This window comes from Paraburkholderia sp. BL18I3N2, from assembly GCF_003001875.1.
Lineage (GTDB): Bacteria > Pseudomonadota > Gammaproteobacteria > Burkholderiales > Burkholderiaceae > Paraburkholderia > Paraburkholderia phytofirmans.
This window is the reverse complement of sequence record NZ_PVNC01000004.1, coordinates 230,687-342,279: the sequence shown is the minus strand read 5'-3', so window position 1 is coordinate 342,279 and position 111,593 is coordinate 230,687. Positions and strand designations below refer to the sequence as shown.

Annotated in this window: 117 protein-coding genes and 1 tRNA gene (2 of these 118 running past the window's edge); 41 read left to right on the top strand and 77 right to left on the bottom strand. The window is 61.8% G+C overall.

Annotated elements, in window-relative coordinates; all coding sequences use genetic code 11:
- From B0G75_RS14680 to B0G75_RS14660, 5 genes are all read left to right on the top strand, one after another.
- Nucleotides 1-611, top strand: partial view of a PLP-dependent aminotransferase family protein gene (locus B0G75_RS14680; RefSeq protein WP_106306484.1) — the 3' portion only. Its footprint begins 586 nt before the window's first position; only the last 611 of its 1,197 coding nucleotides appear in the window; its start codon lies off the left edge, out of view; its stop codon occupies nt 609-611.
- 96 nt (nt 612-707) lie between these two features.
- Nucleotides 708-1,172 carry a RidA family protein gene (locus B0G75_RS14675; protein ID WP_106306481.1) on the top strand — a complete coding sequence of 155 codons (465 nt, stop codon included), beginning with the start codon at nt 708-710 and terminating at the stop codon, nt 1,170-1,172.
- A gap of 181 nt (nt 1,173-1,353) precedes the next feature.
- Nucleotides 1,354-2,244, top strand: coding sequence for a PhzF family phenazine biosynthesis protein (locus tag B0G75_RS14670; RefSeq protein ID WP_106306479.1), 891 nt, complete (start codon nt 1,354-1,356; stop codon nt 2,242-2,244).
- A 493-nt stretch (nt 2,245-2,737) separates the two neighbouring features.
- Nucleotides 2,738-5,092 (top strand): EAL domain-containing protein, encoded by a 2,355-nt coding sequence (locus B0G75_RS14665; protein ID WP_106306476.1) that lies wholly within the window; start codon nt 2,738-2,740, stop codon nt 5,090-5,092.
- Between the two features lie 166 nt (nt 5,093-5,258).
- A complete protein-coding gene (locus B0G75_RS14660) occupies nt 5,259-6,467 on the top strand; it encodes a chromate transporter (RefSeq protein WP_106306473.1) in 1,209 nt (402 codons plus the stop codon).
- A gap of 102 nt (nt 6,468-6,569) precedes the next feature.
- On the opposite strand, the gene B0G75_RS14655 is transcribed toward B0G75_RS14660, so the two are convergent.
- From B0G75_RS14655 to B0G75_RS14635, 5 genes are all read right to left on the bottom strand, one after another.
- Nucleotides 6,570-7,028 carry a CopD family protein gene (locus B0G75_RS14655; protein WP_106306470.1) on the bottom strand — a complete coding sequence of 153 codons (459 nt, stop codon included), beginning with the start codon at nt 7,026-7,028 and terminating at the stop codon, nt 6,570-6,572.
- A 262-nt stretch (nt 7,029-7,290) separates the two neighbouring features.
- On the bottom strand, nt 7,291-9,615 hold the full coding sequence (parC, locus tag B0G75_RS14650; protein ID WP_106306467.1) for a DNA topoisomerase IV subunit A: 2,325 nt from the start codon (nt 9,613-9,615) through the stop codon (nt 7,291-7,293).
- Between the two features lie 80 nt (nt 9,616-9,695).
- The gene (locus B0G75_RS14645; RefSeq protein WP_012432241.1) at nt 9,696-11,681 is read right to left on the bottom strand and encodes a DNA topoisomerase IV subunit B; all 1,986 of its coding nucleotides are present in this window, start codon (nt 11,679-11,681) and stop codon (nt 9,696-9,698) included.
- 351 nt (nt 11,682-12,032) lie between these two features.
- Nucleotides 12,033-13,970, bottom strand: coding sequence for an ATP-binding cassette domain-containing protein (locus tag B0G75_RS14640; RefSeq protein WP_106306464.1), 1,938 nt, complete (start codon nt 13,968-13,970; stop codon nt 12,033-12,035).
- 180 nt (nt 13,971-14,150) lie between these two features.
- Nucleotides 14,151-14,552 carry a DUF4399 domain-containing protein gene (locus B0G75_RS14635; RefSeq protein ID WP_106306461.1) on the bottom strand — a complete coding sequence of 134 codons (402 nt, stop codon included), beginning with the start codon at nt 14,550-14,552 and terminating at the stop codon, nt 14,151-14,153.
- Nucleotides 14,553-14,878: 326 nt separating this feature from the next.
- On the opposite strand from B0G75_RS14635, the gene B0G75_RS14630 reads away from it, so the two are divergent.
- The 5 genes from B0G75_RS14630 to B0G75_RS14605 all read left to right on the top strand — a co-directional run bounded on the left by B0G75_RS14630 (nt 14,879) and on the right by B0G75_RS14605 (nt 18,997).
- Nucleotides 14,879-15,070, top strand: coding sequence for a rubredoxin (locus B0G75_RS14630; RefSeq protein WP_007175738.1), 192 nt, complete (start codon nt 14,879-14,881; stop codon nt 15,068-15,070).
- A gap of 448 nt (nt 15,071-15,518) precedes the next feature.
- The gene (locus B0G75_RS14625) at nt 15,519-15,941 is read left to right on the top strand and encodes a hypothetical protein (RefSeq protein ID WP_106306458.1); all 423 of its coding nucleotides are present in this window, start codon (nt 15,519-15,521) and stop codon (nt 15,939-15,941) included.
- A 557-nt stretch (nt 15,942-16,498) separates the two neighbouring features.
- A tRNA-Arg gene (locus tag B0G75_RS14615) sits at nt 16,499-16,573 on the top strand.
- Between the two features lie 167 nt (nt 16,574-16,740).
- Complete coding sequence (locus B0G75_RS14610; protein ID WP_106306452.1) at nt 16,741-17,940, top strand: integrase arm-type DNA-binding domain-containing protein; 1,200 nt, start codon at nt 16,741-16,743, stop codon at nt 17,938-17,940.
- A gap of 316 nt (nt 17,941-18,256) precedes the next feature.
- Nucleotides 18,257-18,997 (top strand): hypothetical protein, encoded by a 741-nt coding sequence (locus tag B0G75_RS14605; protein ID WP_258194475.1) that lies wholly within the window; start codon nt 18,257-18,259, stop codon nt 18,995-18,997.
- Here the strand turns inward: B0G75_RS14605 and B0G75_RS14600 are convergent.
- The 28 genes from B0G75_RS14600 to B0G75_RS14475 form a co-directional block, all read right to left on the bottom strand.
- Nucleotides 18,933-19,442, bottom strand: coding sequence for a hypothetical protein (locus B0G75_RS14600; protein ID WP_146142518.1), 510 nt, complete (start codon nt 19,440-19,442; stop codon nt 18,933-18,935). The two genes, B0G75_RS14605 and B0G75_RS14600, sit on opposite strands and share 65 nt — an antisense overlap.
- 25 nt (nt 19,443-19,467) lie before the next feature.
- Nucleotides 19,468-20,811 carry a phosphoribosylglycinamide synthetase C domain-containing protein gene (locus tag B0G75_RS40685; protein WP_181309272.1) on the bottom strand — a complete coding sequence of 448 codons (1,344 nt, stop codon included), beginning with the start codon at nt 20,809-20,811 and terminating at the stop codon, nt 19,468-19,470.
- Entirely contained in the window at nt 20,808-22,916 is a 2,109-nt protein-coding gene (locus B0G75_RS40680; RefSeq protein ID WP_181309271.1) for a hypothetical protein, read from the bottom strand. Before B0G75_RS40680 ends, B0G75_RS40685 begins: the two co-directional genes overlap by 4 nt.
- A complete protein-coding gene (locus B0G75_RS14585) occupies nt 22,916-24,412 on the bottom strand; it encodes a hypothetical protein (protein ID WP_106306436.1) in 1,497 nt (498 codons plus the stop codon). The genes B0G75_RS40680 and B0G75_RS14585 overlap by 1 nt, the downstream gene beginning before the upstream one ends.
- Before the next feature lie 8 nt (nt 24,413-24,420).
- Entirely contained in the window at nt 24,421-25,398 is a 978-nt protein-coding gene (locus B0G75_RS14580; RefSeq protein ID WP_106306433.1) for a hypothetical protein, read from the bottom strand.
- A 66-nt stretch (nt 25,399-25,464) separates the two neighbouring features.
- Nucleotides 25,465-25,749 carry a cupin domain-containing protein gene (locus B0G75_RS14575; RefSeq protein ID WP_106306430.1) on the bottom strand — a complete coding sequence of 95 codons (285 nt, stop codon included), beginning with the start codon at nt 25,747-25,749 and terminating at the stop codon, nt 25,465-25,467.
- Nucleotides 25,746-26,297 carry an aspartyl/asparaginyl beta-hydroxylase domain-containing protein gene (locus tag B0G75_RS14570; RefSeq protein WP_181309270.1) on the bottom strand — a complete coding sequence of 184 codons (552 nt, stop codon included), beginning with the start codon at nt 26,295-26,297 and terminating at the stop codon, nt 25,746-25,748. The genes B0G75_RS14575 and B0G75_RS14570 overlap by 4 nt, the downstream gene beginning before the upstream one ends.
- An 8-nt stretch (nt 26,298-26,305) precedes the next feature.
- Nucleotides 26,306-26,707, bottom strand: a complete 402-nt coding sequence (locus B0G75_RS14565; protein ID WP_106306424.1) for a 3TM-type holin — start codon at nt 26,705-26,707, stop codon at nt 26,306-26,308.
- The gene (locus B0G75_RS14560) at nt 26,707-27,189 is read right to left on the bottom strand and encodes a glycoside hydrolase family 108 protein (protein WP_106306421.1); all 483 of its coding nucleotides are present in this window, start codon (nt 27,187-27,189) and stop codon (nt 26,707-26,709) included. The genes B0G75_RS14565 and B0G75_RS14560 overlap by 1 nt, the downstream gene beginning before the upstream one ends.
- Nucleotides 27,186-27,398 carry a hypothetical protein gene (locus B0G75_RS14555; RefSeq protein WP_106306418.1) on the bottom strand — a complete coding sequence of 71 codons (213 nt, stop codon included), beginning with the start codon at nt 27,396-27,398 and terminating at the stop codon, nt 27,186-27,188. Before B0G75_RS14555 ends, B0G75_RS14560 begins: the two co-directional genes overlap by 4 nt.
- A 9-nt stretch (nt 27,399-27,407) precedes the next feature.
- Nucleotides 27,408-27,599, bottom strand: a complete 192-nt coding sequence (locus B0G75_RS14550; RefSeq protein WP_106306415.1) for a hypothetical protein — start codon at nt 27,597-27,599, stop codon at nt 27,408-27,410.
- The gene (locus B0G75_RS14545; protein ID WP_106306412.1) at nt 27,589-27,897 is read right to left on the bottom strand and encodes a hypothetical protein; all 309 of its coding nucleotides are present in this window, start codon (nt 27,895-27,897) and stop codon (nt 27,589-27,591) included. Before B0G75_RS14545 ends, B0G75_RS14550 begins: the two co-directional genes overlap by 11 nt.
- Nucleotides 27,894-28,436, bottom strand: coding sequence for a hypothetical protein (locus tag B0G75_RS14540; RefSeq protein WP_106306409.1), 543 nt, complete (start codon nt 28,434-28,436; stop codon nt 27,894-27,896). Before B0G75_RS14540 ends, B0G75_RS14545 begins: the two co-directional genes overlap by 4 nt.
- 3 nt (nt 28,437-28,439) lie before the next feature.
- Entirely contained in the window at nt 28,440-30,059 is a 1,620-nt protein-coding gene (locus B0G75_RS14535; protein ID WP_106306406.1) for a hypothetical protein, read from the bottom strand.
- An 8-nt stretch (nt 30,060-30,067) separates the two neighbouring features.
- Nucleotides 30,068-30,772 carry a hypothetical protein gene (locus B0G75_RS14530; RefSeq protein ID WP_106306403.1) on the bottom strand — a complete coding sequence of 235 codons (705 nt, stop codon included), beginning with the start codon at nt 30,770-30,772 and terminating at the stop codon, nt 30,068-30,070.
- Between the two features lies 1 nt (nt 30,773).
- On the bottom strand, nt 30,774-31,214 hold the full coding sequence (locus tag B0G75_RS14525) for a hypothetical protein (RefSeq protein WP_146142517.1): 441 nt from the start codon (nt 31,212-31,214) through the stop codon (nt 30,774-30,776).
- Between the two features lie 26 nt (nt 31,215-31,240).
- A complete protein-coding gene (locus B0G75_RS14520; RefSeq protein ID WP_106306396.1) occupies nt 31,241-31,777 on the bottom strand; it encodes a hypothetical protein in 537 nt (178 codons plus the stop codon).
- A 10-nt stretch (nt 31,778-31,787) separates the two neighbouring features.
- Nucleotides 31,788-33,203, bottom strand: coding sequence for a N4-gp56 family major capsid protein (locus tag B0G75_RS14515; protein WP_106306393.1), 1,416 nt, complete (start codon nt 33,201-33,203; stop codon nt 31,788-31,790).
- Between the two features lie 17 nt (nt 33,204-33,220).
- Nucleotides 33,221-33,964, bottom strand: coding sequence for a hypothetical protein (locus B0G75_RS14510; protein WP_106306391.1), 744 nt, complete (start codon nt 33,962-33,964; stop codon nt 33,221-33,223).
- A gap of 8 nt (nt 33,965-33,972) precedes the next feature.
- Nucleotides 33,973-34,491, bottom strand: a complete 519-nt coding sequence (locus tag B0G75_RS14505) for a hypothetical protein (protein WP_146142516.1) — start codon at nt 34,489-34,491, stop codon at nt 33,973-33,975.
- Between the two features lie 52 nt (nt 34,492-34,543).
- On the bottom strand, nt 34,544-34,729 hold the full coding sequence (locus tag B0G75_RS40675; RefSeq protein WP_181309269.1) for a hypothetical protein: 186 nt from the start codon (nt 34,727-34,729) through the stop codon (nt 34,544-34,546).
- Entirely contained in the window at nt 34,729-36,009 is a 1,281-nt protein-coding gene (locus B0G75_RS40670) for a hypothetical protein (protein WP_181309268.1), read from the bottom strand. The genes B0G75_RS40675 and B0G75_RS40670 overlap by 1 nt, the downstream gene beginning before the upstream one ends.
- A gap of 8 nt (nt 36,010-36,017) precedes the next feature.
- A complete protein-coding gene (locus tag B0G75_RS14490; RefSeq protein WP_106306381.1) occupies nt 36,018-36,266 on the bottom strand; it encodes a hypothetical protein in 249 nt (82 codons plus the stop codon).
- Nucleotides 36,259-36,603 carry a M48 family metalloprotease gene (locus tag B0G75_RS14485; RefSeq protein ID WP_106306378.1) on the bottom strand — a complete coding sequence of 115 codons (345 nt, stop codon included), beginning with the start codon at nt 36,601-36,603 and terminating at the stop codon, nt 36,259-36,261. The genes B0G75_RS14490 and B0G75_RS14485 overlap by 8 nt, the downstream gene beginning before the upstream one ends.
- Nucleotides 36,600-38,783: a hypothetical protein gene (locus tag B0G75_RS14480; protein WP_106306375.1), complete on the bottom strand. Its 2,184-nt coding sequence runs from the start codon at nt 38,781-38,783 to the stop codon at nt 36,600-36,602. Before B0G75_RS14480 ends, B0G75_RS14485 begins: the two co-directional genes overlap by 4 nt.
- 110 nt (nt 38,784-38,893) lie before the next feature.
- Nucleotides 38,894-39,067 carry a hypothetical protein gene (locus B0G75_RS40665; RefSeq protein ID WP_181309267.1) on the bottom strand — a complete coding sequence of 58 codons (174 nt, stop codon included), beginning with the start codon at nt 39,065-39,067 and terminating at the stop codon, nt 38,894-38,896.
- A complete protein-coding gene (locus B0G75_RS40660; RefSeq protein ID WP_181196519.1) occupies nt 39,067-39,228 on the bottom strand; it encodes a hypothetical protein in 162 nt (53 codons plus the stop codon). The genes B0G75_RS40665 and B0G75_RS40660 overlap by 1 nt, the downstream gene beginning before the upstream one ends.
- Before the next feature lie 2 nt (nt 39,229-39,230).
- Nucleotides 39,231-41,234: a hypothetical protein gene (locus B0G75_RS14475; RefSeq protein ID WP_106306372.1), complete on the bottom strand. Its 2,004-nt coding sequence runs from the start codon at nt 41,232-41,234 to the stop codon at nt 39,231-39,233.
- A gap of 439 nt (nt 41,235-41,673) precedes the next feature.
- On the opposite strand from B0G75_RS14475, the gene B0G75_RS14470 reads away from it, so the two are divergent.
- The gene (locus B0G75_RS14470) at nt 41,674-41,853 is read left to right on the top strand and encodes a beta-lactoglobulin I (RefSeq protein WP_374956895.1); all 180 of its coding nucleotides are present in this window, start codon (nt 41,674-41,676) and stop codon (nt 41,851-41,853) included.
- Nucleotides 41,854-41,916: 63 nt separating this feature from the next.
- Entirely contained in the window at nt 41,917-42,105 is a 189-nt protein-coding gene (locus B0G75_RS14465) for a hypothetical protein (protein WP_106306369.1), read from the top strand.
- A 526-nt stretch (nt 42,106-42,631) separates the two neighbouring features.
- On the opposite strand, the gene B0G75_RS14460 is transcribed toward B0G75_RS14465, so the two are convergent.
- The 7 genes from B0G75_RS14460 to B0G75_RS14430 are packed head-to-tail and all read right to left on the bottom strand — an operon-like array spanning nt 42,632 to nt 47,175.
- Complete coding sequence (locus B0G75_RS14460; protein ID WP_146142515.1) at nt 42,632-42,922, bottom strand: helix-turn-helix domain-containing protein; 291 nt, start codon at nt 42,920-42,922, stop codon at nt 42,632-42,634.
- Between the two features lie 58 nt (nt 42,923-42,980).
- Complete coding sequence (locus B0G75_RS14455) at nt 42,981-43,328, bottom strand: winged helix-turn-helix domain-containing protein (protein WP_106306363.1); 348 nt, start codon at nt 43,326-43,328, stop codon at nt 42,981-42,983.
- Nucleotides 43,329-43,330: 2 nt separating this feature from the next.
- Entirely contained in the window at nt 43,331-43,954 is a 624-nt protein-coding gene (locus B0G75_RS14450) for a hypothetical protein (protein WP_106306361.1), read from the bottom strand.
- The gene (locus B0G75_RS14445) at nt 43,935-45,734 is read right to left on the bottom strand and encodes a toprim domain-containing protein (protein WP_106306358.1); all 1,800 of its coding nucleotides are present in this window, start codon (nt 45,732-45,734) and stop codon (nt 43,935-43,937) included. Before B0G75_RS14445 ends, B0G75_RS14450 begins: the two co-directional genes overlap by 20 nt.
- Nucleotides 45,731-46,588 carry a helix-turn-helix domain-containing protein gene (locus B0G75_RS14440; RefSeq protein WP_219908283.1) on the bottom strand — a complete coding sequence of 286 codons (858 nt, stop codon included), beginning with the start codon at nt 46,586-46,588 and terminating at the stop codon, nt 45,731-45,733. The genes B0G75_RS14445 and B0G75_RS14440 overlap by 4 nt, the downstream gene beginning before the upstream one ends.
- Before the next feature lie 23 nt (nt 46,589-46,611).
- The gene (locus tag B0G75_RS14435) at nt 46,612-46,905 is read right to left on the bottom strand and encodes a hypothetical protein (protein ID WP_106306353.1); all 294 of its coding nucleotides are present in this window, start codon (nt 46,903-46,905) and stop codon (nt 46,612-46,614) included.
- A gap of 9 nt (nt 46,906-46,914) precedes the next feature.
- Nucleotides 46,915-47,175 (bottom strand): AlpA family transcriptional regulator, encoded by a 261-nt coding sequence (locus tag B0G75_RS14430; RefSeq protein ID WP_106306350.1) that lies wholly within the window; start codon nt 47,173-47,175, stop codon nt 46,915-46,917.
- 202 nt (nt 47,176-47,377) lie between these two features.
- On the opposite strand from B0G75_RS14430, the gene B0G75_RS14425 reads away from it, so the two are divergent.
- Entirely contained in the window at nt 47,378-47,767 is a 390-nt protein-coding gene (locus B0G75_RS14425) for an Arc family DNA-binding protein (protein ID WP_106306347.1), read from the top strand.
- A gap of 84 nt (nt 47,768-47,851) precedes the next feature.
- On the opposite strand, the gene B0G75_RS40205 is transcribed toward B0G75_RS14425, so the two are convergent.
- From B0G75_RS40205 to B0G75_RS14415, 3 genes are read right to left on the bottom strand one after another with little or no spacing between them, the layout of a single operon-like run.
- Nucleotides 47,852-48,088, bottom strand: a complete 237-nt coding sequence (locus B0G75_RS40205) for a hypothetical protein (protein ID WP_146142514.1) — start codon at nt 48,086-48,088, stop codon at nt 47,852-47,854.
- Nucleotides 48,081-48,635, bottom strand: a complete 555-nt coding sequence (locus B0G75_RS14420; protein WP_106306344.1) for a hypothetical protein — start codon at nt 48,633-48,635, stop codon at nt 48,081-48,083. Before B0G75_RS14420 ends, B0G75_RS40205 begins: the two co-directional genes overlap by 8 nt.
- Nucleotides 48,628-49,131 (bottom strand): hypothetical protein, encoded by a 504-nt coding sequence (locus tag B0G75_RS14415; RefSeq protein WP_106306341.1) that lies wholly within the window; start codon nt 49,129-49,131, stop codon nt 48,628-48,630. Before B0G75_RS14415 ends, B0G75_RS14420 begins: the two co-directional genes overlap by 8 nt.
- A 683-nt stretch (nt 49,132-49,814) precedes the next feature.
- On the opposite strand from B0G75_RS14415, the gene B0G75_RS14410 reads away from it, so the two are divergent.
- The 6 genes from B0G75_RS14410 (at nt 49,815) to B0G75_RS14385 (ending at nt 53,906) form a co-directional block, all read left to right on the top strand.
- Entirely contained in the window at nt 49,815-50,399 is a 585-nt protein-coding gene (locus B0G75_RS14410; protein ID WP_106306338.1) for a winged helix-turn-helix domain-containing protein, read from the top strand.
- 144 nt (nt 50,400-50,543) lie between these two features.
- Nucleotides 50,544-50,792, top strand: coding sequence for a hypothetical protein (locus B0G75_RS14405; protein WP_146142513.1), 249 nt, complete (start codon nt 50,544-50,546; stop codon nt 50,790-50,792).
- Nucleotides 50,793-50,890: 98 nt separating this feature from the next.
- Nucleotides 50,891-51,118, top strand: a complete 228-nt coding sequence (locus tag B0G75_RS14400; protein WP_106306332.1) for a hypothetical protein — start codon at nt 50,891-50,893, stop codon at nt 51,116-51,118.
- 87 nt (nt 51,119-51,205) lie between these two features.
- Complete coding sequence (locus B0G75_RS14395) at nt 51,206-51,820, top strand: hypothetical protein (RefSeq protein WP_146142512.1); 615 nt, start codon at nt 51,206-51,208, stop codon at nt 51,818-51,820.
- A gap of 435 nt (nt 51,821-52,255) precedes the next feature.
- A complete protein-coding gene (locus B0G75_RS14390; protein WP_106306326.1) occupies nt 52,256-53,407 on the top strand; it encodes an ImmA/IrrE family metallo-endopeptidase in 1,152 nt (383 codons plus the stop codon).
- Nucleotides 53,391-53,906 carry a DUF4411 family protein gene (locus B0G75_RS14385; RefSeq protein ID WP_181309266.1) on the top strand — a complete coding sequence of 172 codons (516 nt, stop codon included), beginning with the start codon at nt 53,391-53,393 and terminating at the stop codon, nt 53,904-53,906. The genes B0G75_RS14390 and B0G75_RS14385 overlap by 17 nt, the downstream gene beginning before the upstream one ends.
- Nucleotides 53,907-54,267: 361 nt before the next feature.
- Here B0G75_RS14385 and B0G75_RS14380 read toward each other — a convergent pair whose 3' ends face one another.
- The 4 genes from B0G75_RS14380 to B0G75_RS14365 all read right to left on the bottom strand — a co-directional run bounded on the left by B0G75_RS14380 (nt 54,268) and on the right by B0G75_RS14365 (nt 57,473).
- The gene (locus B0G75_RS14380; protein ID WP_106306321.1) at nt 54,268-55,014 is read right to left on the bottom strand and encodes a YoaK family protein; all 747 of its coding nucleotides are present in this window, start codon (nt 55,012-55,014) and stop codon (nt 54,268-54,270) included.
- Nucleotides 55,015-55,389: 375 nt separating this feature from the next.
- A complete protein-coding gene (locus tag B0G75_RS14375; RefSeq protein ID WP_181309265.1) occupies nt 55,390-55,704 on the bottom strand; it encodes a hypothetical protein in 315 nt (104 codons plus the stop codon).
- A gap of 319 nt (nt 55,705-56,023) precedes the next feature.
- On the bottom strand, nt 56,024-56,242 hold the full coding sequence (locus B0G75_RS14370; protein ID WP_106306318.1) for a hypothetical protein: 219 nt from the start codon (nt 56,240-56,242) through the stop codon (nt 56,024-56,026).
- A 157-nt stretch (nt 56,243-56,399) separates the two neighbouring features.
- Complete coding sequence (locus tag B0G75_RS14365) at nt 56,400-57,473, bottom strand: methyltransferase domain-containing protein (protein ID WP_106306315.1); 1,074 nt, start codon at nt 57,471-57,473, stop codon at nt 56,400-56,402.
- Here B0G75_RS14365 and B0G75_RS14360 point away from each other — a divergent pair.
- Nucleotides 57,472-57,702 carry a hypothetical protein gene (locus B0G75_RS14360; protein WP_106306312.1) on the top strand — a complete coding sequence of 77 codons (231 nt, stop codon included), beginning with the start codon at nt 57,472-57,474 and terminating at the stop codon, nt 57,700-57,702. The two genes, B0G75_RS14365 and B0G75_RS14360, sit on opposite strands and share 2 nt — an antisense overlap.
- 204 nt (nt 57,703-57,906) lie before the next feature.
- Here the strand turns inward: B0G75_RS14360 and B0G75_RS14355 are convergent, their stop codons facing one another.
- The 3 genes from B0G75_RS14355 to B0G75_RS14345 all read right to left on the bottom strand — a co-directional run bounded on the left by B0G75_RS14355 (nt 57,907) and on the right by B0G75_RS14345 (nt 59,447).
- The gene (locus B0G75_RS14355) at nt 57,907-58,614 is read right to left on the bottom strand and encodes a glutathione S-transferase N-terminal domain-containing protein (RefSeq protein ID WP_106306307.1); all 708 of its coding nucleotides are present in this window, start codon (nt 58,612-58,614) and stop codon (nt 57,907-57,909) included.
- Between the two features lie 225 nt (nt 58,615-58,839).
- On the bottom strand, nt 58,840-59,061 hold the full coding sequence (locus tag B0G75_RS14350) for a hypothetical protein (RefSeq protein ID WP_106306304.1): 222 nt from the start codon (nt 59,059-59,061) through the stop codon (nt 58,840-58,842).
- Between the two features lie 194 nt (nt 59,062-59,255).
- Nucleotides 59,256-59,447 (bottom strand): CsbD family protein, encoded by a 192-nt coding sequence (locus B0G75_RS14345; RefSeq protein ID WP_012432185.1) that lies wholly within the window; start codon nt 59,445-59,447, stop codon nt 59,256-59,258.
- A 175-nt stretch (nt 59,448-59,622) separates the two neighbouring features.
- Here B0G75_RS14345 and B0G75_RS14340 point away from each other — a divergent pair, with 175 nt between their 5' ends.
- The 5 genes from B0G75_RS14340 to B0G75_RS14325 all read left to right on the top strand — a co-directional run bounded on the left by B0G75_RS14340 (nt 59,623) and on the right by B0G75_RS14325 (nt 64,249).
- A complete protein-coding gene (locus B0G75_RS14340; protein WP_106306301.1) occupies nt 59,623-59,949 on the top strand; it encodes a hypothetical protein in 327 nt (108 codons plus the stop codon).
- A gap of 283 nt (nt 59,950-60,232) precedes the next feature.
- On the top strand, nt 60,233-61,513 hold the full coding sequence (gene dcm, locus B0G75_RS40655) for a DNA (cytosine-5-)-methyltransferase (protein ID WP_181309264.1): 1,281 nt from the start codon (nt 60,233-60,235) through the stop codon (nt 61,511-61,513).
- Nucleotides 61,514-61,570: 57 nt separating this feature from the next.
- Nucleotides 61,571-62,017: a very short patch repair endonuclease gene (locus tag B0G75_RS40650; RefSeq protein ID WP_134456780.1), complete on the top strand. Its 447-nt coding sequence runs from the start codon at nt 61,571-61,573 to the stop codon at nt 62,015-62,017.
- A gap of 162 nt (nt 62,018-62,179) precedes the next feature.
- Nucleotides 62,180-62,683 carry a YbhB/YbcL family Raf kinase inhibitor-like protein gene (locus tag B0G75_RS14330; RefSeq protein ID WP_106306299.1) on the top strand — a complete coding sequence of 168 codons (504 nt, stop codon included), beginning with the start codon at nt 62,180-62,182 and terminating at the stop codon, nt 62,681-62,683.
- A gap of 108 nt (nt 62,684-62,791) precedes the next feature.
- Nucleotides 62,792-64,249: an MFS transporter gene (locus B0G75_RS14325; protein ID WP_106306296.1), complete on the top strand. Its 1,458-nt coding sequence runs from the start codon at nt 62,792-62,794 to the stop codon at nt 64,247-64,249.
- 155 nt (nt 64,250-64,404) lie between these two features.
- On the opposite strand, the gene otsA is transcribed toward B0G75_RS14325, so the two are convergent.
- From otsA to B0G75_RS14295, 6 genes are all read right to left on the bottom strand, one after another.
- A complete protein-coding gene (otsA, locus tag B0G75_RS14320) occupies nt 64,405-65,841 on the bottom strand; it encodes an alpha,alpha-trehalose-phosphate synthase (UDP-forming) (protein WP_012432179.1) in 1,437 nt (478 codons plus the stop codon).
- Between the two features lie 212 nt (nt 65,842-66,053).
- Nucleotides 66,054-66,266: a hypothetical protein gene (locus tag B0G75_RS14315; RefSeq protein WP_012432178.1), complete on the bottom strand. Its 213-nt coding sequence runs from the start codon at nt 66,264-66,266 to the stop codon at nt 66,054-66,056.
- 182 nt (nt 66,267-66,448) lie between these two features.
- Nucleotides 66,449-66,694, bottom strand: a complete 246-nt coding sequence (locus B0G75_RS14310; RefSeq protein WP_106306293.1) for a hypothetical protein — start codon at nt 66,692-66,694, stop codon at nt 66,449-66,451.
- A 105-nt stretch (nt 66,695-66,799) separates the two neighbouring features.
- Complete coding sequence (locus B0G75_RS14305) at nt 66,800-68,200, bottom strand: sigma-54 dependent transcriptional regulator (protein WP_106306290.1); 1,401 nt, start codon at nt 68,198-68,200, stop codon at nt 66,800-66,802.
- Nucleotides 68,201-68,506: 306 nt separating this feature from the next.
- Nucleotides 68,507-68,782 carry a hypothetical protein gene (locus B0G75_RS14300; protein ID WP_106306287.1) on the bottom strand — a complete coding sequence of 92 codons (276 nt, stop codon included), beginning with the start codon at nt 68,780-68,782 and terminating at the stop codon, nt 68,507-68,509.
- Nucleotides 68,783-68,826: 44 nt separating this feature from the next.
- Nucleotides 68,827-69,144, bottom strand: coding sequence for a YqjD family protein (locus B0G75_RS14295; protein ID WP_106306284.1), 318 nt, complete (start codon nt 69,142-69,144; stop codon nt 68,827-68,829).
- Between the two features lie 371 nt (nt 69,145-69,515).
- On the opposite strand from B0G75_RS14295, the gene B0G75_RS14290 reads away from it, so the two are divergent.
- The 3 genes from B0G75_RS14290 to B0G75_RS14280 all read left to right on the top strand — a co-directional run bounded on the left by B0G75_RS14290 (nt 69,516) and on the right by B0G75_RS14280 (nt 72,074).
- The gene (locus B0G75_RS14290; protein ID WP_106306281.1) at nt 69,516-70,574 is read left to right on the top strand and encodes a sigma-54-dependent Fis family transcriptional regulator; all 1,059 of its coding nucleotides are present in this window, start codon (nt 69,516-69,518) and stop codon (nt 70,572-70,574) included.
- Nucleotides 70,575-70,929: 355 nt separating this feature from the next.
- On the top strand, nt 70,930-71,508 hold the full coding sequence (locus tag B0G75_RS14285) for a hypothetical protein (protein ID WP_106306278.1): 579 nt from the start codon (nt 70,930-70,932) through the stop codon (nt 71,506-71,508).
- Complete coding sequence (locus B0G75_RS14280; RefSeq protein WP_106306275.1) at nt 71,505-72,074, top strand: hypothetical protein; 570 nt, start codon at nt 71,505-71,507, stop codon at nt 72,072-72,074. The genes B0G75_RS14285 and B0G75_RS14280 overlap by 4 nt, the downstream gene beginning before the upstream one ends.
- A 99-nt stretch (nt 72,075-72,173) precedes the next feature.
- Here the strand turns inward: B0G75_RS14280 and B0G75_RS14275 are convergent, their stop codons facing one another.
- On the bottom strand, nt 72,174-73,520 hold the full coding sequence (locus tag B0G75_RS14275; RefSeq protein WP_106306272.1) for an AAA-associated domain-containing protein: 1,347 nt from the start codon (nt 73,518-73,520) through the stop codon (nt 72,174-72,176).
- A 20-nt stretch (nt 73,521-73,540) separates the two neighbouring features.
- Entirely contained in the window at nt 73,541-75,292 is a 1,752-nt protein-coding gene (locus tag B0G75_RS14270; protein ID WP_106306269.1) for an ABC transporter permease subunit, read from the bottom strand.
- 708 nt (nt 75,293-76,000) lie between these two features.
- Here B0G75_RS14270 and B0G75_RS14265 point away from each other — a divergent pair.
- Nucleotides 76,001-77,692: a sensor domain-containing diguanylate cyclase gene (locus tag B0G75_RS14265; protein ID WP_106306266.1), complete on the top strand. Its 1,692-nt coding sequence runs from the start codon at nt 76,001-76,003 to the stop codon at nt 77,690-77,692.
- Nucleotides 77,693-77,859: 167 nt separating this feature from the next.
- The gene (locus tag B0G75_RS14260) at nt 77,860-78,126 is read left to right on the top strand and encodes a hypothetical protein (RefSeq protein WP_074763386.1); all 267 of its coding nucleotides are present in this window, start codon (nt 77,860-77,862) and stop codon (nt 78,124-78,126) included.
- A gap of 91 nt (nt 78,127-78,217) precedes the next feature.
- Here B0G75_RS14260 and B0G75_RS14255 read toward each other — a convergent pair whose 3' ends face one another.
- Together B0G75_RS14255 and B0G75_RS14250 are read right to left on the bottom strand one after the other, a co-directional pair.
- Nucleotides 78,218-79,537: an ATP-binding protein gene (locus B0G75_RS14255; RefSeq protein WP_106306263.1), complete on the bottom strand. Its 1,320-nt coding sequence runs from the start codon at nt 79,535-79,537 to the stop codon at nt 78,218-78,220.
- Nucleotides 79,521-80,246: a response regulator gene (locus B0G75_RS14250; protein ID WP_106306260.1), complete on the bottom strand. Its 726-nt coding sequence runs from the start codon at nt 80,244-80,246 to the stop codon at nt 79,521-79,523. The genes B0G75_RS14255 and B0G75_RS14250 overlap by 17 nt, the downstream gene beginning before the upstream one ends.
- 220 nt (nt 80,247-80,466) lie before the next feature.
- Here B0G75_RS14250 and B0G75_RS14245 point away from each other — a divergent pair, with 220 nt between their 5' ends.
- Entirely contained in the window at nt 80,467-80,997 is a 531-nt protein-coding gene (locus tag B0G75_RS14245) for a periplasmic heavy metal sensor (RefSeq protein ID WP_106306257.1), read from the top strand.
- 201 nt (nt 80,998-81,198) lie between these two features.
- On the opposite strand, the gene B0G75_RS14240 is transcribed toward B0G75_RS14245, so the two are convergent.
- The gene (locus tag B0G75_RS14240; RefSeq protein WP_106306254.1) at nt 81,199-81,909 is read right to left on the bottom strand and encodes a pirin family protein; all 711 of its coding nucleotides are present in this window, start codon (nt 81,907-81,909) and stop codon (nt 81,199-81,201) included.
- A 696-nt stretch (nt 81,910-82,605) separates the two neighbouring features.
- Between B0G75_RS14240 and B0G75_RS14235 the strand changes: the two genes are divergently transcribed.
- The 5 genes from B0G75_RS14235 (at nt 82,606) to B0G75_RS40645 (ending at nt 86,773) form a co-directional block, all read left to right on the top strand.
- Nucleotides 82,606-83,295, top strand: coding sequence for an ABC transporter permease (locus tag B0G75_RS14235; protein ID WP_106306251.1), 690 nt, complete (start codon nt 82,606-82,608; stop codon nt 83,293-83,295).
- Nucleotides 83,292-84,005 carry an ABC transporter permease gene (locus tag B0G75_RS14230; RefSeq protein ID WP_106306248.1) on the top strand — a complete coding sequence of 238 codons (714 nt, stop codon included), beginning with the start codon at nt 83,292-83,294 and terminating at the stop codon, nt 84,003-84,005. Before B0G75_RS14235 ends, B0G75_RS14230 begins: the two co-directional genes overlap by 4 nt.
- Nucleotides 84,006-84,051: 46 nt before the next feature.
- Complete coding sequence (locus tag B0G75_RS14225) at nt 84,052-84,831, top strand: ABC transporter ATP-binding protein (protein WP_106280031.1); 780 nt, start codon at nt 84,052-84,054, stop codon at nt 84,829-84,831.
- A gap of 590 nt (nt 84,832-85,421) precedes the next feature.
- Nucleotides 85,422-86,573 carry a porin gene (locus B0G75_RS14220; protein WP_106306245.1) on the top strand — a complete coding sequence of 384 codons (1,152 nt, stop codon included), beginning with the start codon at nt 85,422-85,424 and terminating at the stop codon, nt 86,571-86,573.
- Between the two features lie 35 nt (nt 86,574-86,608).
- A complete protein-coding gene (locus B0G75_RS40645) occupies nt 86,609-86,773 on the top strand; it encodes a hypothetical protein (RefSeq protein WP_181309263.1) in 165 nt (54 codons plus the stop codon).
- A gap of 57 nt (nt 86,774-86,830) precedes the next feature.
- Here B0G75_RS40645 and glnK read toward each other — a convergent pair whose 3' ends face one another.
- Together glnK and B0G75_RS14210 are read right to left on the bottom strand one after the other, a co-directional pair.
- A complete protein-coding gene (glnK, locus tag B0G75_RS14215) occupies nt 86,831-87,169 on the bottom strand; it encodes a P-II family nitrogen regulator (protein WP_006048444.1) in 339 nt (112 codons plus the stop codon).
- Nucleotides 87,170-87,295: 126 nt separating this feature from the next.
- Complete coding sequence (locus tag B0G75_RS14210; protein ID WP_106306242.1) at nt 87,296-88,996, bottom strand: NAD+ synthase; 1,701 nt, start codon at nt 88,994-88,996, stop codon at nt 87,296-87,298.
- Between the two features lie 144 nt (nt 88,997-89,140).
- Here B0G75_RS14210 and B0G75_RS14205 point away from each other — a divergent pair, with 144 nt between their 5' ends.
- Together B0G75_RS14205 and B0G75_RS14200 are read left to right on the top strand one after the other, a co-directional pair.
- Nucleotides 89,141-90,310 carry a GNAT family N-acetyltransferase gene (locus B0G75_RS14205; protein WP_106306239.1) on the top strand — a complete coding sequence of 390 codons (1,170 nt, stop codon included), beginning with the start codon at nt 89,141-89,143 and terminating at the stop codon, nt 90,308-90,310.
- A 9-nt stretch (nt 90,311-90,319) separates the two neighbouring features.
- Nucleotides 90,320-90,649 (top strand): GIY-YIG nuclease family protein, encoded by a 330-nt coding sequence (locus tag B0G75_RS14200; RefSeq protein ID WP_106306236.1) that lies wholly within the window; start codon nt 90,320-90,322, stop codon nt 90,647-90,649.
- 41 nt (nt 90,650-90,690) lie between these two features.
- Here the strand turns inward: B0G75_RS14200 and B0G75_RS14195 are convergent, their stop codons facing one another.
- Entirely contained in the window at nt 90,691-92,790 is a 2,100-nt protein-coding gene (locus B0G75_RS14195; protein WP_106306233.1) for an FUSC family protein, read from the bottom strand.
- 272 nt (nt 92,791-93,062) lie between these two features.
- The gene (gene ppa, locus B0G75_RS14190; protein WP_012432139.1) at nt 93,063-93,590 is read right to left on the bottom strand and encodes an inorganic diphosphatase; all 528 of its coding nucleotides are present in this window, start codon (nt 93,588-93,590) and stop codon (nt 93,063-93,065) included.
- Nucleotides 93,591-93,843: 253 nt separating this feature from the next.
- Here ppa and B0G75_RS14185 point away from each other — a divergent pair, with 253 nt between their 5' ends.
- The 3 genes from B0G75_RS14185 to B0G75_RS14175 all read left to right on the top strand — a co-directional run bounded on the left by B0G75_RS14185 (nt 93,844) and on the right by B0G75_RS14175 (nt 97,560).
- Nucleotides 93,844-95,283: an aldehyde dehydrogenase family protein gene (locus tag B0G75_RS14185; RefSeq protein WP_106306230.1), complete on the top strand. Its 1,440-nt coding sequence runs from the start codon at nt 93,844-93,846 to the stop codon at nt 95,281-95,283.
- A 43-nt stretch (nt 95,284-95,326) separates the two neighbouring features.
- The gene (locus B0G75_RS14180) at nt 95,327-96,085 is read left to right on the top strand and encodes an SDR family oxidoreductase (protein ID WP_106280016.1); all 759 of its coding nucleotides are present in this window, start codon (nt 95,327-95,329) and stop codon (nt 96,083-96,085) included.
- A 155-nt stretch (nt 96,086-96,240) separates the two neighbouring features.
- Complete coding sequence (locus tag B0G75_RS14175) at nt 96,241-97,560, top strand: MFS transporter (RefSeq protein ID WP_106306227.1); 1,320 nt, start codon at nt 96,241-96,243, stop codon at nt 97,558-97,560.
- Nucleotides 97,561-97,635: 75 nt separating this feature from the next.
- Here B0G75_RS14175 and B0G75_RS14170 read toward each other — a convergent pair whose 3' ends face one another.
- The 12 genes from B0G75_RS14170 to B0G75_RS14115 form a co-directional block, all read right to left on the bottom strand.
- Complete coding sequence (locus B0G75_RS14170) at nt 97,636-98,013, bottom strand: response regulator (RefSeq protein ID WP_106306224.1); 378 nt, start codon at nt 98,011-98,013, stop codon at nt 97,636-97,638.
- Nucleotides 98,014-98,019: 6 nt separating this feature from the next.
- Nucleotides 98,020-101,163, bottom strand: a complete 3,144-nt coding sequence (locus B0G75_RS14165; RefSeq protein WP_106306221.1) for a CheR family methyltransferase — start codon at nt 101,161-101,163, stop codon at nt 98,020-98,022.
- Nucleotides 101,160-101,414 carry a type II toxin-antitoxin system ParD family antitoxin gene (locus tag B0G75_RS14160; RefSeq protein ID WP_106306218.1) on the bottom strand — a complete coding sequence of 85 codons (255 nt, stop codon included), beginning with the start codon at nt 101,412-101,414 and terminating at the stop codon, nt 101,160-101,162. The genes B0G75_RS14165 and B0G75_RS14160 overlap by 4 nt, the downstream gene beginning before the upstream one ends.
- 215 nt (nt 101,415-101,629) lie before the next feature.
- Entirely contained in the window at nt 101,630-104,071 is a 2,442-nt protein-coding gene (locus tag B0G75_RS14155) for a PAS domain S-box protein (protein ID WP_106306215.1), read from the bottom strand.
- 447 nt (nt 104,072-104,518) lie between these two features.
- Nucleotides 104,519-104,905, bottom strand: a complete 387-nt coding sequence (locus B0G75_RS14150; RefSeq protein WP_106306212.1) for a BON domain-containing protein — start codon at nt 104,903-104,905, stop codon at nt 104,519-104,521.
- Nucleotides 104,906-104,935: 30 nt separating this feature from the next.
- Nucleotides 104,936-106,081: a porin gene (locus B0G75_RS14145; protein ID WP_106306209.1), complete on the bottom strand. Its 1,146-nt coding sequence runs from the start codon at nt 106,079-106,081 to the stop codon at nt 104,936-104,938.
- Nucleotides 106,082-106,172: 91 nt separating this feature from the next.
- Nucleotides 106,173-107,801 (bottom strand): 3-(methylthio)propionyl-CoA ligase, encoded by a 1,629-nt coding sequence (locus B0G75_RS14140; RefSeq protein WP_106306206.1) that lies wholly within the window; start codon nt 107,799-107,801, stop codon nt 106,173-106,175.
- 42 nt (nt 107,802-107,843) lie between these two features.
- Nucleotides 107,844-108,206 carry a Rieske 2Fe-2S domain-containing protein gene (locus tag B0G75_RS14135; protein WP_106306202.1) on the bottom strand — a complete coding sequence of 121 codons (363 nt, stop codon included), beginning with the start codon at nt 108,204-108,206 and terminating at the stop codon, nt 107,844-107,846.
- Nucleotides 108,193-108,753, bottom strand: coding sequence for an alpha/beta hydrolase (locus B0G75_RS14130; RefSeq protein ID WP_106306199.1), 561 nt, complete (start codon nt 108,751-108,753; stop codon nt 108,193-108,195). Before B0G75_RS14130 ends, B0G75_RS14135 begins: the two co-directional genes overlap by 14 nt.
- A gap of 74 nt (nt 108,754-108,827) precedes the next feature.
- Nucleotides 108,828-109,676, bottom strand: coding sequence for a TauD/TfdA family dioxygenase (locus tag B0G75_RS14125; protein ID WP_106306196.1), 849 nt, complete (start codon nt 109,674-109,676; stop codon nt 108,828-108,830).
- A gap of 10 nt (nt 109,677-109,686) precedes the next feature.
- Nucleotides 109,687-110,667, bottom strand: coding sequence for a quinone oxidoreductase (locus tag B0G75_RS14120; protein ID WP_106306193.1), 981 nt, complete (start codon nt 110,665-110,667; stop codon nt 109,687-109,689).
- A 112-nt stretch (nt 110,668-110,779) separates the two neighbouring features.
- Nucleotides 110,780-111,593, bottom strand: partial view of an MFS transporter gene (locus tag B0G75_RS14115; protein ID WP_106306190.1) — the 3' portion only. 506 nt of this gene lie beyond the right edge of the window; 814 of the gene's 1,320 nt are visible here — the last part of the coding sequence; the start codon falls outside the window, past its right edge; its stop codon occupies nt 110,780-110,782.

Here is a 111,593-nt window from a genome sequence, read left to right as displayed (position 1 = left end):
CCGAGTTCGCGAAGACCGCGCCGTTCCCGGTAATCGAAGACGATCCGTACGGCGCGCTCGACTACGCCGGCGAGCCGCTGCCCACCATGCTCTCGATGGCGCCGGACCACATCGTCCATCTCGGTTCGTTCTCGAAGGTGCTGGCGCCGGGCCTGCGGGTCGGCTACATCATCGCGCCCGAAGAGTTGATTTTCAAACTCGTGCAGGCCAAGCAAGCGACCGATCTGCACACGCCGAGCTTCACGCAGCGCATCGTGTACGAAGTGATCAAGGACGGCTTCCTCGACACGCACGTGCCGACCATCCGCGAACTGTATCGCGACCAATGCGCGGCGATGCTGGCTTCGCTCGAACGCTACATGCCGGAAGGCGTGAGCTGGAATCGCCCGGAAGGCGGCATGTTCGTGTGGGTAAATCTGCCCGCGCAGATCGACAGCATGAAGCTGCTGGAAGAAGCTGTCGCGCAGAACGTCGCATTCGTGCCGGGCGGTCCGTTCTTCGCGAACCAGGCGCAACACAACACGCTGCGGCTGTCGTTCGTGACGGTGCCGCCGGCCAGGATCGACGAAGGCGTATCACGCCTCGGCGCGCTGATCCGCGCGAAGATCTGAAGTCTGCCGCGCGCTGTTTGTGTGTTTCATGCGCGCGGTTTGCATGATTTCGCCTGACCGCATCCACCGAATTCCACTACTGATCAAGGACACACCATGGCTCAAACGAATGTGTACGACAAGCTCAAGGAGCTGGGCATCGAACTGCCGACCGCCGGCGCGCCGGCTGCCGCGTATGTGATGAGCGCGCAAAGCGGCAACACGGTGTATCTCTCCGGACACATCGCCAAGAAGGACGGCAAGGTGTGGACCGGCAAGCTCGGCGCCACCCTCACCACCGAGGAAGGCAAAGCCGCCGCACGCTCGATCGCGATCGACCTGCTCGCCACGCTGCACACGCATGTGGGCGATCTGAACCGCGTCACGCGCATCGTCAAGCTGATGAGTCTCGTCAATTCGACGCTCGAGTTCACCGAACAGCATCTGGTCACCAACGGCGCGTCCGAACTGGTCGCCGACGTGTTCGGCGAACGCGGCAAGCATGCGCGCTCGGCATTCGGCGTCGCGCAGATTCCGCTCGGCGCGTGCGTCGAGATCGAGATGATCGCCGAAGTCGAGTAAGCAATAGAGCAGTAACGCAGTCGAAGCCGCCGGTTCGTCCGGCGCAGCGAGACAGGAACGCGTCGCGAGGTGTCAGCCACCCGCGGCGCGTTTTGCATTTGTGCAAAGGTAGATCGTTACGTCATCAACGGATAGAATCCGCCAACCCTATCCATCCGTTTGATTCGCTGGACCGCGCCCGATGCCCGCCCACACTGTCCGTTTCAAACAAGTCGACGTATTCACGGCGGTGCCGTTCAAAGGCAATCCGCTTGCCGTGGTGTTCGATGCCGACGCACTCGATGCGACACAGATGCAGGCCATCGCTCACTGGACCAATCTGTCCGAAACGACGTTCCTGTTGAAGCCGACCGACCCGGCCGCCGACTATCGCGTGCGCATCTTCAGCACGCATAGCGAAATGCCGTTCGCGGGTCATCCGACGCTCGGCACCGCGCACGCGTTGCTCGAAAGCGGTTATCAGCCGAAGCAGGCCGGCAAGCTCGTGCAGCAATGCGGCGTGGGACTCGTCGAACTCGAGGCGCTGCCGGGAGCGGACGGCGCGTGGGCCTTCGCCGCACCGCCCGCGCGCGTCACGCCGCTTGCCGGGGATCGCTACGCGGCACTCTCTACGGCTTTACGTAGCGACGCTATCGATTTCAACGCGACGCCCTGCGCGGTCGACAATGGTGCGCCGTGGCTCGTGGTGCGCGTCAACTCGGCGCGTGAATGCCTCGCGCTAGCACCCGACGCCGCCGCGCTAGCCGACCTCGTGCATTCGGTGGGTACGCACGGCCTCGCTGTTTACGGTCCGCACGAGGCCGGCGGCCCGGCCACCTTCGAGGTGCGCTGCCTGATGGCCGGCGGCAGTTTCGGCGTCGGTGAAGACCCGGTGACAGGCAGCGCCAATGCCGCGCTTGCAGGCCTTCTGAGCGCCCAGCGGTTGCGCCCGGGCACGCACTATTCAGCCCGTCAAGGCACCGCGCTGGGCCGAGACGGCCGTGTCTCCGTGCACTACGACGACGCACGCGGCAAGACATGGATTGGCGGCCCGTCGGTGACGATTGTCGACGGCACCTTTCGCTTGCCCTGACCGGCACGCCCCTTGCCTCGCTCATGGGTCAGGCTCGCAATTGGGAGCGGCATAGGGTTCGCCCTGCCTGGCCGCGCTTGACCACAAAACGCCGCATCGTTTGCACTATTAAATGCGCCTTGCATCGGAAGAGGCCTGTTAAAGGCCTGGCACACCTGAATGCTGGCGCGCCTCGCCGCCGATTCCCGATGAAATACCCGAATATGACCGCACTGCGGCGGCCTCAAGAGCGGCTGCACAGGATGCCAAATTCATCGCAACGGGCATCTTGCCGCGCCCTCGTATACCCGATGCCCGGCCTCTTCCTTAATCCAGTGGCATTAAGTAATATCAAGACGTACCCGATGACCTGCGGATGGTCAGGCACGGCGCCACGCTTATTTCTTCTGCGCAGCAGTTCCGGCACCTTGGTCACCATGCAGCCACTCACGAAATCAGCGCAGTCGACGTTCGCTCGTTTGCAACCGGCCGGCACCCAGGCACGGGCCGCTCGATGAGTCAAGCCCGCTTCTCCGACCAGCGCGATGCCAAACCCCGGCGCGACCCCGCAGTGTCGCGCCGGCGCGCGTTGCTCGCAATCCCCGCGCTAGGCGTATTGGTCCTGATCCTGCTTTGGACAGTGATCTTCGCGCGTCTGTCGGTCGAGAAAGAAGCGACCTATCGCGAGGCCATGGCCTCTGCTGCAATTCTCTCCGCGGCGCTGGAGCAGCACACGGTCAAGGCGATTCACCAGGTCGATCAGATCACCCGCTTCGTCAAATTCGAGTTCGAGAAAACGCCGAACCATTTCGATCTTGCGAGCACGGTGGAAAAAGGCGTCGTGCAAAGCGAGACACTGGTGCAGGTGTCCTTGATCGACGAACACGGCACGTTGGTCGCCAACACGGCCGAGCTCAACCCCAAGCGCATCGATCTGTCCGACCGCGAACACTTCAAGGTTCACGAACACGAGAACGACGACCAGTTGTATATCAGCAAGCCCGTGCTCGGCCGCGTGTCCGGCCACTGGACCTTGCAGATGACGCGGCGTCTGAATCATCCGGATGGCTCGTTCGCGGGCGTCGTGGTGGTCTCGGAAGATCCCAGCTATTTCACCACCGACTTCTACAACAACGCGGCGATCGGTCGCGAAGGCGTGATCGCGGTGATCTCGGACAACGGCACCGTGCTCGCGCGGCGCACCGGCAGCACCAACACCGCCAACGGCGTGTTCTCGGCGAGCGGTTCGTATCCGACCTCGGAGCACGTGTCGGGCACCTATATCGATTCGATCGACAACGTCACGCGCATCGTGTCGTACCGGCATATCGACGGTTATCCGCTCGGCGTGCTGGTGGGTCTCTCGCAAGCCGAAGAATTCGCCGACTACAACCACACGCGCAACGTCTATCTGATGATGGCGGGCTTCATCTCGCTCGCCATGCTGAGTTTCTTCGCCGTGGCCACCGGCCTGATCGGCAAGCTGCTCGGCCGCGAGCGCGAGATGACGCACCTGGTCGAATACGATCTGCTCACCGGTCTACGTAATCGCTACGCGACGCTGCAGACCCTGCGGCACGACGTGGCGCAGCAGACCAACCTTGGCCGCCTCGCGATTCTCTTTATCGACCTCGACAACTTCAAGACCGTCAACGACACGCTCGGCCACAACGCCGGCGACATCGTGCTGCAAATGACGGCCTCGCGGCTCGCCACTGCGGTCGGCGAAGGTGGCGCGCTGAGCCGCATCGGCGGCGACGAGTTCGTCGTCGTGATCAAGGGCGACGACGTCGAGAAGCGCGCCGTCGCGCTCGCCGAAGCCGCGGCCGAAGCGTTCGCCAAGCCGTTCGAAGTGCGCGGCAGTTCGTTCGTGCTGCATGCGAGCATCGGCATCGCGCTCTACTCGGTCGCCAACGAAAGCGAGATCGACCTGCTGAAAAAAGCCGACCTCGCCATGTACAGCGCGAAAGACGCGGGCAAGAACTGCTATCAGTTCTACTCGCCGCAGCTGTCGCATCGCGCGGATCATTTGATGAAGTGGGAACAGCAGTTGCGCGTGGCGCTCGCCGAAGGCCAACTGTTCCTCACCTATCAGCCGAAGATCGATCTGACGCGCCGCTGCATTACCGGCTTCGAGGCATTGGTGCGCTGGAATCATCCGCAGCACGGTTTGATTCCGGCCAACGAGTTCATTCCGGTTGCGGAATCGACCGGTTTGATCGTGCCGATCGGCGACTTCGTGATCGAGACCGCCTGCCGCCAACTCGCGCTGTGGCAGCAACAGGGCTACGACACGCTGTCGCTCGCGGTGAACATTTCGGCGGTGCAATTCTGGCGTGGCGACCTGTACGAAACGATCTCGCACGCCATCGAGGAAAGCGGCATCTCCGCGCGCCGCCTCGAGCTCGAAATCACCGAAACGGCGATGATGGAATATCCCGAACTGGTCTCCGAGAAGATCTTCGCGTTGAAGCGCCTCGGCGTGCGCATCGCGCTCGACGATTTCGGCACCGGCTATTCGTCGCTGTCCTATCTGAACCGCTTCTCGGTGGACACGTTGAAGGTGGACCGTTCGTTCATCCAGGCAATTCCGGGCGACCGCAGCGTCTGCGTGATGGTCACCGCTATCGTCAATCTGGCGCGTTCGCTCGGGCTCACGGTGGTGGTCGAAGGCACGGAGACCGAAGAGCAGATTGCATGGCTCGCCGCGCTCGGCCATATCGAGGCGCAGGGCTTTCTGTTCTCGCGTCCGGTGCCGGTGGACGCGATTCCGGCGCTGCTGGAACGCTTTGGCGTGTGCGGCATGACGGGCCGCCGCATCGCTCACGAAGCCGACAGCACCAGCAGCGTATCCAGCACCAACACCTGAGCGCGGCGCCCGTTGCGGGTCGTTACAGGTCGTCCCCCGCAGCGCCGCAAAACCGGCTACATTCTCGCTGTACCGCATCACAGCGCGATGCCGCCGGCCGGCCGCGCAGACCACTAAACGATGATCTCAAAGGACTAGCGCCCGCGTACCGGGCGCGTTTGGCGCCATGAAGATGATCACGAGCCAGAATGCTGCCAGACGAGGCGAACGGGAACCGCTATGGACGCTGTTCCGGGTCGTATTCGGCCTGTCGGCGTTGTCATGGGGCGGCCTCGCGCTCATGGCGCAACTTGAAAACCATTATGTCGAGCGTGAAGGACGTCTCTCGCGCGTCGCTTTCTCCGATCTGATCGCGCTCGCCTGGATGGTGCCCGGCCCGGTGGGCTGCAACGTCGCCGTGCAACTCGGGCATGCGCTGCGCGGACGCGCCGGCGCCTGGGTCGCGGGCATTGCCGGCGTCCTGCCCTTCTTCATGCTGATGACGCTGTTCGCGATCTTCTACCGCACGCCGTTCGTGCGTGCCGCCGCCTCGCAAACCTTGCTCAATCACTTCAGCGTCGTGCTGGCCACCCTGATCGCGATCACCTGGTATAAACAGACGCGTGCGCTGGTGCGCGGCAAACTCGAATGGGGCGCGGCGGTGCTGGGCTGCATCGCGCTCTTCTATGCGCGCAGTCCGGCCGCTTATGTCGTCATGCTCGGAGCGGCCTTCGGCACCGGCTGGTTCGTGAGCCCGGTGCGCAATTCGCGCGTCATCGTCTCGTTCGCGCGCGGCGACTGGCAGATGCTGAGCGCTCTGTCCATCTTTCTCGCGTTGTTCGCGATGCCGTTGCCGCATCGCTATGAGCTGGCGCTATTGTGGCCGCGGCTTGCGGGTGCCGGCATGACGTTGTTCGGCGGCGGCTTCTCGGCGTTGCCGGTACTCAAGACGCTATTCGTTACGCCGGCGATCGGCGTCTCCGATAACGACTTCACGCTGGCGTTTTCGCTGTCGCCGCTATCGCCCGGACCGCTGTTGAACGTGGTGCCGTTCTTCGGCTATCTGGTGGATGGCTGGGTGGGCGCGCTGATTGCCACGCTCGCGCTGTTCGTGCCGTCGGGATGCCTCGTCGTGCTGGCGCAGCGGCATCTGCATCAGTTGAAGGCCAATCCGCGCTTCGAGCACGGCATGCGGATCCTGCGCGCCGTCACCACCGCGTTTCTCGCGGTGGCCGTACTGCGCATTGCAGCCCATGTGCCGTTCAAACCGATCTATCTGTTGACCGCGCTGTTCTCCGCCATGTGCTTCGCCAAGCTGAAGGTGCCGGTGTACGTGGTGTACGGGACGGTAGCCGTGGTATGCGGGCTGTGGCTCGCTTATGGCGCGCTGATCTAGACGACAGCGAGGCTTCGCTCAATGATGACGAGCCTTCAACGGTGCGCCGCGCGGTGGTGTCACCACGCGGCTATCGGCTTTCAAACGGGCAATTGCAAAATCTCAGAAACCGCGCGACAGCACCGCGACGCCGATCGTTACCACGCCGAGCACGATATTGATCAGCACCAGACGGCGGATCGTGCCGACAGCGCGCGCGCCGTCGGGCCATTTTTGCGCCTGCACCGCGCGGCGGATGCGCGGGAAAACGGCAAAGCGGATATGCCCGAAGATCAGCATCATCACGATGCCGAGGCCGGCCATGGCATGCAGCGGCCAGGTGGCATGGCCGCCGCCGAATTGCATTAGCAGGAAGCCGCCGGTGAGGAGAATCACCAGCACCGAGGCCGCGACCCAATTGAAGAATCGACCGAACACCGATTCCCACAACGGCAAACGTAATTGCGGCGAGAGATCGGCAATGGCCGGGCGCAGACAGAAATGCGCGAACACCATCCCACCTACCCACACAGCAACCGCGAGCAAATGGAGAAAGAGCGCGAATTCGATAGCCTTGTTCATGTTGTTTTCCTCTCCCGACGACGCCACGCCGCTTATAACAAGTGCTATGAGCAAGCGGCTATTGAGCGCATTCGACCACGCGCTATGCACGCAGTTCCATGACACCCGTGGCTTTCGCGCCGTTTTTGTAGTTGTTATCGCAGCATGTCCACCGTAATGGCAATACTGCTCCCCGGTTTTGTACTCTCACTGCGCACGAACCACGCACGACAAGCGCCTCACATGCTAGCAGACGCTTGCCATGTTCCAATGTCAAGCTTCGTTAAGCGGCCAGCACCGGACGCATACCTTCGAGCTTCATCTTGCTCTCAGGCGCGCGGCCCTTGCGCGCCCGCTTGCCGATATGCGGCGCGAGCGCCGCGCCGCTCAGCTTCTCTTCATCGACACGGCCGCCACGGCGCGTGCCGATCAACACGACACCTGCGTTGTTGATGGAAAGCGCCTGTACGAGAGTTTCCTTGTCGTCGAGCGCCATCAGCGTGACACCGCGGCCGCCGCCCGAGAGCGTCTTCATCTCGTCGATTCCGAACACCAGCAAACGTCCCCCCGAGGAAAGACACGCAATGTGCGTCGCGTCCGGCAGCATTGGCATCGGCGCGAGCGGCGCCGCGCCGGCATCGATCGTCATGAACGACTTGCCGGCCTTCACGCGGCTCACCATGTCGCCGACCTTCGCAACGAACCCGAAGCCGTTGCTCGAAGCAAGCAGCAACGCCTGCTCCGCGGACGCCGCGTAGTAATGCATCAGATGGCTGCCCGACTCCAGTTCGATCAGCGACGTGACCGGCACGCCATCACCGCGGCCGCCCGGCAGCATCGCCACTGCGACCGAATAGACACGGCCGTTGCTGCCCCACGCGACCAGCGTGTCCGGCGTGCGGCACTGGAACGCCGCATAGAGCCCATCGCCTGCCTTGAACGTGAAACCCGCCACGTCGAGTCCGTGACCCTTCAGCGCGCGCACCCAACCCTTCTGCGACACCACGACCGTCACCGGTTCGTCCACCACACGCGCTTCGAAAGTAGCGCGCTTTTCCTGCTGGATCAGTGTGCGGCGTTCGTCGCCGTACTGCTTGGCGTCGCCTTCGATTTCCTTGATGAGCAGACGCTTCATCGCCGATTCGCTGCCGAGCAGTTCTTCCAGCTTGGCCTTCTCGTCTTTGAGTTCGGCCAGTTCCTTCTCGATCTTGATCTTCTCGAGCCGCGCCAACTGACGCAGCCGGATTTCAAGAATGTCTTCGGCCTGACGGTCGGACAAGCCGAACGCGGCCATCAATGCGACCTTCGGTTCGTCCGATTCGCGAATGATGCGGATGACTTCGTCGATATTCAAAAAGACGATCATCCGGCCTTCGAGGATGTGAATCCGGTCGTCGACCTTGCTCAAACGATGGCGCGTGCGGCGCGTCACCGTGGCGAAGCGGAACGCGATCCACTCGTGCAGGATTTCGCTCAAGCCCTTCTGACGCGGCCGGCCGTCACCGCCGACCATGACCATATTGAGCGACGCATTCGATTCGAGGCTCGTATGCGCGAGCAGCGTGTTGACGAAATCGGTTTGATCGATGCGGCTCGACTTCGGCTCGAACACGAGTCGCACGGGCGCGTCGCGGCCCGATTCATCACGCACGGCATCGAGCAGCGCCAGCATGGTCTGCTTGGTTTGCAGTTGTTCGGGTGTGAGCGCTTTCTTGCCGAGCTTGATCTTCGGGTTGGTCTGCTCTTCGATTTCCTCGAGCACCTTCTGCGCTGCCGTGTTCGGCGGCAATTCGGTGATCACCAGTTGCCACTGACCACGCGCGAGTTCCTCGATCTTCCAGCGCGCCCGCACCTTCAGGCTGCCGCGCCCGCTTTCGTACGCGGCGGAAATCTCGGCGTCGCTCGAAATGATCTGCGCGCCGCCCGGAAAATCCGGCCCGGCGACGTGCTGCATCAATTCCGCGTGTTCGATCTTCGGATTGCGGATCATCGCGACCGTCGCCGCCGCGACTTCGCGCAGGTTGTGCGACGGAATTTCAGTGGCCAATCCGACCGCGATACCCGATGCGCCGTTCAGCAACACGAACGGCAGGCGCGCGGGCAACAACCTCGGCTCCTCGGAAGAGCCGTCATAGTTGGGCATGAAATCGACCGTGCCCTGGTTGATTTCGTCGAGCAACAGCTTCGCGATCGGCGTGAGGCGCGCTTCCGTGTACCGCATTGCCGCCGCGCCGTCGCCGTCGCGCGAACCGAAGTTGCCCTGGCCGTCGATCAGCGGATAGCGCATCGAGAAGTCTTGCGCGAGACGCACCAGCGCGTCGTACGCGGACTGGTCGCCGTGCGGGTGATACTTACCGAGCACGTCGCCGACCACGCGCGCCGACTTGACCGGCTTCGCATTGTCGGACAGACCCATGTCGTTCATCGCGAACAGGATGCGGCGCTGCACCGGCTTCTGGCCGTCGCACACATCCGGCAGCGCGCGGCCCTTGACCACGCTCACCGCATAGTCGAGGTACGCGCGTTCCGCGTAATTGCCGAGCGTTAGAAAGTCGCCCTCGGGGGGCGGCGGCTCGGTGAAAAGGTCGAGAGTGTTATCGTCGTCCATCTAGATTCCGTATCCGTGTTTGGCGTGAAGTTTTCGTGCGAAGTCAGAGCGCGGGCAGACATGCCCGCAAAACCGCTCGCTCAGATGTCCGCTTCCACTTCGTTGCCCTTTTCTTCCAGCCAGCTGCGGCGCGACGCCGCTTCGCCCTTGCCCATGAGCATCGTCATGCGCGCGACCGTGGCGTCGTAGTCGAGTGCGCCGAGCGCCACCGGACTCAAGCGCCGCGTGTCGGGGTTCATCGTGGTGTCCCACAACTGTTCCGCGCTCATTTCGCCGAGGCCCTTGAAGCGGCTGATCGACCACTGCGTGTCGCGCACGCCGTCCTTGCGCAGCTTGTCGAGAATCGCTTCGAGTTCGCCTTCGTCGAGCGCGTAGAGCTTCTGCGCCGGCTTCTTGCCGCGCGCGGGCGCATCGACCCGGAACAGCGGCGGACGCGCCACGCACACGTGTCCGCGTTCGATCAGTTGCGGGAAATGCTTGAAGAACAGCGTGAGCAGCAAAACCTGAATGTGCGAGCCGTCGACGTCCGCATCCGACAGAATGCAGATCTTGCCGTAGCGCAGGTTCGACAGATCGACCTTGTCGTCAGGGCTATGCGGATCGACGCCGATCGCCACCGAGATGTCGTGCACCTCGTTGTTGGCGAACAGCCGGTCACGCTCGGTTTCCCACGTATTCAGCACCTTGCCGCGCAGCGGCAGGATGGCCTGATATTCCTTGTCGCGGCCCATCTTCGCAGAGCCGCCCGCCGAGTCGCCCTCGACGAGGAACAGTTCGTTGCGGCCGATTTCCGTCGATTCGCAATCGGTCAGCTTGCCTGGCAACACCGCGACGCCCGAGCTCTTGCGCTTCTCGACCTTTTGCCCGGCACGCGTGCGCGCCTGCGCCTGCTTGATGACGAGGTCGGCGAGTTTTTTGCCGAGCTCGACGTGCTGATTCAGCCACAATTCCAGCGCCGGCCGCGCGAACGACGACACCAGCTTAACCGCGTCGCGACTATTCAGTCGCTCCTTGATCTGCCCTTGGAATTGCGGATCGAGCACCTTCGCCGACAGCACGAACGAGACGCGCGCGAACACGTCTTCCGCCAAAAGTTTGACGCCCTTCGGCTGCAGGTTATGCAGCTCGACGAAGCTCTTCACAGCTTGATACAGACCGTCGCGCAAGCCGGACTCATGCGTGCCGCCCGCGGGCGTGGGAATCAGGTTGACGTACGACTCGCGCATGAGCGTGCCTTCCTCGCTCCACGCGACGACCCACGCCGCGCCCTCGCCTTCGGCAAAAGTCTCTTCGCTCGCGCGCGAGTTTTCGGCGTAGCGCTCGCCCTCGAACAGCGGAATCAGCAGATCGCTGCCGTTCATGCCTTCGAGCAGATAGCCACGCAGACCGTCTTCGTATTTCCAGGTTTGCTGTTCGCCGGTTTTCTCGTTGATCAGCGTGACTTCGACGCCCGGCAGCAGCACGGCTTTCGAGCGCAGCAGACGTTGCAGTTCGCCGAGCGGCAGGTTCGGCGAATCGAAGTATTTCGGATTGGCCCACGCGGTGACGCGCGTGCCGGATTTCTTGTCGCCCTTCGCGGCGGGCCGCACTTCGAGTTCCTTGGCGACGTCGCCATTGGCGAAACTCAGTTCGGCGATCTTGCCGTCGCGCCACACGGTGACGTCGAGGCGCGTGGACAGCGCGTTGGTGACGGACACGCCGACGCCGTGCAAGCCGCCCGAAAACGTATACGCGCCGCCGGCGGCTTTATCGAACTTGCCGCCCGCGTGCAGGCGCGTGAATACGATTTCCACGACCGGCACGCCTTCTTCCGGATGCAGACCGAACGGAATGCCGCGGCCGTCGTCTTCGACGGAAACCGAATGGTCCGCGTGCAGCGTCACGGTGATTTGCCGGCCGTAGCCGCCGAGGGCTTCGTCCGACGCGTTGTCGATGACTTCCTGAATGATGTGCAGCGGATTCTCGGTGCGGGTGTACATCCCGGGCCGTTGCTTGACCGGCTCCAGGCCCTTCAACACCTTGATCGACGCTTCGCTATACGCGGCGTTTGGCTTTTTCGTAGACATGGTTGACTCGGATGCGTCGGTTCATCGTTGTCCACAGGTCCTGTTCAGAAAGCTGTGGACAATGCGTTGAGTTTTCAAAAAAAGCGAAACGAAACAACGGGGTTAGGTGGGGTGCCCGCAGTGCGGGCAAGCTGTTTTGTCGCATGGCTTCCCGTTGGCGCGCTCGACGGCGGCTCGAAGCCTGCCCATCGACCGGGCGGGGCAACGTCGACGCTGGTGCGAACGCCGGGGAAGCCTGTTCGCGGGGTATTTTACTGATTTCGACCCGGGCGGCAATTCACGACGCGAAGGATTGGCCGTCCGGATAAGGGACCGCGGTGGCGCAGCCGGTTCCGGCGCCACGCGCACGCCTCATTTGCGCCGGTTTTCCAATTCGTCCCAGCGTTCCAGCGCGAGCAGCAGTTCTTCGTCGATCGCGGCATAGCGCTCCGTCAAACGCGTGCCTTCCTGCGCGTCTTTGGCGAACACCGAGCCGTCTTCGAGTTGTGCGCCAATTGTTTTCTGCTCGGCTTCGAGCGCGGCGATCTTTTCCGGCAGCGCCTCCAGTTCACGCTGCTCCTTGAACGACAGCTTCGCGGCGCGTTGCGTATTGCGGCCCGCCGCGCTGTCTTTGGCCGCTGCGGTCTCTTTGCCCGCGTCCTTGCCGGCTTCTTTCTGCGCGTCCAGCGCCATTTGCTGCGAACGGTCGCGCTGGATCTGCCAATCGGTAAAGCCGCCGACATACTCGCGCCACTTGCCGCCGCCTTCGGACGCGATCACCGAGGTCGCGACGTTGTCGAGGAACGCGCGATCGTGGCTGACCAGCAGCACCGTGCCGTCGTATTCCGTGAGCAGTTCTTCGAGCAGTTCGAGCGTGGGGATATCGAGGTCGTTGGTCGGCTCGTCGAGCACCAGTACATTGGCCGGACGCGCGAACAGACGCGCGAGCAGCAGGCGGTTACGCTCGCCGCCCGAGAGCGACTTGACCGGCGAACGCGCGCGTTCCGGCGCGAACAGGAAGTCGCCGAGGTAGCTCATGACGTGCTTCTTCTGACCGTTGACTTCGACCCATTCGCTGCCCGGGCTGATGGTGTCGGCAAGGCTCTTTTCCAGATCGAGCTGCGCGCGCATCTGGTCGAAATACGCGACCTGCAGATTCGTGCCGATGCGCACCGTGCCCTCGTCCGGCGCCAATTCGCCGAGGATCATCTTGAGCAGCGTGGTCTTGCCCGCGCCGTTCGGACCGACAAATCCGATCTTGTCGCCGCGCATAACCGTAGCCGTGAAGTTGTCGACCACCGTGCGCGCACCGTAGCGCTTGGTCACGTCGGTCAGTTCGGCGACGATCTTGCCGGACTTTTCGCCCTGCCCGACGTCGAGCTTGACGTTGCCCAGCACGTTGCGGCGTTCCGCGCGCTCGTTGCGCATCTCCACGAGCCGCGCGATCCGGCCGACGCTGCGCGTACGGCGCGCCTCGACCCCTTTGCGGATCCACACTTCTTCCTGCGCGAGCAGCTTGTCGAACTTGGCGGCTTCCACTTGCTCGATTTCGAGCTGCTGCGCCTTGCGCGTCTGATAAGCCGAGAAATTACCCGGATACGAGAGCAGACGCCCGCGATCCAGTTCGACGATGCGTGTGGCGACGCGATCGAGAAACGCGCGATCGTGGGTAATGAAGAGCAGGCCCGCGCGCAGCGAGACCAGCAGGTCTTCGAGCCAGCGGATACCGTCGAAATCGAGGTGATTGGTCGGCTCGTCGAGCAGCAGGACGTCGGGCTGTACGACCAGCGCGCGCGCCAGCGCGACGCGCTTTTGCATGCCACCCGACAGCGAGCCCACGCGCGCCTCGCCGTTCAGGCCGATCTGTTGCAACGTGGTGGCCACGCGCGTGCTCCAGTTCCAGGCGTCCGAATGATCCAGCGACGATTGCAGCGTGTTCATGCGCGACATCAGCGCGTCGTGCTCCGCGCCTTCCGGTTCGTCGGCGAGCTGGTTGGCGACCGCGTCGTATTCGTCCAGCAGCGCGCGGGCGTGCGTGAGGCCGGCGGCGACCGCCTCGAACACCGTGTCGTCCGTGTCGAACTCCGGCTCCTGAGGCACATAAACCGAAGTCAGGCCCTGCTGACGCGTGACGAGGCCGTCGTCAGGTTTGCTCAGATCGGCAACGATCTTCAGCAGCGACGACTTGCCCGCGCCGTTGCGGCCGATCAGGCCGACGCGTTCGCCCGCTTCGAGAGAGAAATCCGCGTGATCGAGCAACGCGACGTGACCGAACGCCAGTTGGGCCCCGGTAATGGTGTAAAGCGACATGGAGATTTGGAGAAGGCAGCGATGAGTCGGAACTGCCCATTGTACCGGGCGCACGGGCGGGTGCCTGTATGCCGGAAGAGATAGATCGAATGGCCGGCTTGCGGGCCGCGAACAGGCCCGCTGCGCATGGTGAAGAAGCCCGGACGCGTTGATACGCGCCCGGCTGCCTCGTGCGGCGGGTTACTTCACGTGCACCGTGATGGTCTTGCTCATTTCCGGACCGTACGAACGATGCGCACCGTCGCCAAATTGCAGCGTCAGCGTGTGGTCGCCTGGCGGCAGCGTCAGATCGGTTTCGGTCTGGCCCTTGCCGAAGTGCAGCGACTTGTCGTTCGCGGGAACGACCTCGCCCTTGGGCACCGGCTTGCCGTCGACCAGCAGATGATGATGGCCCGTGCCTTCGGTCATCGTGCCGGCCGGCGCGATCTTCATGCCGTCGACGCCGAACACCACGTGGACGGGATTGCTGACGGTGGCGCCGTCCGCCGGCTGCACGAACGACACGCTTGCGGCCTGGGCCGCGCCGGATACGGCGAGCAATCCGGCCAATGCCGCACCGACCAACCATTTGTTTTTGAACATCGTTTTTCTCCTTTTTGGGAAACGAGAGTCTGCGTGGGCCATGCCGGCGACGACGGCGCCTCAATGTGCCTGAGGCCGATCGTCGCAGTTCATGCCCGGCGCCCCGGCGCGCCGGTCCAAAAGATCAGCTGCGGATCAGAGCATACACGCTGTGTGTGACGGGGTCCGTCAAGTGGGTACGGCGTTTGTCACGGGCGCTTTGCGGCGTTGCCGGATCGGGAGTTTTCTGTGGGATTGACAAATTCCGGTAATATTGCGGGTCGCCGCCATGCCCAAAAAAGGGGCAGACTGAGCGGATTTTGCATCGAACTAGAGAAGAGTGCGTCGTGAGCGAAGTAATTGAAGTGACTGAATATAAGAGCTGGGTCTGCCTGATTTGCGGCTGGATCTACAACGAGGAAGAAGGCCTGCCCGAGGAAGGCATCGCACCGGGCACGCGCTTCGCCGCGATTCCCGAAGACTGGCGCTGCCCGCTGTGCGACGTGGGCAAGGCCGAGTTCGCGGTGGTGGAGTTCTGAGGCGAATTCGCCGGATCGCCGGCGCGCTGCGTTAGTTCGTTGCGCGTGTCGGCAGTTTCATGCGGCCCAGCAGGCGTTGACTGCTGGGCCGTTTGTTTTTTGGGGCGGCTTTGTCGGGGCTATCTCCTATCTGCTATCTGAAAAAGGAGCGCAAACTCCCCTTCTTTGAACACCTGTCGATCGACTTCCCCCAGCGCGCCATGACTGTTCTGCCAGTCAAGGATGCCGGATCGACAACCCGCCCAGCGGCCAACGCTTGTCCGGTCGCGCCAGGCATCATCCCGAAACCTGCGCCTATTCCGCCATCGCCCGGCTCTGCGCGGCGCGGCGCACATTGCGCTGCGCATCGCCCCCGTAAAACACACGACTAGGTGACGACGCAGTGCGGGTTTCGGCCCGGCGCGCGTCCCCAAAAAAATCAAGTCGAAAAACAAACGGGGAGTAACACATGACAACGACATGGAGACACGGCATCGCGCTCGCGATGCTGCTTGCGGCAAGTACTGCGGCGTACGCCGGGGTGGACTGCGATGGCGGACGCGGCGGATACCGTTTCCAAACATCGGATGGCTGGTTTCAAAGCGACAAGCTGAAACATTTTGCGGTCTCCGCACCTTTCGGTGCGCTCGGCGCTTACCTGACGCGCGACACCGAGCATCCCGTCATTTACGGCACACTCATCGGCACGATACCTGGCTTGATCAAGGAAGGCATCGACGGTACCTGCCGCAGCAGTGGCTTTTCCTACAAGGATCTGGCCGCGGATATAGCGGGCGCGTTGTCGGGGGCATTGCTGACTAACTGGGCTATCAGTCTCAGTCGCGATGCGCGGGGGCACACCGTCGCGATCTCGTATCGGGGTCGCTTTTGAGGGGGATGGGGGGAGTCGGTTGCTTTGGAGGGCGCGTTCGTGATCGGGTTCGTGGTTGGGATCTGGAAGCGTCTTGAGAGCGCGGATAGGGGATCCGTGACGTGCTACTGGCTATCTTTATTCTTGCCCAAATCTGACGACGCGCTGCGTCGTCAGATTTGCTGCTGCGTTAGTTTCGGACACATCGTGCGGGCGCTGCGGATTGTCGTCTGCATCGATTTTATGGCGACGCGTAGAGCGGACTCGGTGGAGCCCCGCGGCACTTTTATCGTAAGTGGGCCGACGTCGATGGCGGTGCCGGCAACGGCCGCCTGGCCGCTGTCGATCTCGACCTCACTCGCCGGCGTCCGGGCCTTTGCGGCATCTCTGGTTTTAATCGCTTTTTGTTATACTCTGCGCTCGCTCGCATACTCGGGCAAGGCAGAGACTGCTGTAAACTGGGTTCACCGGCTGTCGCGGCGCTTCATTTAGGAAGAAGCAGAAAGGCCGGAAACGCCCGCGGGTCAGACTGAAGTTGATAGCGGCGAATGCTCAGTCGTCGCATCGCAGATATCCATCTCCCTGTAGTTCAATGGATAGAACAAGTGCCTCCTAAGCGCTAGATACAGGTTCGATTCCTGTCAGGGGGACCAGATAGCCTCCCAGCATCTCCCAAGTTTGCCCAGAAAAGCCCCGTAAGCCTTGCGCTGCGGGGCTTTTTGCTGCCATCATTGCCCATATCTTCCCAATACAAGCCAGATTCGTTGGGGGTATCGGTGGGGATATCGCCGAATACCCCCAAATTCGATACCCCCACATCATGCCCAAGCAGATCGCGCCTCTGAGCGAGCTTCAAGTCCGCAAGGCCAAGGCGGCCGAACAGCCCTATCGCCTCGCCGACGGCAAGGGGCTCTATCTCCAGGTGATGCCCAACGGCTCGCGCTACTGGCGCATGAAGTACCGGTTTGACGGAAAGGAAAAACTCGCATCGTTCGGTGTCTACCCCGAAGTCAGCCTGGCGGATGCGCGCAAAGCGTGTCTTGCTGCACGGCAATTGCTGACCGCGGGCAAAGACCCGTCTGAGGAAAAAAAGGAAGTGAAGCGCGCGCGGGCGCTTGAGGCGGTGTCCTCGTTCGAGGCGGTGGCCCGCGAGTGGTTCGAGTCACAGAAGGCTGGCTGGACAGAAGTCTACGGCGGCAAGGTGATCAATTCGCTCGAAGTGGACGTTTTCCCGAAACTCGGTGCCAAACCGATCGGAGACATCGAGGCACCTCACATGCTGGAAATCGTGCGCGCGATCGAAGCCCGCGGCGTACGCGAGACGGCCAAGCGGGTGCTCCAGCGATCGCGCGCTGTTTTCCAGTACGGCATCATGACCGGCCGATGCTCGCGCAACCCGGCTGCGGATATCGACGCTGAAACCGTGCTGAAGAAAGGGACCGGCGTCAAGCACATGGCCCGGGTGAAGCCGGTCGAGATCCCGCAGCTCATGAAGGACATCGCCGAATATCAGGGCGACGTGGTGACGCGTCTCGCACTGCGTTTTATGGCGCTGACCTTCGTCCGCACGACCGAGATGATCAATGCGGAATGGACCGAGATCGACGAGCAGGCGCGCGAATGGCGCATTCCGGCCGAGCGCATGAAGATGCGGGATCCGCATATCGTGCCGCTCTCGAAGCAGGCTCTCGAAACAATCGAAGAATTGAGAAAGCTGAATGGCGCCGAAAAGCATCTCTTCTACAGCGTGCAAGGCAGGAGCAAAGGTCCCATTTCCAACAACACCATGCTATTTGCGCTGTATCGCATGGGATACAAGTCCCGCATGACCGGCCACGGGTTCCGCGGACTGGCGGCCACGGTATTGCGTGAACTCGGCTACAGCCGCGACGTCGTCGATCGCCAACTGGCTCACGCGGAGCGCAATCAGGTCACGGCGGCCTACGTGCACGCAGAGTATTTGCCGGAGCGCCGCAAGATGATGCAGCAGTGGGCAGACTACCTCGACGAGAAGCGCTGAAATCTATCGCCGCCCACGGTTACCGCGACAAGAAAAAATTAGAGCATCTCGACGTTGCTCCACACGTGAGGTTGACCATGAAAATGATCGCGATTTTGTCGACGGTGATGCTTCTGGGTGCATGCGGTGGGGGCGGCGACGCGCCCTCGCCAACGCCGCGCTTTATCCCATCCGTAGGCCCGCAACTACGTCCTTGTGAGACAACGGCACCGACCGCGCCGCCCTGCCCGGCATCCGCTACGCAATGAAGTTATACGCGACGAACGACATTCCCACGTCGATCCGGCGCGCCCATGGAGACTTCACGCACGTCCTCGTGAACCGCGGATACACGACGATCAAGCCGGTGTTTTTCAGGTCGGTATTGATCGCCGACCTGCCCGTGTATCAATGGGGATTCTGGAAAGACGCCACGCGCGGGCAGCATGAAAGATGGCGCAAGAACGGTGGCGTGCTGATCGACGAATATGCATTCTCCGACAAATCTGGCGCGGCCGACGTGCTTGTTTTTGTCGAGTGCCCGATGACGATGCAGCGCATTGTTCAGTCGAGCCAGCACATCGCCGAATATACGGTCATCCCGCGGCCACACACGTGGCGCGTGCACGAGGAATGCATCGAACTGCGCACGCCCACCGTCGACGCGCTGAGGCTGCTCTGGCGGGCCGCTCACGGCCGGCGCATCTCAGACGATCAGCTGGCCCGGGAAACCGGCGTACCGCGCCAGCATGTGACCTACATGCGCGCCAGCCTGAAGCCGACAGAGGAATGGGTGATGAAACCCCGACTGCAGCCGGAATTCGCCGCATTCCAAGCCGCGTGGGAATGGATCGGCGCCGGCCGCTGCGCGTTCAGGAAGGAAGTGAGAGAGGCTGGGCATCGCGCGGCGATCAAGGAAATGGCGCGACTCGGGCACATCGCGCTAGAGAGGGTGCAGGCCTATCCGGACGTCGAGCCAGACTGGGAACGAGTCGAGCGCCGCAGGCTCGAGGCTATGGCTGATCTGGCTGCAGTTCGATCGTTACTTGAGGGACTTCCTGACCACCTTCAAGCTTGATCACTGTCTGCCGGATCTCCTTGATGCGGGGGGCGTTCTGGTGATACAGGGCGTTCAGCTCGCTTAGCGCGTGCTCGATCTCCCTGTCGCCCGCGACCTGCTGGTGACCGCCGCGCAGCGCGAGCGCCGCCTGAAACTTCACCTTCGCCATCGCGCCGCTGTTCTGGTGTGACATCGTGGCCAGCTTGTGCAACTCCTCGATGCCGACGATCTTGTAGGCGAGGCTCAGATCCGCCAGACGGTTCTCGAACTGCTCGACGCTCATGCGCGAGTAGGCAGGATCGATCTTGACCTTCTCAATCGCCGCGGCGAACTGCTGAAGTTCGGCGGAAGCGCGGATGTAGCCATCCAGTTCGCGCGCCGTGCAGTCGAGCGTCGTCGACGCGAGGAAGATGTCTCCCTTCGCCTCGGTCAGCGCTTCCTTGATGGATTGCTCCGAGATCAAGCCCGCACGTTTCGCGCGTTTCATGTCAGTACCCCAACCCGTTCGCGTAACCCATGCGCTGAAGATCGGGCAACTGCTTCTTCAGCCGGCCGACACCGATGTCGGTCCGATAGAACGGACTGTTCGGAATCTTCACCTTCTTGATCGCGCTATACGCAGAGCGGCGCGCGCCGGTGATCGTCTCGCCGGTGCCGGTGGCGATCAGAACATAGTCGCCGGCGGTCACTGGCCCCGGCAGGTCGACCACCTTGCCATTCACCTCGCGCGGCGCCGTGCCCATCATGACCTCCGAAAAATGCAGGTGCTCCATGTCTTCGGCGCCGTAGATCGGGATGCCGCACAGTTCCTTGTTCGTGACCTTCGAATAGGGGAAGTCGGGAAGCGCCATCAGGACAGAAATGCATACCTCGTCCATGCGGATCTTCAGCGTGTCGCGCCCTTCGATTTTGTCCTTCATCCACTGCGCAGGATCGCCCTCGATCAGCGCCGTGAGGTTGTGCCGGATCGGCCAGCCATCACGCATCGTCCACTCGAGCGGAAACGGACCCTTGCCGTCGGTCGGAATCATGCAGTTCACGTCGACGTAGCCGACGTACCCGATACGCTTCAGATGCTCGGTGGCCGGCGTCAGCACCTCGTCGGCCAGCTTCGACTTGCGCACCGCGCGCACCGTCGTGCCCATCTCGCCGGTGTTCACGCCGAGGTCGCCGTTCATCAGCTTTTTGTTTTCCCAGTTCTCGATCCAGACCTTCGACCAGCCATCGGGCCCGAAGAAGCCGCCTACCGCCATCTCAATGCCGTCGATCTTCTCCTGCATGATGAAGCCGTCGGCGCGCGCCGCAGCGCGGTATTTGTCGATCCTCTTCCAGCGGTTGAGCATGTAGACCATATCGGCGGCGCTGTTCGATACGTACGACATCGCACGCTCGCCGTCGCCGGACGGCTTCGACACGAACGGCTTGCACTCGCGCTTCACATACTCGATTGCCGAATCGTAGTCGTGGAACGTCTTGCCCGGGATGATGCGCATACCGCACTCTTCCATGACCTTCTGTCCCATCTCGCGGTCGAGCTCCCATTCGACTGCGGCGAGATTGCAGCCATAGATCGGATAGCCCATCGCGCGGTACGGTTCGAGCATCGTCAGATATTTCACATTATCCGGCGTGTAAATCAGGTCCGCCCACCCCAGCCACTTCCTTCTCAGCTCATCGAAATCGCGAATCTTCGGCACGATTCCCTCGCCGGCGTGCCGGTCGGTACCGTCGGCGCGCGGCTGGTCGTACCACGCAACCTGATGGCCATGGTCCTGGCAGCGCATCAGCCAGTCAAGGCAGTTCGAGCCGACATCGATTGCAAGAATTCTCATTGCTGCGGCGCTCCGGTAACGGTCTGGCCAAACTTGGCACGCAGCGCGCCGAGGGCGGCATTGCGCGCCGCCGGCGTGCCTGCTGCATAAGCCTTGCGCAGCAGCTCGCGGCCCGGCTCTGAAAGCAGCGCTTTTGACGCGATCCACGGCGTGACGATGGACGCACCGGCCGCGACTGGATGTGCCAGCGCGATCGCCGCGGTGCCAAGCATGTGGCCAGCGGCAGACGTGCCCGATGGATTCGCTCCTGTGCGATCGCCCGCGCGCGCCATCGTGTCGGTAACATCCTTGATGTCCCTGATCTCTTTCGCGGTGAATCCCATCTCTTCCAGCTTGGGCTGCACTCTGTCGATTTCCTTGCGGAATCTGGCGAACGAAATTCCCGATGCACCGGGACCGCTGTTCGTCGCCTGCTCCAACCCGTTGCGCAGCACGAACGATTTGGCATCCTGCAGAACCTGCGGTGCGTGCTCGCGCAGGATCGCGGTCACCTGAGCCGCCTGGCTCGGCTGCATCGTGAGATAACGTTTCGCGATCGCCTCGGGCGCCTTCGTCGAGAACGTCTCGTTGGAAAACGCGGCGTCCGTTACGTCCTTGCCGAGCAGCTTTCCAAGCGCCGACTGATCGATAAATTCGATCGATTTCGACGCCTTCGCATAGTTCTGGTTCGCGTCCTTCAGCGCTTTCGCGATCGGCGTTCCATCCGTACTGGCTGCATCGAAGTCCTTGTTGATCGCGCCGAACAGCCGGCGGGCCAGCATCTGGTTCGCGTTCGGGTCGATGTCGGAAAAGATGTTGCCGGTACGGCGGGCCGCCTTGCCCCATGCCGCACGCGTCTTCATCGCATCCGACACGGTCGCCGCCTTCGCAGCGGGCGTGGGCGGAGTCGGCAGACGCGCAGGTTGACCTGAAGGCAGGACGATAGGCGACGCAGACTGACCTGATTGCGCTTCGGTGAGCTGATCCAGGAGCCCGCGCGCCTGACTGGCGATCTTCTTCGCATCGCCGGCGGGCACGTTTTTGTTTTCCTCGATGATCTTCTGCAGTTCGTCTGTGACGTTCTGGTATTTGATCACCGGCTTGTTGCCCGCGAGGGCACGCACCTTGCCGTAATCGGAAGATGCCTGCTTGTCACGTTGTGCAGCGATCTTGCCCACGGTATCGACGTAGGCAGACCGCAGCCGGTTACCGATCGCCTCCGGATCCGCAACGCTTTGCGTGCTCAACTGGTCCGCGAGTTGATTCACGCGCGCGGCGCCGGCCGCAATCTGTTTCGCCTCGTCGACCTGCGCGGTACCCTTCGACGGAAAAAGCTCGCGCAGCCGGTTTTCCAGGAACTGAAGCGACGAACTCCCGGTTTCCTGCCCGAGCGTGAGTGGGATGCCCGAAGACTCCGAGGCGCGCGCGGCTTCCGACTGCGGCGGCCGCGAGATCTGGCCCGGACGGGTAGTCGCGAGGCCGCCAACGCCGCCCCCCAGTAACGTGCCCGCGAGACGCCCCGGCGCGCCGCCGATGTCCTGCCCCGCCTGCCCACCCAGCGCGCCGCCAAGCTGCGGGAGAACACGGCCCATCACGCCCTCACCTGCACCCGGCAGAGCGGCGGCGGGCAATGCCTGCAGTGCGGCCGCACCGTATCGTTGAGCAGCCGTGCGAGGCTCAGCTGACTTGGTGATGATGCCGAGCTTTTTCATCGCCGCCTGCAGAGCGTCATCGCTCACCGGCAGCTTATCCGCCGTTTTCGGCAACGCCGACACCGGCTTCTGTTTGCCGGACATGCCGCCGGTCACCATGTCGAGCGCCTTATCGAATGCTTTCGCAGGCAGATCGATGAGGCTCTGCGCCTTCTCCGCAACCGGCCCGACTGCCCCCGCTACGCCCTTCGCCAGGTTTCCACCGACAAAGCCGGTCATGCTCTGTGGCGATTGATCTGCTGCAGGCTTTGCAGCAGGCGCAGGAGCGCCGCCCGGCGTTGGAGATGAAGCGCCAGCACCAGGCGATCCGATACGCTGCTGCAGGATCGCAAAGGCCTGTTCCTTAGTCGCGCCATCGGGACCCTCCACGTCGTAGTTCTTCCCGTCCGGCGATGTGAACGTGAACTTGGTCATCAGTGCTCCGTGACGGACCATCCGGCGGGCAGGCCTCCCGCCGGCGGTGGCGGATTGGCCATCGGCGCCTTGCGCGTCACCGCCTCGCGGAATTCGCTGCGCACCTGCCCCGGTGACTGCTGGGCGGCCGCCATCTCGCGCTTCATCATCGACACCACCGAAGCGTATTGCTCCGGCGTCTGCGCGGTATTCAGCATCTCGCGCGCGTGCTCCTTATCGCTCACCGTCGGCGTGCCGCTCGGCGACACTGCGCGCGCGTATGCGTTGATCAGCGAATTCGTCGCGGCACCGAAAGCAACGATCTTCGGGTCCCCGGTGTTCGTCTGGTATGCATTGAGGGCCTTGTTCGCCGGCACAAACTGGCTGCGCGGTACAGCCTTCGACGCCTCCTGCGCGATGTCGGCGAACTGGCTCGCTTCGTTGACGGCCATCCCGGCCTGCGCGGTTCGCGTGCCGAGTGCGCGCTCGCCAGACTTGACGCCCTCGAATTCCGCCACCGAGGCAGCCAGATCCCGACCTGTCATGCCCTGCTCCTGCGCCTGCTTCCGGACTTCGTTGCGAAGAGCGACGATGTTCTTCGAGCCCTGAACGCCGCGGCCAAGGTTCTGCAATACCGTACGGTCGCCGGCGAGATACTGCTGGGCCATGAAACTGAGGTCTTCCTTGTCGAGCGCCGAATTCGGATCACCCTGCAGGCGACTGTTCAGCGACTCGCGGCGGATTTGCAGCATCTGCTGCTGGATGCCGAGCGAGTCCTGGTGAGCCTGCTCGCGATCGGCGCGATTGGCTGAGTTATCTTCCGCGCGCTGGCGCAGCGAGTCGTAGCGCTCCTGCAACTGCGCGAGTTGCAGCTGGTGCTGGAATTGCTGCTGCAACTGCGCGGCCTGGCTCTTCGCCTGCGAGTCCAGAATCGGCGTGAGCTGCGAGAGTCCCGCCATCAGATCAGCGCCACTCAGCCCCTGATCCTGAAGCACCTTGACCGCACTTTCGAGCGTCAGCGGACCTTGCGCGGGCTGCTGCGAACCGGGCGAAGCCGTCGGCGGCGCCGGAATCGATGCCGGAGACGCCGCCTGTGTCGGCGATGCGCTAGTCGGCAGCGGGCGGAAAGGCGGCAGACCGCGCGCCGGCATTCCACCGCCAGCACCACCGACCGGCAACGGCGGCCGACTCATCTGGCCGGGAACCGGTCCGGACGGCAGCGGCACGCCTCCCTGCGGCGCCTGCATGCCCTGCGGTGCAGGTTGCATACCTTGAGGCTGCTGCATCGGTTGCGACGCCTGACCGGGCGGCGGCGGAAGTTGCGGCTGCTGCTGTCCAGCGAGCAACTGCGGCAGCGCATTGCCCGCCGCGGCGAGCGCGGCCTGCTGGCGTTGACGGTCCTGTTGCTGTTGCTGGAACTGCGCCATCTGAATCTGCGCATACTGGCGCTGCATGGCCTGCTGCTGAGCCTGATCCTGGTACTGCAGAAAATACGGGAGTCCTGAGAGTCCGGCCATGATTCACCTCATTGCAGCGTGAAGCCGTACGAATTCCCGCCACCGCTGTAGTACGGGCTGCTGTTGAACGCGCCGCTGAAATCGCCACTACCAAACGACCCGGTTGTGCCGTTGAAAAAGTTGCTGAAGCCACCCGCGTTCTGCACGGCATTTCCCACGCCGGTAATTCCCTGGGAGACCGCGCTACCGAGCGCGCCCGCACCCTGCGACTGCGCCTGGAACGGTACGCTCTGGGCGCCCTGGCCGTAGTTCATATACGGGATGGTCTGGCCCATGATCCCCTCGGCCGGCCCGTACACGTTCTGGTTCAGGAACGAGCCATACGTGTTCGCCAGGTTTCCCGGAGTTGCAGCGATAGTCTGCGCGGTCTGATACGGAACCTGACCGCCCATCAGCGTATAGCCAGGCGCTTGCGTCAGGGCAGTGGCGCCCGCCTGTCCATAGTTGCCCGCTGTATTCGCGGCACCGGTATATGCGGACAAGCCTTGCGCCGCGCGTGAAAGCTGGTTGTTCTGCCAGTCGATATTGAAATTCGACATCGCCTGATTCGCGACGCCAGCGCCGGCGGCCGACGACCCGAGACCGTACATCGAATTGGTCGCGCCAGTCTGATCCTGAAGCTGTTGGGCGGTGCGGGCATAGAGCGCATTCTGCGGGTCCAGACCCATGTTATAGACCTGCTGCCCTGCGCCGAGTAGCGACTGCTGGGTAGCCAGATCCAGATTGCCGAGACCGGTGAGCGCGGTGCCAGCATTCGTGTAGCCAGTGCCGGCATTGTTCGCGGCTGTCTGATACGCGGTGCCGTATTGCTGTCCTGCCTGCACCCCTGCCTGCAGAGAATTGAGCCCGTACTGGTTCAGATCCAGATTGGCATAGTCGTTGTTCAGCGACGACAGCAATCCTTGCCACGTCTGGTCTGCGGTGGCCAGCCCGGTCGGTACGTAGTAGCTGCCCCCGGAAGAACCTCCGGACGTGCCGGGAGACATGGCGCTCGATACCGCGGCGCCAGCTACCGAAGCTCCGACCGCTCCAACGACTCCCCACGGCATGGCTTACCCCTTCATCAATGTTTCGGCATCGGCCACGCTTTCTGCGTGGATACACAGCCAGGTCAGGTCCGTCAGAGCCTGGATACGATGAGCGCGGCCCGCCTTCACTTCGAGCATGCACGGCCCGTCGAGCACGCTCAATTCACCGTCCACTTCGAGCAGCGCGCGACCTAGCGCGAGGTAGCTCAGATGGTCGTAGTCGTGAACGTGCTTTTGCACCTCTTCGCCCGCATGCAGTGTCTGCTCGCGCGCGTACACGCCTCCGGCCGAGAAGTGGTGTTTGATCATTTCTCGCACCGGATCGAGACAATCAGCGTGATGCGATCGTCATCGCCTTCGTTGACGACCTCATGCTCTTTCGTGTTGTCGAAATACCAGACGTCACCAGGAGCCATTGAAACCACCTCGTTCTCGACGCGGTTCCAGCATCTCGGATTCGACTGCAGCGGCACGTACAGCTTCGTGTTGAAGTGCCGGACATGCCAGCTATCGTCCGCATGCGGAAGCACACGCTTGCCGGCGGGAATCTTCGTGATCAGCACACCGCCCAGACGCGTGCCTTCCACGCGAGCCATGAGGCCGAACACGATCGGCCGCAATTGCGGCAATGCATACCATTCCGGATAGAAGATCGCGTCATGCGGATCATTGAAGCCGGTGAAGTCGCCCGCGGCCTTGTACGGCTTGACATCGTTGTACCGAAGCCAGATGTCCGACACATCAGCGTGCGGGTTGCCGTCGCCCTCCGTACGCACGGTGTGGCGATTCCATAGACCAGGCTGGCGGGCAATGGCGAGCAACGTCGGCGCTGTGTCGATACCGCCAGCGATTTTCACTAGATTCCTCATGCTGCTCCCTTGATCCGTTCGGCGACGTGCAGGCCGCCCAGTCCGAGCATTCCGAGCGTGAGCGTCGAAAGCTCGCTCAGGTCCATCGGCGGCAGGTTGAGCGGATGGCCCATGATCTGGGCAACGGCGTTCGTTAGCGGCTGCAGCACAAAATTCCACGCGTAGCCGGACACGCACACCCAACCCATACCGCCGCGCCAGTGCTGCAGCGGATCGGTGCTCTGCGCTTCGGACTGGTTGATCTGCATCTGTCCGGTGATCTGCGCGAGCTCGCCCGTCTGCTGCAATTGCAGGAGCTGAAGTTTCGCGGCCGCAGCCTGAGTAGGGTCTGGCCAGATCCGGTCGATAACGTCGCCGACCACGTTAGTGACAGCGGTAATAGGGTCGAGCGCAGCCATCACGCAGCTCCTTTCAGAAGGTTGTTCGCGATCCGGTTGGCCCAGCCATGACCGAACGCTGGCCACGTGGACAGATCACCGAGGTATCGCAGGCGGTAGGCAAGGAAGCGCATCACGATCTGGCGAGGGTCAACCGCATTCACTGCTGCGATCGTCACGGGCCCGATGTTGCCGTCGACCTTCACACCTGCGGCCGTCTGAAGCCAGGTTACGGGCCTTCCGCCGTTGTATGCGGCGTCGAAAACCTCAAACGCAACGCGCGGATCGAACTGGTCGCAGTAGTACGGATTCCAATAGACCATCTTCGCGATCTGTTTCGCCGTGCTTTGTGGGAGCATGCGCATCTCGCCGGCGTACCCGTTCGCACGCGCCACGCGGGCAGTAATCCCCCACATGGTCTGGCCGCCCGGATCGGCGGGATTATCCGAATAGCCACCTTCATTGCCCATGAGAGCAACGAAGGCGTCGTCGAACGAGCTCACAGCTTTCCGACCGCCGTCAGAATCTCGGTCACCTTGTCGGCGGTAGCCTTCGCCGCGTCTTCGATGATCGACGTCACTGTGCTTTCGATCGACGAGAGCGACTGCGCCTTGCCGTGCAGATCGACAAGCGCCGCCAGCTTCTCGGGGATCGACCGCGCGTCGGCGACGATCGCGTTAAATTCCGTTTCGATTCCAGTCCAGATGCTCATGACCTTCTCCTAGAATATTTTCTTGAATCCGCCGCCGGCGCCATACGCCGCCGTCGCAATCAGCGCATACAGGACGACCTTCCATACGAGCGCGAGCACGCCGCGGCCAACATTCAATTGAAAACGCTGTGTAATGCCGACCTCGATCTGTGCGGCGATAGCCTTCACATCGGCCTCTGTCAAAGTGCGGTTATCGTCCATTTGTTTCCCCGTCTGGCAAAGATTTGGTCTCGGTGCGGTCCACCTGTCGCTGTGCCGACCGGACCGCGCTATTCAGAATGTCCTGGCGGGACACGATCTCGTTACGCGTCGATTCGACTGCAGCCTGCACGCCTCGCGTATGACGTGCCGTTTCAATCAGCAGAATCGGAAGCCATGCGATCGAGCAGCCGAATTCGTCGACGGGCAGACCGGTGTTCGGGTTCGTGCCCAGCAGATGAGTCCAGAACGTGCAGCCCGATTCGATACAGGGCTTTTTGATGAGCGGGCACTTTTTCATGATTTTTGTGCGATGACCATGACCACGTAGTTGTATTGCGTGGTGAGCTGATGCGAGTGTGGCTGGTTGCCGCCAGTCCCCCCATCAGTGGTTATATTGAATGGAGAAGAACTGGTCGCAGTGGTAAAAAACCCCGGATTCCCGGAGCTGTTGTATTGCCCGCTCGCACCCGGAAGGACGTGCGTATGTGGTGGAATCTCCGATGCTGTGAGCGTGTGACCACCCGTCGAGACACTCCCGGTAAGAAGAGCGCCGAAGTTTTGCTGGCCACTCTGCACGGCGCCACCGGAGGAAGAAATAATGACTGCGTGGTTGCCGATCGTCGTGTCGCTCACCCAGCCGGTCGGCGCCGCTGCCTGGTGAAACGCCATCCGGGTGCCCGATGGCGCCGGGAGCGTGCCCGGCGCTACATAGGATCCGGCCGGCTGCGCGTTCGCATTGACAGCATTAATGATGAAATTCAGGTTCGTCATCACCTGGGATGCATCGGCTGTGTTTCCGTTCGCCAACGTGACTGGTAGAGCTCCGATGATCGACATGTTTTACCCCTGATTCGTATATCCGGTGTCCGCATACCGCGCGTAGAAGGTGCCGATCTGGACGCCCTCTGCGGATGTGACCGCTACGTCGATCGCCATCTTCTGGAACACGAGAGCGGACGTCCACGGGATGCTGTACACGTGAGGAATGCTGAAGCTCGACGCCCAACTCGCCGCGCCCCAGAGAAAACTGCCCCAAAGAGAGCCAACAGGCGGCGTTTGTACGAAGGTCGAGCCCAGCGTGTTGTTCTGGTCGTCGTACGCTGTGATGTTGTACGTCGTGGAGAGTCCGGACGAGGACAGCTCGATCGTCGATTCCACAACCTGAACTTCCGCCATGTGGTTCGTCTTCGGAAACGTGGAAGAGCGCAGATGACTGGTGAGATTCGTGCCAGCGTCATTGAACGTGCTGTTCGAATTCGGAATGGTCGAACTGACGAACAGAGCCGCTCCTGACGCGGCGCCAGAAATGACAAACTGATTGCCGTATTGTGCGGCGCAGTCGTAGGGAAACGAATGCGGTCCGGTCCAGCGTTTGCGCCGGATGTCGTACCAGTAGTCATTCGTCTGCGCCTGTCCCCGGACCAGCGTCGGCACGCACACGCGATAGATGTTGCCCGAGAACGATGCTGAAATCCGGGACGCCTCCGTGGTGTTCTGGAACGGCACCTGGAGGTCAGCCGGAAAGTCAGTACCCGGCCGGCTCGATAGCGGTACGAGCGTGCCGAGAAAGTTCAGGATGTACGGCGCGTCCTGCCCTGCGAAGAAAACCCCGAACGGCCCCTGCACGATGCTGCGCGGCGCGATGCATCCGGTCGTCAGCGTGATGTAGTTTTCGGACAGATTGCTCGTCGCAGGGTCGCCCGTGATCTGCCAGATCTGCGACTGCTTGAACACCACCAGCGCGCCGATCACGCCGGCAGAAGTCGTCTGGATCGGCAGCCCGGACTGCGCGATTATTGGTGTCGTGTCGCCCACCGTCACGGACTGTGACGCGTTCGTGCGCGTGGTCGGCACCAGCACATCGCTGAACTGCAGCGTGTTACCGACTGCGAACCATGCACGATTGTTGAAGTTCGCCACCGACGTGGGCACGCCTGTGAGAGCGTTTGTGGCGAGGTTCGCCGACGACCACGCCGGAGCGGCCGGATTGGTGATGTCGATCACGCCGAAGAAGTTGCTTCCCGTTCCGCTGAAGCCCGGATGCGTCACGAGAATCTTTGTGCTCACGACGGCCATCGTCGGCGGTGTCCACGCGCCGCTCGTCGCCGGTGACGTCGGCGTATTCGCGGATGTCACGCCGGAAATCGTGATGAACGTGTTCGTCAGGATGTTGTACGCGAACGGCTCATCCTTGCCCGCATTGCGGCCGCTCGACACCATGCCGTACGCGACCACGCCAATGACGATGAAGACCGAGACGAATGTCGGAGTGGTGAAACTGGAGAACATGGTGGCGGCCGCGCCAACGCCCGGCCGGGAGACCACCAGCTCAGGATTAGCCTGGTCGAAAACAAGATTCGTCAGAAGCTGGCAGGCGCCCGGAAACGCCTGACTGGAATCGAATGCGTCACAGAGCCCTTTCGGCGTGAACTGTACCGGCTTGCCGTTTCGGATCGCCATGGCAGCCCCTAGTCGGTGATCTTCGTCGGCTTCAGCGTCCGGTTCGAATGGAAGCGCCGCGGATCGAGACGCACCGACTTGACGACAGCCTGCTCATCTCCTTCCATGATCAGATGCGTGCGCAGCATGGCTTCGCATTGCGCGCGCCACGACTCCTGACGGGTATCGTCCGTTTCGCCCATCAGTTCCACCGCGGTTGCCTTGATCAGATAGTTCTGATCCGGGAACCACGGAATCACCGCCGACGTCTCCGGCGCGGTGATATCCGGCTGCTTCACCATGTAGCGGTGCGTCAGCACGATCTGCCCCGACGATTGCGGATAGATATAGAGACTGCCCGCCGAGCCGGCCGCCTGCGCACTCGTCTCGTCGAGAAGAATCGTCATGTACTCGTATGGATAGTTCGCAATCGATGGGTCTTTGAATTCCTGGTCCCATTCCTCGGTCGAGATCGGGTTCAGGAAGTACGGAAGGTTGTTCTGCTGGAAGAACAGGTCGTATGTGCGCAGGTAGTTCAACGGCAACGTGAAGGGGCCGTAGTTGTTTGCCTGCACCGTCACGAATTCGGTGACCCGGTTGATCTTCAGATCACGATGCAGCCAAAGGTCCTCCAGGACCATATTCAGATAGATGCCGCCCTGCTGGATAAAGCCAGGGCATTTTGCGATCGCGCAGGCGCGCGCGACGATCTGACTGGCCTGGAGGTAGGCCATCTCATACCCCGGCGCGAGCGTCGGCGATCTTCTGGGTCGCCTTCACGAGTTCGCGTTCGATCCCATCGAGTTGGGCCGGGTAGGTCTTCAGGTTCGCCTGCTCCTGGCTCGTCAGGCTCTTCGCTCCTGCCTTGCCTGTTGCCTTCGCATTGCTGCGTTCGAGCAGATCCGCGTATGCCTTCGCGATGTCGTCCCGAGCTTTCGAGTATTGTTCGATATGCGCCTCGATAACCGGGATCTCAAGCATGCGTTGCTGGCGCTGCAGGGACTCGCGTACGAGGTCCATACGCGCATCCAGCGAATCCTTGTCCTCGCCATCGAGCAGATAACCGCTCGCCGACAGTTGTGCCTGATTCGGAGCAGGAAGCGTGATCGAGAAATTGCCGATCACAGTTGCGGGTACAGCCGTAACTTCCGGAGAGGCCGACGTTTTTTCCGACATGGTTTGTCCTGAGAGTTGATGAGAGATTACTGCCTGGCCCACGACGGCACGGACCCAGCACCAAGCACCTTGTTCTGCGCCTTCCGGTATGGATTGAAGGCGTGCCCGTTGATGTCGTTTTCGTGAACCCACGTGCGCGCAACCATTTCCTTGATCGTGCGCAGCGTGTCCGTATCGAACTTGTACGTCTCGCCGTGCAGGTACGGTTTGCCATTGATGCGCAGATCCGTTCCACCACACGGCGCGAGATCTACCCGGTACCACCACAGCTCTTTGCCGTCTTCGGACTTGCCGGCAAACCGCTCAACGACCGAGGTCGTAAGCAGCGACGACTGGGCCTGAGCGGAAAGACGGGCTGACTCTTCCTCTGCCACGTCCTTCGCCGCACTCAGCTTTTCGTTGTCCGCTTCGAGCGCCTTGATGCGCTCACGGAGCGCCTCGATCGATTCCTCGGGAGCCGCTCCGGTTCCCTGAGACGCCGCTTGAGACGAATCCATAACATCGGCCTCTGTCATTTCCGGAGCCGGTGTCTTGTTCGGCTCCTGCGTATTGCGTGCGCCCATCAGCTACTCCTTACGGGGTCGTGATCGTGCCGCCCTGATAGCCCGGCGAGAATGCAGAGCTGCATTCGACGCGAGCCAGGAAGGCCGTGTTGAGAAGGATCGAGCCGTAGAAGACCTTCCACGACACGACGCGCGTCTGATTCAACGGGTCCGACTTGTCGGCACCGGTCAGGTAGTGGAACTCGGGGTTTTCGAGCAGCACCTGGCCGTAGCTGTGGTTGCCGATGAAGATCACCGGGAACACCGACACGCCGGTAGCCGGCGCGGCCGGCGGCGTCTGCGTCACGCCAACACCCGTCAGCGTGACCGTCTGGCCCGGCTGCAACTGCGTGGCCTGACCGGCGAGGACGCCCGTCACCGGGACACCGTTACCGATCGCGGTGGCAAGATTCGACGGGCTGTTGGTCGTGCCGATATACACGTTGAAGACGTAGTTCGGGAACGACGGCAGCGTGACCGCAATCGAGCCGGTGGGACCGGTCACGTTGAGCGAGGCCGACACCTGATAGATCGTCTGCTCGACGGAGGTCAGGGCGGGCGCGGCGGTGACCTGGATGAAATACGTACCGGTCGCGAGCTGTCCGCCCGACGTCGACGCCGCACCGTTGATCTGCGCGGCACCGGTCCAGTACGGCATCATGTTCGTTTCGACGAAGCGGATACCGCCGAAATCGCCAAGCTCGTTGTTATAGAGACGGTTCACGTCGCTATATGCCCAAGCCTGCTGGACCGACGAATTTTCGCGCATGTCCTGAGCCGAGAACGGACTGATCAGGGCGACATAGTGCTGCTTGACCGCGGGCGACTTCGACGGATCGCGATAGGAGCCCGCCTCGATCATCATGTCTTCGCGCTCATCGCCATTGAAGCGAGGAACGCCGTAAGCCGACATCGACGCGAACAGACGGTTTGATTCGTGCGGCGACATAACGTCGGCCGCGACCAGCGCGGCGCGGTTCGCAACGCCCCCTGCATAGTTGACCTGCGGCGCCGAGAGCAACGTGTTGAGCGTATTGCGCTCAAGCGTTTCCGGCATCTGCAGCGCAACCAGTTCGCAGGCCTGCTGGAAGAGCGGATGCTTGATGGTCAGGTTTGCGACGTCTGTGATGATCACGCGATCGCCCCATTGCTGGGCGGTGGCGCTCACCTGTTGCAGAGTCATCGACTCGCCCGGGGGCGCGACGCCTTCCTGAAGCGGCGCGTAAGGCAGCGGCAGGCGCTGGTAGCGTGACGCGGTATAGGTCGTGCCGCGGTTCGAGTCGAGCTTCAGCGGCTTGCCGAACTGGTAGGCGACGAGCTGACGCCGCGCAAGCGGTTCAACTTCTTCCTGGATGTACGCCTCGACGTCGGCCGTAAAGCTCGACGAACTGTTCGTCACACCCGGGAGCAGGAGGCCCAGCAGAAGGGCCGTGATTTTGGTCAACATGGATTTCCCCTTGCTGGTCAGATATTGAGGTTTTCCAGCCGCGCGGCGCGCTTCTGGTGTTCGGTCGATCCCCGTCCGGACTGGACATTGGAGCGAACGGCCGGCGTGCGGCCGCGCGGCACATCTGCGGCCGGCGTCTTCGCCTTGGCTTTCGGCTTGAGCTTGCCGTCGGCAATGTCCTTGCCGAGCATGTGGTAGTAGATCGCCTCGCGCGAAGCGTTGCGACCGTGCCGGCGCTCTTCGGCGAGTGCAGCTTCCACCCTGTCGCGATAGCGCGCGCGGTGCGGATCGGCGGCGACCTTCGATTCGAACGTCGTCCGGTCATTCAGATCCTGGGCCTGGAACAGCGCCGCATTGGCCGCGCGTTGGCTATCACGTAGCACGCGATTCGAATTGATCTGCCAGCGCTCGGTTTCGCTCAGGTCCGCAGCGCGGAGGCGCTCTTCCTCGCGCTGGAATTCGACATCGACCGGCGCCGTCGGAGCACCAGTGCCGCGCATGCGCTCTTCGGCGATACGACGTGCTTCTGCCATGGACGCTTCGATTCCCGCGAGGCGGTCATCGGTGGTGCGCTTCGGCGCGGCGCGCGGTGTGGGTTCGACGAAATCGAAGTCGATGTCTTCGTCATCGGTTTGGCTTCCCGCCGGGTCGACCGGGTCGACCGGATCATCTGCCGGGTCGACCGGATCAACAGGGTCTGCTGCCGGATCATCAACACCAGGAAGCAGAAGACCAAGAAGCAATTTCAGGAGCTTGCTCATGTTGACCTTTACGATTGGGTTCCGGTGCCGACCGACTGAATCGTCGCGGTCGTCGCGCTGGTGATGGTGATGATGAAATCGCGCCACGTGTTTTGCGCCATCGACATGGTGCCGCCCAGTGTCCAGCCGGTGTTCGTCGTCGCGGTCCACGCAAAAGCACCAGACGAACTGTTGATGACGCGTAGCTGGAAGCTGAGTCCGACCGAGTTGCTCTGGACAACGCTCGGCAATGCGGCGATCAGGTTTGCGACCGTCGGGAGCTGCATGTTCGCAGCGCCTGCGAGCGCACCTGTGAGATTGAGGAAGTTCTGTGCGGCACCGGAGATCTGCTGGGGCGCGGCGGTGAAACCGGCGGTGTTGGTCGCTGCGTTGTACCCGGTTTCCTGGAATGGATTCATTCCGAGGATCGCATTCACTAGCCCGACCTGGTCGGGCAATGCTCCGTTGTCGGGAACGTTCGGCGTATTGCCCGCGCCGATTTCCGGGAAGAGAAAGCCAATCAGTTTGGCCAGAATCGTTTTGCGCACGGTGATCTCCTGATCAGGGTTGCGCAAACGGTACGTTTATTTCCCGGACTGCTCAAACAGTCGATGACGGCTGTGGCGGTTCGCCAAATGTTCCGTTCGAATAGGTCGACCCGATTCCCGCATATACACCATCCGGAATCTGCACGACGGTCTGTCCGTTCGGCGGTTGCCAGTCGGAGTGACCATCCCACACGATCACGTTGACGACTACACCATTCTCGACGAGTGCGTAGTTCATCACGAGAACTCATAGACGATTATCAGTCCGGCAGTTCCACTGCCCCCGCCCAACGCCGACGATGAAATGTTGTTGGCTGCGCCACCGCCGCCCGCACCAAAACCGGAAGCATTGGTGGCTGCGCCACTTGATGCCTGGCCGCCACCGCCAAAAATGCTACTTGCACCACCACCACTTACACCGCCGCCGGTGTTATAGACGCTTATCCCGAACGTGCTAGGGCTGCCTCTTGAAAGGAAAATCGACGTGACGCTCGTGGTAGCGATTGCGCCACCGGCAGCTGTACCGGCCAGGGCCTGTGCGTTCGTCAATGTCTGTGCAGTGCCAGCCGGACCACCGGCGCCGCCTGGACATACGAGCCATGTCCCGATGCTGGTCTGGCCACCCGCCGAGCCAGCATTGGCACCAGCAGCACCGCCACCGCCGGCGGCCCCGATCGTCACCGTTTGCGATGAAAGCGACGTCGCCCGCGCGCGGCCAAATGCGCCCGATCCGCCGCCACCGCTGACAGCAACCTGCGTTGACGATGTCGCGCCGACGCCACCACCACCGCCGCCACCACCTACGCATTCAATGACGGCCGAGCTTGCGCCTGCGGTGGGCGTGTACGTTCCGCTGGAAGTGAATACCTGGACGTTGAGAAGGCGGCCGGTTCCTGCCGCAGTCTGAACGAAAGCGGTTGTTGCAATCTGCGTGGTGTTCGTGCCGACCGTCGCAGTGGGCGCAGTCGGAGTACCGGCGAGTGCCGGGCTGCTCGCGAAGACCAGTGAGCCGCTTCCGGTCTCATCCGGGATGATGCCAGCGAGTTGAGCCGAGGTCGTCGACGCAAACTGTGCGAGCGTTCCGCTTGTCAGCGCGAATGTGGTGCCGCACGAGAGCCCGGACGCGCTCGTGTACTGCAGGGCGCTGTTCGCAGTGCTGCAAGACGGCACGCTGAACGCGGCTACGTTTGCGGTTGCACCCGTGAAGTTGCCGAGCATGGTATTCGCGCCGGCCTTGGCCAGATTCGCGTAGGTGATGCCGTTCGTCAGACTCTGGAACGCGTATGCGCCTGCACCTGTGCGCGTGAGAAAGCCGGTACCGGAAAATCCGCTGACGTTGTCGAGCGCCGTTCCGCCGGCGGCGGCAGCGTTCGTGCCGCCCGACGAAACCGCTAGGGGATGATTCGTCAGTGTCGCGGTGCCCTGCACCGTGAGGTTGTTGTATGTCGGACTTGGATAGCTCTGCCCGAATGCGCTGGCGGCAAAGAGAACCAGGAGCGCCGCGATAAACCGTTTCATGTTCACCTCTACGATTGAGCCAGTGTGCCGCCGTTGTTCCAAAGCACGCCGGCAGTCGCCGGCAGTGCGGTTGGCAAGCTGTTGAACCAAGCGAGCATCGCCGCGGCGAATACGGGGCCGCCGCCGTTCGCCAGTGTGTTGAGCGCGACGTTGAGCTGATTCGCCATGTTGATGAAACCGGCGTTGATCTGCTCCGGCGGTACATCGGTTCCGGCGGCGATCACCTGCGGCGGGATGATGCGGAATGCGTCAGCCATCGAGTGCCTCCAGACGTTGCCGTGCATTCGGATAGATCGGGCTCGACGTTTGCGGAAACCGCAGCAGGAAGCGACGCAGACCAACACCGTGGCCAAGCGCGACCGCGTGCGCATCGGCGGCGAATTCCTGCCGACGGCATTGCTCGAATACCCACGTCGGGCGGAACAGGATCTGAAGCGAGAGCACCCACCATAGACGGCGCAGCGGGTCGCCATTGCGCAGGTGCCCCTGTTCGTGAGCGAGCACGGCGGATTTCTCTTCATCGGTCAGGCGCGTGAAGAATGCTCCGGTCTGGATGGTGCCCCACGGCGTGCAGCGGGCAACGTAGCGTTTCATCTCGGCCCCGCGTCAGGAGAGGCAAGCTGATCCGGATGAATCATGCCGGGCGGTCCCTGCGGCCGTGGCTGACCCGGTTGAGCACCCGGGCGCGGCGTACCGGCAACGCCAGGTGCCGCGCCGCCGGGCACACCGGGCTGACCTTGCGGCTTCGGCTGCTGCGCCTGAAGTTTGGCCTGCATGGCCTGCTGGTGCTGCTGCACGTGAGCCCGGAAAAGACCGGCCGGATCGCCAGTCAACTGCGCCGCATGCAGGTGTGAGGCGATATGCCGACGGTCATCATCGGCCTGATGGATTTCAGCGGCCAGGCCGTTATGCATCATCAGGTTCTCGTCATCAGGCTCGACGTGAAACAGGTTGCGTTCGTCGATCAGGATCCGCGGCGCAACTTCAGGGCCGAAAATCTGCTCCGTGCCGAATTCAAGGATCGGGCCGATATTCAGACGCCGGCCGTCGAGCTGCTGCGGCGGGATGCCGCGCAAGACGTTCATCCACGCGATCATCTGCTGCATGCGCTGCAGGTTCTGCTGGTAGGACGTACCGCACCAGCGGAAGAAATAGCGCTCACCGAAGGCCTGCGGCGGAATGACCTGCAGGTTCGTGCGCGCGCCGACCTCGCCGAGTACTTCGACGGTCAACTCCTCCGTGCGGAACTGACGGTCGAGCTCGAACATCCATTCGAGAAGCGGATTGAGCATGACTTCCTCATACCGCTTCGCGTTGTCGATGATGTTCGATTCCTGAGCCTGCGCCTGGGCGGCCATCTGTGCCTGATTCTTCCGGCCTTGCGGCGCCTTGCCGAGCATGGCGTCGTTGACGTCCATCGACTCGTTGATCTGCCCTTTCAGGTTCTCGCAGAGCGGAATCGCATCCTTGTAGATCGCCGGGAAATTCGCGAACTTCGTCTTGTTCGGATCGGTCAGCCAGACGGCCGCGAGGCCCACCACCATCGATTGATAGTTCGGGTTCGAGAGCGGGTCGACCATCGTGATCGGCAGCAGACTGTATTGCGCCGAATCCTGGCCCATATTCCAGAAGTCATTCAGGTTCCACTGAAGGAACTTGACGGGTTCGATCTTGGAGATGCCGAAGAATGATCCGGTGATGCGCTCGATCGGGGCTGAGAGGATCGGGCGTTTTCCAGACCAAAATGGATTGCGGATAATGCCAAGAATTTCGTCCTGACCTGCGAAATAGACGTAGCAGGGTTCCCGACCATTTCCGAGGTCGAGGTTGGTGTGCGTTTCATAGATCAGCGCGTACTTGAACGTGCCTTCAGTGCGAATACCGGCGTCACCGGTGCGGCGCTTGGGCGGAACGTACTTCTCCCGGCCGCCGTCAGGCTTGGCCAGATTGTCGACCAGATCCTTCGCCGAGTGCCCGAGAAAAATGCCCTCGTCGATAAACTGCTGAACCGCTTCCCTGTCGAGTCGCAACCGGATCGTTGTCGCGGTGGCTTTCTCAATGCTGTTGCAGGTCGGTGGCAGGACGGCGAGATCCTCAGTCGCGAAGGGAACGATATCCGGACCCTCGATCGTCACATCCTTCGTTTCGGTTTCCCATGACCAGTCGTCGTCGTCCGCCGCGACATCCTGAACCTCAAGACCGAGCTCGCTGTTTTCAAGGATCGGCGGCTTCCTGATGAGTTCGCGCACACGGCGTTGAGTCTTCGACCAGTCGATGTACAGATTCCACTGCCCGGTCACGTCGCCCGCGATCAGGTCGGCGCGCACTGCATCTTTCACATCCGCCGAGCGGATGTAATGCTCGAGCAGGCTGATCTGCGAGAACGGGATATTGCCGTCAGGGCCAGTGGCGCCCACGTGCTTGTGATTGACGGGGAACAGTTGCGCGAGCGTGCGCTTCATGCGTGCATTGACCGCGTTACGGACCGCGGGAATGTAGCACTGGGAATTTCCGGAGTACTGGGCGTTTTCGTCAGGTTGGGCGTTGTAGATCGCCCAGTATTCCTGGCAGCGGTCCATCTGCTCCTGCTTGTTCTCGTAGCACTTCGCGATCTTCGGGTAAAGCTTCGCCGCCTCGATGTACGCTTCCGAATCAGGCTTGTCGGCCCAGTTCTCTACCTCTTCACCTGTTTTCTCAGCGTCAAGAGCCCGCGAATCGAGTGTCTCGACTGCGGGCTTGTCGTCTTTCTTTGGAGCGGTCTTTTTGCGGGCCATTTAGCGCTTGCACTGCTTGAGCACGGCGCGCCAGAGCGAGGGAACGTTCCAGAGAGACGGACGCCCAGCGTGCTGACGCAGCGCGACGATCAGAATGTCGATGTGGTCCATCAGCCGATCACCTTGCCGCGAAGCCGGCGCTCGACCGAAGTCCCGGTGTTCCGGTCTTTCGGCACACGCTTCGGCCGATCATCGACATTCGACTTGTACGGCGACTTGCCGAAGAACTCGTTGACGTCGCGCGACACCGAGCGCGTGCCCTGATATTCGCGGCGCTTTTTCATCACAGCCCCTTGCGGCCCATCTTCTCGCGCATCGGGCCGCCCTTCAGGCGCTCACCCACCTTCTCGGGCTTGCCGTAGGCGCCGCCCTGCTGCTTCGATTGATAGAAGTCCGTCGGCTTCTGCGTGGGGGCCTTCGGGGTAATCTTGCGGTCGATTGCCATGTTCATCTCCGTGGCAGGGTTGTGACGTACGAGGCGCCTTGCGGATTGACGGCCATATGGATGCCTTCCGGCAAGGCCGTATCCCGTTGCGAACTGAGCGCCTGGACCGCAGATTCCAGCCCTTCGATCAGCGTTCGGTGCGGCCCGGTCTCGGGGACATTACCTTTATTTCCCGCGCGATCGATTGGAAAGTTGTATCCACCAGCGAGCGCATTGAGCGTGTGCTTCGCGCTTTCCTGATCAACCTGGAAGAGGCGCCGCGCCTTTGCCTCCGTGCGGATCAAAGGCGACAGCGCGCCGCGCGCGACGTTCAGATACTCGCCGCGCATCGGGTACAGGTTGACCGCGCGCAGCGCCGCGACGACCGGCATGCGGTCGGCCTGATCCATCACGTCGGCCGGCACCCATGCGGTGAGGCGCGCGCGCGGGAACATTGCCCGCACCAGTTGCACGATGTCGTTCACCGCCTCTTTGGGCGGTACCGGCGAGATCCAGTCCGCCACCACCACCATGCGCTGCCCTTCGATGCAGATGAGCGCGGCCGTCGTATCGGCGCCGTTCGAGTTGAACGCGAGGGCCATGGGATGCTGCTGCGACGGCTCGTAGTAAGACACGATGTTCCACTGGCCGAAGTCTTCGTACACGGGGACCCCCGAGAAAACGCGCTGGAAATACGCGAGCGCGTTCAGGATGTCGCGCTTGCCGGAGGGGAAGTTCTGGATTTCGGCGACGAGCTGGGCGTGCGCGCCGCGGCCGCCGACGAGCACGATGTCGCCGGCGAGCAGGAACGGCTGAATCCCCATGATGAACTGCGTCTTGTCGCGATCCTGCGGCGCACTCAATGGCTTGAGCGCAAGCGTCACGCCGCGGCGTAGCATTTCGGCGCGCATCGGCTGCAGAAGCCACTCGTCGAGAGAATTCTTTTCGATAGCCACGGCCGCGTCGCCGAAGCGCGACGATGTCGCGAATGCATCCTCGATGACCTCGTCAGGCTTCCAGAAAGCGCCGATCGATGAGTGAACCAGAATCTTTGTCCCTAGCCGGCTCACCACCACACGCCCCGACCGGTCGCTCTTCTTCACATTCGTCGTGCGGGCCGGATCCGTGATGACCACCTTCGGCAACCACGGTGCCGGATCAACCGCGCATTCCGCGATCTGCTCGGTCTCGAACGGCTTGTCCTGCGTGCCGATCGCCAGCAGCATGTATTCCTGCATGAAGCCGCGAAGCTGACCTGCGCGCTCCATCTCGTCGCGCTTCTTGCGCACCCACTCCATCGGATAGCGATCGGGCCACAGCGCCACGGTCGATGGATCATCGATGTCGCCGTTGCAGACCGGAAAGCGCCGCGTCGTCCAGTCCGGGTTTTCGCGCAGCCTCGTCACGAGACAATCCTCGGCAAGCGGCGTCTGCGTGAAACGGATTTTTCCCTTCACCTTGTCCATTGCCGGCATCAACTCGAGATAGAGCTTGTTCATCGACGCCGCCACCGCCGCTGCGTCCTTCACGCGCTCCTTGTTCTCGATGTCGTCGAGGTACGCGCGGTCCGGCCGCAGGTCGTGCCACTTGAAGCCGCGAAGCTCCTCTTCCCACCCGTGCGCCTCGAGCAGCACGCCGTTCGGCAATTCGATCTGATGCTCGTTCCACTTCCGCCCGTCCTGCCTGAGTCTGCCGAAAAGGCTCTGCAACTTCATGTTGCGCAGCGCCTCGTGCTTGATCGCTTCAAGACGCTGGCAGGCCTTCGTGTAGGTCTCGCCGATAATCAGGCAGTATCCAAAATTGCCGAAGGCCGCTTCGAGCAGCAGAAACTCCTCCGACAGCGTCGACTTGCCGCCCTCCCGGAATGCCTCGATCAGAACGAACTCATCCTCCGCACGCCACAGGTCCATAACCTCGACGTGAAATGCGGGCGACGCCTGCGGATGACGATGCGGAAACATCATCGCTGACGCGAGTGCCCGATCCTCGGAAATCGCCTTGAGCAAGGCGGCGTTGCTGAGAGCCATGCAAATCCTCCGTTGCGAAGGATCATCGGTGTTTTTCCTGTGCGCAGATTGGACAGGTGCTCCCCGAATTCTGTGCACCCCGTCCGGCGGGGCCCCGGGCGGTCCCAGAGTTGCGAATCATTCTTATCCAACGCCGCTTTACCGAGGGTAAACCCGCACGAAATGGGCTCTTACACGACATTATCTTTATAATGTCGTGCAGCCTTGGCGGGCCGAACTACTACGGTGTGGCGCGTCGTGGATGGCGGCCGAACGCGTGTTTTCCGGGCTGGCATGACACCCGAACCGGCCACCTTCACCCTCTTCCGATCCCTCCTGTCGGAGCCTTTCCTCGCGCGTGTGCGTGCGCGTGAGGCGAGACGGCTCGACGGGATTATTTCCTGCGGTGGGGTCTCCGTTGCGTAGCAGTACGATGGCGCCGTTCACACAGGAGCCTGCGATGATGACCTACGCGATCTTCACGCCGAGCGGCGAGCCGTTGGCCTACTACTCGTCAGATGTGCCGCCGACGCTGGAGCAGATGGCCGATCATTGTGCGGAGGTGAACGGGTTCGCCGATCGTGACGAGTGGATGGCGGTGGCCGGGGTTCAGGCGATTGCATTTGCACCGGTGCATTGAAGTCGGTTATGCCCTGTAGAATTCCATCGCCGGGAGGGCCGGCATTCACAATTGGGAAACTACATGGCAACCTACAATCGAACTGAGGCTACGGAACGCGCTATTGAAATCGCGAGGCTGGCGGTTCAGGCTGGCGTGCTTCACCCCGTCGCTGTAGACAACAGGAGCAACCCGGAGGAATCCGGCAAAAACGCGGCGGCTTGGCTCGGCGGATTCGTCGCTGAACTGGCCGGACGCATCGAGAAGCTCTGACAGTGGCACCCGCCCGAATTCGGCTGGGCGGGCAATAACACGCTTAACCTTCTGCACAGGGCGTGACTTCCCACCCGCTAAAAAAGTGGTTTGTTAAGCCGCGGGCGGTATATCCGGATTCGTCGACCTGCTGCGCCCTTGTGCGTTCAGCCATTCCGGTCGGTCGTGGCGGGGCGACTCCACCATTCATCCACGTTTATTGAGCCGGCGCGACACCGGTGAATCTCAGGGCTGGGCTAATGGCCCCCGCTCGGCCTTCCTTCTACCCCGCTTGACCTATTCGCGGCATCTTTCTGCGGATGGCGCCTGAGCGCTTCGACGAGCCTCGCATCTGCACGTTCGACGCATGCGACACACCACAACGGACCACGATGGCGAACCATCTCGATCGTTGTCAGTTGCCACTCGGCACCGCACGACGGACAGATAACGGATTCTGGCTTCATCGAAAAAGAAGCCCCGACCTGCGGGGCTAAACTCTCATCGAGCGTTGGAGACGAAGACACTCTACGAATATTTCCTGCTCTCAGGCAGCGACGTTGGTGCGTCTGATGATGCTGTTCATGACGTCGCACAGCTCTTGCGCCGTGGGCGCGGCCGGCCGTGATGTGCCCGTCTGCGGCAGCACCTTCGACGTTCGCACGTACGTCCATGGACGCGGACCGATCGACGTCCGGTGCCGGTTCATCGCGCGCGCGCCGCGGACAACGTAGCCTTCAGCTATAAGCAACTTCAGGCATTTGCACGCGCAACCACCGGTGAAATCGCCGGCCGCGCAGATCTGCATCTGGGTGAGAGGGCCCGCGGCGTCGAGCAACGCGCATATTGCGCGGGTGCTCGAATCCTTCCTGTAGAGTTCGCGGATGGTTGGCATATCAGGACCCCACCCAGCTCGAAACGACGCGCTCCAGATCGCCGACCGAAGGAATGCCGAACGGTTTGTCAGTCGCTTCCTTTTCGCGCCGCCGCGCGCGCGTGACGACGGCTGACTGCGGAGTACTCGCCACAGGAGCCGGCATCGGCTTCGATGTCATGCGGTACTGGCGCGGGTAGCCGGCGCCGCAAACGAATCCTTCCTTCATCAGCGCCTGAACCTGCCGTGCGATCGCGCGAGGATGAACGCCGCGCGCCGCCGCGATCGCCGCGATGGTCATTCCGGGCGTGGCGCCGAGCAGCGCGCAGATTGCGCGTTGCGCCGAGCCTTCGCGTTCGATCTGCTTCATGGTCAGACCCGCGTGCCCGAAGCAATTAGCGCATGACGAAGATCCTGGATCGTCCCGGCAAGCGTCTCTGTGAGGTGTCGCGCGCGGTATTCGTCGCTGACCTCTCCTTCACGCTCCACCACGTCCGACGGTGTATCCATCACGCGCAGGCACCGTTCAAACGGCACGCGGAACGCCCGCCAGCCGATCTGCTTCAGCCAGTGATCGGCGCGCAGCTCATCGGCCGGAACGCCGTCGTATTCGATGCCGACCTGAAGCGCAACCTTCGCCTCCGGATTGCCGAAGCTGACGATGAACCCACCGACCGGCAACCGAGGCCAGAGCGGCAGTCCACAGGAACGAATGTCCTGCCACGCGCCAAATTCCGGCGTCGTGAGCACCGTCAGCCAGTCGGCGATCTCATACGGACAGGACCTGTTCCAGTCATCAAGGCCGAGTTCGACCCGCTTGTCGAGCATCGCGTAGTTGCGGCGAATAGCTTCCTGCCGATCCGGCATCGACATCGCGCCGGAGACACGCTCGAACGGATACGAACCGATCAGCTCGAATCGCCGCGTCAGAGATTCCCTCAGGTCTGCAACCGTGACGTACCCGTTCGAGATGGAATCAGTTTTCGACTTGTTCATACTGGTCTCCAGTTGCTTCGGAAAAGGCCACGTACACGTACGGCCGGCGGTAATGACTCGTGCTGTATTGCTGTGCCTGGGCGTTGAAGAAAAGCGGGATAGAGCGATTCTGGACATCGCCGTTGCGCTGCTTGTGCAGCGTCAGAAAGCCGTCGGGCGTCTCGTCGTCGGACAGTGCTTCGTCCTTCTGCGCCGACCACACAGCGAATACGTTGTCGGCCGCGTCAGTGATCACACCGGCGCCAGATACGTCCTGCTTGCCGGGTGTCTTGCGTTCGTCAGCTCCCTTGCGGGGATGGGCAACCAGATGCACGTGAGTGCCGTTGGCGCGCGCCCAGTTGGCCAGCTTGCGCATCGCCTCTTTCTGCGCAGTCATCGCTCCCGGCCCGTCCGACTGAACGTCGGTCATCATCAGGCTGTCGATCACGCAGTGGCGAATCCCGTACCGCCTGAACGCGTAGCCGAAAACAGTCAGCAGGCGGTCGATCGACGCCGTACCGATGAGGTTGAACAGCCACATGCGATCGCGCAGCCAGTCGGACATGGCGTCGAGATATCTGGGCGACGGACGGTCGAGGCCGCCGAGTTGTTTTGACAGACGCTTGCCCTGACGCTCGGGCGACATTTCGCCAGAGAAAACGACCGCGCGCTCGCCCTGCCCCATCAGCCCGATCAGTACCTGGTTGAGCAGCAACGATTTGCCGTGGCCGTTGTACCCGGTCCAAACGGTCACCTCGCCGGCACGGAATTCGAACCACACCTGGGACTGACCGCAGAGCTGGAGGAACGGATCATTTGCATCGACGTCGGCCGGATAAAACAGCGCCTTCACTCCCGACCAGAAGTCGGAGATCGAACGCAGTTCGTCCGGATCGAAACCGCGCGCCGCCGCACAGCAGCGCTCGAAATCCGTCGTGGTTGAGCCGGCAAGCAGGTATTCGTTCGCATCCTTCGATTCGCCGAACGTCACCACCCGGCAACGCTCCAGCCCCAGGCGGTTGGCTACCTCGCGGACGCCCTTGCGACCAGCCTCGTCGTTGTCGTAGCAAAGCAGGATCTCGCTGAAGCGTTCGAGCCGCTCCCAGTCGTTGTCGATCCACTGGTGATTTCCGGCGCCCGCGTTCACGGACAGTGCGGGCACGCCCACCTGATGCAACGTCATCGCGTCGATTTCGCCTTCCGCGATCGCGATTACGCGGCACGTCGGCTCGATCAGATCCCAACCGAAAAGACATGGCTCGGCGCCCGCCTCCTGCCGCATGTCCTTCTTGTCCGCCAGATTGCGGTATTTCGCGTTGATCAGTTCGGCGCCGCGCAGGTACGGAAAGACCGCATAGATCGCGTCGCCGCGGGGCTGCTCGACGATCTTGAATGCATTCACGGTGTCCATCGTGAGGCCCCGCGCGCCGAACCACTCTTCGAGCACAGACGTCACGCGCCGTGCCTTCGGGCGCTCCGGCCGCTGATACGTCGGCGCCTGGCGCTTGGGCATCTCGTCGCGAATGCCGAGGAAGTGCTTCGCCTCTCGCATCGCGTCCGCCACCGACAGCGCGCGGCACGCGCACCACAGGTCAAGCAGATCACCCGCCTCGTCGCTTTGGAAGTCCTTCCACACGCCGCGTTTTGCACCCGACAGGCACACGGACAGACTCTGCCCTTTCTCGCCCGCAGTACTTCCCGCTTTCCATTCCTTTCCCGACTTGCGTCCGTTCGGCAGGAGATGCTCGACGACCTGCTGGGCGCTATCCGCCATCGCCGCGGCCAGTTCCCGTGCGTTCATGCCGTGGTCTCCGGCCAAGGTTCAACGTTCGCACCAGCAAGCCTGCGCGTCGGTCGACCATCACGCCAAAGCACGGAATTGCGCTCGGTGCAGCCGGCGTTCATCGCGTCCCACTCATTGCGAAATCCAGCGCGAGTCCACCAGTTGTCAGCCAGCTCGGCAGATTGGAACGGCCCTTCCTGCGGATCCACGCTCTTCACATGCGCTTCGAAGTGACGATCGGGACCGAAGAATGTCGACGCCTGACGGACGTAACGCGTACCGACATTGCCGGCCGTTTTCATCGCAACCGCGTAAGCCTTCGTGGCCGACACGAGCAGATCAGCATGGATGCCTTCACGGACACGCGCATTCCACGCCTTCAAAGCCGCCTGCTTCGAATTTCCGCCTTCACGCTTCGGATACAGCTTCCACGCTTCTTCGAATTTCGAATCGCTCAAGAGAGAAGGATTAGTTGACGGATTAAAGGACGGATTGGGTGCAACTGCTGCACCCCGTTCCTGCGTCATTTGCACCTCGTTCCTACAAGGATTGCACCCCGATCCGTCGAAATCTGCACCCCGTTCCTCACGACCTGCAACCACTGCACCCCGAGACATATTCAAGTCGTAGCAGATCGGACGTTGATCTGCGCGCTCCACATACGCGGCGACGATCGCCTGATTGCCTCTGACGATCACGCCTCCTTGCTCAAGCGAGGCCAGCTTCGACCGCACGGTACGCTCGGAAAGTCTCGTGTGTTCGACGAGAGTGTTGACCGACGGAAAGGCGTTCTTTCCGACGCGGTCTGCGTAATTGGCAAGGCAAAGCAACACATGCCTCGCCGACGAGTCCTCGACAATCTGCTGTTCCATCGACCACGCCATAGCCTGGATGCTCACGTCGGCCTCCGAGTCGATTCAAGGAGCGCCAGTTCCATAGAGAGACGCTGATCGGCACTGCGTGCGCGGATTTCGCGGGTCATCTCGCAGCAGCACACGCGCTGCCACAAGCCGGTAGCCGAGGGCGATTTCATCAACATGCCGAGAGCAGAGATTCGGGCCTCACGCTCAGCATCAGTTCGCGCCTGGCCGGTCACTTCGATGTGGTCTACCGCGTTAATCGACCAGACGTCGAGGCGCGGCTGCCTGAATGTGCGCGGCGCGCGCACGCGTACCTGTGAGGTCTGCATGGCGGACCCTCAGGCCACTTCGTTAACTTCAGGTTTGACGATGTAGCCGAGAGGGTTTTCCAGATACCTGTGAATTTCTTCGTTTTTGTAAACCGTGCATTTTTCCGAGAGACGAATTGGAGGCGGTGCCTTGCCAGCCAGGCACAACTTGCGCCAGGTCTCTCGCCCTACAGGCAAGAACGGTGCGATCTGCGACCACTTCGACAGACCGATCATTGGAAGAGACGCTCCGGCCTCGGCGTTGCCGGTCTTATTGCTGCCCGATCGCATATGTACCCCTCAGGATGACTAAACGGTTCACACTTTCCCGTGGTTGCCCGCGACTCGCAGACGCCCAAAGTTAAGATTTTTCTACCAAAATGGTAGGTTTGCCGCTATAGTGCCTTCATAACGAAGGCACAGTGGAAGTATAGATCGCCACCAAATTGAAGGCAACTTCATTTTGAAGGCAATTTGGCGGCACGGAGGGAAAATGGCGACTCAAGACGAGTACATCAAGACGGCGCTGCGCTTGCCGCGGCACCTACACGCAGACATATCCGTTAGCGCGGAGAACGCAGGACGCTCGATGAACGCTGAAATCATCGAACGGCTTTCGAAAAGCTCGGATATGAGCCACCTGCATCGGGTGATTGAACAACTGACGCAAACGATGGCGGCAGAAAGGCAAGGATTAAGAATTCAGCTCGGATGGGCACTGATGCTTTACGAGCAGACAATAAGGGCACTTGATGAGGCTGTGCTGTTGGCAGAACAAAACAATGCGCCGCCCGAAGAAATTCGACGCCTCCAAGGAGAAATTGAGCACGCCCAAAAGTATGTAAAGACGATGGAGCCAGCTGCGGATAGATTCTTGCGGTAATTCACTGCCGCGCCAGCAGGGTAAGGGAGCCCTGCTTTCGCCCCGTCGGGCTAGGCGCGGTTGCAAACGATTATGCCAACCTTCTCAACCGCTTTCGAGAACGTCGTTGATTTCGTGGAAAGTCCGCACGGCAAGTAGTAAATGACGGGCCATCCGTTTTGTAGCCTCGTCGATCCTTGCAAGCCGCTGTTCGGCCGTCTCAACGGCGTCGCATTGCGGCCGGAAGCTCAGCACGGTGGCGTCAGCTGCGCCTGGAACCGGGCGCGTTGTGCGACGCCCCGGCATCCGTCTGGTCGGCAGGACATGGACATTGTTAGTCATGGCCCACCTCGGATTGCGTACGGCGGTTGCGACGCTTGCGCGGCGGCGGCACAAGGCCCGGAATAAGCGCCTTGAATGCCTGGTATTTTTCGTCGCGCCTCGCAGACCAATACATCTCGTGCTGGCGATTTAACGCAGCGATGCCCTCCTGAGTTCGCTGGTACAGCAACCTTCCCAGCTTCATATACTGAAGCCGGATAGACTCGTCTGGCCAATTCAAACGCGGATTCGTCACGCGCAACCACCAGTTGTCACACTCGACAAATTCACGCTGCCGACCTTTCGCACCTTCCGGCCGCTCGCGCTTCAGACAGAAGTCGATTCCGTTCGCTTGCCAGCAAACGCTGGCGAAGCCGGTCGGCCATTCGGTTCCCGGGGGGATCACACCCTCTCCCTCCAGCTGAGCACGCGTGCCGACATATACGGCCATCGCGATGTCAGAAGGCCGCAGGAGGATAGTTAGCTCGCCAAGGCCGGGAGAACGGCAATCAACCGCAGATGAATTGTCGACGCCCGATGCGTCGGTGGTGGGCAATTTCTTAAGCATGACTGGCTCTCCATACGAGATCCATCAGATTCGTCGCGAGCTTGCCCTGCTCGGCGCTCAAGTCGGCTATCGTGCAGCGAATGGGCAAACTGTCCTGAGTGTCATCGTCCAACGCTGCTTCCATGAAGGCGAGCACGTTGCGAATTTTCCAGGCCAGCGCCGATTCCATGCTTAGGAATTCTCCGACTCGGTTCAACGTATGAGCGTCCGCGGCGAACCGCTTGACGCCGTCTGTCAGCCCTTTTAAGAAATCGCTCATCATCGAGTTGACGAGTTCACCAAATTCCTCTTCAGACTGCCCGCACGCGTTCGGAACGTTTGCGTTCATCCAGCCGGTCCACAGGTCCATCGCCACTGTGGAAACGGCGTCATTGTCGGCAAGAATCTGGCGGCCGGCAACGCGAGCGCGTTCGATTGCCTCTTCACGGGGAAGCGAGGATAGATTGATGGGTTGTTGTTTGCTTTGCTCAGAACGAGCCGGGGCTCTGGTAGACATGGATTGGACTCCTACTTTGAATAGAAGCCCGCATCTCATCGCCAAATGAGGTGGGCGGGCACATGACAAGGTTGGCGAACCGGTAAGTAGGAAACCGGCATGCGCTCGCGCGCATCCCCATCATGGCCCACCCATAAACTGGGTACGCGATGATACTACGGACGAAAAAATACCGCCTGGTGGCGGTTCGTCCGCCCACTTAACTCAGGTCGCCAAACCCGACCGCTGTTGTCTCAGCGATGACTGAAGCATAGTGAACGCCGCGCGAAACGTCAACTGCGATTTGACGATTTTGCAAGATATTAGGCGGACCTAATGAAAGTCATGCGGACACAAGCGGCGCTTGTATCCACAAGTGGCTAGTAGCATTGCTATTCATCCGCGCACAGGATTTTCCGGGCCATTAGGCACCTAATCGTCGAGCCAGACATTTAAGTCTCAAGGCGAGAGCTCGAGGTTTCGTGTCCACACAACTTTGGTTTAGTGGACTTACAACTCTTTGGTTTAGTCCGCTGAATATCGCCCGCTCAGCCCACCCGCCACTCGATTGGTGATGCAGCAAATTGATTCTCTCGATGACATGCATGTCTATCAACATTCGATTTCATCACGCTCCGCTCGCCAAAAAATATCCTAGTGCAGCCTCGGGGCTCCGAGGCGTTAACTCATATTGGAGATGGAACGTGGCAAATACGAAGAAGGCGGTACTGAGCAAGCGCTCGAGATTGATCGAACTCATAAAAGCCAAGCCGGGAATTACCTCGCGGGAGCTTGCGGAACAGGTAGGCTTTGACTCATCAAGCAAAGTTACGACGGCACTATGGCATCGCGTGCGTAGCGGGCACATCATCACGGAACGAGTTCCTCACAACGGTTTCAATGTCAACGCACATTACATGGCGGATCAAATACCTCCCGACGCGGTAGAGCGGATCAACCAGCGACTGGTGGACGCCGCCGATGTGATACCGGCAGCAAAGTCACCGGAAGCACGCAACAGCGTGTTCGATGTGCCGAGTATCAAGCGATCAGCGAAGCGGCCAAACAAGCAGCCGTCTCCCTCTCGTCTTCACCCGCCGATGACGCCCACATCGGTATCGTCACGTGCAACATCACGCGAATTCGCGTGTGCCATCACAAACGACGGTAGCCTAGTATTGATGCGAGCGGGCGAGATCCAGTTCTCGCTTACGGATGTCGAGGCAGCGACGCTGCAGAGTTATCTGGTGAAGCGGGCCGCAGCGAGTCTGTTCGCGAACATGGCTTGATGCGATTGCCGGCGACACGGCGCCGGCAGATGCATCAGGTCGACATGCAGACGCATGGTGTCCGCGGCTGGACGCCTCAGGAGGCGGAACTGACTTTTGCGTGCACGTCCGGGTAACATGACGCATACCGCCCATGGAGGCGAAATGCAGAACGGTCCGCTTTTCCACGTCTTGCTGGATCATCTAGAGGCGATCGACGCGCCGCCCATGGAGATCCAGCGGTTTGTCGACCGTTGGCACCGCCTGAAACCGCACGAGGCATTCCCCTGCCCTGTCTGCTTTCTCGCCGGCGAAGAACAGCCACTTGCCGCATTGCCGGCGCAGGGACGTGTCGAACCCGTGAAGTGCCCCACATGCAGAACGCAGTTCAATATACCCATCGACGAATTATGAAGGCGCCGACTCTTGGTGACGCCCGCGCCGAGTTGCTCTTCCAATCGGTCACGAGGCAGATCGTCGGGGGCACGCCTTAAACTCTTGCTGGAGGCGCCGTGAATGATACAAACGAGGGACAGGGGTCCGCTGCGGGTCGCTACCAAGCGGCGACCGCTATCGACGAGGGCTGCAGCGAAGCGATCCGCGTTTGCGCCGCCATGATTGATGCGGCCGACGCAATTGGTGCCCACTCCGAACTCTGCGAGATTAGGGAAGCCATCTTGCGCCTCCATGTTGTCGCCTCCGCAGTGCTTAGCGAGGCGAACCGGATGCGGCAGAACTGATTAGCATCATCACCATTCAGCACCTTTCAACGTCGGCAGATTCCCTATACTTAACGTATTCGGCCGCCATTGCGCGGCACCCCCAGGTTGCTGACCACCATGCGAAGCGCACACGGTAACTTTTTGATCGATGCGGTTCCATGCTTTTCAATAGGCAGATTTTTTGCGCAGGCGCGCGTGTTTCAATCGCGAGCGACCGCCGGGCAGGACATCGAAATCTGCGCCAGCTTCGACTTGCCCGACTTTGGTACCGAGGCGGAGGCGATTTCGTGCGGCAAAGCGTGGGCCGTCGCGTTGATTGATCGAGGCGTTCTGGATATCGTCATCGATAAACCAAATCTGGCTCAAGATGAGCGCGCCTTAAAATCGAATGACGACGCCCGCGCCGAGCTACTTTGCTACCTCGTCGTCGCGCAACTCGTCGCGATGGCCCGCACCGGCGAGTGGCTGCGCACCGATCACCTGGTTGAATCAGGACGCATCTGGTGCAAGGCAAATGGAGCGCACTTCGATTGGCAGGAGCGGATCGCGCTCGGGCAGATAGCGGCCGAGATGGCGCCGCAGGTGATGGAGACGTTCGGGCTTACGCGGGAGCGGTCGTTGGTGCCACTATTTCGCGACGGCTGGATGCTCGACTACGCGTCGCCAGTGGTTTGCGGCATCCACGAGGTTTGCAGGGTGCGATTGGAACGCTCGGCATAGCCTTGATGACGGCAATCTGATTCAAGGCGACCTAGGAAAATCCCTAGTTTTTTCGCCCATTGAGCGCTGGCACCATCACTCCGTCGCCAGTACTCTCAGCTCGGCGATGACACAAATCCCTTAAAGGGCCGCCGATGTGCGGCCTTTTTTTGCGGCCGGCGGCCCCCCGCGTATCGGCGCGGCTGCAGACGTGGGGACAGCTATGAGCGCCCTCTCAGACGAGGAACATGTGCGTGCCGAAGGCGGTACTCCTTGCCGAGCCAAGGTAGCTTGTCTATCTGGTACATTTGTAGTTATACCGGCGGCCGGAGCCGTTGCTATCATTTCGCCGCACAGAAATTTATACCCCGCGTCAAATTGCAGACAAGATCTTTTGAGCTTGATTAGCAAGAAGTCGTTCCAAAAAGCAGAAAATCCGGAAAATTTACTACTGCAATGAGTGATACGTTAAATCTTTCCCCCGAAGTCCTCCACTGGGCCGCCAACCAAGTCGGCGACTCGCTGGAAGACATCGCGCGAACGATTTCGAAACGATCCGCAGATAAGATCATTGCGGGCCACCTGACGCCGTCTCAGGCCGTGAAGTTTGCTGCCGCCGCAAGGGTTCCGTTCGGTTACCTGTTTCTTCCAAGACCTCCCGCACCACGCGTTCGTCCCGAGCTAGTCGATTTTCGAACGATCCATGCGGCGGCAACACCGCTGTCGCGGGATTTCTTCGAAGTGTATGACGATGTTAAGTTTAAACTCGCCTGGTACAAGGATTTCCTCGAGCGAGAAGGCGCAGAGCCGTTGGCGTTTGTCGGGCAGGGGCGTCGACAGTCTCTGGGTTCGGTGCAACTCGCCGCGAACATCCGCCAAGGGTTACAACTCGACAGCGGCGCGATGGCCAAAGCAAGTACACCGGAAGACCTTTTCGGTTACTTGGCTGGACGGGTGGAAGCTACCGGCATTCTTGTCTTTAAAAACGGGATCGTTGGCAACAATACTTCGAGGCCATTGTCGGTCGCAGAATTCCGCGGATTCGCCATTAGCGATCCGGTTGCACCGGCGGTATTCATTAATGGCAGGGATGCGCCTGCTGCATGGATGTTCACGCTCATGCATGAGGTCGCGCATATATGGCAAGGCGATAGCGGTGTATCGGACGCAGCAACGACCTCGGTTAATAATGACGAGCGATTCTGCAATGCCGTCGCGGCGGAGGTGCTTGTGCCATCCGTGGAATTCACCGCATTGTGGGAGAAGACCAATGGTAATCTGACTGAGCGTCTCAATGCGATGAGACGCCATTTTAAGGTCAGTCTGCTCGTGCTCGCGCGGCGTGCACTTGAATTTCGGTTCATCGACGAATCGCTTTACCGGGACGTCTATCTGACTTCTCAAAAATCCGCCTCTAAAGCGGAAGATAGTGGGGGTGGGAATTTTTATGCAACGCTTGCGGTTCGGAACAGTAAAAAGCTGGCAAAGCGCGTTGCGTCGCTTGCAACTTCGGGGAATATCAGCCTGCGAGAAGCCGGCCAGTTATTGAACACAAATCCCAATAATGTTGTGACCTTCTATGAGAAGCAGCGTGCGCTACCTGCTTGACTCCGACGTCCTAATTACCGCGAAAAACCTTCATTACAATCCGAAATTCTGCACGAACTTCTGGATGTGGATAGCTCACGCGTTCCAGCAAGGCATTGTCTACAGCATTGACAAAGTGCGCGACGAACTGTTGAACGGAAAGGAGGACGATCCGCTTCGTACATGGGCTTCCCAGCCCGCGTTAAACGGATTCTTTTTGGATAGCCTCGCCAGTACGCCGAAGTGGCAACAATTGGCTGGGTGGGCGGTGGAAAGGCAACCTCCATTCCAAGCCGCCGCATTGGACAAGTTCCTCGACGTCAAATCCGCAGACGCGTGGCTAATTGCGTTCGCGGCCAATAACCCCGGGTTTGTGATTATCACGAACGAACAATCCGCACCCGAAAGTCGAAGATCGATCAAGCTGCCGGACGCGGCCGCCGCGGTCGGCGCAGCAACCATGTCTTTGTTTGATGTGCTGTCCAACCATGCCATCGGCGATTTTGCGTTTAAGGTGTAGAGCATAGGAACCGCACCCGTATTTCCTTTGGAGACGGCTTTTAGGGGTACTGGTGGGGGTATAAAAATCAGGAAATCGGCCGGAGATCCCTTCCAGCCTTGACGTATGATTTCTGTCAGGGACCAGGAACTCGGCGGCAACTCGGCCGAAACCCTTTCCCAGCAAGGTCTTCAAGGTCCAATTAGTGTCCGTGGTGCACCCAGAACTGTACCAACGGGTGTACCGGCGATGCCCGCCTGCTTTCTCGCCGGCGAAGAGCAGCCCCTTGCAGCATTGCCGGCGCAGAAACGCCTCAAACCCGTGAAGTGCCCTGCATGCAGAACGCAGTTAAATATTCCATCGACGAATCATGAAGTGCGCACTAGCAGCGCGCACCACGCACATCATCGACCAAAGGCACAACGGCTAGCGTGAGCAGAACGATAGCGAGCGGCACGCTCGATATAAATCCGAGATATTTAAAACCGATGGCCCCCGCCAGACCGCCGGCAATAAACGAAAGAAGCAGCGAGCCGAGCAGCGCGAGCTTCTGCATATCCGCCCTGACGGCCCCTTCCCCTGCAATCGACCGCGAATTCCAGTAGAGCATCTTGCCCAGTTCGATGCCGACATCCGTCACCAGGCCGGTGACGTGGGTCGTACGAATCTCCGATCGCGAAATCTTCGTGATCATCGCATTCTGTAGACCCATAACAAAACACAGGACGCAGACGGTGGCAGGCACGAAAAGAACCCGATGGTGTTCAAGGTTCGAGCCGAGCAGCCCGAAGCACAGCAGCAGAATTGCTTCAATCGCGAGCGGGGTCGCGTAGATGCTGTGCAGATTCCGCCGACGACCCCAATTGATCAGGATCGCAGATGCGGCCGCGCCAACAAGAAACGAAAAAAGCGAACTGAGCCCCGAAACGAAAAGGCCTGCCTCGCCAAGCACGGCATTATCAGCAAGCGACGAGACGATCCCGGACATGTGCGAGGTGTACTGGCCGACGGCCAGAAATCCGCCCGCATTGGCCGCCCCGGCGACAAACGCCAGTGAACGCCCCAAACGACGGTTCGTCACGTCGGTACGTTCCGGTGCCGTAAAGCCACGAAGATAATTGATGGGCATTCTGAGCGCTCAATTGTGCCGCTTGTGCGTACCGTCCGTCGGACGGCCTGACGCCGAAGATCGTAGCATGCGCGAGAATGACATCCGGCATGGCATTCTGCTGCCGGCCCGGCCACCCGCTTCTACAACGAAGCGATGGCTCTTGAAATGTCCGTACGCACGACGCGTCCGCGTACAGGGTAAACGGGGGACCAGCCAAGCTATCAGCAGTTGCCAGGTTTGCCCACAGAAGCCCCGTGCGCCTTCCGCTGCGGGGCTTTTTGCTGGCGTCATTCGCCCCGGGCTGCGGAGACAATCATCCGCTCGCGGCAGGACACAAAAAAACACCCGGGCAACACCCCAACGGGCGCGCCGGGCCAACCACAACCATCCCCTTCAAACGCGCGGCGCTTCCGTGCGAACGGTCCCAACCCCCATATCACGACCAGATGAAATAGCCGAATTCCCCGAGAGCATGCAGTCGATGAACGTCTGCGCTCGCTTCTCGGCATATCTAAACGCATCTTGCTCAGACAAAAATTCCAGTTGCTCTGGAAAACTTGCAACCTTTTGTACGGGCTGATTGGACGAACTGATAGTCCAGGACACCTTGTACCGGCGTCCGACATTGTGCAAACACAAAGTCTTCCCGGTCGTGACCTGAACGTCGATCCCGAACCCGCGATACGGTGCATAGGATTGGCAAGCCATGATCACTCTCCTGACGCGACGGTCCGCGTATGCATTCAAGATCGCGCAACCGCCATGCCCCAGGACGAAACGCCAGGGAAAACACCATTCCCGCTCAGAGACGCCGCGCGAAAAAGCTGAGCAAAAAAAAGCCGCGGCAATGCTGCGGCTCAAAACACACACACCGCGCTCGGGGCGCTGATGCGAATCGTTATCTTACAGACACCTGTCGTCAAATATAACCAGGGATTTCGTATGATGGCTGCGGTCGGCCGGCCGTGCGGCCGCACCATTTCGCTCCGCGCGGCGCGGGCACATCACTGACGGAAGCCGTGATCCGCTACTGCTCGATATACATGCGCCATTCCGGAAACTGCTCGAAAAAGCTTTGGCTCACGTAGATCTGGTACAAGACCGGCAAGCTACTGTCGGTGGCGGTCCCGGGCTCGCTCAGAACAGTCAGTCCGGGATCGACGCCGGAGACGCTCGCCCACGCAGTGAGATCGTCCGGCAGGTCGGCGGCTTCCTCGCGCGGTACACGCAATTTGATCGGTTTCATTGCATCTCCGACAAATGGTGAAGGGTGACTACGGAAATATCATACAAAGAAGCGGTGTGCTGATGCCAGCAATCTCCAGAGAAGACAATCTGCGTGGATCACGGAACGACAATGAGCCACAGAAAATTGACAACCAGGCCCGAGCCCACGCGCACATTCAATACGATACGTTGCGCCCTTTCGAGCCGAGCCCGCGAAGCCTGGTCACCGCGGCGCGCAACGGTGCCGTCATTCGCCAGGATGTCGACGACTCGAGCGCCCTGATCGTCGAAGTCCTCGATGCAATCTCCTCCTGCATCGCAACAACCTTTTCCTGCATGGCTGCAACCGTCTCCTGCATTGTCACAACCTGCTCCTGCGTCGTCGCAACCTTCTGCCGCGCTTCCTCAAGCGCCGCTTCGGCCTCAGCGAGACGCTCCGCTGTCTCGATCGCGCGCGCCTCCAGCTCGGCATCCACAGGTGCGCTGTAGAACTCCTCGGTCGTAAGTTCCACGCGAGGCGGTTCCTTGCGAAGCACAATGATCATCTCTCCGCCGGTTTCGCCGAGCGCCGGCACAAAATCGACGAGATTGAATTCGAGGAAACCCATCATCAGGATCGGCTTCAGGACTTTGGACACAATCGTGCCGCTCTCGAAAACGTGGCTGTGAATACCGACATGCGGAGGCGCCTCCAGCTTATGCCTGATACGGTTCATATCGAGCTTATCGGCCACATCCATTGGCTTGTTGACGAATGCTTCGTCGTAATAGATCTCGCATTCGATTTGATGTTCGCGCGGAATGTTCTCGACACCGGCGACATACTCGGCCACGAAATGACTTAGCGCCGTGTCCGGTCTGTATTTGTCGAAACTGAACTTCTTGTCGGGCAGTGCAAGAAACAGCACTCCGCCGGGCCGCATCATGTCGCATAGATCGGCTAGCCATTGAATCATGTTGGGCGCGTGCTCCATCACATGATTCGCGATAACGTAGTCGAACTTATCGCTGATGTACTCGCCGTACCGATTCGAATGAACCACGTAGTCGATTTCGGGTATGTCGACGATCATGTCCGGGTGTGTGCACTCCCGGACCAGTTGCTCCCTGTCTTTCCAGTCCAGATATCGCACGTCTGCTTCCGACTTGAAGACGGTCGGCTGATCATACGGTCCTATCTCGAGGCCGATTCCCGATAGATCGGTATGTTTCAGGAGATGCCCGCGGCGCAGCGTCGTAACCAGATTCATGAACTACCTCTCGGCGTTAGAACAGGCAACAGTGCAACTTAGCACGTCTTACACGGCCGCCGAAGCAGCCAACTCGTTGCTGACTCTATTTCTCGCGGAGGCGGCGATTCACGCCATCGTCACGTTTCGCCGCCACGCAAACGCACTTGCATCGGCCGGTTTTCGAAGGCAAATCAGGGACGGACTGCTGAGCCGTGAGGACCTTCGCAATAATGAGCGCCGCAGCTAACGGCGTAAGTGGGTAAGCCAACGCCTGCAACGAGAAGTCGAGCCTGTCTCGCTATCGCGCGGAACTCTTTGCTGCCTCGCGGAGCGATGAGCGTAAAAACAGAAGACAGAGAGGCAAACGCGAGATCCACGCAAAAGAACGCGCAGCGGGTCCAACTAAACGACGACCGGCCGACGAAACTCGCCGCCCGGCCGCATGCATCGATTACGACGGACGCTTAGGAATATCCAGTCCCTTCGCCACGGCCGGACGCGCGACGAACGCGGCCAACACGCGTGTCACGTTCGGGAAGTCCTGAATGCCGACGAGATCGCCTGCCTCATAGAAGCCGATCAGATTGCGCACCCAAGGGAACGTGGCGATATCGGCGATCGAGTACGCGTCGCCCAGAATCCAGTCACGTCCTTCGAGTTGCCGATCCAACACGCCGAGCAAGCGCTTCGCTTCGCCGATATAGCGATCGCGCGGACGCTTGTCTTCGTACTCCTTGCCGGCGAACCTGTGGAAGAAACCGACCTGGCCGAACATCGGCCCGATGCCGCCCATCTGGAACATGACCCATTGGATCGCTTCATAGCGGCCGGCGGCATCCTGCGGAATCAACTGGCCGCTCTTGTCCGCCAGATAAAGCAGGATCGCGCCGGATTCGAACAGCGGCAACGGCTTGCCGTCAGGCCCGTGCGGATCGATGATCGCCGGAATCTTGTTGTTCGGATTGAGCGACACGAACTCCGGCGACATCTGATCGTTGGTATCGAAGCGTACGAGATGCGGCTCGTACGGCAAGCCTGTTTCTTCGAGCATGATCGACACCTTCACGCCATTGGGCGTGGGCAGCGAGTAAAGCTGAATCCGGTCCGGATGCTCGGCAGGCCATTTCTTCGTGATCGGAAAAGCGGATAGTTCGGTCATGTGGCGGTGTAACCCTTGTGCGAATGTGGCGGCTTGAAAAGAGAATCGGGCCTCGGCCGCCGGCCGGACGACCGGCGGCGAAGCTCCAACTCAAGATCGCCAAATATAAACCGACTCGGCGCAACGCGTGCGGACGTGGCCCAACGCTCATATCGACACGCAAGGTTTTACAGCTGACCTGTAACCGGCGGCTCGCGAACGCCGGACGCGCGGGCTAACCGGCACTCACCACAAATCTTTGGTCGCCGTGCCGGCGCGCAAGTTATAACCTTCCCGCCACAAGGACGCGCCGACGCTCAGCAATAGCGTCTTCTGCTCGCCGTCGAGCAGGTCCCAAGCCGCCGCCAGCCAACTGGCGAAGCTAGCGCAGGTCTGCTCCAGGTCGACGGGCGTTTTGCCCTCGAGGTATTGCCGTTCGAACATCGAAAGAACTTTTTCGGGTGTCATGGGCGCCGTCTCCGTATTGGATGCGCCAAGTCTAAAGGCGGCGCACCGCATGCGGAATGCTCCCGACGCCAACCCCGGGTTACTCCCAGGCAAAATCCGCCACCGGTCGAAAAAGTCCGTTGTACGACGCCAAAGCGTCGGCAAAAGGAAAAGGCGCCGTAGCGCCTTCTCCGTCGGCCCTGTCGCAAGCCAGATTACGGCGCGTTGCGCTTGGCGTTGTCCTTGGCGTCTTCCTTAGCGTCGCCATAGGCCTTCTGCACCTTGCCCGCGCCTTGTTGCAGATCGCCCTTGATTTCCTTGCCCGGATTGTCCGTGGCCTTGCCAACCGCTTCGTTGACCTTGCCCTTGACTTGCTCGGCCACACCCTTCACCTGGTCCTTGTTCATGTTCGGCTCCACTATTTGGAATGCCGGCGCGACATTACGCCAGTATCCGTATTCAGCAACGGGTGTGCCCATGCCTGCGCGCAGCCGGTTTTCTCCAGCGCGCACCGCGAAAAAATATTTTCAAAGAGGCCTAAAGTTCCGCCACGGCCTGCCGTAAAGGTGCCAAGGAGAAGCCATGGACCGCAAACCCATCACGCTTTCGGGATCATCCCAAGCCGCATTGATCGATCGCGACATTGCGCACATTGCGCGTGTGATGCGGCCGTCTTTACACGGCGATCTGGGCGGCCCGATCCTGCCGGCCGGATATTGGCGCAAGCGTCTCTACCAGTTGCTCGACGCCGGCAACTTGTCCCACGCGCAACTGTGCACGGTCGACAGCCTCCTGCTTCAACTCGATCAATACGAAGCCGAACCTCAACTGGCGTGGGACGCATTGGCGCCAGCCACCGCCGCGCTGTTCCCACCGCCCTACCCGGCTAGCGCCAGCCACCCGGCCTGACATGCTGAGCGCCTGAACCCTGCTCTTTCCGGCCCGGCGGCAGTCCATTTGCGCAACGTAAAAAAAGGCCGCGAACCAGGTCGCGGCCCCAACACGTCGCAACGCAGGGAATCGCGTCACGCCGCAAGCGTACACGCGCAACTGTGACAGCCACATTTAGCCGCGGACTTGCTCCGAGCGGGCGTTCCAGACCTGGAAATTTTCTGCCCAAGCGACGCAAAAAATAGGGAAATGGGACGACCTTAGGTCATAATGTCCGCAAAAATTCCCAGCAAGGACGCCCGTGACCCTCGCCGCACCGCTCGCACTGCTCAAGCAAGCGCGCGCCCGCTTCACTCAACGCGAAATCGCCGCGCATGTCGGCAAGGACATCAAGACGGTACGTCGCTGGGAAAAAGGCGAGACGCAGTGCCCGGCGATGCTGGAACCGGCCTTGCGCGATCTGCTGCAAAACCGCGCGCGGACCCGCGGCAGCGTGGGCGGCGACGCCCAGTTCCGCTTCATCGATCTGTTCGCGGGAATCGGCGGGATTCGCATGGGCTTCGAGGCGCACGGCGGCGACTGCGTCTTTACGAGCGAGTGGAACGACTTTTCGACCAAGACCTATCGCGAGAATTACCCCGGCGGCGGTGAGCATGCGCTGATCGGTGACATCGTCTCGTTTGCGGCTGAAGACGTGCCGAGCCACGACGTTCTGCTCGGCGGCTTCCCGTGCCAGCCGTTTTCGATTGCCGGCGTGAGCAAGAAGAATGCGCTGGGCCGGCCGCACGGTTTCGAATGCACGACCCAGGGCACGCTCTTTTTCGACGTTGCGCGGATCATCGCCGCAAAACGCCCCGCCGCGTTCCTGCTGGAGAACGTGAAGAACCTGCTCTCGCACGACAAGGGCCGCACCTTCGACGTGATCCTGCAAACCTTGCGCGACGAACTCGGTTACGAAGTGCACTATCGCGTGGTCGATGGCCAGCATTTCACGCCGCAGCATCGGGAGCGGATCATCATCGTCGGCTTTCGCGGCAAGACTGCGTTCTCGTGGGACGACCTGCGCCTGCCGCAAGACGGCCCGCGTCTCGGCTCGATCCTGCATCGCACGGACGGCAGCGAGCCGGTGCTGCCGTGGGACCACGATCGTTTCTTCGATCACACGAGCCGACGCGTGCAACCCAAGTACACACTCACGCCGAATCTCTGGACTTACTTGCAGAACTACGCGGAGAAACATCGCGCGGCGGGCAACGGCTTCGGCTTCGGCATGGCTTATCCGACCAGCGTGACGCGCACGCTGTCGGCGCGTTATCACAAGGACGGCTCTGAGATTCTGGTCTATCAGGGCGAGTCACTACGTCCACGCCGCCTCACGCCGCGTGAATGCGCGCGGCTGATGGGCTTTCCCGATACCTTCCGAATCCCGGTGAGCGACACCCAGGCCTACCGGCAGTTCGGCAACAGCGTCGTGATGCCGGTGATGCGCGAAGTGGCGCGCATCATGCTGCCGCATGTGCAAGCCCTGCTCGCCGAGGAGACTCGCCATGGTTCGAAGCAAACGCCCTCGCTGTACGCGTGAGCGGTCAGTCGGCACGGATCGCCGGCGCGTTGGCCCGTTCTTCAAGCGCTAGAAGAGATGGTCGATATCGTCGATAGCGCAACCCGCAGCCGGATGATGTCCGGCATTCGCGGCCGCAACACCAAACCGGAAATTCTGATCCGCAGCCTGCTGCATCGGCAGGGCTTTCGCTTCCGTCTGGATGCGCGCGATCTGCCGGGACGCCCGGACATCGTCTTGCCGCGCTACCGCGCCGTGGTGTTGGTGCACGGCTGCTTCTGGCACGGCCACGACTGTCATCTCTTCAAATGGCCGCAAACGCGGCCGGAATTCTGGCGCGACAAGATCGGCCGCAATCGCAGCAACGACGACAAGGTTTGCGCGGCGCTGCTCGCCGGCGGCTGGCGCGTCGCGGTGGTATGGGAATGCGCTTTGCGTGGCGCCAATCGCGATATAGAAGGTGTCTTGCAGCGGCTCGTCGAGTGGTTGAAGAGCGACGCGCCGAGCTTCGAGGAACGCGGCTGAAAGCCGCTTGTAGTCCGCCCGGCTCTCACGAATTCGAAGGCCGCTGGTGATACACTCGATTGGCTAACTCGGGGTACTTCCGCACGGCGCCCTGCCCTGCAAACCGGTTGCAAAACCGCACGCCCCGACCATCCCAGAACCACTCAAGAAGGGAGGCACATCATGGCCGATTTCCGTCTCTGGTCCGACGAATTTCCCACCAACGGCTTCATGCCGAAAGCCCACGAATATCACGACAAGGCCTTCGGTGTAGACGGCGAGAACATCTCTCCCGCGTTGCAGTGGGAGGCGCCGCCACCCGACACGCAAAGCTTCGCGCTCACCGTTCATGATCCCGACGCGCCTACCGGCAGCGGTTTCTGGCACTGGGTCGTGGTGAATATTCCGGGTGACGCCCGCTCGCTGCCGCGCAACGCCGGCAAGGCGGACGGCTCGCTGCTGCCGCAAGGCGCGCTGCAAGTGCGCAACGACTACGGCACGATCGGCTTCGGCGGCGCCGCGCCGCCGCGCGGCGACAAGGCGCATCGCTACATCTTCCGTCTGCATGCGCTGCGGGTGCCGAATCTGCCGATCAACGCGGACACCACCAACGCGGTGGCGCGCTTCATGACCCATCTGAACGAACTCGACTCGACCACTCACACCGGCCTGTACGAACTCAAATAACGCGGAAGACGCGCTGGCCGGCGCGCCCAGGCGGCGCCGGCCGGCTCCTCGACGACGGCACGCGGCGCGCGCGACCGGCGAACCGCCCCACTAAAACTCGAACAATCGATGCACGTACAACCACCGCGCAAGGACGGCGCCGACGGCACCATCGCCGCCGATGCGGCCGACACACTCGCCCCCGACACATCGCTGCGCGACGACACCGAACAAGGTTTGCCCATTCCGCAGCGCTACTGGGCGATGCTGGTTATCGCGCTCTCCCTCACGCTTGCGGTACTCGACAGCGCGATTGCCAACGTGGCGCTGCCGACCATCGCGCGCAACCTGCACGCGAGCGCAGCCGGCTCGATCTGGGTCGTCAATGCCTACCAACTGGCGATCACCATCTCGCTGTTGCCGCTCGCCTCGCTAGGCGACCGCATCGGCTACCGGCGCATCTATCTGGCTGGGCTGATTCTGTTCACGGTGGCGTCGTTCGGTTGCGCGTTGTCGACTTCGCTGCCGACCCTCGCGCTCGCTCGCGTGATTCAAGGCTTCGGCGCAGCAGGCATCATGAGCGTGAACACGGCGCTGGTGCGCATGATCTATCCGCCCGCGCAGCTCGGGCGCGGCGTCTCGATCAACGCGATGGTGGTCGCGGTGTCGTCGGCGGTGGGGCCGACTGTCGCGTCCGGCGTGCTCGCTGTCGCCTCGTGGCCGCGGCTTTTCGCCATCAACGTGCCGATCGGCATCGCGGCTATCGTCGGCGGCTTCAAGGCGCTGCCGATGAACCCCGGCCACGAATCGCCCTACGACTATTTGAGCGCGGTGATGAACGCGTTCGTCTTCGGCCTGCTGATCTTTGCCGTCGACGGACTCGGCCACGGCGAGAGATTCGGCTACGTCGCGCTGGAAGCGCTCGGCGCGCTCGTGATCGGCTATTTCTTCGTGCGCCGTCAGTTGACGCAGCCCGCGCCCTTGCTGCCGATCGATTTGCTCAGGATTCCCATCTTCGCGCTCTCGATCGGCACCTCGGTGTGTTCGTTCTGTGCGCAGATGCTCGCCTTCGTGTCGCTGCCCTTTCTGCTGCAGGAAACGCTGGGCTTATCGCAAGTAGAGACCGGGCTGCTCATGACGCCTTGGCCGGCCGTAATCATCATCGCGGCGCCGATTGCCGGCGTGCTGTCGGACAAAGTGTCGTCGGGATGGCTGGGCGGCGTCGGCCTTGCCGCGATGACGGCCGGGCTGTTGCTGCTCGCCACGCTCGGCGCGCATCCGGACGCCATGCAGATCGCGTGGCGCATGGCCTTGTGCGGCGCGGGCTTCGGCATCTTCCAGTCGCCGAACAATCGCACCATGCTGTCCGCGGCGCCGCGCGAGCGCAGCGGCGGCGCAAGCGGCATGCTGGGCACCGCGCGCCTGACCGGCCAGACGCTCGGCGCGGCGCTGGTCGCGCTGATCTTCGGCATCGCGCCACAACATGGACCGACCGTCGCGCTTTACGTGGCCGCGTGCTTCTCGGCGCTCGCCGCGTTGATCAGCACGATGCGCGTCATGCCACGGGCCAACGTGCAACCGGCCTGAGTTCTCGCAAAAGATTTCTCCTGCCACACCAATACACCAATACAAAAAGGGCGTGGCTCGCGTCGTGCGAGCCACGCCCTTCTCTAGTAATTTTCACACCCGCCAAACAGACGACGTGACCAGCACGCGCGGCTGCAAAGCCAGCCGCTCGACCGTTAATCCCGCAACGACGACGCGGTCACGTCAGCGAGCTTTACCGCTTTGGCCGTCACCGAAGATGCCGTCGCGACATTGCGCAGATCCGCAAGGAAGGTATCGCGCCAGACGGACAAATTGTTCTCGCGCATCGGCGCCATCATGTCGGCATGGCGCGCCTGACGCTCCGCGAGCGGCATCGACAGTGCGCGTTCCAGCGCCTCGGCCATCTGCGACAGATCGAACGGATTGACGACCAGCGCGCCCGGCAGCTGCTCGGCGGCGCCGGCGAATTGCGACAGCACCAGCACGCCCGGATCGGCCGGATCCTGCGAGGCGACATATTCTTTCGCGACGAGATTCATGCCGTCGCGCAGCGGCGTCACATAGCCGACCTGCGATTGACGGAACAGCGCCATCAGCAGATTGCGCTCGTATTTGCGGTTCAGGTACTGGATCGGCGTCCAGTCGAGTTGCGCAAACCGGCCGTTGATGCGGCCCGCTTCGCCCTCGAGCGTCTGACGAATCCGCTGATAGGTCGACACGTCCGCACGCGTCGGCGGCGCGATCTGCACCAGCGACACGCGCCCGTGCCAACCCGGCGCGTTCAGCAGCAGCCGCTCGAACGCCTGGAAGCGCTCCACCAGACCCTTCGAATAATCGAGGCGGTCCACGCTCATGATCAGCTTGCGTCCGCGCATGCCGTCGCGCAGGCTGCGCACCGGCTTGCGGTCGGTGAACTGCTCGGCCGCTTTGGCGATCGCGTCCGGATAGATCCCGATCGGATACGCGCCCACTTTCAGGAAGCGGTTATACGCGTGCACCATGCCGTCCTCGCTCGAGGTGCCGTGCTGGCCGCGCTCGATAAAGTCGACGAACGACTGCCGATCCGCATCGGTCTGGAAGCCGATCACGTCATAGCTGCACATGGCCTTGACCAGTTCTTCGTGCGGCGGAATCGTGCGCAAGACTTCCGGCACCGGAAACGGAATGTGCAGGAAGAAACCGATCGGATTCTTCACGCCGAGTTCACGCAGGCAGCGCGCGAACGGCAGCAGGTGATAATCGTGGACCCAGATGATGTCGTCGGGCTTGAGCAGCGCCTTGAGCTGCTTTGCCAGCGTTGCGTTGACGCGCTGATAGCCCGCGTATTCCTGCCGGTCGTAGCGCGACAGGTCGTTGCGATAGTGGAACGTCGGCCACAGCGTCGCATTGGAAAATCCGCGGTAGTACTGGTCGTAGTCACGCTTGGTGAGGCCCACCGTCGCGTACGTCACATTGCCTTGTTTTTCTATCACCGGAGCGCTCGGCTCACTTACCGTTTCGCCGCTCCAGCCGAACCAGACCCCGCCGCTTTCCTTCAGCGCGTCCAGCACGCCGATAGCGAGACCGCCCGCTGCGGGACGGCCTTCCTGAGTCGGCGCGACACGATTCGATACCACGATCAGTCTGCTCATTGGTGCTCCACCTAGTTCAGTTGTTTCGTTGCATACGGATATGTGCCGAAAAGGTGCATGCAAGTCGCGTGCCGTTTTTAGAGACGCTGGAAATAAAAATGTATGTAAATGTGACAAACGAGGAGAAACGCGCGGCGCTATCTCGCGGCGAAGAAGTTTTTTCTGCTTTGTATGACAAAACCGGAAGGCCTCTTACCGGCCCTCGCTTCGGCTCAAGCATCCTGTTCCGAGCCGAGGTCGCGCTGGTATTCCAGGCCTTCCTGGCGCACGCCGCCCTGGTTGTGCTCGCCGTCTGGCGGGGCATCGGGCGCAATGCGGTTCTGCCCTGCCGGATCGTGCTGCTCCGGCGGGCTGTCTTTGCTGCCGCCCGGCCGGGAATCGCGCTTCGAATGGCGCGCTGAACGTCGTAATGCCGGATGTCTCATGATCCACGCCTCCAGGGGAAGCCCGCCGCTGGATTCGCGGCATCAATATAGTCTAGGGGTCGCCACGGTAAATTGCCGGTAAAAGATGCGCCGCCTTTGTAACAAATACATAAATTCACTGCGCCAGATGGCGGCGCAACGCGCAGAACGCGTCAGAGTTGCATGCGCAGCGTCTGGGCCGGCTAACGCTGACCGGCTTGTGGCGTTTGTGTGGGCTGCGGCGGCGGATCGCCAATGGGCGGAGCAACTGGCTCGATGGGTTCGATCGGTTGCGGACTCGGATCGGGACTGGGATCTGGAACCGGAATGGTGTCAGGCTCACCCGGACTCGGCGGCGCAACCGGAGGCGGCGACGGCGGCTCGATCGGCTCGGGACGGTGAGCGTAGATCGGCATGGAAAGCGCGGGAGCGGCAGCGTAGTCCGGCATGTTAATTATCCTCGTTTGCGTTCCATTGGACCGCAGCAAGGCCTGTGCCGTTACGGATGCGCCCCCGGCTGGATGGCGTCTGTTCTGTCAGCGGCGTGGGCGGCGTTAAGCGTCCGCGCCGCCCAGTGCGCGCGATTCGTCGGCGGCGTCGCCATCGTCACGCGCGTCGTTGCCGTACTCGACGAGGCGGTTATACAGCGTCTTCAGGCTGATGCCGAGAATCTCGGCGGCCCGCGTCTTCACACCGCCGCACTGCTCGAGCGTAGCCAGGATTAGCTGACGGTCCGCTTCGGCGAGCGACGTGCCGAATGGAATCGTGATCGCCGTGCCGGCCGCGGGCTTCGACAGCGTGATCTGCAGCGGCACCGTTGCCGTGCTGTCCGAGTCCGTACCCGACATGATGTGCGCGCGCTGCACGTAGTTCTTCAATTCGCGCACATTGCCCGGCCACGGATAGGACATCAGCATGTCCTTCACGGCCGGGGGGAAATGCTTCTTCGTGCTGTGGCGTTCGTTGAGTTCGTCGAGGAACGCCTGGGCCAGCAGCTCCACGTCCTTGCCCCGCTCGCGCAACGGCGGCAGGCTGATCGGGAACACGTTCAAGCGATGGTACAAGTCGAGCCGCAGCTTGCCTTCCAGCACGGCCTGCTCGGGATCGCGGTTGGTCGCCGCGATCAGACGCACGTCCGTTTCGATTTCCTTGGTCGTGCCGACCCGCATGAACATGCCTGTTTCCAGCACGCGCAGCAGCTTCACCTGCAACTCGATCGGCATCTCGGTGATTTCGTCGAGGAACAGCGTGCCGCCGTTCGCGCGCTCGAAATAGCCCTTGTGCTGACGATCCGCGCCAGTGAACGAACCGCGCTCGTGGCCGAACATTTCCGATTCGATCAGGTTCGGCGAGATCGCGCCGCAATTCACCGCAAGAAACGCGTGCTTGCGACGCAAGCTGAGCTGGTGCAGCGTCTGCGCGGCGACTTCCTTGCCGGTGCCCGACTCGCCCACCAGCATGACCGAGGCCGCCGTGGGCGCGACGCGGCCAATCTGGTCGTAGACCTCCTGCATGGCCGGCGAATTGCCGAGCATCAGGCCGAAGCGGCCCATGCGGCGCAACTCGCCGCGCAACGTGCCGATTTCCGCCTTCAGGTCGCCGGCGCGCGGCAGCCGCGAGAGAATCGCCTTGACGCGCTGCATGTTGATCGGCTTCACCAGATAGTCGGTGGCGCCCATCTTCAGCGCGTTGACGGCCGACTCCACCGTGGCATGGCCGGTAATCACGATCACTTCCACGCCGGAGCGCGGATCCAGATCTTCGAACAGGTCGACCCCGCTGCCGTCCGGCAGCTTAAGGTCCGTAAAAACGACGTCCGGCATCTGCCGGACCAGTTGAATGCGCGCTTCGCGCAAATCGCCCGCGGTGGCGGTGGTCAGGCCGTCTTCCCCGATGATGGCGGAAAGTGCCTCGCGGGTACCGGCATCGTCATCGACAATCAGTACATGTGGCATCGCGTCTCGAAAGCCTGCAAGCGTGGGTATGGGAAAACATGCAAACGCGCATGTTGAAATGCGTGCCGTCGACCTGCGTTTCGCCGTTGCCGGCGGGCTCTAATGTGAGCACCCACCAACTCTGACCCAACGCGCCAAATCAACGACTTGATTCAAACTTGCAACAATGTGAGGGAAAACCCACCCACCCAAACCGTCATTGTTGTTTATTTACCTATTATAAGGCTTTACGGAGACAAATTAGCAAGGCATACCGGGCGCCGCCCGTCACTGCGGCGAGCCGGCGATGCAGTGCAGACAAGCTGCTCAACTACGTGGAAATGGCCATGCGCCGCCGTTACCGTTCGGGTAAGCGGAGCCGTTGGCGCCATGCGCGCTGGGGCTAGTGTCGCCCGCCGTGGTCGCCCGATTGGCCGTCGGCCCAGACGGGGCCGCGACCGTGCCGCCTTCGTTTTCCCAACGGCTCAACTCGCGCGCTACCGGGACTTGCCCGGCGCGATTGCGCTGCTGCACATAGCGCACTGCCAGAAAGCCGCCGAGCGCCATCAGTGCGCCGAAGATGCCGATTTTGGGTCGTGCCATCGTGAACTCCTTGTCGTCATGAAGCGGATTAAGATGGGGATGCCTCAGCGCGCGGTCAGCACGCCGAGCACAAAGCCGACGCCCGCGGCGATGCCTATCGAACGCCACGGGTTCTGCCGCACGTATCGTTCGGTATTGACGGTGGCGGCCCGATAGCGCCGCTGCGCGTTTTCCTGCGCATCGCCAAGCGCCGATTGCAGGGTTTCGACATGCGTGCCGAGTTTGTCGCGCAGCACGCCGACGCCCTCGCCCGGCACGTTGGCGGCAAGGCGCAGCATTTCTTCCGAGTCCTTCAGCAGCACCCGCAGGTCCTCGACAATCTTCTGGCCGCCGAGTGCAAGCTGTTGCGTTGTGTCAGTCATCATTCACTCCTGGTCTGAGTTCGGCGTTGCGTGCGTGTTCCGGCGAGTGCGCATAACGCTGCAAATTGGCGAATGGCGATCGCAGCCTCCGCGCAACATATGCTATGCAATCGCGAGAAAAAGCACACGCGTGTCGGATCTGCTTTGCAAACGCCGTGCCCGGTAAATTTGCCTCGCGGGCCGAAAGCAAACACCAAGCCAGGCACTTTCGACCGACCGTGCACTAATGTATTTTTTCACCCCTCAGATCGTTTGCCGAAAATGATGCCAAAGTGGTTAAATCAACCTTTGAGAGATAGCGAGCTCGCTGGTTAATCTCGTTCAGGCCTGCGCGCCGTAACAACAAACTCATTTGCACAGGACCCCCGTTTATGGCGTCAATCGACCTCGCCTCGCCCACCGTGTCCGGCGGAGGCAATGCTTCGGCAATGGCGAAGCAGCGCGTCGCGGACGGCATCGTGGGACTCAAATCGTACGGCTTGCTGTATGGCTCGTCGCCGGTGATGCTGGATCTGTACCAGCAGATCGAGCGCGTCGCGGGTACTGACGCGACCGCGCTGATCATCGGCGAATCCGGCACGGGCAAGGAGCTGATTGCCCGCACGATTCACGATCAAAGCAACCGCAAGGGAGCACCATTCGTCGCCGTGAATTGCGGCGCGATTCCCGATGAACTCATCGAAGCCGAACTGTTTGGGCATGAGAAAGGCAGCTTCACGGGCGCGGTCCAGGGCCGCGTCGGCTACTTCGAACACGCGAACGGCGGCACGCTGTTCCTCGACGAAATTACCGAAATGGCGCCGGTGCGCCAGGTCAAGCTGCTGCGTGCGCTGGAAACCGGCACGTTCTATCGCGTCGGCGGCAATGACCTGATCAGCGGCAACGTGCGCGTGATTGCCGCAACCAATCGCGACCCCGCAATCGCGGTCAAGGAAAACGGCCTGCGTGAAGACCTCATGTACCGGCTCGCGGTTTTTCCGCTGCGCGCGCCGCCGCTGCGCGAGCGCGAGAACGACCGCGAACTGCTCGCGCAACACTTCCTCGCGCTGCTGAATCAGCAGGAAGGCACGAGCAAAAGTTTCAGCAAGCGTTCGATCGAAACGCTGCGCACCTGGTCATGGCCGGGCAACGTGCGCGAGTTGAAGAACGCGGTCTATCGCGCGTTCATTCTCGCGGAGAAGATCGTGGAGTTGCCGCATCCGCATCTCGCGTCGCGCGTGAAAAAGCCGATGACGCAGGGCGACGCGATGAGCGTATGGATCGGCACGCCGCTCGCCGACGCGCAAAAGCAGATCATTCTCGGCACGCTCAAATATTGCGGCGGCGACAAACGGCGCGCGGCCAAAGCACTCGGCGTGAGTCTCAAAACCTTGTACAACCGTTTGAGCGCTTACGGCGACGAAAGCGCCGAAGACGAACCCGAGCAATAAACTCATGCTGCGGCACTCGTGGGGTGGAGCGGCGTGAGTGCTTGCTTCGTGTGCCTCGATGATCGAGCGCATGCGGGCTTCAGCAGCTGACCGCCCGCTGCAAGGAGCCGCTTCCTGAGCCTTGAACCGCAAACGGAATCCGTTCGCACCGCCAATCAAAATGGGACTCTGCCCAACAGAAACCCCTTTGCCTCGCATCATCTTTTGCAATTGCTTGCATTTTCCCTCTGCCAATTACAAATAGCATCCTGCAAAATGCGGCACACGCATTGCTAGGTGGGGAACGCGTGTTACTCGTTTGCGCGGCGGTATTCGAGCACGAACGAAAGGCACTTGCAGGAGCAGAGACAGGGAAATGCAAAAAAGTATGGTGTGGGCCGAAAGGGCAAAACGAACAGCCGGGCGTGGACGTCCCAATGCAACGGCGCTCGTTGCTCTTGCTATGGCGATCTCGTCGGCGCTGAGCGGCTGTAGCTCGCTCTATTCGGAAGGTGCCACCGCCGGCGCCGGTATCGCAGGCGCCGCGCTGGCGTCGAAAGTCACCAGCAACGCGGCCGTCGCGACCGGCATCGGTCTCGGCGCAGTGGCCGCGGCACGCGCCGGCGTGCAGTATTCGGAGCGCGTGGTTCACACGAATACGCAGGACGGCATCGCTAAAATTGCCGGGCCGCTCGACGTCGGCGCAGTCGCGCCATGGAGCGTGACCCATTCGATGCCGATCGAAGACGACGAGCATGGCCGCGTCACCGTCAGCCGCACGATCAGCGCGGGCGCGCTCGACTGCAAGGAAATCGTGTTCTCAGTCGATCAGGCGGCCACCAAGAACGTGCCGGCAAGCAGCGCGTTTTACGTGGCATCGATTTGCCGCGACGGCGACAACTGGAAGTGGGCGTCGGCCGAACCCGCCACCGAACGCTGGGGCGCGTTGCAATGACGGCGCGTTCGCACACGGCTGCCCTCACGGCGCGCCGCCCTCGCCTCGCTGCCTGGTCCGGCAACCGGCTGCGGCTCGTGCTGGCCGGCGCGCTCTGCGTCGGCGCAAGCGTGCTCACGAGCGGCTGCTCGTCGGTCGGCGCGGCGAGCGGGGCGGCAGCGGGCGTCGCGTCCGGGCTGGTGACATCCAATCCGGCTATCGGCATCGGCATCGGCATTGCCGTGCAGGCCGCGACCGACGAGGCCGTCGGCCGCTACATGCGCGTTATGCACACCGATCAGCAGAACATGATCGCCGCGTTGGCGGGCGCCATGCCGGTCGGCGAGACGCGTCCGTGGGCGGTCAAGCACACGTTGCCTATCGAGAACGGCCACGGCCAGGTGCGCGTGACGCGCGCCTTCGGTTCGGCCCTCGCGCTCTGCAAGGAATTCGTCTTCTCGGTGCAGGACGGCGACGGGCCGAACGCGCATGAAGACTGGTATATGGCGAGCGCGTGTCAGCAGGACAAGGGCTGGAAGTGGGCGTCCGCGGAACCGGCCGTCACGCGCTGGGGCAGTCTGCAATAACTGCACGGCAATGAAAAAACGGCAGGGTCGCCCCTGCCGTTTTTGCTTTGAACTGGCTTTGCGCGTCTTGATCGACACAAACGCACAACGCCCACGCGCTTAAGACTCCACGTCTTCCAGACTGAAGATTTCGGTTTGGTCGTTATACGAGAAGATCTCGCCGTAACGGCCCCAGTTGATGACCGCGTCGAGCGTCTCTTCCGCGGCGCTGTCCGACAGAAAATCCTCCAGCTCCTGCTCGAAGCGCACGCGCGGCGCGCGATGCCCCGGCCGTTCGTTGAGCACCTTCTTGATTCGCGCGGCGAGCGGCACGTGACGCAGCAGGTGTTCAGCGAACATCATCTTGCGTTCCTGAGTGCCGAACTCGGAGAACACACGCGCCGGCGGCGTCAGGAAAATGTCGCCCTCGCGGATATCCGCGAAACCGAGATGCTGCAGCACTTCAGCGACCGGGAACAGATCGTCGACCTCCAGATGCAGTGAGCGCGCGATTTCCGGCATGTCCGCGCGACCGTGGTACGGCGCGGCGGCCAGCGTTTCGATCAGACCGGCCATCAGGTTGGTCGACACATGCGGCAACCAGCTGTGCAGCTCGAGGCCCTTCTTGGTCTTTTCGTCGGTCTGACGCGCGGTCATCTTCGCGTAGATGTCGTCCACCAGCTTGCGGAACGCCGGATCGAGGCGGTTGCGCGGATGCTTGAACGGCACCTTGATCTCGGCAATCACGCGCCCCGGGTTCGACGACAACACCAGAATGCGGTCGCACATGAAGACCGCTTCCTCGATGTTGTGCGTGACGATCAGCACGGCCTTGATCGGCATACGGCCTTGCGTCCACAGATCGAGCAGGTCGGTACGCAGCGTTTCGGCGGTCAGCACGTCGAGCGCGGAGAACGGCTCGTCCATCAGCAGCAGCGTGGGGTCGACCACCAGCGCGCGCGCAAAGCCGACGCGCTGGCGCATGCCGCCCGACAGCTCGCGCGGGTAAGCGTTTTCGAAGCCGTCCAGACCGATCAGGTCGATCGCCGCCAGCGCGCGCGTGCGCCGTTCGCTCGCGCCGACGCCTTGCGCTTCGAGACCCGCTTCCACGTTTTGCAGCACGGTCAGCCACGGGAACAGCGCGAAAGTCTGGAACACCATCGCGACACCCTTGGCGGGGCCGTTGAGCGGCTTGCCCATATAGGTGACTTCGCCGTCGGTCGGCTCGATCAGACCGGCGATGATGCGCAACAGCGTCGACTTGCCCGAGCCCGAACGGCCCAGCAATCCGACGATCTCGCCTTCGCGCAGCGACAGGTTCGCGTCGTCGAGGACGAGCAGTTCGCCCTGCGACTTGTTGAACCCGCGGCACACGTCCTTGACGCGCAGGATCTCTTCGCCGAGGCGCGGCGGCTTCGGCGGGGTCTGGATCGGCGCGGCGGTCATAGCAGCTTTAGGATTTTGCATCGCGTTTTGCCTTCATTTCTTCAATCGAGCCGGAGCTTGGCTTCGGCATAGGCGTACATCGGACGCCACAGCAGGCGGTTGAACAGGGTCACGAACAGGGACATCACGGCAATGCCCACGATGATCTTCGGATAGTCGCCCGCGGCGGTGGACTGCGCGATATAGGCGCCCAATCCGTGCGCGGCCACCTTGGTGTCGCCCCACTGCACGAATTCCGCGACGATGCTCGCATTCCACGCGCCGCCCGACGCAGTGATCGCGCCCGTGACGTAGTACGGGAAAATGCCCGGCAGAATCGCCTGGCGCCACCATTGCCAGCCGCGGATGTGGAAGTTCTTGGCCGCCTCGCGATAGTCGTTCGGATACGACGTCGCGCCGGCAATCACGTTGAACAGGATATACCACTGCGTGCCGAGCACGATCAGCGGCGACAGCCAGATGTCCGGGTTCAGATGGAAGCGCACAATCGCGATCACGAACACCGGGAACAGCAGGTTGGCCGGGAACGCGGCGAGAAACTGGGCGAGCGGCTGAATCTTCTCGGCAAGCGCCGGGCGCAAGCCGATCAGCACGCCGACCGGCACCCAGATCACGGAGGCGATCGCGATCAGCACCACCACCCGCAGCAGCGTGATCAGCCCGAGCACGAACACGTGCCAGACTTCATCCAGCGACACGCCGGTGCGCACATAGATCACGACGCGATATACCACGTAGACGGTCGCGAGCAGCACCAGCGTTGCCCACACCATATCGCCGACGCGCGAACTCTTCTGCATCTGCGGGATCTGGAAGCGCGGCCCCTGGAATGCCGGCAGCCGGAACGGCACGCGCGCGGCCTTGGCGAACATCCAGCCGAGCGGCACAAGCAAGCGGTGGATCAGGCGGGTGCGGCGAATCAGATCGAGCAGCCACGATTCCGGCGCGTCGCCCGAACTGGTGTTTTCCATGCGGAACTTGTCGGCCCACGCGACGAGCGGGCGGAACAGGAACTGGTCGTAGGCGAGAATCACGACCGTCATGGCGAGGATCACCCAGCCGATCGCGTGCAGGTTCTTATCCGAGATTGCCTGCGCGAGATAGGCGCCGATGCCCGGCAGGATGATCGTTCTGTTGCCGACCGTGATCGCCTCGGAGGCGACCACGAAGAACCAGCCGCCCGACATCGACATCATCATGTTCCAGATGAGACCCGGCATCGAGAACGGGACCTCCAGCTTCCAGAAGCGCTGCCATGAAGTCAGGTGAAACCCGCGCGAGACTTCGTCCAGATCGCGCGGCACCGTGCGCAGCGACTGATAGAAGCTGAACGTCATGTTCCACGCCTGGCTCGTGAAGATCGCGAAGATCGCCGCGAGCTCGGCGCCGAGCACGCGGCCCGGGAACAGCGCTAAAAAAAAGGTGACCGTAAACGAAATGTAGCCCAGCACCGGCACCGACTGCAGGATGTCGAGAATCGGCACCAGCACCAGGCCGGCACGACGGCTCTTGGCGGCGAGCGTGCCATACACCAGCGTGAAGATCAGCGAGGCGACCATGGCCGCGAGCATGCGCAGCGTGGTGCGCATCGCATATTCAGGGAGGTTCGCCGGATCGAGCGAGATGGCTTGAGTCTTGAGCGTCGACATGGGCGCCAAGGTCTCGTGAAAGCCGATCGCCGCCATGGCGATCATACAGATGATCAGCGGGAAGGCGACGAAGTCCCAACGATTGGGCAGCACCCGCCATGCCGACGCATTGGCGGTGCGCTTCAGATTGAAGCTGAAGTCCATCAGATACCCTCCCCGTCGAACCAGGCGTTCAAGAACAGCAAGGAGGCCGCGGCTTCGGCGCGGCGGTCTGAAGATCGGTCCGGAAAGCGGAAATCAGGCATGGCAAAACGCGTGGGCGCGGTAAATCGTTAGCGTTGGAGACACGTGAACCGGTGATGGATGTGTCGTGGACGAAGCGCCCAGGACCGCAACCGTCAAGCCAGACTCCTGTCGCCGCAGGCGCCGCCCGTAAGGGCTGGCGAGCTTTCCTTGTTTTGGACGGCACGACACTACACCATCCTATGTTTCAGGCACAACCTTTCGCGGCAAATAGCGATAAATAGCGGAGAACCCACTTTCAACGCCCTTGGGTCTGCATGCGCCGAGCTTGCGCCGAGCTTTTATCGTGGCGCGCCGGCCGCATCTTCGACCCTCGCGGCGGCTGCCGCGATGGCCAGGAACTGACCGGACAAACCCGAACAACCGTCAAGAATCCGGCCGGGCTGCCGTTAAGAACCTGATGGGCGCGGTGGACGCAGTTCGCATTCCCGCAATAACGGTGGCGTCTGGCCCCATGACGGTTAAAATCAGGAGACGACGCCTGTTATCGGATTATCCCGGGCCACAGCGACGGCGTATTGCCGACCGCTTCCACAGCGGTGAAACTGCGCGAGCGCGCTGCCACGATTGAGCTAGTTGCATGTCACAGCCAGACGGATCAGAGGGTCGATGAACAGGACAACCTTGCGCCAGGCAACCGGGCCGGTCAGCTTCATGCTGATCGTCCTGGTTTGCTGGTTCGTGGCCGGCATGGTTGCGGACCGGATGGTACAGCAAGAGCTGGACGCAGCCCTGCGTGCGCAGCGGCAAATGTCCACCTCGATCGTGGACAACATGGCGGAGGTGATCGCCAGCGACCTTGCGATGTCTCGCGCCATCCCCGCCACCATGGCCGAAATGGACGTGGTCCAGCGCGCTCTGGTGCAATCCCAGAATTATGCCGTGAAGAGTGAAGTGACGGAACCCGTCCTGCGCGCCGCCTTGCTCAAAGACGCGCAGATGACCGCCGTGAGCAACTTCCTGCACGATGCGCAAGGCTTCTCCGGGCTCGACCAGATCTGGCTCGTCAACGCCAACGGCGTCTGCGTCGCCTCGAGCAACTCCGTCAACAATCCGCTCGCGGCCGAGCGCTCTTTCGTCGGCACCGACATGCGCGTGCGCGGCTATCTGACGAACGCGCTGCTCGGTGCGTTCTCCGAAGCCTATGGCGTTGGCCGCTCGAGCGGCGAGCCCGGCATCTTCATTGCCGCGCCGGCTTACGCGGACGGCCTGCTGGTCGGCGTGGTCGTCGCCAAGGTCGGCATCGCGCGGCTGCGCCACTGGGTCGCGCACGCCGGCACCTTCGTCGCCGACGACAACGGCGTCATCATCATGGCGCACAACAGCGAGCTCGAAGGCCGCGCACTGCCGAACTCACGCGTCACGCACTTAACGACGGCCGAGCGCAAGACCATCTATCTGCGCGACCAGATTCCCGACATCCATATCAGCGTTGACTCGCAAGTACGAGAACAGGCGCCGTGGGTGCCGTCCGCCGTGGCCGGGCAACTGTTCGGCATGTCCGACCGGCCCGTGCCGTCGCTCTATCAGACGCGCGGCGGCCTGAACTCGGGACTGTCGGCGCATCTGATCGATCCGCTCGTGGCCTGGCCGGAACTGCTGCGCAATCACAAGCGCGATCATTTGCTGGTGTTTCTGACGCTGGCCGGCACGGTCGCGCTGGCGTGGGTGATCACGGTGTCGTATGTGCGCGAGCGGCGCCACCATCGCGCCACGCGCGATCTCGCTGAACAATTGCAATCCGCCAACACGCTGCTGTCGGCCGAGGCGCGCCACGACGCCCTGACCGGCGCGCTGTCGCGGCGCTACTTCCTCGACCTGCTGCGCCACGAGATCGAACGCGCGCATGCGGGCAACGAACCGTTGTGCATGGCGATCGCCGACCTCGACCACTTCAAGCAGATCAACGACCGCTTCGGCCACGCCGCCGGCGACCGCGCGCTCGAACATTTCGTCGACACCTGCCGCGCCGAACTGCGCGGCGCCGACGCGATCGGCCGCCTGGGCGGCGAAGAGTTCGGTCTGCTGCTGCCGGCCACGGATCTCGCCGGCGGCCACGAAGTCGTCGAACGCTTGCGGCTGCGCCTGAAAGCCATACCTTCGCCGAAGTTGCCGCCGTCGGTGGGCTTGAGCGTGAGCATCGGCATTACCGAACTCTCGCCCGACGATCTGCCCGAGCGGATCATGAGCCGCGCCGACATGGCGCTGTACGCGGCGAAATCGGGCGGCCGCGACCGCACCGAGGCCTTGCCGCCCGACGACACCGCACCACCTGCCCGCACGGTGGCCAACGTCTGGTAGTGCATCCGGCAGACGTCGGACACCGGCGTCTCAAGCAGTGCGCAAGCGGTGCGCAATCAGTCCGCAAGCTGACGCAGGGCAAGAGCCGCCCTCGGACATCCCTGACGAAGCAGGTATCATCGACCTTGATATCGAGGTTGCCGCTACCGCTTTAACGGGAGATTCGCATGAAGGGAAATTTGGTCATCGTCTGCCGCGATCAGGATGCTGACGCGTTCGACCATCTGCTGGCTGAATACGGCGCGTTCCAGACGCGTTTGTCATCTACCGCGTGGTATCTGAAACTGGCCGTCGCGCCGGAACTGATTCAGGAAGAGATCCTGGCGCGTCTCGGCAAATACACCACGCACTATATTTTCGAAGCCGAAACGGTGACGTGGAATACGGTGGATAGCGACGCGGCGAATGCGCTGAACACGTTGTTTTCGGACTAGCGCGCCGGCTGCCGGCCGCGTCTTCCGGATTTTGCGTTCGGATCTCAAGACGCGGCACAGGTTGCCAAAGCCCGCGCCGCGCCTCTACCTATCAACCCCAAGCGCTCTCTGAGGCAGCCGCGACCCGCGGCAACGCTTCGAGCGAAAAGCTCATCAAGACTCGCAACCCACGGCCGCCGTGGTTGCCGATCTCCCACTCGCCACCCGCACGCCGCACCAGCCGCTCGACAATGGCGAGCCCGAGGCCGCTATGACCGTTGCCGCCGCGCGCGGGATCGAGCCGCACGAACGGCCGGCTGGCGTTGATCAGATCCTGGGCCGCGATGCCGCTGCCGCTGTCGCTCACCGACAAGGTGAAGCCTTGCGCGGTACGCTCCGTGGCCACGACGACCGGCGGCGCGCCGTAGGCATGCGCGTTGTCGAGCAGATTCGACAGAATCCGGTCGAGCGTGGCGGCGGGCAACAGGAACGCCGGCCCCGCATTGAGTTCGGTCTGCACGGTGGGTGTACCGGAGGCCACCGCGCGATAGCTGCGCACGATCCGCTCGCACTGCGCGTCCACTTCGACCGCTTCGCTGCGATCGGCGCCGTCGTGCGCGAATACCAGAAACTGTTCGACGATATGCGTCATGGAATCGACGTCGCGCACCACGCCATCGCGCATCTTCACTTCGTCCATCATTTCGGCGCGCAGCCGCAAACGCGCGAGCGGCGTTTTCAGATCGTGCGCCACGCCCGCCAGCATCACGGCGCGGTCGTTCTCCGTGCGCGCCACTTCCTGGACCATCTGATTGAAGCCGTGCGTGAGTTGACGCAACTCGCGCGGCCCGCGCTCCGGCACCGGCGGCACCGGCTGACCGCGGCCGAAACGCGCCACCGCCTGGGCGAGCGAGCGCAACGGCTGCTGCAACGCCCACGCGGCGAACAGCGCCGCCATCACCGCGAACGAAAAGATGATGGCAAGCCACAGCACCGTGCGGTCGAGCGAGCGTGGCGTGCGCAACGGCTGCACCGGCACGACGATCCAGCTTTTGTCGGAGGGCGCGCGCACCCATAGCGTGGGCGGGCGCCCCGGCTGGCCGATGCGCACCTGCGTGCCGGACGGCATGCGGTCGCGCGCGTCTTCGACGAAACGTTCGAGCGGCGGCGGCATGTCCGCGATCTCCGGCGGCACTTCCGGGCTCGCCGGATCGACCAGTTTGACACGCGACGGCAAGGGCTGATCCGGCGTTCGGGCGACGTGCTGACGCACCGCGTCGACGAGGAAAGTGGCTTCTTCCACCGCGTAGCGCGTTTGCAGTTGACTGCGCTCGAGGCGCATAAGCGCGTACCACGCGAAATGCGACAGCAGCAGCACCGCGACGACTAGCAGCGCCAGCCGCCCGAACAGCGAATCAATGGGCCGGCGCATGCTGTTCGCCGTCGGGCACGAACACGTAGCCGCGGCCGCGCACCGTTTGAATGAAGCGCGGCGTGGACGGGTCGGTTTCGAGAATGCGGCGCAGACGCCAGACCTGAACGTCGATGCCGCGGTCGGTGCCGTCGTATTCCGGGCCGTGCAGCAGTTCGAGCAGGCGCTCGCGCGTGAGCGTGCGCATGGGGTGATTGACGAAAATTTTCAGCAGCGCGAATTCGCTGCCCGACAGCGTGAGCGGCTTGTCTTCCAGATGCAGCGTGCGCGACTGGAAGTCCAGCGTGAAGCGTCCGAAGTTGAACGGCTCGCGCTGTTCCGGCGCCGCCGCCGATGGCAGCGTGCGGCGGCGGCGCAGCACGGCCTGCACGCGCGCCAGCAACTCGCGCGGATTGAACGGCTTGCCGAGGTAGTCGTCCGCGCCGAGCTCCAGCCCGACGATGCGGTCGACGTCGTCCGCCCGCGCCGTGAGCATGATCACGGGGATGTCGTCGCCCGCCGCGCGCAGCTTGCGCAGCGCGGTGAGCCCGTCGACGCCCGGCATCATCAGGTCGAGCACGATCAGGTCCGGGCGCTCGCGTTCGAGCCTGCGCTCGAGTGAGCCCGCGTCGTGCAGCACCGAAACCTCGATGCCCTGGCGGGCCAGATAGTCGCGGAGCAGATCGCGCAATTCGACGTCGTCGTCGACAACAAGTATTTGAGTAGCCATGGGATGAAGTTTAACGCGCGGCAGGAAGGGATTTCGATTTCAAACCGGCCCCAAGGGTTACCGGGTGTTACGGTGAAAGGTGTGCGTAATCCCCCGTAATAGCCGCATCCTGCCACGTAACACAGCGAACTGCGCAGTTCTCTACGCTGTGTCTTACCGAATGCAGGCCGTTCACCTTAACCGGTTGCATCGTCGGCTATTCCATTACAGGGAGTCTCACATGTCTACCAAAAAGATCTCGCGCGTTCTCGCCGTTGCCGCCACTGCTCTCGCCATCGGCGCGGGCGCTGCCTATGCCGCACAACCCACCGCCGACCACGGCGGCCCTGGCGGCTGGCACGGCCACTTCATGAAGGAACTGACGCAACTGCACGATCAGCTGAAGCTGAACGCTGATCAGGAAAAGCAGTGGCAAGCCGCGCTCGACACCATGAAGCAGAACCACGAAGCCATGCGCGCCAATCATGAGCAGATCAAGAACCAGTTCAAGGCCGCGCAGCAGCAGCCGATCCTGGATCTGAACGCCATGGCGGCCGCGCACCAGCAGGTCGAACAGAAAGACGCACAACTGCGTCAGCAAACCTCGGATGCGTGGCTCAAGTTCTACAACGGCCTGAACGACCAGCAAAAGACCACCGTCAGCACGGCGCTCAAGCAGCGCTTTGCGAAGATGGAGTCGCGTCATGAAAAGATGCGCGAGCACTGGGAGAATCGCAAGGGCGCGGCATCGGCACCGGCAGCCAATCAGTAAGCGGCTCGGTGTAGCAGCACACGCGGCTCGCGCGGCCGTGTGTGTTGCTGAATGCAAAAACGCCACGCAGGCTTGCCCTCTGTGGCGTTTTTTTAGTACGGCGCGACACGATGCGCGCGGACTGCCGTGATGCACGTGTGAGGCGTGCTCGTTGCAACTTCAACTATTCCTTCGGTGAAAGCGCGACCGAGCGATGACGGCTTAGCCGTTGAGCTGCCCCAGATCGAACAGCAGCACTTCGGCATCCTCGCCCTTCTCAAGCGTCACGGTATCCGTGTCGCTGAGCTTGGCGGCGTCGCCTGCACGGAGCGCTTCGCCGTTCACCGTCAGCGCGCCGCGCGCCACATGCACATACGCGAGCCGTCCTTTGGGCAGCGCGAACGTCGCCGTTTCCGCTCCGTCGATCAGTGCCGCGTAAATCGACGCGTCCGCATGGATCGTCACCGAACCGTCGCGGCCGTCGGGCGAGGCGACCACGCGGAGGCGGCCGCGCTTGTCGGCGGCGTCGAAGCGTTTTTCCTCGTAGCTCGGCTGGTCGCCCGCGCGTTGCGGAATGACCCAGATCTGCAACAGGTGCGCGGACTCGTCCTGCGACGCGTTGAACTCGCTGTGCTGCACACCCGTGCCGGCGCTCATGCGCTGCACGTCGCCGGGACGGATCGTCGAGCCGTTGCCCATGCTGTCGCGGTGGGCCAGCGCGCCTTCGAGCACATACGTGACGATTTCCATGTCGCGATGGCCGTGCGTGCCGAAGCCCTCGCCGCCAGCGATACGGTCTTCGTTGATGACCCGCAGCGGCCCGAAATGCACGTGCTGGGGATCGCGATAGTCGGCAAACGAGAAGCTGTGATACGAATCGAGCCAGCCGTGGTTGGCGTGACCGCGTTCTTCGGAACGGCGAATCTCGAACATGGAAGTACTCCTGGTGAGTAAATAGCGATGCCGAGAATGTATGGGCATGGCCTGCACTAAACAATCCGCGCGGGTGCACCGGATCGTTTCATAAATCCGCGCAATCAAGCGTGGTGAAAGAACTCGACAACGTCGCGCTCGCACAACGCCCGCGCATGTCAGTTTGCCACCGCTGGCGTCCCGGACTGGCGCCTCATCCCTGTTCGGGTAAAATACCGCCCTTTTCGAGATCGCGTGGGCGCCGAAGGCGCACCGGCGCGTCCGGCATGACGGGCCGCGATGGGTTGGCCGCCGGTTTCAGACCCGCGCCGGACTGCCTCGCTGCATCGAATTGACGCGTCCCGCTCCGAAGCCGAAACCCTGGGCGGCGCGACAATTTTGACCGCCTAGAATAGCGACGGCCAATCGGGTCCAGACGCTGAATCGAGGAAACACACGCAGCACCCACGAAACTCGGGGCTCGCCCGCATGGGCTTTCGCGAGGCTTCGTAATACAGTCGGCAGTAGATTCACCCGCAGTTTTACAACAAGAGTCGAAAAGCGCGCTGCAAGACCGGCAACGGCCATGCAGTCATGATTTGCACAGCGGTGCGCTGTGCGCCGCAGGTCACAGCGAGCCCGGGCTCGCGGCAAACGCGGCGCAGAGTTGGCCGCGTCTTTCGCGGTGTGTCGCAAACACATCGTCAAGGACCCCCTATGTTCCTTCAAGGCTACGGCCCGCTGCTCCTCAACGGCACCTGGCAAACCGTCAAACTGGCGGTGTTGTCGCTGGCGTTCGCTTTCGTGCTGGGCCTGCTCGGCGCGGCGGCGAAACTGTCGAAAAACCGTTTGTCCTACGGCGTCGGCACGGTCTACACCACACTCGTGCGCGGCGTGCCCGACCTGGTGCTGATGCTGCTGCTGTTCTACAGCATCCAGATCTGGCTGAACAACCTGACCGACTTGCTCGGCTGGGAGCAGATCGACATCGATCCCTTCGTGGCCGGCGTCGCGGTGCTCGGCTTCATTTACGGCGCGTATTTCACAGAGACCTTCCGCGGTGCGTTCCTCGCGGTGCCGCGCGGCCAGCTCGAAGCCGGCGCCGCGTACGGCATGACCGGCTGGCAGGTGTTCTCGCGCGTGATGTTCCCGCAGATGATGCGCTTTGCGCTGCCCGGCATCGGCAACAACTGGCAGGTGATGGTGAAGGCCACCGCACTGGTGTCGATCATCGGTCTCGCCGACGTGGTCAAAGCTTCGCAGGACGCGGGCAAGGGCACGTTGCGGTTCTTCTTCTTCACCCTGTTCGCGGGGGCGATCTATCTCGTCATCACCACAGTGTCCAACTTCGTGCTGATGTACCTCGAAAAGCGTTACTCGACCGGCGTACGAAAGGCGGATCTATGATCGAGATCATTCAGGAATACTGGCGCAATTATCTCTACACCGACGGCTACCGCCTCACCGGTGTCGTGATCACGCTGTGGCTGCTGGTGGTGTCGATCGGGCTCGGCTTCTGCCTGTCGATTCCGCTCGCGGTGGCGCGCGTGTCGAAGAAGAAGTGGCTCTCCACGCTGGTGTGGCTATATACGTATGTGTTCCGCGGCACGCCGTTGTATGTGCAACTACTGCTCTGCTACACCGGCTTGTACAGTCTGGAGATCATTCGCAATCACGAACTCACCAATGCGTTCTTCCGCGACGGCATGCATTGCACGCTGCTCGCTTTCACGCTGAACACCTGCGCGTACACCACCGAGATTTTCGCCGGCGCGATCAAGGCGACGCCTTACGGTGAGATCGAAGCGGCGCGTGCGTACGGCATGTCGTCGTTCACGCTGTACCGGCGCGTGATTCTGCCGTCGGCCCTGCGCCGCGCATTGCCCTACTACAGCAATGAAGTGATCCTGATGCTGCACGCCACCACCGTCGCGTTCACCGCGACCGTGCCGGACATCCTCAAGATCGCGCGCGATGTGAACTCCGCGACGTATCAGTCGTTCAACGCGTTCGGCATCGCCGCCCTGCTCTATCTGTGCATTTCTTTCGCGCTCGTGTGGCTGTTCCGCCGCGCCGAGCGCCGCTGGCTCGCTTACCTGCGGCCGCAAGGCAAGTAACCCGAGGCACCGCGCCCTCAGCAAGTAAGCACGCCCAAGGATCCTGATGACCACCAAGAAGCAGAAGCTCTTCGTCGACGAGCTTCACAAACAGTATGGCGACAACGAAGTGCTCAAGGGCGTGTCGCTCAAGGCGAACGCCGGCGACGTGATCAGCGTGATCGGCTCGTCCGGTTCGGGCAAGAGCACGATGCTTCGCTGTATCAACTTTCTCGAGCAGCCGAACTCGGGACGCATCTTCGTCGACGGTGAAGAAGTGCGCACGCAGATCGGCAAGAACGGCGCGCTGCGCGTGTCGGACCCGAAGCAGTTGCAGCGCGTGCGCACCAGGCTGTCGATGGTGTTCCAGCACTTCAACCTGTGGTCGCACATGAACGTGCTCGAGAACATCATCGAGGCGCCGGTCAACGTGCTGGGTCTGAAGCGTAAGGAAGCCGAAGACCGCGCGCGTGAATATCTGGAAAAGGTCGGGCTCGCGCCGCGCCTGGAGAAACAGTATCCGTCGCATCTGTCGGGCGGGCAGCAGCAGCGGGTGGCGATCGCACGCGCGCTCGCCATGCATCCGGATGTGATGCTGTTCGACGAACCGACTTCCGCGCTCGACCCCGAACTGGTCGGCGAAGTGCTCAAGGTCATGCAGACGCTCGCCGAAGAAGGCCGCACGATGATCGTCGTCACTCATGAAATGGCTTTCGCGCGCAACGTGTCGAATCACGTGATGTTTCTGCACCAAGGCCGCGTGGAAGAAGAAGGCCACCCCGACGAAGTCTTCAGGAACACGAAGAGCGACCGGCTCAAGCAGTTCCTCTCCGGAAGCCTCAAATAGCCACTTAGGTGCAGTCCGCTATTTGGGTTGTAGTCAAAGTAGTATTACAAGGCGCTTACCAGCGCCTTTTTTGTTTCGCTCACCTGTGCATTCCGGCGATTTTCGCCGCGAAAACCGCTCCCCGCAAGCCGCCCGCCCCCGCTTATCCGCCCTACTCTGCCGCATTTCAAGCGTCAATAGTGGCAATCCTTAACGTTGCCCGCGCCGATCCGTGATTCCCTTGTCGCATAAGGGTTTCCGCGTTTTTCGAAGTGGTTGCGAGAGGTCGTCGCGCACATTGTTATTGCAATTTGGAGACATCGATCAAGGCAGGTACTAATTTCTTCTCCCATTTCAGGGTATTTTTGATAAATTAGTAACCAAAGTAGCAAAACAAAGTTCATTAAAAGTAGTTTCACTTCAAAGCACAGAGGAGAACCGGTCGGCGAGGGATCGGCATGACGACCAGATAGCCCCAAGGCTACACGTCACGGCAGGAGACCCAATCCACCCGCTAATCTCCCTGGTACCGATTTCTGTTCGGCGCAAATCGCGGCCGAGCACCATTCGCAGTACTGGGTTTCACTTTTTGACAGGGTATGGAGGAGAAGATGAAGAAAGCTTTGCTCGCCGCTGCGCTGATGACAGCCGGTGTTGTTGCGCACGCCCAAAGCAGCGTGACGCTGTACGGCCGCCTTGACGCCGGTATCGAATACATGACGGGCGTTCCGCAAGGCTCGAACGCAGCTGGCTCGGCAACGGGCAGCACGAACCGTTGGCGCGCGGAAAGCGGCGACTGGGGTACCAGCCTGTGGGGCTTGAAGGGCGTTGAGGACATCGGTGGCGGCAACAAGGTCCTGTTCCAGTTGGAAGGCTCCTTCAACACCATGACGGGTGCAGGCCCTGGCGGCGGCGGTCTCTTCAATCGTTGGGCAACTGTCGGCCTGTCGAACGACGCATACGGTACGTTCACGATGGGCCGCATGCTGTACATCTCGAACGGCGTGTGGGACTTCGACCCGTTCGGTCAATCGAACTGGTCGTCGGCGTCGCTGGTGCGTGGCCGCAACTGGCCGCAATCGAGCAACAACTTCGCGTACCAGTCGCCGAAGATCGCCGGCTTTGACTTCTACGGCCAATACGCGCTGTCGAACGCAACGAGCTGGAACGGCAACGGCACGACCGCTCAAGGTCGCGAAGCTGGCGCACAGATCACCTACACGACCTCGCTCTTCCAGATCCGCGGTCTGTACGACGAAATCCGCAACCCGGCTAACGGCGTGCTGTACGGCCCGTCGGCAAGCACGGTCAACCCGGGCAACATCGGCAGCGGCGTATTCGCGGCATCGCGTGAATACTCGGCTCTCGTGAACGTGTTCCTCGGCCAGTTCAAGATTCAGGCTGCTTACCAGGCTGTCCGTTCGGCAGGTGCACAGAACGTTCTGCCGGGCCAGCCGACGACTCTGGATCACGAATGGGGCGGTGTGACGTGGCAAGCAACGCCGGCAGCGGCGCTGATTGCAGCGGTCTACCACGTGAACGGCAACAATGGCGCAGGCAACGCGACGATCTACACGGTCGGCGGCTCGTACAACCTGTCCAAGCGCACGCTGCTGGACATCCAGGTCGCAACGACGCAAAACAGCAAGACGGCTAACTATGGCCTGAATGCAAACAACGCAGGTACGGCAACCAGCACGGACAACCCGCTGCCCGGTCACAGCCAGACTGGCGTGTACGCAGGTATTCAACACTCGTTCTAATCGAACGGTGTTCCCCCGAAGGAATTTCCTTCGGGGTGTATCAAGAGTTCTTCAAGAGAATCTTTTTCACGCTGCTGCGAGAGGCGCGTATCGGTGCGATGTCCGAAAGGGTATCGCACCGTTTTTTATTTGAGCGCGCGGTTTTGCCACTGCCTGAGCGCACCGGCGCGGTGCATTCACGGCTGATGTCGTACAGCTGACTACATTGGCAAATTCCGCCGCTCGATTCCTGCTTTAAGACAACGAACTCAGCTGCGTCAAACCGCTGCTTCGTTTTCTTCGCCAGTACGAATGCGGATCACGCGCTCGACGTCGGCGACGAAAATCTTGCCGTCGCCGATCTTGCCCGTGCGCGCCGCGCCGATGATCGCATCGATCACCTGGTCGCACTGGTTGTCCGCCACCACCACTTCGATCTTCACTTTCGGCAGAAAGTCGACCACATACTCTGCACCACGATAGAGCTCGGTATGGCCTTTTTGCCGGCCAAAGCCTTTGACCTCGGTCACGGTCAGCCCGGTGAGGCCGACTTCAGCGAGCGCCTCGCGCACTTCGTCGAGTTTGAACGGTTTGATGACTGCAGTGATGCGCTTCATGGCGAACCTCGTCTCGTGTCTGGAAGAGTGAAAGGGAAATGGATGATTTTTATTCTACGCCGCGCCGGATGCGTTGCGGCAATCCGGCGCGCGCTTCGGGTAAGTCCGCAGCCGTTCGCTTAAAGTTCACTCCACCGGTTCGGTGTAGCGCGACGTGATCGGATAACGCCAGTCGCGCCCGAACGCGCGATGCGTGACGCGAATGCCGATCGGCGCCTGACGCCGCTTGTATTCGTTGATCTTGATGAGGCGCGTGACGCGTTTGACGTCGTCGACCGCATAGCCCGCCGCGATGATTTCGGCGAGCGAGCGGTCCTCTTCCATGTACATGCGCATGATCGCGTCGAGTACGTCGTATTCCGGCAAGCTGTCCTGATCGGTCTGGTTCTCGCGCAGTTCCGCCGAGGGCGCGCGCGTCAGAATGCGCTCGGGAATGACGTCCTGTTTTGCGAAGGTGGTCGCCTGGTTGCGGTAGTGGCACAAGCGGTAGACGAGCGTTTTCGCAATGTCCTTGATGACCGCGAAGCCGCCGGCCATGTCGCCGTACAAGGTGCAGTAGCCCACCGCCATTTCGCTCTTGTTGCCGGTGGTCAGCACGATCGAGCCGAATTTGTTCGACAGCGCCATCAGCAAGGTGCCGCGAATGCGCGCCTGAATGTTTTCTTCGGTGGCGTCTTCGGCGCGGCCGGCGAACTCTTCCGCGAGCGAGCTGCGAAACGCGTCGAACATCGGCGCGATCGCGATTTCGTCGTAGCGCACGCCGACGCGGCGCGCCATCTCGGCGGCATCAGTGGTGGAAATGTCCGCCGTGTAGCGCGACGGCATCATCACCGCGCGCACGCGGTCCGCGCCGAGCGCGTCGCATGCGACGGCCAGCACCAGCGCCGAATCCACGCCGCCCGACAGGCCGATCAAAGCGCCCGGGAAACCGTTCTTGTTGATGTAGTCGCGCACGCCCATCACGAGCGCGGCGTAAACCTGCGCCTCGATCGACTGCTCCGGCGCGATCGCTGCGGGCAAAGGCTTGCCGTCTTCGAATTCGACAATCGCGGTCGCTTCCTCGAACTGCGCCATCTTCGCGACCAGCGCGCCCTGCGCGTCGAGCACGAACGAGCCGCCGTCGAACACCAGTTCGTCCTGCGCGCCGACCATGTTCACGTAGACCATCGGCAACCCGGTCTCGCGAATCCGCGCGCGCAGAATGTCGAAGCGCACCGCTTCCTTGTTCAGGTGATACGGCGAGCCGTTCGGAATCAGCACCACTTGCGCGCCCGCCGCCTTCGCCATTTGCGCAGCCGACGCATGCCACGCGTCCTCGCAGATCACCACGCCGTACTTCACGCCATCGAGTTCGAACACGAACGGCTGCGGGTCCGACGCGAAATAGCGCTTCTCGTCGAACACCTCGGTATTGGGCAAATCCTGCTTGCGATAAGTGCCCCGCACTTCTCCGTCGACGATCAGCGAGGCCGCGTTGAAGGTATCGACCGGCGGCACGCCGCGCTCGATCGGCGCGTTTGCATTACCATGGCCGTGCGCCGCGCTGTGCGTGACGTCGCGCAGCGGATGGCCGACGATCACATGCAAGCCGGCGAACGGCTTGAGTTGCGCGGCGAGGTCGGCGAGCGCCGCCGCGCTCGCGGCATAGAACGCGGGACGCAGCAGCAGATCTTCGGGCGGATAGCCGGACAGCGCGAGTTCAGGCGCGATCAGCAGCTTCGCACCATCGTTGTGCGCGGCACGCGCGGCAGCGACAATCTTCGCGACGTTGCCGGCGAAGTCGCCGACGGTGACATTGATTTGAGCAAGAGCGATTCGGGTCTTCATGGCAGGATCGACAGGCAAGCCAACGTGGCTTGCGAGTACCGCGGCTGGTTAGCTCGACGGAATGGACAAATCGGATAAACGAACGGCATGGCGCCTGATTTACCACTAGCGCGCCGCGCCGCTCATTGGAAACAGTCACACAGATTGAACCAGGAACGCTTTGATTATCGCACGGGCATTCTGGCGTCGCCCTCCGAGGTAGACGCCGCAGAATGGAACGCCCTGCTCGCGCAGCAGTCTCAGCCCACGCCGTTTCTGCGGCATGAGTTCTTGAGCGCATTGCATGCGACCCGCTGTGCGGTCGCGGATACCGGCTGGGCGCCGCAATTCGTCACGTTGACGGATCCGCGCACGGACAAACTCGTGGCCGCCGCGCCCGTGTATCTGAAGGGGCACTCATACGGCGAATACGTGTTCGACTGGGCTTGGGCCGACGCCTACAAGCGCAACGGTTTGCCCTATTACCCGAAGCTGTTGTGCGCGGTGCCGTTCACGCCGGTGCAAGGCAACCGGCTGTTGTCGGCGGATACGCATGCGCTCAGGCACCTGGCCGCGACGCTAATGGCGTTCGCCGAGCAGGCCGACGTGTCGTCGCTGCACGTGCTGTTTCCCACCGAAACGGAAGCCGGCGCGCTCACCGAAATGGGCATGATGCAACGCGAAGGCGTGCAGTTTCATTGGCTCAACGACGGCTATCGCGACTTCGACGACTTCCTCTCCACGCTCGAACAGAAGAAGCGCAAGAACATTCGCGCCGAGCGTCGTAAAGTGCACGAAGCCGGCGTGACGATGCGCCGGATTCGCGGCGAGGACATTCAGGACGCGGACTGGCGTTTCTTCAGCAAGTGCTATCGACAAACGTACCGCGAGCACTTTTCGAGTCCGTATCTGAACCTCGATTTCTTCCGCATGATCGGCGCGTCGATGCCGGAGAACCTGCTGCTCGTGATCGCCGAATACGAAGGCAAGCCGATCGCGAGTTCGCTGGTGGTGTATCAGCGCGACGCGAAAACCGGCGGCACGCTGTACGGCCGCTATTGGGGCGCGCTGGAACACGTGCCGTGTTTGCACTTCGAAACGGCGTACTACCAGCCGCTCGAATTCTGCATCGAGGAAAAGCTCGGCGCGTTCGAAGGCGGCGCCCAGGGTGAGCACAAGATGGCCCGCGGCTTTCTGCCCACGGTCACGCGCTCGGCGCACTGGCTCGCGCACCCCGCGTTCGCCGATGCGGTCGGCCACTTTCTCGACAACGAAAAGAACAGCATCCACGCGTATGTAGATGAGCTGCGCGAACACAATCCGTTCAAAGGCTGAAGCGCATTCATGGCCTGGTTTCTTTATCTGCTCGAATGCTCGGACGGCAGCGTTTATACCGGCATCGCCGTCGATGTGCAGGCACGCTTCGATAAACACGTGAGTGGCGAAGGCGCGCGTTATACGCGTTCGCGCAAGCCGGTGCAGGTGCTGGCGTCGTTCGAATTGACGGATCGGTCTACTGCTTCGCGCGCGGAGTATTGGGTCAAGCGGTTGTCGCCTTCCGAGAAGCGGGCGCTTGCAGCGGGACTGCGCACGCTCGAATCGGTGATGCCGTTGCCCGAACCCGAACCGGCTGTCGACGAACAGCAAGCTGAGGAAAAAACCGGCGCGTCCTGACAACGCTTCAGGTTCGCCCTTCTTCCTGGCACTGCCGCGTGTTACCCCCTCGCCTCACGCATCCGCTCATTGAGCAGCCGATGCATCAGCGCAAGCTCGCCCACCGCATCGGCTTCCAGTGAAGTCAGCCCTTCGCGCGCGGGGAGCCCAAGGCGCACCGGCCGCAAGGTTCGACTCAACGCGGCGTCGATCTCCGCGCTCACGGTCGCGATCCACGCGCCGAGTTCATCGTGCATGTCACGCCGGTTCGTACTCAGGCGCAGTTGCGTCGCGGTGCCGGCCATCCTTCGCAACAGGCTCAGCACGGTGAGCGTGACGGTATCGACCATCGAGTCCTCGAGTTTTTCGAGGCGCATCCGGCCGATGGCTTCCTCCGCGTTATTGCTGCCCAGACCCGCGGCGCGGCGCAAGCGCTCCATCTCTTTCTCGCTGCGGCGAGGCGATTCCAGCGCGGCTCTCAGATAAGCGAGATTGGCGCGCACCGCCTCGCTCAGATATGCGCGATAGTCGATTTTTTCGCGCGTCGGCCAGAGATAGAAGGTGGCCAGCAGCGCCAACACGCAACCGAGCACGTTGTTGCCGAGCCGCGTGAGCGCATAGGCGAATTCGCTGGCGCCCGGCGTCGCGAAGTCGGCCACCAGCACGAAGGTCGGCGTGAGGAACAACACGAAGAGGCTGTAGCTCACGGGACGCAGCGCCATGGTCGCCATCACCAGCGGAAACACCGCGAGCGAAATGCCGAGCGGCGAATGGATCGCATAACCGATCGCCGCCGCCAGCACGCCGCCTACGATGCTGCCGGCCGCGCGCTCGATACTGCGCGGCCAGGTCGCGGCAATCGACGGTTGCAGGATCAGCAGCGTCGCCATGGTGGCCCAGTAGCCGAACGGCAGGCCGAGCGCACGGATCACGAGAAAACCCGTGGTGGTTGTCACGCCGACGCGGGCCGCGTGCCGCAAGCCGACAGACTCGATCGACAGGTTGGCCTTGAAGGTAGACCAGACGCGTGTGAAAAGCCGCGCGGCGCTGTCGCGCCAGCCTTCGGGCTCTGCGTGCACCGGCGTGAAGTCGACCAGTTCGAAGTCGGACTTCAGCGTCACGGGCTCCATCAAGGCGGTTTCGAGGCGCCGAGCAAAACGCCGCAAACGCAGTTGCAAATCGGCGAGACGAGCCCACTGTGCGTCGTTGGCGGCCGCGCCAATGCCGCGCAGCACGTCGCCCATTACCGTCAGCAGCCGGGCCGCGCGTTGCGCGCGCCATGCGTCGTCGGGGACTCTTTCACATGCACCGGAGACGGCGATCAGATACGCGAACAACGCTTCGCTGTCGGTCAGCAAGCCGAGCAGCGTGTCGTAGGTTTCGCGGCCACCCGTTCTCGACGCGGGCACACGCGCCAGCACTTTGCGCGAACGCTCCAGCGCGGCGCGGGCATCGGCGCGAAACTTCGCGGCATGCGTGGCCCACTCGCCACGTGCCGCGCGGCGTTCGAGCAAGCGCGCGCTGTCCACTGCGATATCGGCGAGCCGCAGATACACGGCGCGCAGCGACGAGCGGCTCGTGCCGAACGGATGAATGCGCCAGACCGTCAGACTCAGCGCCACGGCAAACAGACATCCCACCAGGTAGATGCCGAGAAACGCCATGCCTTGCCGAACGCTGTGCATCGGCCGGTCGACCATCACGACGCATGCGGTGGCAGCGAGAATCGTCACCTGTGACGTGGCCGCGCCCCAGATCCTGCCGAATGCGCCGAGTGTCGTGAACACCAGCACCGCGAGCGCGGCGAACACGGCCCCTGCCCCGGAAGCGTAAGCGGTCAGGCCGCCGCACAGCGTGGACAGCACCGCGAAGCCCATCATCGATGCAAAGCGCGCGCGGTTGGAGCCGCCCGCGTCGGCGAGGCAGGTCCAGAACGCGCCGATCGCCGCCCACGCAAATGTCGGTTCGTGCAGCAGATTGCCGAGCGCGAGCATGGCCGTCGACGCGCAAGCCGCTCGCAAGCCTTCGGAGAGGCTGGCCTCGCTGGTCGAAAACGACACCATCCATACCGGCCGCTTGCGGTAGATCGCGCTGGCGACGGCATACAGCCAGTTCGACCAGCGTTGCGACGAAGACGACGGGTTGGACTTGCGATTCAGCATCCGAAAGATGAGCTCCAGGGAACGCGGATTGGTGCCGCGTCGGCGCAGCGCGCCGGCCGGCGGCAGGCACGCGTATGCAGGCGGCCAATAATACGGGTTTACGCGTAGATATAAAAATGGCTTCGATTCATCCTGTCGATGCACTGCGTCTATGTGCCCACACTCCGCGACTACGCGGCGCGCACCGGCCTCGCGGTTCGACCCGCCATGAAAAAACCGCGCGGCCTTTGCAGGCTCGCGCGGTTTTTTCTATTCACCAGGTGTGACGCAGCTTACTTCTTGTAGTTCGCCGCGCCCTCAGTGATTTCCTTGTGCGCGGCTTCGATGTCCGCCCAGCCCTCGACCTTCACCCACTTGCCCTTCTCGAGCGCCTTGTATTGCTCGAAGAAGTGCTTGATCTGATCTTTCAGATACGCCGGAACGTCGTCGATCGACTTCAGGTTGGCGGTCATCGGGCAGACCTTGTCGTGCGGGACCGCGACCAGCTTCGCGTCCACGCCGGATTCGTCGGTCATTTGCAGCATGCCGAGTGCGCGGGCACGCACCACGGAGCCTGCCAGCAGCGGGAACGGCGTGATCACCAGCACGTCGACCGGGTCGCCGTCGCCCGACAGCGTTTGCGGGATGTAGCCGTAATTCGCCGGATAGCGCATGCCCGTGCTGATGAAACGATCGACGTGGAGCAGGCCCGTTTCCTTATCGGCTTCGTACTTCACCGGATCGCTTTGCGCCGGGATTTCGATGATGACGTTGAAATCTTGCGGAAGGTCTTTGCCTGCGGGGACGTTATTGAAGCTCATGAGCGCTCTCTGGTCGGGATGGAATTCGGAACACGGCGTGCGGCGCGCTCGCTCGAACGGGATGCAACGTGAAACTCGCCTCGAGCAGCGGCGCTGCGGCCGGACAGTGCTGAATACGCCATTATAGCCAATCGCCCAATGGCATCCGTCGTTGGATCGGGGCGATAATCGTCTGGCGTCTCTCGATTGTGCCTCTCGTTTGTGAACACCACGTCACCGCAGCGCGGTGCTCGTGACACCTCAAGGAGCATGCATGGAAGAAGCCCGGCATTTCATCGGCGGCGAGTGGTCCGCCGCATCAGGCGGCGAGACGATCGCCGTGCTCGATCCCTCGGACGGCCAGCCCTTCACCCAACTCGCGCGCGGCACCGCGGCGGATATCGACGCCGCCGTGCACGCCGCGCGCCGCGCGTTCGAAGGCCCCTGGGGTCAAGCCAGCGCCGCCGAACGCGGACGCGTCCTGTACCGGCTGTCCATGCTGGTCGCCGCGCGGCAGGAAGAACTCGCCCAACTCGAAGCGCGCGACACCGGCAAGCCGCTCAAGCAGGCGCGCGCCGATTCGGCCGCCCTCGCCCGTTATTTCGAGTTTTACGCCGGCGCGGCGGATAAGCTGCACGGCGAAACGCTGCCTTACCAGACCGGCTATACGGTGCTGACGATTCGCGAACCGCACGGCGTGACCGGCCATATCGTGCCTTGGAATTACCCCATGCAGATTTTTGGCCGCAGCGTGGGGGCGGCGCTCGCCACCGGCAACGCATGCGTCGTCAAGCCAGCAGAGGATGCGTGCCTTTCCGTGTTACGCGTCGCCGAACTCGCTGCCGAGGCGGGTCTGCCGGCCGGCGCGTTGAATATCGTCACCGGTTATGGCCATGAAGCGGGCGCGGCGCTTGCGCGTCATCCGGGCATCGATCACATTTCGTTCACCGGCTCGCCGGATACCGGCAAGCTCGTCACGCAAATGGCCGCCGAGAATCACGTGCCGGTCACGCTGGAACTGGGCGGCAAGTCGCCGCAAATCGTTTTCGCCGATGCGGACCTCGACGCGGCGCTGCCCGTGCTGGTGTCGGCGATCGTGCAGAACGCCGGGCAGACCTGTTCGGCGGGCAGCCGCGTGCTGATCGACCGGGCCATTTACGAGCCCTTGCTCGACCGGCTGAGCAGCGCGTTTCACGCGTTGCGCGTCGGCCCTTCGCAGGCCGACCTCGACTGCGGACCGCTGATCAGCGCGAAACAGCAGCAGCGCGTGTGGGATTTCCTCTCGGATGCGCAGCACGACGGCATCGCCATGGCGGCGCACGGCGAGGTGATTCCCGAAGCGCCGGAAAGCGGCTTCTATCAGGCGCCGACGCTGCTGCGCGACGTGCCCGCGAGCCACCGCCTCGCTCGCGACGAAGTGTTCGGCCCCGTGCTCGCCGCCATGTCGTTCAGCGACGAAGACGAAGCTTTGAAGCTTGCCAACGGTACGCCGTTCGGTCTCGTCGCCGGCATCTGGACACGCGACGGCGCACGGCAGATGCGGCTCGCGCGCCGCCTGCGCTCCGGCCAGGTGTTCATCAACAACTATGGCGCGGGCGGCGGCGTCGAACTGCCGTTCGGCGGCGTCAAGCATTCGGGCCATGGGCGGGAAAAGGGCTTTGAAGCGCTGTATGGCTTCACGGTGCTCAAGACCATTGCAATCAAGCACGGTTAGTCAGGTACGCGCATCACCATCCACAACAAACAGCGGAGACATCATGCGGTTGACAGGTAAAACGGCCATCGTCACAGGTGGCGGCTCGGGTTTCGGTGAAGGCATTGCGAAGACCTACGCGCGCGAAGGCGCGAACGTGGTGGTCAACGATCTGAACGGCCCGGCCGCCGAGCGCGTGGCCAGCGAAATCGCGTTGGCCGGCGGCAAGGCAATCGCGGTGGCGGGCAACGTCGCTCAACGTGAAGACTGGCAAAAGCTGCGCGAGGCCGCGCTTGAAGACTTCGGCAGCGTGCAGATCGTCGTCAACAACGCGGGCACCACGCATCGCAACAAGCCGGTGATGGATGTGACGGAAGCCGAATTCGACCGCGTCTATGCGGTGAACGTCAAAAGCATCTACTGGAGCGTGCAGGAATTCGTGCCGTATTTCCGCGAGCAAGGCGGCGGCTGCTTCATCAATATTGCATCCACGGCGGGTGTGCGGCCGCGCCCCGGGCTCGTCTGGTACAACGGCAGCAAAGGCGCGGTGATTATCGCGAGCAAGTCGCTGGCGGTCGAGCTGGGTCCGGACCGCATACGCGTGAACTGCGTAAATCCGGTGATCGGCGAGACGGCGCTGCTGTCCGAATTCATGGGCGTGGAAGATACGCCGGAAAATCGCCAGCGCTTTCTTGCGGGCATTCCGCTCGGGCGTTTTTCGACGCCGCAGGACATCGCCAACGCCGCGCTTTATCTGGCTTCGGACGAGGCGGAGTTCATCACCGGCGTGTGTCTCGAAGTGGACGGCGGGCGCTGCGTGTAGCGCCGCGCCGTATCTGGTCCGCGAGGGTTTCGTGTGCAACGGCCCTCGCCGCAGTCAGTGTTTTCCCCGGGTATCGATTCGTCATGCAGACCACGCAGCGCGGATAGAATCGATCGACGGCAGTACTTCAATTCCACAAGAAAAGAGGAGACACCATGGCTAGTCCCGCAAATCCGCTCCACCATCCCGGCGCGGGTGCGCCGCCTTCCACTTTCGAAGAGGCCACCTACCGCAAAGTCACCTGGCGGCTCGCGCCGCTTCTGATGCTCTGTTACGTGGTCGCGTATCTGGATCGCGTCAACGTCGGTTTCGCCAAGCTGCAAATGACCAGCGATCTTGGGCTGAGCGATGCGGTGTATGGTTTCGGCGCCGGGATTTTCTTTGTCGGCTATTTCATCTTCGAGATTCCGAGCAATGTGATCTTGCATAAGGTCGGCGCCCGGGTGTGGATCGCGCGGATCATGGTGTCGTGGGGCGTGATCTCCATGCTGACCATGTTCGTTACTACGCCGACGATGTTTTATGTGATGCGCTTTCTGCTTGGTCTGGCTGAGGCGGGGTTCTTTCCTGGGATCATTCTTTATCTCACGTACTGGTATCCCGCGCATCGGCGTGGTCGCATGACTACGTGGTTTATGACGGCGATTGCGTTGTCGGGTGTGATCGGCGGGCCGGTGTCGGGCTATATCCTGAAGACCTTTAACGGTTTGAACGGCTGGCATGGCTGGCAATGGCTGTTTCTGCTCGAAGGGATTCCTTCGGTGATCGTCGGGATCATGGTTTTTGCCCTGCTGGACGATCGGATTTCGAAGGCGAAGTGGCTTACCAAGGAAGAGCAGCAGTTGCTTGAGCGGCATGTTTCTGCGGAGGAGGCGACCAAGCACGATATGCCGATTCGGCAGGTGCTGACGAGTGGGCGGGTATTGATGCTCAGTCTTACGTACTTCTCGTTTGTGATGGGGCTTTACGGCGTGAGCTTCTGGTTGCCGACCATCATTAAAGCGACTGGCGTGACGGATGCGTTCACGATCGGCTTGCTTTCGGCGATTCCGTTCGCGGGCGCTGTAGTGGCGATGGTGTTCGTGTCGCGTAGTGCGGACCGGAAGCGGGAGCGGCGCTGGCATATTGCGCTGCCGGCGTTTGCGGGGGCGATTGGGCTGGTGCTTTCTGTGGTTTGGACGCATAACACTGTGTTGGCGATGGCGTCGCTAACTTTGGCGACCATGGGCATTCTCACTACCCTGCCGCTGTTCTGGAGTTTGCCTACGGCGATCCTCGCCGGCACGGGCGCCGCTGCCGGCATCGCCATGATCAACTCGATCGGCAATTTGGCGGGTTTTTTGAGTCCGTATGCGGTGGGCTGGCTCAAACAGGCGACGGCCGCGAATGACTCCGGCATGTATATGCTGGCGGCGTTCATGGTGCTCGGCGGGTTGCTGGCGATCAGCGTGCCGGCGAAGATGGTGAATAAGTGAGGGGTTGAGGCGCCTCTCGCTGCCACGTCCCATTCGTTATTGACCTCCGCGGGTCGGGAGATCAGGCCACCGGCGTCAGGGGTTACGGGAAGCAAGCGCCCGGAAAAGCGCGCGTGGATCGAATGGCTTCTCGCAGCGAGGGTAGCCGGAGTAGGCAGGATCGAGCGCATCCGCGCCATAGCCGGTCGTGAAGACGAAGCGCACGTTGCGCTCAGCCAGCCAGTCCGCGAGCGCGTACGACTTTTCGCCGTGCAGGTCCACGTCGAGTACCGCGCTATCGAACTGGTCTTTGTTGGATTCGACATACGCGAGCGCTTCGCCCAGCCAGCCCAGCGGACCAACAACTGTAGCTCCGGCCTCTTCGATCAGGCTGCAAAGCGCCTGCGCGACCAGGAAGTCGTCTTCGATGACCAGTATCCGGCGTCCCCGAATGTCTGTATCCGTTCCATCCATTTTTCGTCAACTCTGGTCGGCAGCAAAGCGACCCTTCCGTTCGAAAGGCATCTCAATCCGGCACGAGACGCCGTCGTGACCAAAAACCAGTTCCGCCTTCGCGCGCAACGAGTACGCCAGCGCCTGCTCGATCAACTGTCGTCCATATCCACGCTTTGAGGAATCGGGCGGGGTTGGCAGCCCACTCTCCCGCCATTCCAGCAGCAGCAATGATTGGTCCTGCTGACCGTCCTCGACACGCCAATAGACCTCCAGCCGCCCCTGGCCGTCTTTCAGTACCCCGTACTTGACAGCATTCGTCGCGAGTTCGTGTATCGCCAGCGCAATGTTCTGCACATATTCAAGACCAAGGGGAACGCTTGGACCATCGATAAGAATATTGCGGGCGTCAATGCCGGCGATTGTTTCAATCTCCATGCGTACGATGTCGCCCAGGTCGATATGCTCGCCAGTGGCCTTTCCAAGAAGACCCTGCAGCCGTCCCAGGGCGCGCAACCGTGAGATGAACGCCTCAACGGGCGGCTCCTTTCTCAGCGTCTGACGCGCAAGCGACTCGACGAGCGCGAGCAGATTGCGGGTGCGGTGCTGCAGTTCGGCAATGAGGACTTTCTGACGCGTCTCGGCGTGAGTCAGACCGGTGACGTTCAGAAACGTGATCACCACACCTTCGGGCCGCCGGTCGCCATTGCGATAAGGCGAGAGACGCACCAGATAATTGCTCGTCCGATCCTTGCTATCGATACGGCGTTCGATCACGTCGCCCTCAGTCACCGTTCGCGCGATGTCGCTGTCGAAGTGCGGCATGTGCAACGGACTGGCCAGATCGGTGATGGGTCGCCCCCGGTCGGTCGGACGGATATTGAACACTTCGGTCATAGCGGGCGTGAAGCTGCGAATCACCAGATGCCGGTCCAGAAATACCGTGGCCACCGCCGTACTCTCGAACAGGTTCTGCAGGTCGCTGTTGGCCCGATCGAGTGCTTCGATCTTCCGGTTGAGTTCGCCATTGACAGTGTGCAATTCCTCGTTCAGCGAAACCAGTTCCTCCTTCGACGCTTCCAGCTCTTCATTGGTGGACTGCATCTCTTCATTGACCGAGACCAGCTCCTCGTTCGACGACTTGAGTTCCTCCAGCGCGGTCTCATACTCCTCGATCACGGACTGCAGGCGCTCACGCGTTTCGCGGAGTTCCCGTTCTGTCTGCGCGGCCGTCCCGTCGCGCGCGGCATGAGCGCGGCCCAATGCTTCCTCACGGCTCAGGACCGCTCCCTGATCGATAAACAGAACAAGGAACAGCGGCTCAACGCCGGGCTTGCCGGCCAGCGGCTCGACGGTGACATTCACGATCTGCACGCGCCCATCGTCTTCCTCGACCGGGATGCCCTCCCGTGTCACTGAACGACCGGCTTCAACCGCTTCCCGGAACACGGTCCGCAGTTCGAGGCGGATGCCCTTGCGCGCCATGGTAAATATCTGCCGCGACGGAATGCCGGCAGGCGGTTCCAGATATTTGCCCGTTCGTGCCGAATAGTACGCAACGTCGCCGTCGCGATTGACCAGCACGTGGGGCGGTGAGAACCGCTCCAGCACCTGGGCGTCCACCATCTGGCGCAGCGCAACCGCACCCACTTCCGGGCGCCGCGTAGCGAGGTCGCCCGCTTGACCGGTGCGCATTGACGAAACCATCAGTGGCAGCCGTACGTGCGGTGCGGGAACCGACCGGCGGCGGAAAATGCGATGCTTTTTCTCGACCGGTGCAAAGAGATCGTCGAACTGGCTGACACTTTCCGACGTGCCGAGAAACAGGTAACCGTCCGGGCGCAACGCATAGTGGAACGTTGGAATGACCTGTCCTTGCACATCCTGGCCGAAATAGATCAGCAGGTTGCGGCAGGAAATCAGGTCCATCCGTGAAAAAGGCGGGTCGCGAATCACGCTGTGCGGAGAAAAAATACACAGATCGCGCACCTCCTTGGCCACGACGTAACTCGCACCGTCCGGAATGAAAAACCGGTTACGCCGTTCGGGAGAGACGCTGTCCAGTAGCTGGCCTGGGTATTTGGCTGCGCGCGCGACCGCGAGTGCATGTTCGTCTATATCGCTGGCGAATATCTGCACGCGGGGCGGAGCCGCAAGCTGGTCCATGTGTTCGCGCAACAGAATGGCTAGCGAGTACACCTCTTCACCGGTCGCGCAGCCGGGGACCCAGACGCGTACCACGTCGCCAACACCGCGCCCCTCGAAAAGTTTCGGGACGACAGTACTTGTAAGTTTCTCAAACGCATCCGCATCGCGGAAGAAATTGGTTACGTTGATGAGCAGGTCGCGGAACAGTGCGCCGACTTCCTGCGGGTCGCGCCGCAGGTGTTCGACGTAGGCATCGACTGCCTCGACATGGATTACCTGCATACGCCGCTGCACGCGACGCATGAACGTGTTCGTCTTGTAGCCACTGAAGTCGTGACCAAGCTGGCCGTGCAGGATGTAGTAAATCGCCTTTCTCGCGTCATCGAGATGTTGCTGTTCCGCGGCGCTTCGGGCCTTGAATGCAATATCGTCCAGCACATAGGTGCTTCGGGCAAATTCAGCCAGCTTCGCTCCCATCTGTTCGACGGGAATAGCAAAATCGATGAGCCCGGTGGCGATTGCGCTCTCGGGCATGCTCGCATGCTGAGGCCCAAAACCGTCCGCGATCTGGGCCATGGCGAGGCCGCCACGCTCTTTGACCGCCTTGACGCCGAGCGTCCCATCGGAATCGCCACCGGAAAGGATGATACCGACGGCCAGTTCGCCGCGGTCGTTTGCCAGTTCACTTAAAAAGATATCGATCGGCTTGCGCTCGCGCCGGCCTGTCTGCTGTGCGTGAACCCGCAGATGGTTGTTCTCGACCCCGAGGACCACATCGGACGGTAGCACGTAGACGTGGTTTATCTCGATCGGCATGCCGTCAGCCGCGACCTGAACCGGTAGCGACGTATATCGCGCCATGACCTCGTGCAGCAGGCTTTCACGCTCCGGGCCGAGATGCGTGACGATCACAACGGCGACGCCGGGGTCGGCGGGCATCCCGCGAAAGAAACCGTCCAGTGCTTCGATGCCTCCGGCTGAGGCGCCGACGCCGGCGACCGGGAACCGCGATACGTCGTTCACAAGGCTCTCCCACGCCTTTGCACCGGCACTCCGCGATCAATTTTTTCAGCGACAGCGGCCTGTGGCTCGTCGCCTGGCGCGACAGCATTTTGCGTGGACAACATCGGATTCGAAAATTGTGCTTCCAGCAGGCGAAGCGCCTCCCGCACCACTTCGCTCGCCGTACGGTAGCGGCCCGATCCTACCTGCCCCTCGACAAAGTGACAAAGGTGCTCTGTCAGCGACACGGTGAGCGCGTATTTGCTTGGCATGGGTGGTCTCTTCAAGTTCAGACTTCAACGGTACTACCTTGTCTCACCCGCGTCTATGGATGCCCTCGACAAAGCTCCCGCCTTTCACCTCACGCACCGACGGCCAGACTTGACCGCTGTGATGCTGCGAAACTGTGGAAAATTCGGACAACGTCGGAACGTCCGCACATTGGGCAACGGCTGCCTCGGGCCGGCGTTGAGACGGTTGCCCCAGGTTACCGGGAACCTGGACCTTTACCTGCCGCGTCGGTTTTCTCTGGTTGTCTATTACCGGCGCGCGGCTCCGCCAGCGGCCTCATGGCCGGCTGCAACGCGGCACGCAACTGATCAAGCGTGAAGGGCTTGCGCAGCGCCGACCATTCGAATTCAAATCTCTCGTGAACCGGAACCGGGTTTCCGGAAGCAAAAATAATTTTGAGTTCCGGACGGATGGAGGCTGCGCGCCGAGCGAGTTCGGTGCCTGACATATCCGGCATGACGATGTCGGTGAACAGAACGTCAAAGTCTTCATCTTGCAATGCATTCAGCGCCGCCGCCGCGCTGTCTGCACGCCTCGGCCTCATCCCGATCAGCGTCAATAGCTCGAAGGTTGCTTCCAGCGACGCGGCGTCATCTTCCACGATCAGAATGCGCGGGCCCTGACCGTTTGCGACCGACCCGACGCCATCACCTGAACGGGCAGCAGGCGCACGCGGTTCCATCGCTTCGATCTCGCTGTTTCCGAGCACCTGCCGCACCTTGACGGCAAGCTGCTGCCGACTGTACGGCTTGCTTAGCAGTTCCACACCAGGATCGAGCCGGCCACCATGTACGATCGCGTTCTGCGTGTAGCCGGACGTAAAAAGCACCTTCAGCCCGGGCAACATCTGGACTGCCCTTCTGGCCATTTCCGGACTGCGCAGCGCCCCGGGCATCACCACGTCGGTAAACAGCAGATCAACATGCACGCCGCTGGCCACCACCGCCAATGCCTGCTCTGCGTCGTTGGCCTTGAGCACCGCATAACCGAGACCGCTAAGAAGCTCGACGACCGTCGCTTGCACCTTCAGATCATCCTCCACGACGAGAATCGTCTCGCTGCCGTGCTTGAGGACACCACCGGTGCTTCGTCTGGTCTCCACCGCCGTGCCGGTTGAGCGGGGCAGATAGATCTTGACGGTCGTCCCCTCGCTGACCTCGCTATAGAGCCGGATATGGCCGCCGCTCTGCTTGACGAAGCCGTACGCCATGCTCAAGCCGAGGCCCGTGCCCCGCCCTTCTGGCTTCGTGCTGAAGAACGGATCAAAAGCACGCTCCATCACCTCGCGGGTCATGCCGGTCCCCGTGTCCGTGACAGCCAGCATCACATACTGCCCCGCCGTGACGTCGGTGAGCGCCGAAACGTACTCGTCGTCCAGCGTTGCGTTGGCGAGTTCGAGCGTGAGCTTGCCGCCGTCCGGCATCGCGTCGCGCGCATTGATGGCCAGATTCAGGATCACGTTTTCAAGCTGATGCGGATCGGCAATGGTATTCCACAGGCCGCCCGCGACCACGGACTCAATCTCGATCGTCTCGCCCAGTGCCCGTCGCAGGAGGTCGTCCAGCGCCTGAAGCTGACGCGCGGGATTGATGACGACAGGCTCAAGGGGCTGCTGGCGGCCAAAGGCCAGCAGTTGTGACGCGAGCTTCGCGCCGCGGTCGACCGCGTCAAGCGCGTTGCCCAGCCGCTCGGCGCTCCAGCCGTCACGGCCATGCCGACTTTCGAGCAGTTCCAGGTTGCCCCGCAGTACCTGGAGAACATTGTTGAAATCGTGCGCCACCCCGCCCGTCAGTTTGCCCAGTGCTTCCATCTTCTGCGCCTGGAACAACGCGCTTTGCGTCTGCTCGAGCAGTTCGCTGGCGCGTCGCCGCTCGGTGATGTCGCGCGTCACTTTCGCAAATCCGACCAGCTCGCCTTCTTCGCGGATGGCGTCGATCACGACATGCGCGAAGAAACGGCTGCCGTCTCTGCGCACGCGCCACCCCTCCGCCTCGAAACGTCCGTCGCGTCTCGCCGTCTCCAGGCCCCGGAAAGGAACGCCTGCTGCGACATCCTCTGGCGTGTAGAACCGGGAAAAATGCGAGCCGATAATCTCCTTCTCGGTGTATCCCTTGATGCGCCGCGCCCCGGCGTTCCAACTCGTGATGTGCCCATCGGGCGAGAGCATGAAGATGGCATAGTCGGTGACACCCTGAACCAGCAGGCGGAAGCTCCGCTCGCTTTCGAGCACCGCATCGTGAGCCGCCTTCTTGTCACTGACGTCGCGGACCACCTTGCCAAAACCGATAAGCTGCCCGTGGCTGTCGCGAAGCGCCGTCATGACGACGTTCGCCCAGAACGTCGTGCCATCCTTGCGCACGCGCCAGCCCTCCGCCACGTACCGCCCGGCCGTGGTCGCGGCCTGGAGCGCAGCCTCGGGCACACCGGAGGCGCGGTCCGCCTCCGGATAGAAGACGGAGAACGGCTGACCGATGATCTCGTCGGAGCGATAGCCCTGGATGCGTTCGCCGCCCGGGTTCCATGTCAGCACAGTGCCCTCGGGCGAAAGGGCGAAGATGGAATAGTCCTGGGTGGATTCAGCCCATAGGCGAAGCCACACCGAACTGAATTCTCCGGATTTGGGGTCAACATCGCTCATCTGGTTAACCTGTAACGCCGATTGGCAGGGATTAATCCTATATCGGTAGCAATAAGCGAGCCCGACAGGAGTTACAGGCGGTTGACTGTTTGGTCCGCAATCCCGGGAGGCCCCGTCCGCGGCAAACGTTCGCAGAAACTGGCTGAAAGTCGGCTATAGATTGATGCTGTGAAAAAGTCGCCGCCCTGCTTTTTCAACTCGGCGGTGAAAAAATCGACCTCTCGGATCGGTCTACAAACCGTTCGCGAATGCCAGCTAAGGGTAAGACGCCCCCTAAAAACCTTATGCGAGAGACGTCAACGACTTTTTCAACAACATTGGCCATCAACGGTCGTTCATTCTCGCCATTGCGATAACATTTGAACGTGGGCGTCGCCACTAACGGGTTGAAGTCGGCATGGCCGAGTTGTCTTCGGCGCTGCCCACCGCGTTGCTGACGCAGGCAGATTACATGCCGCCAAATGGCTTCTTCACAGTCAGCTTGTTGGTCACTGACGTCACGCCGGGAACGCCCCGAGTGATCGCCTCGGCCTTGTCTATCTGGGCAGCTTCCGTGACCGTGCCATTCAGTGTCACAGCGCCGTCTTTCGCGATGACACTGATGTCTCCGGCGTTAATTTCCTTGTACTTTCCGATGGCAGCATAGACCTTCCGGCGCAGAGCGCGATCCGCTTTGCGTCCCGTGGGTGCCGCTGAGCCCGATCCCGCCATCGCGGACGCACCCTGCGCACCGGAAGGGCTACTGGCTGTTTCACCGGCATGACACCACGTGGTCATGGACATCGCAACGAGCAATGTGGCGACCGCCGGCCCAAGTGTCTTGATTGTTTTCATGGATTGCTCCGGTTGATGAGGGTGACGGAATCAGAAGTTATGGCGGAGGCCGATCATAGCCGCAGTGGTAGAGATGCCCGGGGCAACCGGTGCCCCGTAGACAATCGTCTGGTTCATCGTCCCCTTGTTGTCGACGTAGCCAGCTTGCGCGTACACCTTGGTCCTTTGGGACAGGTTGTATTCGGCACCCACCGCGATTTCGCTCGAGTGATTCGCTGAATGATTCCGGTCCTTCAGGTAGTAGTAGCCGGACGTGATCCTGAAGCGCGGATTGAACTGGTAGCCGAGGCCGCCCGACACCATTTCGAAGTCAGCAGTGTTGCTCTTCGCCGGGTTTTTGCCGATGCCATACGAGGCGGACATGGAAAATCCGCTGATCGTATACATCGCACCGAAATAGTAGAAGCGATTGTTGCCCTGGCCTGTCGCAGGTATAGCCGGCGCCGCTGGATAGGTCAGCGGGAACGGATTGGTGTCATGCCCGTTGTAGTACACGGCGGACAGGTTCAGTCCGTAGTTCGAATACTTGAGCACAGCCGACTCTCGCGTGCCGCCCTGGAACTGTCCCGCGACGCCGCCCGGCGCGTACTCGAGCGCAAGCGATGCACCATAGAATTTCGGCGAATTGTAGACCAGCGCATTGCTGTCATAGAGGGCGCCGATTGGAGCGTTCGTGCTGGTACCGGGCCAGCCCGCCGCCTGATTGATGCCGAGCCACGCAGTCAGGATACTGCCGAAATACTGTGCGCCGCGTACGTCGGTTTCCGCCATGGCGTAGATCATCGGGATGATCTGGCGGCCGGCGTCGAATGTGCCAAACGGCCCGGCTGCGCCAATCGTCGCGAACTGGTTGAAGATTGCGGTCGTGCCTGGCGTATCGGACAGCCCAAACTTGCCGTTCGTGGTGTTAAACGTGCCTTGCAGCTTAAAGGTGATCTTGTAGCCGGCGCCGATGTCCTCACTTCCCTTCAGGCCCCAGTAGCTCGAATAGATGCCACCGTCCTTGAGTTGATAGGTATGCCCCTGGTTTCGCGCGGTCGGCTGGAACGTTGCCGCCGAGGTACTTTGATACAGGAGCCCACTGTCGACTACGCCATAGAGCGTGACTGAAGACTGGGCATGGGCTGCGCTGGAAAAAACTATCAGCACTGCCAGGCTGCTTGATTTTAATTTCATTGTGTCTCCTCCGGGTTTGAGGCGTGCCGGGTGGACCCGGCAGTTTATGGTTTGTCCTCGAATAAAACGGTGTTGCTGCCGTGCCGGTGTCTCAGGCCGACAGGTAATAATCGCCGAACTGATCTCGCAACCGGTTCTTGAGCACCTTGCCTGTTGCACCGAGCGGAACCGAATCGACAAACACAACGGCATCGGGCTTCCACCACTTCGCAAGCCGGCCGTCAAAAAACGTGAGCAGCTCGTTCGGGACGAGTGCGCTGCCAGGCTTCTTCACGATCAACAGCAGGGGGCGCTCGTCCCATTTCGGATGCCGCGCGGCGATGCATACCGCGGTCGTGACTTCGGGGTGCAGGTAGGCGATGTTTTCGATGTCGGTCGAACTGATCCATTCGCCACCGGACTTGATGACGTCCTTGCTGCGATCTGTAATCTGCATGAAGCCGTCGGGATCGACCCTGGCCACGTCGCCGGTTGGGAACCAGCCGTCGCGCAGCGGCGGGGTGTCGTCACCGCCGAAATATTCCCGCGTGACCCAATGACCACGCACGAGAAGGTCGCCCGTTGCGCTGTCGTCCCATGGCAAATCGTCGCCTTCCAGACCGACGATTTTCATATCCATGCCGAATACCGGGCGTCCCTGCTTTGCCTGAAGTGCGTAGCGCTCCTCTACCGGTAGAGACAGCTGATGCGCCTTGAGACTGCAGATCGTTCCGACCGGGCTCAATTCCGTCATACCCCATGCATGCACGACATCGACGCCATACCGCGCCTGGAACGCCGTCATCATCGCTGTCGGGCAGGGTGCGCCGCCGATAATCGTGCGCTTCATCGACGAAAACGAACCCGTGGTCGCGTCGACATGCGCAAGCAATCCCTGCCAGACTGTTGGAACGCCGGCCGACAGTGTGACCTGTTCGCCCTCGATCAGCTCATGAAGCGACTTGCCGTCCAGCGCCGGCCCCGGGAACACCAGCTTCGCACCGACCATGCAGGCGATATAAGGCAATCCCCACGCGTTCACATGGAACATCGGCACGACGGGGAGGATCACATCGCGCGCCGAACAGTTCAGCGAATCCGGCAGCGCCGCCGCGTAGGTGTGCAGCAGCGTAGAGCGGTGGCTGTATAGAACCCCTTTCGGATTACCTGTCGTACCTGACGTGTAGCACAGCGACGAGGCGCTGTTTTCGTCCAGCAACGGCCAGTCGAATGCGTCACTGTGACCGTCGACGAGATCCTCGTAGCACAGCAGCGTCGCCGACAGGCCATGGTCTCGCGGCATGTGCGTGCGATCGGTCATTGCAACGAAGACCTTCGGGCTCCTGACTCGCGACGCGACGCTCTCGATCAGCGGCAGAAACGTCAGGTCAAAGAACACCACGCGATCTTCCGCATGTTCGATGATGTACACGAGCTGGTCGACGTGAAGGCGCGGGTTGAGCGTATGCAACACGGACCCGGACCCCGACACAGCGAAGTACAGCTCCATGTGCCGGTAGCCATTCCATGCCAGCGTCCCAACCCGCTCGCCCGGCTTGATGCCGAGGCCTGCCAGCGCGTTTGCCATGCGGCGCGCGCGTTGCGCGAGATCCCGGTACCGATACCGGTGAGTGTCGCCTTCTACCCGTCGCGACACGATTTCCTGTTCGCCGTGATGGCGTTCAGCATGCATGAGCAGCGAAGCGACCAGTAGCGGTTGTTGCATCATCAAACCTTGCATCCTTGTTCCCCTGAATGGCTGTGTGTTTCCGCGCGGCGCGGATCACGATGCCGCATTGCACGCCGGTGCCGGCGCGGGACTGGCGACTGGGTCCTCGATACTCACGAACAGCTTTCCGCCGATGGTCTGGACCGGGAATGTCGTCAGGCTCAACCCACTCACACCCGGCATGCGACCGGTGCGGAGGTCGAAGCGCAGACCGTGCGCCGGGCAGCTCAGCACGCCCCCGTCGAGACGGCCGTTTGCGATCGAAGCCCCCTGATGGGGACACGCGTTGTCAATCGCGTGGATCGCGCCGTCGATGTTAAAAAGAACAACCCCGCGGCCATTGATGAAGGCCAGCTTTCGCTGGCCTGGTCCGAGTTCATCGACCGCGCCAACCGGTATCTGATCAGACGAGTTCATGGATCAGTGTCTCCGCCATGGGCCATTCACCAAACCCTGCAGCGGGATTCAGGTGACCGACTTCGCCGAGATCGACAAGACGGCTACCCCAGTCTTCCGCCATCGCCGCCACACGCTTGAACTGCGCGAGCGGATCGTTGCGGCTCGCACCCACGATGCTCGGGAACGGCAGCGGCTTTCGTGGAACCGGATGCCAGCCGTTTCCGGCCAGCGCATCAATGGTCGGATAGCCCGCCGGCAGCGGCGTCTCGAGATCGGCAGGAGCGGCGAGCAGCGCACCGTGAATCTTGCGGCTGTGCTGGCCGGCCCAGTGCGCCGTAATCATCACGCCCGCACTGTGCGCGACCAGGATCACCGGGCCATCGATTTTCGCGAGGGCAGCATCGAGCGCCGCAACGCGCGCAGCGCAACTGAGTTTCTCGTGCTCGAGCGGTGGTACCGAGTCCGCCTTGGGCAACTTCCGCTCCAGCAGCGTTTGCCAGTGCTCCGCGACGTGGTCGCGCAAGCCGGGCACAATCAGAATGGTCGGCGTCGTATTAAGAGTCATTAAGTGGTTTCCTGTCGACCGGAGTTCGAGCTTTAGCGCGCTGCTCCGATCTCATGCAGATGGTTGCGGTCCGATCAGTACGGCTTGTCGCCGATAATTCCGGCGCGCTCCATCTTGCGGTCACACGGCGGGTAGTCCATCACCGCGTAGTGCTGCGTGCTGCGGTTGTCCCAGATCGCGATGCTGTTTGGTTTCCAGCGCCAACGGACCTGGTACTCCGGGATGTAGGCCTGGCTGATGAGATAGCGAAGCAGTTCACCCGCACCCGGATTGGCGTCCTGCCCGAAGCGCACGCGCGCCGGCGTGTGGTAATTGGTGAAATGGGTGGTGAAGGCGTTCACGAACAACACCTTTTCATCGGACTCCGGATGCGTGCGCACGACTGGATGCTCGGCGTCCGGAAATTGCGCTTTGAGCGCGAGACGTTTTTCGATCGGCATCGCGGCGCCGAAGCTCGCCTCGATGCTGTGGCGAGCGCGCAGGTCCGCGATCTGGGTCTTGATGTGACCCGGCAGGTTCTCGTAGGCGAGAACCATGTTTGCCCACATCGTGTCGCCGCCAACTGGCGGGCACTCCACGCAGCGCAGGACAGCGCCGAACTGAGGCGCCTCGCGCCAGGTGGCGTCCGCGTGCCACGCGTTTTCATACCGGTCGTTGGGCTGGTCCTGGTTCTTATAGATGCGCACAAGGCCCGGATGTTCCGGGTCGCTGCCGGCGACAGGATGGTCCTCCAGTGCGCCGAAGCGGCGAGCGAAAGCGACGTGCTCGCCGCGCGAAATGTCCTGATCGCGCAGGAACAGCACCCTGTGCTCAAGCAGCGCCGCCCGGATCGCGGCAAACAGGCTGTCATCGTGAATGGCATCGGCGAGATTCACCCCGACCAGTTCGGCGCCGATGGCACACGTCAATTGTTCGACTCGCATGAGTTGCTCCTCAGATGACGAAGACCGACGAACCGGTCGTCTTGCGCGATTCGAGGTCCCGGTGGGCCTGCGCCGCGTCCTCCAGTGCGTAACGCTGGTTGAGTTCGATCTTGATGCGGCCCGCAGCGACATGCCCGAAGAGTTCACCAGCAAGTTCGTTCTTCTCGACGGGGTCGGCAATGTAGTCCGCCAGCGCGGGCCGCGTCAGATAGAGCGAGCCCTTCATCGCCAGCATCTGCGGATTGAACGGCGGGATCGCTCCGGACGCCGTGCCGACGCAGACCATCAGGCCACGGCGCCTGAGCGAATCGAGCGACGCCTCGAAGGTATCCTTGCCGACGCTGTCGAACACGACGTCCACGCCCGTGCCGTTGGTCAGCTCGCGCACACGCTTCGCGACATCTTCCCGGCTGTAGTAGATGATGTGATCGCAGCCATGCGCGCGGGCCACCTCGCCCTTGGCCTCGTTCGATACCGTGCCGATCACGGTGAGACCCAGCAGCTTCGCCCATTGCGACACGATCAGACCGACACCGCCGGCGGCGGCATGCAGCAGGATGGTGTCGCCCGCCTTGAAGTCGTGAATGCGGCGCATCAGGTACGAGGAGGTCAGGCCTCGCATTGTCATGCCGGCAGCTGTTTCGCAGGAGATTGCATCAGGCAGCTTGATGAGCGGCGCGGCCGGAATCAGGCGTTCCGTACTGTAAGCGCCGAGCGTGTTGAGAAAGCCGGTGTAGGTCACGCGATCGCCGACTGCAACGTTGGTCACGTCCGGGCCGATGGCCTCGACCACACCTGCCGCCTCGACACCCATGCCCGCAGGCAGCGGCACGGGGTACAGGCCGGTGCGGAAGTAGGTGTCGGCGAAATTCAGGCCCACTGCCTCATGGCGCAGTCGAACCTGGGCGGGGCCGGGGTCGCCCACCTCAACGCTTTCAAAGCGCAACACTTCGGGACCGCCGGTTTCATGGAAGCGCACTGCTTTTGCCATGTCAAATCTCCTATTCATTACTCGAACTGCGAATTTATTTCGCCTGTGAAGGGCTGCCCAATTTGCTCTCAGGCGCACTTGCCAGGTCTAAAGCTCGCGGGTGACCGTCGGGTCAGCTGCCGGCCTGCTCACGCAAGGCACTCAGGCGATCGAGGTCGACGCCATAGTTCCGCTTACCGATGAAGAAGGCGATTGCCGCCACGAGAGGTGCGAACGGCACGAGTTGCAACGCGCCGAGCAGCCCGATCCGGTCGGCCACGATGCCTGTCAGGACCGCAGCGGGTGCCAACCCCAGCAGGTTGTTCGCCAACGTCAGGGTGGCAAACGCCGATGCGTGGATCGATGGCGGAGTGAGGTTCGCCACCATCGCGCCCGAGGGGCCGGTTGCGCCGGCACAGAAGAACATGCCGGCGCCGATCACGACGAGCTGTGCCGACCCCGCCGGCATGCGGAAGCCGATTGTGAGCAGCACGAAGCAGAGCAGACAGTAGGCGACGGCGGTGCTCCACTTCCTTTCCCGCGCATGCTTGCTGAGCCGGTCGGCCAGATTTCCGCACACCACCATGCCGAATGCGGTGGCCAGCACGAACACGGCCGCGCCCATGGCCGCCTTGCCGGCAGGCATGCCGTAGTAGCGGTTCAGGAAGCTGGGCATCCACGCCCATACAGCGGCCGGAACCAGCAGATGGATGCCGCTGCCGACGTAGGCGCACACGACCGACTTTGTCGAAAAGAGTCCTTGGATCAACGCGCGCAAGCTCATGCACACACCGGCGCCTTGCGTCCGACGGCCCACGTTAGCCGGCTGTAGCGGCGCGAGTCGCTTTTCGGTGATGGCAAACCGGTAGAAAACGACCAGCATGATTCCAAGTGCCGCCATCGCCCCGAACGCCGCGCGCCAGCCGAAGTGAGCCGCGACGGCACCG

Excerpts from the sequence above, each read along its gene's own strand:
- B0G75_RS14675 (WP_106306481.1), top strand. The coding sequence starts at position 708 with ATGGCTCAAACGAATGTGTACGACAAGCTCAAGGAGCTGGGCATCGAA.
- B0G75_RS14670 (WP_106306479.1), top strand. The coding sequence starts at position 1,354 with ATGCCCGCCCACACTGTCCGTTTCAAACAAGTCGACGTATTCACGGCG.
- B0G75_RS14665 (WP_106306476.1), top strand. The coding sequence starts at position 2,738 with ATGAGTCAAGCCCGCTTCTCCGACCAGCGCGATGCCAAACCCCGGCGC.
- B0G75_RS14660 (WP_106306473.1), top strand. The coding sequence starts at position 5,259 with ATGAAGATGATCACGAGCCAGAATGCTGCCAGACGAGGCGAACGGGAA.
- B0G75_RS14655 (WP_106306470.1), bottom strand. The coding sequence starts at position 7,028 with ATGAACAAGGCTATCGAATTCGCGCTCTTTCTCCATTTGCTCGCGGTT.
- parC (WP_106306467.1), bottom strand. The coding sequence starts at position 9,615 with ATGGACGACGATAACACTCTCGACCTTTTCACCGAGCCGCCGCCCCCC.
- B0G75_RS14645 (WP_012432241.1), bottom strand. The coding sequence starts at position 11,681 with ATGTCTACGAAAAAGCCAAACGCCGCGTATAGCGAAGCGTCGATCAAG.
- B0G75_RS14640 (WP_106306464.1), bottom strand. The coding sequence starts at position 13,970 with ATGTCGCTTTACACCATTACCGGGGCCCAACTGGCGTTCGGTCACGTC.
- B0G75_RS14635 (WP_106306461.1), bottom strand. The coding sequence starts at position 14,552 with ATGTTCAAAAACAAATGGTTGGTCGGTGCGGCATTGGCCGGATTGCTC.
- B0G75_RS14625 (WP_106306458.1), top strand. The coding sequence starts at position 15,519 with ATGACAACGACATGGAGACACGGCATCGCGCTCGCGATGCTGCTTGCG.
- B0G75_RS14610 (WP_106306452.1), top strand. The coding sequence starts at position 16,741 with ATGCCCAAGCAGATCGCGCCTCTGAGCGAGCTTCAAGTCCGCAAGGCC.
- B0G75_RS40685 (WP_181309272.1), bottom strand. The coding sequence starts at position 20,811 with ATGAGAATTCTTGCAATCGATGTCGGCTCGAACTGCCTTGACTGGCTG.
- B0G75_RS40680 (WP_181309271.1), bottom strand. The coding sequence starts at position 22,916 with ATGACCAAGTTCACGTTCACATCGCCGGACGGGAAGAACTACGACGTG.
- B0G75_RS14585 (WP_106306436.1), bottom strand. The coding sequence starts at position 24,412 with ATGGCCGGACTCTCAGGACTCCCGTATTTTCTGCAGTACCAGGATCAG.
- B0G75_RS14580 (WP_106306433.1), bottom strand. The coding sequence starts at position 25,398 with ATGTCTCCCGGCACGTCCGGAGGTTCTTCCGGGGGCAGCTACTACGTA.
- B0G75_RS14575 (WP_106306430.1), bottom strand. The coding sequence starts at position 25,749 with ATGATCAAACACCACTTCTCGGCCGGAGGCGTGTACGCGCGCGAGCAG.
- B0G75_RS14565 (WP_106306424.1), bottom strand. The coding sequence starts at position 26,707 with ATGGCTGCGCTCGACCCTATTACCGCTGTCACTAACGTGGTCGGCGAC.
- B0G75_RS14555 (WP_106306418.1), bottom strand. The coding sequence starts at position 27,398 with ATGAGCATCTGGACTGGAATCGAAACGGAATTTAACGCGATCGTCGCC.
- B0G75_RS14550 (WP_106306415.1), bottom strand. The coding sequence starts at position 27,599 with ATGGACGATAACCGCACTTTGACAGAGGCCGATGTGAAGGCTATCGCC.
- B0G75_RS14545 (WP_106306412.1), bottom strand. The coding sequence starts at position 27,897 with ATGAAAAAGTGCCCGCTCATCAAAAAGCCCTGTATCGAATCGGGCTGC.
- B0G75_RS14540 (WP_106306409.1), bottom strand. The coding sequence starts at position 28,436 with ATGTCGATCATCGGAGCTCTACCAGTCACGTTGGCGAACGGAAACACA.
- B0G75_RS14535 (WP_106306406.1), bottom strand. The coding sequence starts at position 30,059 with ATGGCGATCCGAAACGGCAAGCCGGTACAGTTCACGCCGAAAGGGCTC.
- B0G75_RS14530 (WP_106306403.1), bottom strand. The coding sequence starts at position 30,772 with ATGGCCTACCTCCAGGCCAGTCAGATCGTCGCGCGCGCCTGCGCGATC.
- B0G75_RS14525 (WP_146142517.1), bottom strand. The coding sequence starts at position 31,214 with ATGTCGGAAAAAACGTCGGCCTCTCCGGAAGTTACGGCTGTACCCGCA.
- B0G75_RS14520 (WP_106306396.1), bottom strand. The coding sequence starts at position 31,777 with ATGGGCGCACGCAATACGCAGGAGCCGAACAAGACACCGGCTCCGGAA.
- B0G75_RS14515 (WP_106306393.1), bottom strand. The coding sequence starts at position 33,203 with ATGTTGACCAAAATCACGGCCCTTCTGCTGGGCCTCCTGCTCCCGGGT.
- B0G75_RS14510 (WP_106306391.1), bottom strand. The coding sequence starts at position 33,964 with ATGAGCAAGCTCCTGAAATTGCTTCTTGGTCTTCTGCTTCCTGGTGTT.
- B0G75_RS40675 (WP_181309269.1), bottom strand. The coding sequence starts at position 34,729 with ATGAACTACGCACTCGTCGAGAATGGTGTAGTCGTCAACGTGATCGTG.
- B0G75_RS40670 (WP_181309268.1), bottom strand. The coding sequence starts at position 36,009 with ATGAAACGGTTTATCGCGGCGCTCCTGGTTCTCTTTGCCGCCAGCGCA.
- B0G75_RS14490 (WP_106306381.1), bottom strand. The coding sequence starts at position 36,266 with ATGGCTGACGCATTCCGCATCATCCCGCCGCAGGTGATCGCCGCCGGA.
- B0G75_RS14485 (WP_106306378.1), bottom strand. The coding sequence starts at position 36,603 with ATGAAACGCTACGTTGCCCGCTGCACGCCGTGGGGCACCATCCAGACC.
- B0G75_RS14480 (WP_106306375.1), bottom strand. The coding sequence starts at position 38,783 with ATGGCCCGCAAAAAGACCGCTCCAAAGAAAGACGACAAGCCCGCAGTC.
- B0G75_RS40665 (WP_181309267.1), bottom strand. The coding sequence starts at position 39,067 with ATGAAAAAGCGCCGCGAATATCAGGGCACGCGCTCGGTGTCGCGCGAC.
- B0G75_RS40660 (WP_181196519.1), bottom strand. The coding sequence starts at position 39,228 with ATGGCAATCGACCGCAAGATTACCCCGAAGGCCCCCACGCAGAAGCCG.
- B0G75_RS14475 (WP_106306372.1), bottom strand. The coding sequence starts at position 41,234 with ATGGCTCTCAGCAACGCCGCCTTGCTCAAGGCGATTTCCGAGGATCGG.
- B0G75_RS14470 (WP_374956895.1), top strand. The coding sequence starts at position 41,674 with ATGATGACCTACGCGATCTTCACGCCGAGCGGCGAGCCGTTGGCCTAC.
- B0G75_RS14465 (WP_106306369.1), top strand. The coding sequence starts at position 41,917 with ATGGCAACCTACAATCGAACTGAGGCTACGGAACGCGCTATTGAAATC.
- B0G75_RS14455 (WP_106306363.1), bottom strand. The coding sequence starts at position 43,328 with ATGAAGCAGATCGAACGCGAAGGCTCGGCGCAACGCGCAATCTGCGCG.
- B0G75_RS14450 (WP_106306361.1), bottom strand. The coding sequence starts at position 43,954 with ATGAACAAGTCGAAAACTGATTCCATCTCGAACGGGTACGTCACGGTT.
- B0G75_RS14445 (WP_106306358.1), bottom strand. The coding sequence starts at position 45,734 with ATGAACGCACGGGAACTGGCCGCGGCGATGGCGGATAGCGCCCAGCAG.
- B0G75_RS14440 (WP_219908283.1), bottom strand. The coding sequence starts at position 46,588 with ATGGAACAGCAGATTGTCGAGGACTCGTCGGCGAGGCATGTGTTGCTT.
- B0G75_RS14435 (WP_106306353.1), bottom strand. The coding sequence starts at position 46,905 with ATGCAGACCTCACAGGTACGCGTGCGCGCGCCGCGCACATTCAGGCAG.
- B0G75_RS14430 (WP_106306350.1), bottom strand. The coding sequence starts at position 47,175 with ATGCGATCGGGCAGCAATAAGACCGGCAACGCCGAGGCCGGAGCGTCT.
- B0G75_RS14425 (WP_106306347.1), top strand. The coding sequence starts at position 47,378 with ATGGCGACTCAAGACGAGTACATCAAGACGGCGCTGCGCTTGCCGCGG.
- B0G75_RS40205 (WP_146142514.1), bottom strand. The coding sequence starts at position 48,088 with ATGACTAACAATGTCCATGTCCTGCCGACCAGACGGATGCCGGGGCGT.
- B0G75_RS14420 (WP_106306344.1), bottom strand. The coding sequence starts at position 48,635 with ATGCTTAAGAAATTGCCCACCACCGACGCATCGGGCGTCGACAATTCA.
- B0G75_RS14415 (WP_106306341.1), bottom strand. The coding sequence starts at position 49,131 with ATGTCTACCAGAGCCCCGGCTCGTTCTGAGCAAAGCAAACAACAACCC.
- B0G75_RS14405 (WP_146142513.1), top strand. The coding sequence starts at position 50,544 with ATGCAGAACGGTCCGCTTTTCCACGTCTTGCTGGATCATCTAGAGGCG.
- B0G75_RS14390 (WP_106306326.1), top strand. The coding sequence starts at position 52,256 with ATGAGTGATACGTTAAATCTTTCCCCCGAAGTCCTCCACTGGGCCGCC.
- B0G75_RS14380 (WP_106306321.1), bottom strand. The coding sequence starts at position 55,014 with ATGCCCATCAATTATCTTCGTGGCTTTACGGCACCGGAACGTACCGAC.
- B0G75_RS14375 (WP_181309265.1), bottom strand. The coding sequence starts at position 55,704 with ATGGCTTGCCAATCCTATGCACCGTATCGCGGGTTCGGGATCGACGTT.
- B0G75_RS14370 (WP_106306318.1), bottom strand. The coding sequence starts at position 56,242 with ATGAAACCGATCAAATTGCGTGTACCGCGCGAGGAAGCCGCCGACCTG.
- B0G75_RS14360 (WP_106306312.1), top strand. The coding sequence starts at position 57,472 with ATGAACTACCTCTCGGCGTTAGAACAGGCAACAGTGCAACTTAGCACG.
- B0G75_RS14365 (WP_106306315.1), bottom strand. The coding sequence starts at position 57,473 with ATGAATCTGGTTACGACGCTGCGCCGCGGGCATCTCCTGAAACATACC.
- B0G75_RS14355 (WP_106306307.1), bottom strand. The coding sequence starts at position 58,614 with ATGACCGAACTATCCGCTTTTCCGATCACGAAGAAATGGCCTGCCGAG.
- B0G75_RS14350 (WP_106306304.1), bottom strand. The coding sequence starts at position 59,061 with ATGACACCCGAAAAAGTTCTTTCGATGTTCGAACGGCAATACCTCGAG.
- B0G75_RS14345 (WP_012432185.1), bottom strand. The coding sequence starts at position 59,447 with ATGAACAAGGACCAGGTGAAGGGTGTGGCCGAGCAAGTCAAGGGCAAG.
- B0G75_RS14340 (WP_106306301.1), top strand. The coding sequence starts at position 59,623 with ATGGACCGCAAACCCATCACGCTTTCGGGATCATCCCAAGCCGCATTG.
- B0G75_RS40650 (WP_134456780.1), top strand. The coding sequence starts at position 61,571 with ATGGTCGATATCGTCGATAGCGCAACCCGCAGCCGGATGATGTCCGGC.
- B0G75_RS14330 (WP_106306299.1), top strand. The coding sequence starts at position 62,180 with ATGGCCGATTTCCGTCTCTGGTCCGACGAATTTCCCACCAACGGCTTC.
- B0G75_RS14325 (WP_106306296.1), top strand. The coding sequence starts at position 62,792 with ATGCACGTACAACCACCGCGCAAGGACGGCGCCGACGGCACCATCGCC.
- otsA (WP_012432179.1), bottom strand. The coding sequence starts at position 65,841 with ATGAGCAGACTGATCGTGGTATCGAATCGTGTCGCGCCGACTCAGGAA.
- B0G75_RS14315 (WP_012432178.1), bottom strand. The coding sequence starts at position 66,266 with ATGAGACATCCGGCATTACGACGTTCAGCGCGCCATTCGAAGCGCGAT.
- B0G75_RS14310 (WP_106306293.1), bottom strand. The coding sequence starts at position 66,694 with ATGCCGGACTACGCTGCCGCTCCCGCGCTTTCCATGCCGATCTACGCT.
- B0G75_RS14305 (WP_106306290.1), bottom strand. The coding sequence starts at position 68,200 with ATGCCACATGTACTGATTGTCGATGACGATGCCGGTACCCGCGAGGCA.
- B0G75_RS14300 (WP_106306287.1), bottom strand. The coding sequence starts at position 68,782 with ATGGCACGACCCAAAATCGGCATCTTCGGCGCACTGATGGCGCTCGGC.
- B0G75_RS14295 (WP_106306284.1), bottom strand. The coding sequence starts at position 69,144 with ATGACTGACACAACGCAACAGCTTGCACTCGGCGGCCAGAAGATTGTC.
- B0G75_RS14290 (WP_106306281.1), top strand. The coding sequence starts at position 69,516 with ATGGCGTCAATCGACCTCGCCTCGCCCACCGTGTCCGGCGGAGGCAAT.
- B0G75_RS14285 (WP_106306278.1), top strand. The coding sequence starts at position 70,930 with ATGCAAAAAAGTATGGTGTGGGCCGAAAGGGCAAAACGAACAGCCGGG.
- B0G75_RS14280 (WP_106306275.1), top strand. The coding sequence starts at position 71,505 with ATGACGGCGCGTTCGCACACGGCTGCCCTCACGGCGCGCCGCCCTCGC.
- B0G75_RS14275 (WP_106306272.1), bottom strand. The coding sequence starts at position 73,520 with ATGCAAAATCCTAAAGCTGCTATGACCGCCGCGCCGATCCAGACCCCG.
- B0G75_RS14270 (WP_106306269.1), bottom strand. The coding sequence starts at position 75,292 with ATGGACTTCAGCTTCAATCTGAAGCGCACCGCCAATGCGTCGGCATGG.
- B0G75_RS14265 (WP_106306266.1), top strand. The coding sequence starts at position 76,001 with ATGAACAGGACAACCTTGCGCCAGGCAACCGGGCCGGTCAGCTTCATG.
- B0G75_RS14260 (WP_074763386.1), top strand. The coding sequence starts at position 77,860 with ATGAAGGGAAATTTGGTCATCGTCTGCCGCGATCAGGATGCTGACGCG.
- B0G75_RS14255 (WP_106306263.1), bottom strand. The coding sequence starts at position 79,537 with ATGCGCCGGCCCATTGATTCGCTGTTCGGGCGGCTGGCGCTGCTAGTC.
- B0G75_RS14250 (WP_106306260.1), bottom strand. The coding sequence starts at position 80,246 with ATGGCTACTCAAATACTTGTTGTCGACGACGACGTCGAATTGCGCGAT.
- B0G75_RS14245 (WP_106306257.1), top strand. The coding sequence starts at position 80,467 with ATGTCTACCAAAAAGATCTCGCGCGTTCTCGCCGTTGCCGCCACTGCT.
- B0G75_RS14240 (WP_106306254.1), bottom strand. The coding sequence starts at position 81,909 with ATGTTCGAGATTCGCCGTTCCGAAGAACGCGGTCACGCCAACCACGGC.
- B0G75_RS14235 (WP_106306251.1), top strand. The coding sequence starts at position 82,606 with ATGTTCCTTCAAGGCTACGGCCCGCTGCTCCTCAACGGCACCTGGCAA.
- B0G75_RS14230 (WP_106306248.1), top strand. The coding sequence starts at position 83,292 with ATGATCGAGATCATTCAGGAATACTGGCGCAATTATCTCTACACCGAC.
- B0G75_RS14225 (WP_106280031.1), top strand. The coding sequence starts at position 84,052 with ATGACCACCAAGAAGCAGAAGCTCTTCGTCGACGAGCTTCACAAACAG.
- B0G75_RS14220 (WP_106306245.1), top strand. The coding sequence starts at position 85,422 with ATGAAGAAAGCTTTGCTCGCCGCTGCGCTGATGACAGCCGGTGTTGTT.
- glnK (WP_006048444.1), bottom strand. The coding sequence starts at position 87,169 with ATGAAGCGCATCACTGCAGTCATCAAACCGTTCAAACTCGACGAAGTG.
- B0G75_RS14210 (WP_106306242.1), bottom strand. The coding sequence starts at position 88,996 with ATGAAGACCCGAATCGCTCTTGCTCAAATCAATGTCACCGTCGGCGAC.
- B0G75_RS14200 (WP_106306236.1), top strand. The coding sequence starts at position 90,320 with ATGGCCTGGTTTCTTTATCTGCTCGAATGCTCGGACGGCAGCGTTTAT.
- B0G75_RS14195 (WP_106306233.1), bottom strand. The coding sequence starts at position 92,790 with ATGCTGAATCGCAAGTCCAACCCGTCGTCTTCGTCGCAACGCTGGTCG.
- ppa (WP_012432139.1), bottom strand. The coding sequence starts at position 93,590 with ATGAGCTTCAATAACGTCCCCGCAGGCAAAGACCTTCCGCAAGATTTC.
- B0G75_RS14185 (WP_106306230.1), top strand. The coding sequence starts at position 93,844 with ATGGAAGAAGCCCGGCATTTCATCGGCGGCGAGTGGTCCGCCGCATCA.
- B0G75_RS14180 (WP_106280016.1), top strand. The coding sequence starts at position 95,327 with ATGCGGTTGACAGGTAAAACGGCCATCGTCACAGGTGGCGGCTCGGGT.
- B0G75_RS14175 (WP_106306227.1), top strand. The coding sequence starts at position 96,241 with ATGGCTAGTCCCGCAAATCCGCTCCACCATCCCGGCGCGGGTGCGCCG.
- B0G75_RS14170 (WP_106306224.1), bottom strand. The coding sequence starts at position 98,013 with ATGGATGGAACGGATACAGACATTCGGGGACGCCGGATACTGGTCATC.
- B0G75_RS14160 (WP_106306218.1), bottom strand. The coding sequence starts at position 101,414 with ATGCCAAGCAAATACGCGCTCACCGTGTCGCTGACAGAGCACCTTTGT.
- B0G75_RS14155 (WP_106306215.1), bottom strand. The coding sequence starts at position 104,071 with ATGAGCGATGTTGACCCCAAATCCGGAGAATTCAGTTCGGTGTGGCTT.
- B0G75_RS14150 (WP_106306212.1), bottom strand. The coding sequence starts at position 104,905 with ATGAAAACAATCAAGACACTTGGGCCGGCGGTCGCCACATTGCTCGTT.
- B0G75_RS14145 (WP_106306209.1), bottom strand. The coding sequence starts at position 106,081 with ATGAAATTAAAATCAAGCAGCCTGGCAGTGCTGATAGTTTTTTCCAGC.
- B0G75_RS14140 (WP_106306206.1), bottom strand. The coding sequence starts at position 107,801 with ATGCAAGGTTTGATGATGCAACAACCGCTACTGGTCGCTTCGCTGCTC.
- B0G75_RS14135 (WP_106306202.1), bottom strand. The coding sequence starts at position 108,206 with ATGAACTCGTCTGATCAGATACCGGTTGGCGCGGTCGATGAACTCGGA.
- B0G75_RS14130 (WP_106306199.1), bottom strand. The coding sequence starts at position 108,753 with ATGACTCTTAATACGACGCCGACCATTCTGATTGTGCCCGGCTTGCGC.
- B0G75_RS14125 (WP_106306196.1), bottom strand. The coding sequence starts at position 109,676 with ATGCGAGTCGAACAATTGACGTGTGCCATCGGCGCCGAACTGGTCGGG.
- B0G75_RS14120 (WP_106306193.1), bottom strand. The coding sequence starts at position 110,667 with ATGGCAAAAGCAGTGCGCTTCCATGAAACCGGCGGTCCCGAAGTGTTG.